The 115,343-nt window shown below is 49.4% G+C and carries 99 protein-coding genes and 2 pseudogenes (1 of these 101 running past the window's edge); 66 read left to right on the forward strand and 35 right to left on the reverse strand.

Annotated elements, in window-relative coordinates:
* Positions 1–141 precede the first annotated feature (141 nt).
* Complete coding sequence (locus ACWI_RS02155; protein WP_070369802.1) at positions 142–429, reverse strand: transposase; 288 nt, start codon at positions 427–429, stop codon at positions 142–144.
* Positions 430–925: 496 nt separating this feature from the next.
* Here ACWI_RS02155 and ACWI_RS02160 point away from each other — a divergent pair, with 496 nt between their 5' ends.
* From ACWI_RS02160 to ACWI_RS02170, 3 genes are all read left to right on the forward strand, one after another.
* A complete protein-coding gene (locus ACWI_RS02160) occupies positions 926–2,458 on the forward strand; it encodes an ABC-F family ATP-binding cassette domain-containing protein (RefSeq protein WP_070369803.1) in 1,533 nt (510 codons plus the stop codon).
* Positions 2,459–2,583: 125 nt separating this feature from the next.
* Positions 2,584–5,061: a LuxR C-terminal-related transcriptional regulator gene (locus ACWI_RS02165; RefSeq protein ID WP_070369804.1), complete on the forward strand. Its 2,478-nt coding sequence runs from the start codon at positions 2,584–2,586 to the stop codon at positions 5,059–5,061.
* Positions 5,062–5,230: 169 nt separating this feature from the next.
* Positions 5,231–6,418, forward strand: coding sequence for an anaerobic nitric oxide reductase flavorubredoxin (locus ACWI_RS02170; RefSeq protein ID WP_070369902.1), 1,188 nt, complete (start codon positions 5,231–5,233; stop codon positions 6,416–6,418).
* Positions 6,419–6,542: 124 nt separating this feature from the next.
* Here ACWI_RS02170 and asrC read toward each other — a convergent pair whose 3' ends face one another.
* The 4 genes from asrC to hcp form a co-directional block, all read right to left on the reverse strand.
* A complete protein-coding gene (gene asrC / locus ACWI_RS02175; RefSeq protein WP_070369805.1) occupies positions 6,543–7,511 on the reverse strand; it encodes a sulfite reductase subunit C in 969 nt (322 codons plus the stop codon).
* A 10-nt stretch (positions 7,512–7,521) separates the two neighbouring features.
* A complete protein-coding gene (gene asrB, locus ACWI_RS02180; RefSeq protein WP_070369806.1) occupies positions 7,522–8,319 on the reverse strand; it encodes an anaerobic sulfite reductase subunit AsrB in 798 nt (265 codons plus the stop codon).
* Entirely contained in the window at positions 8,320–9,333 is a 1,014-nt protein-coding gene (asrA, locus tag ACWI_RS02185; RefSeq protein WP_070369807.1) for an anaerobic sulfite reductase subunit AsrA, read from the reverse strand.
* Positions 9,334–9,506: 173 nt separating this feature from the next.
* On the reverse strand, positions 9,507–11,069 hold the full coding sequence (hcp, locus tag ACWI_RS02190; RefSeq protein ID WP_139142307.1) for a hydroxylamine reductase: 1,563 nt from the start codon (positions 11,067–11,069) through the stop codon (positions 9,507–9,509).
* 383 nt (positions 11,070–11,452) lie between these two features.
* Here hcp and ACWI_RS02195 point away from each other — a divergent pair, with 383 nt between their 5' ends.
* Together ACWI_RS02195 and ACWI_RS02200 are read left to right on the forward strand one after the other, a co-directional pair.
* Entirely contained in the window at positions 11,453–13,471 is a 2,019-nt protein-coding gene (locus ACWI_RS02195; RefSeq protein ID WP_070369808.1) for a GAF domain-containing protein, read from the forward strand.
* Complete coding sequence (locus ACWI_RS02200) at positions 13,464–13,934, forward strand: HAD family hydrolase (protein ID WP_070369809.1); 471 nt, start codon at positions 13,464–13,466, stop codon at positions 13,932–13,934. The genes ACWI_RS02195 and ACWI_RS02200 overlap by 8 nt, the downstream gene beginning before the upstream one ends.
* A gap of 136 nt (positions 13,935–14,070) precedes the next feature.
* Here the strand turns inward: ACWI_RS02200 and ACWI_RS02205 are convergent, their stop codons facing one another.
* Complete coding sequence (locus ACWI_RS02205) at positions 14,071–14,376, reverse strand: zinc ribbon domain-containing protein (RefSeq protein ID WP_070369810.1); 306 nt, start codon at positions 14,374–14,376, stop codon at positions 14,071–14,073.
* A gap of 232 nt (positions 14,377–14,608) precedes the next feature.
* On the opposite strand from ACWI_RS02205, the gene ACWI_RS02210 reads away from it, so the two are divergent.
* The 8 genes from ACWI_RS02210 to ACWI_RS02245 all read left to right on the forward strand — a co-directional run bounded on the left by ACWI_RS02210 (position 14,609) and on the right by ACWI_RS02245 (position 23,253).
* The gene (locus tag ACWI_RS02210; RefSeq protein ID WP_084633444.1) at positions 14,609–15,469 is read left to right on the forward strand and encodes a proline iminopeptidase-family hydrolase; all 861 of its coding nucleotides are present in this window, start codon (positions 14,609–14,611) and stop codon (positions 15,467–15,469) included.
* Between the two features lie 97 nt (positions 15,470–15,566).
* The gene (locus ACWI_RS02215) at positions 15,567–16,121 is read left to right on the forward strand and encodes a glycerol-3-phosphate responsive antiterminator (protein WP_070369812.1); all 555 of its coding nucleotides are present in this window, start codon (positions 15,567–15,569) and stop codon (positions 16,119–16,121) included.
* A 300-nt stretch (positions 16,122–16,421) separates the two neighbouring features.
* Positions 16,422–17,921, forward strand: a complete 1,500-nt coding sequence (locus tag ACWI_RS02220; protein WP_070369813.1) for an FGGY-family carbohydrate kinase — start codon at positions 16,422–16,424, stop codon at positions 17,919–17,921.
* Between the two features lie 328 nt (positions 17,922–18,249).
* Entirely contained in the window at positions 18,250–19,008 is a 759-nt protein-coding gene (locus ACWI_RS02225) for an SDR family NAD(P)-dependent oxidoreductase (RefSeq protein WP_070369814.1), read from the forward strand.
* 220 nt (positions 19,009–19,228) lie between these two features.
* Positions 19,229–20,686 carry an NAD(P)/FAD-dependent oxidoreductase gene (locus tag ACWI_RS02230; RefSeq protein ID WP_070369815.1) on the forward strand — a complete coding sequence of 486 codons (1,458 nt, stop codon included), beginning with the start codon at positions 19,229–19,231 and terminating at the stop codon, positions 20,684–20,686.
* Positions 20,683–21,975, forward strand: coding sequence for an NAD(P)/FAD-dependent oxidoreductase (locus ACWI_RS02235; RefSeq protein ID WP_070369816.1), 1,293 nt, complete (start codon positions 20,683–20,685; stop codon positions 21,973–21,975). Before ACWI_RS02230 ends, ACWI_RS02235 begins: the two co-directional genes overlap by 4 nt.
* Entirely contained in the window at positions 21,972–22,403 is a 432-nt protein-coding gene (locus ACWI_RS02240; protein ID WP_084633445.1) for a DUF1667 domain-containing protein, read from the forward strand. The genes ACWI_RS02235 and ACWI_RS02240 overlap by 4 nt, the downstream gene beginning before the upstream one ends.
* A complete protein-coding gene (locus ACWI_RS02245; RefSeq protein ID WP_070369817.1) occupies positions 22,393–23,253 on the forward strand; it encodes a class II fructose-bisphosphate aldolase in 861 nt (286 codons plus the stop codon). Before ACWI_RS02240 ends, ACWI_RS02245 begins: the two co-directional genes overlap by 11 nt.
* Before the next feature lie 183 nt (positions 23,254–23,436).
* Here the strand turns inward: ACWI_RS02245 and ACWI_RS02250 are convergent, their stop codons facing one another.
* Both ACWI_RS02250 and ACWI_RS02255 read right to left on the reverse strand, forming a co-directional pair.
* Positions 23,437–25,464, reverse strand: coding sequence for a sensor domain-containing diguanylate cyclase (locus tag ACWI_RS02250; RefSeq protein ID WP_070369818.1), 2,028 nt, complete (start codon positions 25,462–25,464; stop codon positions 23,437–23,439).
* Between the two features lie 116 nt (positions 25,465–25,580).
* Positions 25,581–26,270, reverse strand: coding sequence for a 3'-5' exonuclease (locus tag ACWI_RS02255; RefSeq protein WP_070369819.1), 690 nt, complete (start codon positions 26,268–26,270; stop codon positions 25,581–25,583).
* A gap of 257 nt (positions 26,271–26,527) precedes the next feature.
* Between ACWI_RS02255 and ACWI_RS02260 the strand changes: the two genes are divergently transcribed.
* The 5 genes from ACWI_RS02260 (at position 26,528) to ACWI_RS02280 (ending at position 30,094) form a co-directional block, all read left to right on the forward strand.
* The gene (locus tag ACWI_RS02260; RefSeq protein ID WP_070369820.1) at positions 26,528–26,887 is read left to right on the forward strand and encodes an NADPH-dependent FMN reductase family protein; all 360 of its coding nucleotides are present in this window, start codon (positions 26,528–26,530) and stop codon (positions 26,885–26,887) included.
* Positions 26,888–26,947: 60 nt separating this feature from the next.
* Positions 26,948–27,562 carry a glycosyltransferase gene (locus ACWI_RS02265; protein ID WP_070369821.1) on the forward strand — a complete coding sequence of 205 codons (615 nt, stop codon included), beginning with the start codon at positions 26,948–26,950 and terminating at the stop codon, positions 27,560–27,562.
* Between the two features lie 62 nt (positions 27,563–27,624).
* Positions 27,625–28,194 carry a glycosyltransferase gene (locus ACWI_RS02270; protein WP_070369822.1) on the forward strand — a complete coding sequence of 190 codons (570 nt, stop codon included), beginning with the start codon at positions 27,625–27,627 and terminating at the stop codon, positions 28,192–28,194.
* Positions 28,172–28,456, forward strand: a complete 285-nt coding sequence (locus ACWI_RS02275) for a hypothetical protein (RefSeq protein ID WP_070369823.1) — start codon at positions 28,172–28,174, stop codon at positions 28,454–28,456. Before ACWI_RS02270 ends, ACWI_RS02275 begins: the two co-directional genes overlap by 23 nt.
* Complete coding sequence (locus ACWI_RS02280; protein ID WP_070369824.1) at positions 28,457–30,094, forward strand: PocR ligand-binding domain-containing protein; 1,638 nt, start codon at positions 28,457–28,459, stop codon at positions 30,092–30,094.
* A gap of 9 nt (positions 30,095–30,103) precedes the next feature.
* Here ACWI_RS02280 and ACWI_RS02285 read toward each other — a convergent pair whose 3' ends face one another.
* The 4 genes from ACWI_RS02285 to ACWI_RS02300 are packed head-to-tail and all read right to left on the reverse strand — an operon-like array spanning position 30,104 to position 32,224.
* Positions 30,104–30,733, reverse strand: a complete 630-nt coding sequence (locus ACWI_RS02285) for an ABC-2 transporter permease (protein WP_242871563.1) — start codon at positions 30,731–30,733, stop codon at positions 30,104–30,106.
* Positions 30,727–31,590: an ABC transporter ATP-binding protein gene (locus ACWI_RS02290; RefSeq protein WP_070369825.1), complete on the reverse strand. Its 864-nt coding sequence runs from the start codon at positions 31,588–31,590 to the stop codon at positions 30,727–30,729. The genes ACWI_RS02285 and ACWI_RS02290 overlap by 7 nt, the downstream gene beginning before the upstream one ends.
* 2 nt (positions 31,591–31,592) lie before the next feature.
* Positions 31,593–31,967 carry a GntR family transcriptional regulator gene (locus ACWI_RS02295; protein WP_070369826.1) on the reverse strand — a complete coding sequence of 125 codons (375 nt, stop codon included), beginning with the start codon at positions 31,965–31,967 and terminating at the stop codon, positions 31,593–31,595.
* On the reverse strand, positions 31,964–32,224 hold the full coding sequence (locus ACWI_RS02300; RefSeq protein WP_070369827.1) for a hypothetical protein: 261 nt from the start codon (positions 32,222–32,224) through the stop codon (positions 31,964–31,966). The genes ACWI_RS02295 and ACWI_RS02300 overlap by 4 nt, the downstream gene beginning before the upstream one ends.
* Before the next feature lie 38 nt (positions 32,225–32,262).
* Here ACWI_RS02300 and ACWI_RS02305 point away from each other — a divergent pair, with 38 nt between their 5' ends.
* Both ACWI_RS02305 and ACWI_RS02310 read left to right on the forward strand, forming a co-directional pair.
* Positions 32,263–32,763: a GNAT family N-acetyltransferase gene (locus tag ACWI_RS02305; RefSeq protein WP_070369828.1), complete on the forward strand. Its 501-nt coding sequence runs from the start codon at positions 32,263–32,265 to the stop codon at positions 32,761–32,763.
* 108 nt (positions 32,764–32,871) lie between these two features.
* Positions 32,872–33,501: a DsbA family oxidoreductase gene (locus ACWI_RS02310; RefSeq protein WP_070369829.1), complete on the forward strand. Its 630-nt coding sequence runs from the start codon at positions 32,872–32,874 to the stop codon at positions 33,499–33,501.
* A gap of 206 nt (positions 33,502–33,707) precedes the next feature.
* Here the strand turns inward: ACWI_RS02310 and ACWI_RS02315 are convergent, their stop codons facing one another.
* The 4 genes from ACWI_RS02315 to ACWI_RS02330 form a co-directional block, all read right to left on the reverse strand.
* Positions 33,708–34,286, reverse strand: a complete 579-nt coding sequence (locus tag ACWI_RS02315; protein WP_070369830.1) for a hypothetical protein — start codon at positions 34,284–34,286, stop codon at positions 33,708–33,710.
* Positions 34,287–34,578: 292 nt separating this feature from the next.
* Positions 34,579–35,274, reverse strand: a complete 696-nt coding sequence (locus ACWI_RS02320; protein WP_070369831.1) for a GGDEF domain-containing protein — start codon at positions 35,272–35,274, stop codon at positions 34,579–34,581.
* 559 nt (positions 35,275–35,833) lie between these two features.
* Positions 35,834–36,727, reverse strand: coding sequence for a PLP-dependent cysteine synthase family protein (locus tag ACWI_RS02325; protein ID WP_070369906.1), 894 nt, complete (start codon positions 36,725–36,727; stop codon positions 35,834–35,836).
* 347 nt (positions 36,728–37,074) lie between these two features.
* Entirely contained in the window at positions 37,075–37,305 is a 231-nt protein-coding gene (locus tag ACWI_RS02330) for a hypothetical protein (RefSeq protein WP_070369832.1), read from the reverse strand.
* A gap of 354 nt (positions 37,306–37,659) precedes the next feature.
* Between ACWI_RS02330 and ACWI_RS02335 the strand changes: the two genes are divergently transcribed.
* Together ACWI_RS02335 and ACWI_RS02340 are read left to right on the forward strand one after the other, a co-directional pair.
* Positions 37,660–38,667 (forward strand): GGDEF domain-containing protein, encoded by a 1,008-nt coding sequence (locus ACWI_RS02335; RefSeq protein ID WP_070369833.1) that lies wholly within the window; start codon positions 37,660–37,662, stop codon positions 38,665–38,667.
* A 218-nt stretch (positions 38,668–38,885) separates the two neighbouring features.
* Positions 38,886–39,989, forward strand: coding sequence for a GGDEF domain-containing protein (locus tag ACWI_RS02340; RefSeq protein WP_070369834.1), 1,104 nt, complete (start codon positions 38,886–38,888; stop codon positions 39,987–39,989).
* Between the two features lie 64 nt (positions 39,990–40,053).
* Here the strand turns inward: ACWI_RS02340 and ACWI_RS02345 are convergent, their stop codons facing one another.
* Positions 40,054–40,704 carry a DUF3786 domain-containing protein gene (locus ACWI_RS02345; RefSeq protein WP_070369835.1) on the reverse strand — a complete coding sequence of 217 codons (651 nt, stop codon included), beginning with the start codon at positions 40,702–40,704 and terminating at the stop codon, positions 40,054–40,056.
* A gap of 318 nt (positions 40,705–41,022) precedes the next feature.
* On the opposite strand from ACWI_RS02345, the gene ACWI_RS02350 reads away from it, so the two are divergent.
* From ACWI_RS02350 to ACWI_RS02360, 3 genes are all read left to right on the forward strand, one after another.
* On the forward strand, positions 41,023–41,928 hold the full coding sequence (locus ACWI_RS02350; RefSeq protein WP_070369836.1) for a patatin-like phospholipase family protein: 906 nt from the start codon (positions 41,023–41,025) through the stop codon (positions 41,926–41,928).
* Positions 41,929–42,124: 196 nt separating this feature from the next.
* Positions 42,125–43,750 carry a sensor domain-containing diguanylate cyclase gene (locus ACWI_RS02355; RefSeq protein ID WP_070369837.1) on the forward strand — a complete coding sequence of 542 codons (1,626 nt, stop codon included), beginning with the start codon at positions 42,125–42,127 and terminating at the stop codon, positions 43,748–43,750.
* Positions 43,751–43,898: 148 nt separating this feature from the next.
* Positions 43,899–44,081: a hypothetical protein gene (locus ACWI_RS02360; RefSeq protein ID WP_070369838.1), complete on the forward strand. Its 183-nt coding sequence runs from the start codon at positions 43,899–43,901 to the stop codon at positions 44,079–44,081.
* Between the two features lie 256 nt (positions 44,082–44,337).
* Here ACWI_RS02360 and ACWI_RS02365 read toward each other — a convergent pair whose 3' ends face one another.
* Together ACWI_RS02365 and ACWI_RS02370 are read right to left on the reverse strand one after the other, a co-directional pair.
* Complete coding sequence (locus ACWI_RS02365) at positions 44,338–44,889, reverse strand: hemerythrin domain-containing protein (protein WP_070369839.1); 552 nt, start codon at positions 44,887–44,889, stop codon at positions 44,338–44,340.
* Positions 44,886–45,491: a hypothetical protein gene (locus ACWI_RS02370; protein ID WP_070369840.1), complete on the reverse strand. Its 606-nt coding sequence runs from the start codon at positions 45,489–45,491 to the stop codon at positions 44,886–44,888. The genes ACWI_RS02365 and ACWI_RS02370 overlap by 4 nt, the downstream gene beginning before the upstream one ends.
* 181 nt (positions 45,492–45,672) lie before the next feature.
* Between ACWI_RS02370 and ACWI_RS02375 the strand changes: the two genes are divergently transcribed.
* The 4 genes from ACWI_RS02375 (at position 45,673) to ACWI_RS02390 (ending at position 49,005) form a co-directional block, all read left to right on the forward strand.
* The gene (locus ACWI_RS02375; RefSeq protein ID WP_070369841.1) at positions 45,673–45,882 is read left to right on the forward strand and encodes a DUF1858 domain-containing protein; all 210 of its coding nucleotides are present in this window, start codon (positions 45,673–45,675) and stop codon (positions 45,880–45,882) included.
* Positions 45,883–46,147: 265 nt separating this feature from the next.
* Positions 46,148–46,840 carry a Crp/Fnr family transcriptional regulator gene (locus ACWI_RS02380; RefSeq protein WP_070369842.1) on the forward strand — a complete coding sequence of 231 codons (693 nt, stop codon included), beginning with the start codon at positions 46,148–46,150 and terminating at the stop codon, positions 46,838–46,840.
* Positions 46,841–46,911: 71 nt separating this feature from the next.
* Positions 46,912–48,570: a C39 family peptidase gene (locus ACWI_RS02385; protein WP_070369843.1), complete on the forward strand. Its 1,659-nt coding sequence runs from the start codon at positions 46,912–46,914 to the stop codon at positions 48,568–48,570.
* Positions 48,571–48,585: 15 nt separating this feature from the next.
* Entirely contained in the window at positions 48,586–49,005 is a 420-nt protein-coding gene (locus tag ACWI_RS02390) for a molybdenum cofactor biosynthesis protein MoaE (protein ID WP_070369844.1), read from the forward strand.
* Between the two features lie 112 nt (positions 49,006–49,117).
* On the opposite strand, the gene putP is transcribed toward ACWI_RS02390, so the two are convergent.
* Entirely contained in the window at positions 49,118–50,677 is a 1,560-nt protein-coding gene (gene putP, locus ACWI_RS02395) for a sodium/proline symporter PutP (RefSeq protein WP_070369845.1), read from the reverse strand.
* A gap of 190 nt (positions 50,678–50,867) precedes the next feature.
* On the opposite strand from putP, the gene ACWI_RS02400 reads away from it, so the two are divergent.
* The gene (locus ACWI_RS02400) at positions 50,868–52,904 is read left to right on the forward strand and encodes a Na+/H+ antiporter (protein WP_070369846.1); all 2,037 of its coding nucleotides are present in this window, start codon (positions 50,868–50,870) and stop codon (positions 52,902–52,904) included.
* A 222-nt stretch (positions 52,905–53,126) separates the two neighbouring features.
* On the opposite strand, the gene ACWI_RS02405 is transcribed toward ACWI_RS02400, so the two are convergent.
* The 3 genes and pseudogenes from ACWI_RS02405 to ACWI_RS02415 all read right to left on the reverse strand — a co-directional run bounded on the left by ACWI_RS02405 (position 53,127) and on the right by ACWI_RS02415 (position 58,406).
* On the reverse strand, positions 53,127–54,467 hold the full coding sequence (locus ACWI_RS02405; protein ID WP_070369847.1) for a GDSL-type esterase/lipase family protein: 1,341 nt from the start codon (positions 54,465–54,467) through the stop codon (positions 53,127–53,129).
* Between the two features lie 85 nt (positions 54,468–54,552).
* Positions 54,553–56,544, reverse strand: a complete 1,992-nt coding sequence (locus tag ACWI_RS02410; RefSeq protein ID WP_070369848.1) for a serine hydrolase domain-containing protein — start codon at positions 56,542–56,544, stop codon at positions 54,553–54,555.
* Between the two features lie 481 nt (positions 56,545–57,025).
* Positions 57,026–58,406, reverse strand: a pseudogene (locus ACWI_RS02415) (transposase).
* Positions 58,407–58,573: 167 nt separating this feature from the next.
* Between ACWI_RS02415 and ACWI_RS02420 the strand changes: the two are divergent.
* Positions 58,574–59,209 (forward strand): Maf family protein, encoded by a 636-nt coding sequence (locus tag ACWI_RS02420; protein WP_070369849.1) that lies wholly within the window; start codon positions 58,574–58,576, stop codon positions 59,207–59,209.
* Between the two features lie 46 nt (positions 59,210–59,255).
* Here the strand turns inward: ACWI_RS02420 and ACWI_RS02425 are convergent, their stop codons facing one another.
* Positions 59,256–59,738 carry a deoxycytidylate deaminase gene (locus tag ACWI_RS02425; protein WP_070369850.1) on the reverse strand — a complete coding sequence of 161 codons (483 nt, stop codon included), beginning with the start codon at positions 59,736–59,738 and terminating at the stop codon, positions 59,256–59,258.
* Positions 59,739–59,892: 154 nt separating this feature from the next.
* Between ACWI_RS02425 and ACWI_RS02430 the strand changes: the two genes are divergently transcribed.
* Positions 59,893–60,351 (forward strand): VanZ family protein, encoded by a 459-nt coding sequence (locus ACWI_RS02430; protein WP_070369851.1) that lies wholly within the window; start codon positions 59,893–59,895, stop codon positions 60,349–60,351.
* A 289-nt stretch (positions 60,352–60,640) separates the two neighbouring features.
* Here ACWI_RS02430 and ACWI_RS02435 read toward each other — a convergent pair.
* Positions 60,641–62,021 (reverse strand): annotated as a pseudogene (locus ACWI_RS02435) (transposase).
* Between the two features lie 168 nt (positions 62,022–62,189).
* On the opposite strand from ACWI_RS02435, the gene ACWI_RS02440 reads away from it, so the two are divergent.
* Positions 62,190–63,065, forward strand: coding sequence for a nitroreductase family protein (locus ACWI_RS02440; protein ID WP_070369852.1), 876 nt, complete (start codon positions 62,190–62,192; stop codon positions 63,063–63,065).
* A 79-nt stretch (positions 63,066–63,144) separates the two neighbouring features.
* Here ACWI_RS02440 and ACWI_RS02445 read toward each other — a convergent pair whose 3' ends face one another.
* Entirely contained in the window at positions 63,145–63,396 is a 252-nt protein-coding gene (locus tag ACWI_RS02445; protein ID WP_070369853.1) for a hypothetical protein, read from the reverse strand.
* A 318-nt stretch (positions 63,397–63,714) separates the two neighbouring features.
* Between ACWI_RS02445 and recQ the strand changes: the two genes are divergently transcribed.
* The 3 genes from recQ to ACWI_RS02460 all read left to right on the forward strand — a co-directional run bounded on the left by recQ (position 63,715) and on the right by ACWI_RS02460 (position 67,571).
* Positions 63,715–65,901: a DNA helicase RecQ gene (recQ, locus tag ACWI_RS02450; RefSeq protein WP_070369854.1), complete on the forward strand. Its 2,187-nt coding sequence runs from the start codon at positions 63,715–63,717 to the stop codon at positions 65,899–65,901.
* 12 nt (positions 65,902–65,913) lie between these two features.
* On the forward strand, positions 65,914–66,687 hold the full coding sequence (locus tag ACWI_RS02455) for a TraX family protein (protein WP_070369855.1): 774 nt from the start codon (positions 65,914–65,916) through the stop codon (positions 66,685–66,687).
* Between the two features lie 113 nt (positions 66,688–66,800).
* Positions 66,801–67,571, forward strand: a complete 771-nt coding sequence (locus ACWI_RS02460; protein ID WP_070369856.1) for an arylamine N-acetyltransferase family protein — start codon at positions 66,801–66,803, stop codon at positions 67,569–67,571.
* Positions 67,572–67,632: 61 nt separating this feature from the next.
* On the opposite strand, the gene ACWI_RS02465 is transcribed toward ACWI_RS02460, so the two are convergent.
* Positions 67,633–68,553, reverse strand: a complete 921-nt coding sequence (locus tag ACWI_RS02465; protein ID WP_070369857.1) for a PfkB family carbohydrate kinase — start codon at positions 68,551–68,553, stop codon at positions 67,633–67,635.
* A 463-nt stretch (positions 68,554–69,016) separates the two neighbouring features.
* Here ACWI_RS02465 and ACWI_RS02470 point away from each other — a divergent pair, with 463 nt between their 5' ends.
* A complete protein-coding gene (locus ACWI_RS02470; RefSeq protein ID WP_070369858.1) occupies positions 69,017–69,652 on the forward strand; it encodes a hypothetical protein in 636 nt (211 codons plus the stop codon).
* Between the two features lie 33 nt (positions 69,653–69,685).
* Here ACWI_RS02470 and ACWI_RS02475 read toward each other — a convergent pair whose 3' ends face one another.
* Complete coding sequence (locus ACWI_RS02475; protein WP_070369859.1) at positions 69,686–70,597, reverse strand: DHH family phosphoesterase; 912 nt, start codon at positions 70,595–70,597, stop codon at positions 69,686–69,688.
* Between the two features lie 552 nt (positions 70,598–71,149).
* Between ACWI_RS02475 and ACWI_RS02480 the strand changes: the two genes are divergently transcribed.
* From ACWI_RS02480 to ACWI_RS02495, 5 genes are all read left to right on the forward strand, one after another.
* Entirely contained in the window at positions 71,150–71,347 is a 198-nt protein-coding gene (locus ACWI_RS02480; RefSeq protein ID WP_070369908.1) for a cold-shock protein, read from the forward strand.
* A 116-nt stretch (positions 71,348–71,463) separates the two neighbouring features.
* Positions 71,464–71,622: a hypothetical protein gene (locus ACWI_RS18930; protein ID WP_175440883.1), complete on the forward strand. Its 159-nt coding sequence runs from the start codon at positions 71,464–71,466 to the stop codon at positions 71,620–71,622.
* Between the two features lie 100 nt (positions 71,623–71,722).
* Positions 71,723–73,027 (forward strand): DEAD/DEAH box helicase, encoded by a 1,305-nt coding sequence (locus ACWI_RS02485; protein WP_070369860.1) that lies wholly within the window; start codon positions 71,723–71,725, stop codon positions 73,025–73,027.
* A 120-nt stretch (positions 73,028–73,147) separates the two neighbouring features.
* On the forward strand, positions 73,148–74,011 hold the full coding sequence (locus tag ACWI_RS02490) for a response regulator (protein WP_070369861.1): 864 nt from the start codon (positions 73,148–73,150) through the stop codon (positions 74,009–74,011).
* Positions 74,002–74,460, forward strand: coding sequence for a chemotaxis protein CheX (locus ACWI_RS02495; protein ID WP_070369862.1), 459 nt, complete (start codon positions 74,002–74,004; stop codon positions 74,458–74,460). The genes ACWI_RS02490 and ACWI_RS02495 overlap by 10 nt, the downstream gene beginning before the upstream one ends.
* 265 nt (positions 74,461–74,725) lie before the next feature.
* Here ACWI_RS02495 and ACWI_RS02500 read toward each other — a convergent pair whose 3' ends face one another.
* The 3 genes from ACWI_RS02500 to ACWI_RS02510 all read right to left on the reverse strand — a co-directional run bounded on the left by ACWI_RS02500 (position 74,726) and on the right by ACWI_RS02510 (position 79,174).
* Positions 74,726–77,701 (reverse strand): methyl-accepting chemotaxis protein, encoded by a 2,976-nt coding sequence (locus tag ACWI_RS02500; RefSeq protein WP_070369863.1) that lies wholly within the window; start codon positions 77,699–77,701, stop codon positions 74,726–74,728.
* Positions 77,702–77,799: 98 nt separating this feature from the next.
* Positions 77,800–78,225, reverse strand: coding sequence for a hypothetical protein (locus ACWI_RS02505; RefSeq protein ID WP_070369864.1), 426 nt, complete (start codon positions 78,223–78,225; stop codon positions 77,800–77,802).
* A gap of 388 nt (positions 78,226–78,613) precedes the next feature.
* Positions 78,614–79,174: a PadR family transcriptional regulator gene (locus ACWI_RS02510; protein WP_070369909.1), complete on the reverse strand. Its 561-nt coding sequence runs from the start codon at positions 79,172–79,174 to the stop codon at positions 78,614–78,616.
* Positions 79,175–79,924: 750 nt separating this feature from the next.
* Between ACWI_RS02510 and rsgA the strand changes: the two genes are divergently transcribed.
* The 15 genes from rsgA (at position 79,925) to zupT (ending at position 96,973) form a co-directional block, all read left to right on the forward strand.
* On the forward strand, positions 79,925–81,001 hold the full coding sequence (gene rsgA / locus ACWI_RS02515; RefSeq protein ID WP_070369865.1) for a ribosome small subunit-dependent GTPase A: 1,077 nt from the start codon (positions 79,925–79,927) through the stop codon (positions 80,999–81,001).
* A 149-nt stretch (positions 81,002–81,150) separates the two neighbouring features.
* The gene (locus tag ACWI_RS02520) at positions 81,151–81,630 is read left to right on the forward strand and encodes a GNAT family N-acetyltransferase (RefSeq protein WP_070369866.1); all 480 of its coding nucleotides are present in this window, start codon (positions 81,151–81,153) and stop codon (positions 81,628–81,630) included.
* Between the two features lie 254 nt (positions 81,631–81,884).
* Positions 81,885–84,932: a hypothetical protein gene (locus tag ACWI_RS02525; RefSeq protein WP_070369867.1), complete on the forward strand. Its 3,048-nt coding sequence runs from the start codon at positions 81,885–81,887 to the stop codon at positions 84,930–84,932.
* Between the two features lie 440 nt (positions 84,933–85,372).
* Complete coding sequence (gene trpE, locus ACWI_RS02530; RefSeq protein WP_070369868.1) at positions 85,373–86,836, forward strand: anthranilate synthase component I; 1,464 nt, start codon at positions 85,373–85,375, stop codon at positions 86,834–86,836.
* Positions 86,836–87,414, forward strand: coding sequence for an anthranilate synthase component II (locus ACWI_RS02535; RefSeq protein ID WP_070369869.1), 579 nt, complete (start codon positions 86,836–86,838; stop codon positions 87,412–87,414). Before trpE ends, ACWI_RS02535 begins: the two co-directional genes overlap by 1 nt.
* Entirely contained in the window at positions 87,411–88,439 is a 1,029-nt protein-coding gene (gene trpD, locus ACWI_RS02540; RefSeq protein ID WP_070369870.1) for an anthranilate phosphoribosyltransferase, read from the forward strand. The genes ACWI_RS02535 and trpD overlap by 4 nt, the downstream gene beginning before the upstream one ends.
* Positions 88,436–89,218, forward strand: a complete 783-nt coding sequence (trpC, locus tag ACWI_RS02545; protein WP_070369871.1) for an indole-3-glycerol phosphate synthase TrpC — start codon at positions 88,436–88,438, stop codon at positions 89,216–89,218. Before trpD ends, trpC begins: the two co-directional genes overlap by 4 nt.
* Positions 89,219–89,579: 361 nt before the next feature.
* The gene (locus tag ACWI_RS02550; RefSeq protein WP_070369872.1) at positions 89,580–90,188 is read left to right on the forward strand and encodes a phosphoribosylanthranilate isomerase; all 609 of its coding nucleotides are present in this window, start codon (positions 89,580–89,582) and stop codon (positions 90,186–90,188) included.
* A gap of 529 nt (positions 90,189–90,717) precedes the next feature.
* A complete protein-coding gene (gene trpB / locus ACWI_RS02555; RefSeq protein WP_070369873.1) occupies positions 90,718–91,902 on the forward strand; it encodes a tryptophan synthase subunit beta in 1,185 nt (394 codons plus the stop codon).
* Entirely contained in the window at positions 91,895–92,683 is a 789-nt protein-coding gene (gene trpA, locus ACWI_RS02560) for a tryptophan synthase subunit alpha (RefSeq protein ID WP_070369874.1), read from the forward strand. Before trpB ends, trpA begins: the two co-directional genes overlap by 8 nt.
* Positions 92,684–92,959: 276 nt before the next feature.
* On the forward strand, positions 92,960–93,955 hold the full coding sequence (gene dhaK, locus ACWI_RS02565) for a dihydroxyacetone kinase subunit DhaK (RefSeq protein WP_070369875.1): 996 nt from the start codon (positions 92,960–92,962) through the stop codon (positions 93,953–93,955).
* Positions 93,956–94,158: 203 nt separating this feature from the next.
* Positions 94,159–94,797, forward strand: coding sequence for a dihydroxyacetone kinase subunit DhaL (gene dhaL, locus ACWI_RS02570; protein WP_070369876.1), 639 nt, complete (start codon positions 94,159–94,161; stop codon positions 94,795–94,797).
* Between the two features lie 2 nt (positions 94,798–94,799).
* The gene (gene dhaM, locus ACWI_RS02575; protein ID WP_070369877.1) at positions 94,800–95,183 is read left to right on the forward strand and encodes a dihydroxyacetone kinase phosphoryl donor subunit DhaM; all 384 of its coding nucleotides are present in this window, start codon (positions 94,800–94,802) and stop codon (positions 95,181–95,183) included.
* A gap of 179 nt (positions 95,184–95,362) precedes the next feature.
* Positions 95,363–95,962, forward strand: coding sequence for a hypothetical protein (locus ACWI_RS02580; RefSeq protein WP_070369878.1), 600 nt, complete (start codon positions 95,363–95,365; stop codon positions 95,960–95,962).
* 201 nt (positions 95,963–96,163) lie between these two features.
* Positions 96,164–96,973: a zinc transporter ZupT gene (zupT, locus tag ACWI_RS02590; protein ID WP_070369880.1), complete on the forward strand. Its 810-nt coding sequence runs from the start codon at positions 96,164–96,166 to the stop codon at positions 96,971–96,973.
* A 39-nt stretch (positions 96,974–97,012) separates the two neighbouring features.
* On the opposite strand, the gene ACWI_RS02595 is transcribed toward zupT, so the two are convergent.
* Entirely contained in the window at positions 97,013–98,068 is a 1,056-nt protein-coding gene (locus tag ACWI_RS02595) for a DUF3089 domain-containing protein (RefSeq protein WP_070369881.1), read from the reverse strand.
* Positions 98,069–98,352: 284 nt separating this feature from the next.
* On the opposite strand from ACWI_RS02595, the gene ACWI_RS02600 reads away from it, so the two are divergent.
* Positions 98,353–103,206 (forward strand): leucine-rich repeat protein, encoded by a 4,854-nt coding sequence (locus ACWI_RS02600; protein ID WP_070369882.1) that lies wholly within the window; start codon positions 98,353–98,355, stop codon positions 103,204–103,206.
* Between the two features lie 116 nt (positions 103,207–103,322).
* Here the strand turns inward: ACWI_RS02600 and ACWI_RS19535 are convergent, their stop codons facing one another.
* From ACWI_RS19535 to ACWI_RS02615, 3 genes are all read right to left on the reverse strand, one after another.
* The gene (locus ACWI_RS19535) at positions 103,323–103,814 is read right to left on the reverse strand and encodes a DUF3298 and DUF4163 domain-containing protein (RefSeq protein ID WP_423230181.1); all 492 of its coding nucleotides are present in this window, start codon (positions 103,812–103,814) and stop codon (positions 103,323–103,325) included.
* Positions 103,721–103,960: a hypothetical protein gene (locus ACWI_RS02610; protein WP_070369884.1), complete on the reverse strand. Its 240-nt coding sequence runs from the start codon at positions 103,958–103,960 to the stop codon at positions 103,721–103,723. The genes ACWI_RS19535 and ACWI_RS02610 overlap by 94 nt, the downstream gene beginning before the upstream one ends.
* 281 nt (positions 103,961–104,241) lie before the next feature.
* A complete protein-coding gene (locus tag ACWI_RS02615; RefSeq protein WP_070369885.1) occupies positions 104,242–106,392 on the reverse strand; it encodes a lectin like domain-containing protein in 2,151 nt (716 codons plus the stop codon).
* A 274-nt stretch (positions 106,393–106,666) separates the two neighbouring features.
* Between ACWI_RS02615 and ACWI_RS02620 the strand changes: the two genes are divergently transcribed.
* The 8 genes from ACWI_RS02620 to ACWI_RS02655 all read left to right on the forward strand — a co-directional run.
* A complete protein-coding gene (locus ACWI_RS02620) occupies positions 106,667–107,293 on the forward strand; it encodes a hypothetical protein (RefSeq protein ID WP_070369886.1) in 627 nt (208 codons plus the stop codon).
* 170 nt (positions 107,294–107,463) lie between these two features.
* A complete protein-coding gene (gene radC / locus ACWI_RS02625; protein WP_070369887.1) occupies positions 107,464–108,150 on the forward strand; it encodes a RadC family protein in 687 nt (228 codons plus the stop codon).
* A 277-nt stretch (positions 108,151–108,427) separates the two neighbouring features.
* On the forward strand, positions 108,428–108,853 hold the full coding sequence (locus ACWI_RS02630; RefSeq protein ID WP_070369888.1) for a hypothetical protein: 426 nt from the start codon (positions 108,428–108,430) through the stop codon (positions 108,851–108,853).
* Positions 108,854–109,064: 211 nt separating this feature from the next.
* Entirely contained in the window at positions 109,065–111,020 is a 1,956-nt protein-coding gene (locus ACWI_RS02635; protein ID WP_084633451.1) for a DNA polymerase, read from the forward strand.
* 194 nt (positions 111,021–111,214) lie between these two features.
* Positions 111,215–113,728 carry a phage/plasmid primase, P4 family gene (locus tag ACWI_RS02640; RefSeq protein ID WP_070369889.1) on the forward strand — a complete coding sequence of 838 codons (2,514 nt, stop codon included), beginning with the start codon at positions 111,215–111,217 and terminating at the stop codon, positions 113,726–113,728.
* 569 nt (positions 113,729–114,297) lie between these two features.
* On the forward strand, positions 114,298–114,750 hold the full coding sequence (locus tag ACWI_RS02645) for a hypothetical protein (protein WP_070369890.1): 453 nt from the start codon (positions 114,298–114,300) through the stop codon (positions 114,748–114,750).
* Entirely contained in the window at positions 114,734–114,955 is a 222-nt protein-coding gene (locus ACWI_RS02650) for a DUF1659 domain-containing protein (protein WP_070369891.1), read from the forward strand. The genes ACWI_RS02645 and ACWI_RS02650 overlap by 17 nt, the downstream gene beginning before the upstream one ends.
* Before the next feature lie 262 nt (positions 114,956–115,217).
* Positions 115,218–115,343, forward strand: the 5' portion of a protein-coding gene (locus ACWI_RS02655; RefSeq protein ID WP_070369892.1) for a DUF2922 domain-containing protein. The gene runs 99 nt beyond the window's last position; only the first 126 of its 225 coding nucleotides appear in the window; the start codon lies at positions 115,218–115,220; its stop codon lies off the right edge, out of view.

Below are 115,343 nucleotides of genomic sequence, written 5' to 3' on the forward strand. Positions count from 1 at the left end.
GATTTGCGTGCTTATCCGGTTTGCTTTTTGATCGCAGAAATTTATAGTAACCCGATTCGCTGACACCAAGCGTACGACAGAGCAGGGCAACCGGCCAACGGTCCCGGCGGTCGGTAATATATGACATACGCTGCTGTTTCGCTATTTCTTTCGGCGCTTGACAAAAAAACCAAGCGCATCCTGAAGAATCTCAATCTCTTCTTTAGCTTCCCGTAGCTCTTTTTCGAGCTGCTTTAAACGATTGGGATCTGCTAGTGGGGTATTCCCAGGATCATCACAAAAACCAACCTTTCCATTTTTAGCTTTGCTGATCCATGTGTATAATGTATCGATTTTTATACCTAATCGCTCTGCTGCCGCTTTGTTGCCAATCTCATTTGCCAGTTTCAACGCTTCATAGCGTTCTTCGGCACTATATATTTTTTTCATTATTAGTCAGTCCTTTTTATTTCTATTTTACCTCATTTCCTTGCAATTTGGGACTGCACTTTTATGATAACACTCCAAATTGAAGCAGCTCTGACAATGGGATTATCGATGAGACATTGTTTAGAGCCTAAAGATAAAGTGTAAAACTTTTATTCTCATCGGTCTAAGCGCTTGATAGGATAGCAGTTTACTAGAGTTTATTGGCAAACTCCCGTACCGACCAATTGTTAATCTGTTGTTTCCTGCAGACTCAGACAGGCTATCGCCGTGTCCGCTCTGATGCAAACAACATGATATAACAATTGTCGGTACTACGTTATTTGTTTGATTATAGGCTATAGCATGCTATACTTTGTTTTACTGCGCCTAAACCGATAGCCATACAAAAAGTTTTAAGGCCATAACGCAATGCTCGTTATGGCCTTTTATAATGACAGAGAGTCAGTATAAGGGTGACTCTCTGTTTTTATTTTGTGAATTTTTAAAGGAGAAAAAAATGGGACTATTGGACGTTATCAATTTATCACATTCGTTTGGTGATAAAATTTTATATCAAGAGGCTTCCTTTGAACTGTTCAAAGGTGAGCACATGGGGATTGTCGGACGCAATGGTACTGGCAAGACCACTTTGTTAAATACCCTAATTGGTGAAATCATTCCCGATGGTGGGGAGATTCGCTGGCAAAAGGGCATTAAGGTCGGATATCTGGATCAGCATGCCCAGATTGATCAGGAGATTACGGTGTTTGACTATCTGAAAACATCGTTTCATGAGCTCTACGAAACCGAAGCCCAGTTGACCAGAATTTATGAAAACATGGCCAGCGACTGCAGTGAAAAAGCCATGAACCGGGCCGCAGATCTGCAGAGCCTACTGGAAAACTCGGGCTTTTACGAATTGGAAAGCCGTGTTTTAAAAATTGCTGACGGTTTGGGAATTACCGCTTTGGGGATGGACACCATTCTGGAGACGCTCAGCGGAGGGCAGCGGGCCAAGGTTATTCTGGCCAAGCTGCTGTTGGAAGAACCCAATGTGCTGCTGCTGGATGAACCCACCAACTTTTTGGACAAGGAGCATGTGACCTGGCTCACCGATTATTTAAAAACCTATGAGGGCACCTTTCTGGTGATTTCTCATGACTTTGATTTTCTGGACAAGATTACCACCTGTGTCTGCGACATCGAATTCTGCACCATTAAAAAATACAGCGGTAACATTTCAAAGTTCATTGAGCTGAAAGGTCTCAGACGGGAAAGTTATATCCGGGAATTTGAGGCCCAGAAAAAGGAGATCAAGAAATTTGAAGACTATATTTCCAAAAACAAAGCCCGGGCTGCCACCGCCAGTATGGCCAAAAGCCGGCAGAAGCAATTGGATAAAATTGATCGGCTGCCACCACCGGAACTGGTGCCCAAACCCAATTTCCGCTTTAACGCATTGCACATTTCGGCCCAACGTTCTTTGAGTGCCAAAGATCTGGAAATTGGCTATGATTATCCGCTGCTATCTAAACTTAATTTTAAAATCGAGTCAGGTCAGAAAACCGTGATTACCGGGTTTAACGGGATTGGCAAATCCACCCTGCTTAAAACCCTGATCAAGCAGATCCCGGCGATTTCCGGCAAATTTAAATTTGCCGACAATATCAAGGTCGCCTATTTTGAACAGGATCTCAACTGGGATAATCCCACCCTGACCCCCATTCAGGTGGTCTCCGATGCTTATCCCAAACTGTCTCAGAGTCAGTTGCGGCGCTATCTGGCCCAGTGTGGTTTAAAGGCCAAAAGTATGCTTCAGAGCGTCGACACCCTTAGCGGTGGGGAACAGGCCAAGGTTAAAATCTGCATCCTGATGCTGACACCGGCCAATTTTTTAATCCTTGATGAGCCGACCAACCACCTCGATGCCGATGCCAAAGAGGTGTTAAAAAAAGAGCTGATCAAATGGACTGGCAGTCTGATTCTGGTCTCCCATGAATCCTCTTTTTATGAGGACTGGGCTGATGCGATCATCAATATAGAAGGTTAATGCCAATAATAAACGATGTCCTCAAAAAAAACTTAACAGATGTAAAAAATCCGGCTATAATAAATTAATCGGTAGTTATAATTTGCCTGATCGAAAATAAAATCACACAATGAAATGAGACATTCGTGAAAATACAATTTTTACAGCGAGAACGCATCAATAAAATATTGGCCAATCTTTTTGATTATCCGTTGACCATCGTCGAAGCGCCCATGGGTTACGGAAAAACAACGGCAGTCCGGAATTTTCTTAAAGCAGCGGGGCATCAGCCGATCTGGATCACATTTCAGCCGGAGACGGGGTTTATTGATTATTACTGGCACAAATTTGCCACCGCAGTTAGCCGGATCGATCAAGCCAGTGGCGAGACCCTGAAACAGCTGGGCTTTCCGGTGGATGTCCCGCAGATGGATCAGGTAATTTCGGTGCTGTCGGACATGGTTAGTGATGAGAAAATTATTCTGGTGTTGGATGACTATCACTTGACCAATAGCGAACCGCTGAATCGCCTGGTGGCGCTGATTGTTTCGGAGGGGATCGAAAATTTTACTCTGATCCTGATCACCCGCAATACGGTTCATTTAAACAGCGCCGAACTGGTGGCCAAAGGATATTGTCAATTGATCAATCAGGATCTGCTCAAATTCACCGAGGCAGAAGTCCGGGATTATTGCCTGATGATGATGGACACCATTTCTGAAAAAGATGTACAGCAAGTAAACGACTATGCCGGCGGCTGGATAACCCTGACCTATATGCTGCTGCTTGGACTGGAGCAGGGGATTCCAGTGGGCCTGAACATGACCATTGAAGAGCTGATCAATCAAACCATTTTTTCCGGTTATGACAACACCATCCAGGATTTTCTGATTCAACTGTCGGTGATGGACGCCTTTACCGAAGAACAGGCCCGGTTTATTACCAGCGAAGCCAAGGCTGGCGTGATTCTTGGTCATCTGAAAAAGGAAAACTCCTTTATTTATTTTGATGAGATCAATAAAAGCTATCAGATTCATCATGTGCTGCTGGATTTTTTGCGAACCAGACAGCGGTTTTCCCCAGAACAACGACAGATGGTGTATTATCGGTTGGGGGAATGGTATCTGATCCACCAGGAGTTTCCCAAAGCTTATCGTTATTTTTATCAGGCCGGCGCCGATCGGCGCATCCTTGAGCATTTAAATAATCCCGAAAATATCCGCAATGAGTTGGCTGAATTTGATGGCGCCGGGGAGCTGTTTGCCAAAACCCCGATCGCAGTGCTGCATCAATACCCGCTGGCCTATTTGCAGCATATTCTGGTTTCGCTGCTGCGGGGAAATGACGAAACGGCGGCGGTCTGCTGCCAACAGCTGGCCGAATTGGAGCAGTATTTTACCGCTTTGGATGATCACACCCGACCTGATAAAAACCGGATTTTGGCGGAGCTTAATATTGTCCGCAAGTTCACCCTCTTTAATCATGTCGAAGCGTCCACTGCCCGGAATGATCTGATCATTGAGCTGCTAAATGGGGAGCAGTCCTACATTATGCAGCGGGATAATGAGTTTACCTTTGGCTCGCCCCATTTACTTTACAATTATTTCAGGGATCCGGGGGCCTTCGAAAAAACCGCCGCCCTGGTGATCAAGAAATTTCCAGTTTACCCCCGCTATGCCAACGGCAATGGCACCGGTTCAGAACACCTGGCCAGGGCTGAATTTGCTCTGGAAACCGGCAACTGGACCGAGGCGCAAATAAACAGTGACAAGGCGATTTATAAAGCTCGAACCAAAGAGCAGTACAGCATTATCATTTGCGCCAACTTTAATTTAATTCGGCTGGAGATTTTTCAGGGGCATATCAATGACGCCCTGAATCGCTTCCGGGAATTGGAAAAAGAAATTCTGGCCGTCAAAAACCCTATTTTCAACACCACACTGGATATTTGTAAGGGTTATATTTATGCCTGCCTGGATCAGGTGGAAAAAATTCCCTTTTGGCTCCAGATCGGCAATATGACAACGGCGGATCTGTTTTATCAGGGGGTGGCCTTTAATTATCTGGTTTATGGCAAGGCGGTTGTGGCCTCCCGGAATTTTGTCAAGCTTGAGGTACTGGTTGAAAGCTTTGGGGAGTATTTTTCGATCTATCATAACCAGTTGGGCTTTATTCATAACGGCATTTTTGACGCCATTGCCAAATACCATCTTAACGGCCTGGGAGCTGGGCAAAAAGTCTTTAACCGGGTGCTCACCGAAGCACAGCCGGACGGGATTGTCATGCCTTTTGTGGAGAATGCACCGCAGCTTTTGCCAATGCTCAAAGCGTCGGCGGCCGAGCACCCGGAGGACCCTTATCGCCACAAACTGGTGTCACTGAGTGAAAGCTATTGTCAGAGTCTGAAAAATGGCGAATTGTTCCGGGTAACGCTGACCCAACGGGAACACGAAGTGTTACTGCTGACCGCCAGGGGGTTAAAGCGTGAAGAAATCGCCAATCGGCTTTTTATTGCTCCGGGCACGGTAAAAACCCATCTCCAGAATGTCTATAAAAAACTCGAAGTAAATGGTAAAAGTGCTGCCATCAAAACTGCAGTCAAAAATGGCTTGCTAAGCATTTGAAATAATTTAAAACACCGGTATTACAGTGATTGGTTGTAATATCGGTGTTTTTTTATCCACAGGTTGGGTAAAACAACCGATTATTTATAAGAATTCCGGGTAGATATCATTAAAGGATATTTTTAAGCGTAAGGTTTTGTGAATTTAGTAGTGTATGAGAGGGAAAATGATGAAAAAATTAATCAAAAACAATGTTAGCTGGGTTGGTAAAGTGGATTGGGAACTGCAGCAGTTTCATGGCAATGAATTTTCAACAAATCATGGCTCCACCTACAATTCCTATTTGATTCAAGAAGAAAAAACGGTATTAATTGACACGGTGTGGATGCCCTATGCCAAAGAGTTTGTTGAAAATCTCGCCCAGGTCATTGACTTGAGTGAGATCGACTATATTGTGGCCAACCATGGGGAAGTTGACCACAGCGGGGCCTTACCAGCACTGATGGAGAAAATTCCCGATGTACCGATTTACTGTACCGAAAACGCAGTTAAATCGTTAAAGGGTCAGTATCATCAGGACTGGAACTTCCAGGTGGTTAAAACCGGGGACAAGCTGGATCTGGGTAATGGCAAAGAACTGATTTTTGTGGAAATGAAGATGCTCCACTGGCCGGACAGTATGGCTACCTATATGACAGGGGACAATATACTATTCAGTAATGACGCCTTTGGCCAGCATTACGCCACCGAAAGATTGTATAATAACCTGGTTGATCAATGTGACTTGTACAAAGAAGCGATGAAATATTATGCCAATATTCTCACCCCGTTCAGTGCCATCCTGCGGAAAAAACTGGACGAAATTATTGCCTTCAATCTGACCATTGATATCATTGCCACCAGCCATGGCGTGATCTGGAACGACAACCCGATGCAGATCGTTGAGAAATATGCCCAGTGGGCCGGAGATTATCAGGAAAATCAGATTACCATTATCTACGACACGATGTGGAACGGCACCAAAACCCTGGCTGAAAAAATAGCTGAGGGCATCGGTCTGACCGACCCGGATGTCGAAGTGAAGGTCTTCAACCTGGCCAAAAGCGATGAGAATGATCTGATCACCGAGGTCTTTAAATCAAAAACGGTGTTGATTGGCTCACCGACCATCGGCGGCAGTATTCTTCATTCCATTGCTGGTTTTGTTCACCTGATGAAAGAGCTGAAGTTTAAAAATAAAAAAGCCGCCGCCTTTGGCTGTTACGGCTGGAGTGGCGAGTCCACCAAGGTATTAAATGAATGGCTGACTGGTGCCGGCTTTGAAATCATCAACGAGGGTATCCGCAATCAGTGGAACCCGGACACCGCCCAACAGGAACTGGCCATTGACTTTGGCAAACAAATCGCCAAAGCTTAGAAATCGATTTGTGAATAATAAGAACATAATATAAAAAACGACTTAATCGTGAACTGAACCGACCCCCAAAAGTTAGACAAAAAATCTAACGATTGGAGGTCGGTTTTTGTTCGATCATTAAAAATCAGACATAGTGTATGCCGCTCCAGTAAACGGGGTTTTTGACGATGGTGCGGGAATCCAGTTCCACGCCATCCATGGCCCATTTTTTAAATTCTTCAAAACCGGTGCGGTCAATGATGTAGCCGATGTGTTCTTTGCCGCCAGGAGCATCCCGGTCGATGTAATTGGTCACAAAACTGTAGGTGTTTTTGACAATTTTGATAATCGCATCTTCGGTGGCCCAGACCAGGAAGTCTTCAGCCAGCCGGGGATTCCGTTTGCCGGTACGACCCATGATCACCAGTCGGTAGTAGGTTTCCGGGCTGCGGGTCCAGGCCCGGGTGGGGCAGTTGATGACACATTCGCCGCAGCCCACACATTTTTCAGTGTTGCGGACAATCCGGTAGTTTTCCACCGACAAAGCATCCACCGATTTTTTCTTGCAGGCTTTGACGCAGGCCTGACAGCCCATACAACGTTCTTTTTCATATTGGGGTTCGGTCATACCGATGATCCCAAAATCATGCATCCGGGTTTTGATGCAGTCATTGGCACAGCCAGTGAAGGCCACCTTGAAATGCAGATCGTTGGGGAAGATTTCCTTCTCCATCCGCTTGGCAAAATTGGTGGTGTTATAGGTGGCAAAAGGACAGACATTGCTGCCGATGCAGGCCGAAACATTCCGGGTACCGGCGGAGGTATAACCCTTGCCGGGGATTTCCTGATTGATTTCCAGCTTTTCGATAATCGGCTGCAGTAGGGCATTGACGGTGTCGATGTCCCCGTATTTAATCCCCGGGATTTCAAAGCCCTGACGGGTGGTTAAATGGATCTTGCCATTGCCATAGGTTTGGGCAATGTTCTGGATCAATGGTAGTAGCTCGGCGGTTAACAGTCCCCCGGGAACCCGGATTCGGGAAGCGGTTTCCCCACGAACCTTGGTGATGCGATAGGCATTCTTCTTTATCTTCTTGGTGTTCAGATCTAACATGGCGCTCCTCCTAATCCTTTAAAAATTTTCCCTTGGTGTAATTAAATACCGGGCCGTCCAGACAAATATAGGTATCATCAATTTTACAGTGGCCGCATTTACCGATGCCACAACACATTTTTCGTTCCTGGGAGATCCACAGGTTTTCTTCGAAAAAGCCCTTGGCCAGCAGATCACTGATGACGCATTTCATCATGACCGGTGGACCGACGACGATGCCGACGGCTTCTTTAAGGTCTTTGACCAGCAGCTCGGGAATATAATGGGTGACCAGGCCGCAATTGCCGGAATAGTCATCATCCGGGTAATCAACGGTGAGGACCACCTTGATGTTCTTTTCCCACTCTTCAAAGTCTTTCTTGAAGAGCATATCCTTGGGGGATTTAAAGCCAACCAGCAGGGTAAAGCTTTTGCAGTCGTCCGGATGGGCCGAGAAATAATCAACAATCCCTTTAACCGGGGAAAGACCGGTACCGCCGGCCACCAGCAGAATTTCTTTGCCCTTGTAGTTCTCGATATCAAAACCATTGCCATAGGGCCCCCGTAAGAACAGGGTGTCACCCACATAATTTTCAAAGATCTCATCGGTAACCTTGCCGACTTTACGGATGGTCAGATCGACGGTGCCATCACCGATGCCGCTGACTGAAATTGGTGCTTCCCCGAACTTCGGTAGGGATACCTCAAAAAACTGACCCGGTTTGACATCACCAGTGTAGGTCATCCGGAAGGTATATTCGATTTCGGTGTGTTTGATCACTTCAGTGATTTCCGAAAGAAAAGGAATATAAGGATTAAGTTCAGCCATTTAGTTTTCCTCCTTTGCGGTGTCATTGACTAGGGTGTTGAGCTTATTGATGCAATTGGCAAAAGAAATATATTCGGGACAGACATCGTCGCAGCGACCGCAGCCGATACACATATGGGTGCCGAAGCGCCGTTTATAGTCGTTGACCTTGTGCAGTACCTTAAAACGCATCCGTTGACCCTTGTCGTTTCGAAAGGCATGACCGCCGGCCATATCGGTATAACCATCGATATGACAGGATGCCCAAACCCGCCGCCGTTCGCCAGCTTTGCCGTTGTCGGTGTAGAAGATGTCCTGCATGGTGAAACAGGTACAGGTGGGACAGACAAAATTACAGCGGCCGCAGGCAATGCAACGATTGCCGTAATCCTCCCAGAAGGGGTCATCAAACAGGGTCTGGGGAACCGTTTCGGGAATTGTCACCACCGTCTCATTGGCGGTGACCGAATCCGGAATGACCGAGGCTGGAGTTGCTCCAGCCAGGGCAGCGTCGAGAGCATCCCAATGGCTGTCCACCAGTACGGTTTCGCCAGTTACTTTAAGATAAGCGTCATAATCATCACTGGTCTGGGTGCCCATGGACACACAGAAACAATTTTCAAAGGAGCTTTCGCAGCCCATTAGAATAAATTTGGTATTGTCCCGGAGTCGTTTGTAATAGGTGTCCACGGCTCCGTTTTCCAGATAGATGGTGTCCATTCGTTTCAGACCGTGGAGATCACAGCTGCGTAAGAAAACAATGGCGCCTTTTTTGGGAGCGTCTGCTTCTTTCATTTCATTTTCGGTAAAGTAAAATAGGGTTTCAGAAATGGGCAGTAAAACCTCTTTAAACGAATAGTTTGATTTTTCGGCAAATTCAATTTCAGAAAGATCGGTGATTTCACCGTAACGGATGGTGTCGATATGGACAAAGGTGCCATCGCCGACATACCGTTTGGGGGCATAGATAAGGTAGTCTTTTGACAAGTCAGCAAAAATCGTATTCATTTTCGCTGCGGTAGTTTGGTAACCCATAAACAAGTCCTCCTTCAAGTTTTTTGGTGATTGTTGCGGTAAAACTGAAGTCTGTCAAAAGTCCTTTTTAGGGGATCTTTGACAGACTTATTATTGGTTAGAAGATGTTAAAATTGGTCGGCATGGCAGTATTAATCAAACCCGATGGTACCGCCTATGCTCTTGCTCTTAGATTAAGCTTGACCCAGACATTTTGCCATGTCAGCTTCTGGAGTCGAGATTGGTCCGATATTGTAGTTTTCAACCAGCACGTTTAATACATTTGGTGAAACAAAGGCGGGCAGTGATGGTCCCAATAAGATGTTTTTAATGCCGAGGTGCAGCAGGGTCAACAGGATACAAACCGCTTTTTGTTCGTACCAGGACAATACCATCGACAGCGGCAGTTCGTTGACGCCACAGTCGAAGGCTTCAGCCAGGGCAACAGCAACCATAATGGCTGAGTAGGCATCATTACATTGGCCCATATCCATCAGTCGAGGAAGACCGCCGATGGTGCCAAGATCAAGGTCGTTGAAGCGGTATTTACCACAAGCCAGGGTCAGAACAACAGTGTCGTCAGGAGTTTGTTTAACGAAATCGGTGTAGTAGTTACGGCCTGGTTTCGCACCGTCACATCCGCCAACCAGGAAGAAGTGTTTGATGGCGCCGGCTTTAACAGCGTCGATGACCTTATCCGCTACGCCAAGAACTGTGCCACGGCCAAATCCGGTCAGGACTTTGTTACCGCCGTTGATTCCGGTCATTGTTTTGTCTTCCGGATATCCGCCCAGTTCCAGCGCTTTGGCAATGACTGGGGCAAAGTCTTTTTCTTTGCCAACATGGATCATTCCGGGGTATTGAACCACATCAGTGGTGAAAATACGGTCTGAATAGCTTTCTTTGACTGGCATAATGCAGTTGGTAGTGAACAGAACTGGTGCTGGAACATCAGCAAATTCTTTTTGTTGATTCTGCCATGCGGTTCCGAAGTTTCCTTTTAAGTGGGCATGTTTTTTGAGTTCTGGATAAGCATGGGCAGGTAACATTTCACCGTGGGTGTAAATATTGATGCCTTTGCCTTCGGTTTGTTCCAGTAATAATTTCAAATCATGTAAATCATGACCGGTAATGATGATAAATGGTCCTTTTTCAATGGTTAATGGCACTTCGGTGGGGACTGGGGTGCCGTAGGTTTCGGTGTTGGCTTTGTCAAGCAGCGCCATTACTTTTAAATTGATTTCTCCAGTTTTAAGCACCAGTGGTAGCAGTGTATCCATCCCTAAGTCAGAGCCTACAGCAGCTAAAGCTTCATAGAAGAAAGCATCAACGTCAGCGTCTTTGTAACCAAGTATTTCGGCATGATGAGCATAGGCCGCAACCCCTTTTATCCCTAACAGGATCAGGGTTTTTAAAGAACGGATGTCTTCGTTGTCGTCCCATAATTGGGCCATGTCATAATCTTCAGCGGTTGGATCAAGATCCGCTTTCATTTTGTCGACACAGGCGACCATCGCTTTGATGCTTTCGTCATCGAAGCTAACATTAGTAACCGTGGTAAACAGGGCTTTTTTAATACATGCATCAGTGGCTTCGGTGGCAGCCGTTTTTTGAACGGCTTTGGCCAGTCCAATACAGGCACCGACTAACTTATCCTGATCGCCGGCAACGACCGGTGTTTTACCACAGACACCGCTGACCTCACATCCCGTTCCTTTGGCCGTTTGTTCACATTGAAAACAAAACATATCTTTCATCTTTTTACCTCTCTCGTAAAATATTTTATCTGTTAACCCGAATTAACGGGAAATAACCATGCAATAGCACAACTACTTATAGTCTACCCAGAAACATTGCCTTATAACCCTTTATTCTTAAAAGCTTACAATTTTTTGTCTTTACAAACTTTAATCGTATTCATAAAAAATTCCGCAGTTTGGGTGATGGGTTTTTGGGCTATCAGTGGTAGTATCACTGACGATGACGTAATGATACTACATATCAGCTCTTTTGTCAGTTGCAAATGCAACATATATTAAAAAAAATTAAATTAATTTATGTTGAGACGAGGCAATCACGTCTTTTATTCCGAAACTGATTATGATATCATTTGACAATAAGCAATGAAAAGAGGAATATCATGAGCCTAAAAATGAGCAACCTGCTGGATGTGGAAAAATATCTGTTACTGGAACTGGTTTATTTTCATTTACCGCCGGAGCACAAAAACCGGATTAGCCGTGAAGCCCCGATGAAGCTGGACGAGTATATCGACCTGGTGGAATACTGTGGTTACTCGGTGTATCCTGGCTTTATCAGCTGTTCAGCAAATGGCTATCAATATAAAAAACGCCGGCAGGCTCATTTTAAACGAATCTTTGCATCCAGTGAGAATCTTGATGACGTTGTGATAACGGGTTATGTCAATGATAATTATGGCCGCTTTGGCAACACGACTGACAAAAATAAAACCAGCTTTGTGGGCCTCGCCCTGGCTGACCAGGACAATAATGGGGCTGTAGTTTTCAGTGGCTGCGAGCAGATGTATCCCAGTAGCATTGTGTTGGACTGGGGCGGATGCCTGATTGCCTCGCTGGGTGTGGTTACTTCACACCATCATCAGGCCATGAACTTTTACGACCATTACATGGCCGGAATCCTCGGTGAACGCAATATCCTGGGACATTCCAAAGGCGGCAATCTGGCGACCTATGTTTATATCAACCGCCTTGACCAAAACACCCGGGCCTACTGTGTTAACGCCCAGCCCTACTGCTGGTATACCATGAATGATACTCAGAAGGAAGCTCTGAAGACGGACCGTTTTGAGTACATTGTTCATCAGAATGATCCCACCCGCAAGGCCAGTTATGTTTCTTATATCAGCCGGACGGCCCCCCTTAATCGCTATGCATCCCGGCGTTTTATTGATATTCACGGCTTTGCTGAGGTGAAATTTGACGAATTTGGAAATCTCGAAGGGGCCCGGGTTATCCGGGAAACCGCCAGCCAGCTGAAATCCCGGCTGTTTCATGACTATGCCGCCGAAAAGCGACTGACTCATGACGAATGCATGGCCCGCTTTCAGGAAAAACTTTCCGAAATCACCTCGCTGCCGCGGCTGTTCAGCACCACCCTGGACGAGATCCTGCTGGTCACCGAAGCCCGGGTGGCGATAATCTGGTTAAAGGATGAAGATGACCGGGGCCCTTTTATTTATCCGCTGATTATTAAGAGTCCCGGGGCGGAGGATCTCTATCAGCTGAAACTGCGGCCAGGCCAGGGGATTGCCGCCCAATCCGTTTTTGAGGGATTGCCACTGTATATCAGAGATTCCCGACATTATCGGCTGCCAGTTGCTAGTTTGAACCGGGTCTTGGGCCTGACCATCACCTCCGAGATTGCGGTGCCGCTGGGGATTGATGAAGCTGATGTATTTGGCGCCCTGGAATTGGTCAACAAGCTGGACGGGGTCTTTTCACTGGAAGATTTTGCGCTGGTCAATGAGATGACCCTGGCGATGCTGGATTTGTTTAAAAAATCTGGACAGTCGCTGGACAGTTACCGGGATTTTTCGTTGCTGCAGATCCGTAAAGGTGGCCAGCGGATCTTTGCGGTCGAAAAAAACGGTTTTAAGGAAAAAACCTTTGGCTCCCAGACTGACAAGAATGCTTTTCTAAAAAAGATATCAGGTCTGTCGTTGGAACCCAACGAACGGTTGATTTTTAACCGGATCACCTTTACCTGCGACAAACCGGAGCAGTTAAAGCGATTACGGCGGCAGGAGTATGCCGTTATCTTTGAGCACCCTCAGCTGCGGCAGGCCAGAACCCGGGTCAGCACGGTGCTGATGAGGCTATTGCTCCAGCTCCGGGAAAACCGGGTAAATCTCAGTATGGTGGCTAAAATGATGGGGCTTGATGATAAACTGAAAACCCGGATCATCGATCTCAGCGAAGCCGAATACATCCGGCTGGAGTATGGCATGGCCCGGATCCGGCGGCCTAAACTGATCATCGTCAATCCCCCACCCCGGGGACTCAACCCCGCAGCTTATCAGGTTATGTGTAACCGACTCAAAAAAGACTGCCAAAAGAAAGCGGTGACGGTGATTGTTTTAAATGTAGATAACGAAAACAACGAGGTGAAAAATGATTAATCTGGAAATTCCTGGTCATGAGACCATGGTGGTCGAACATGTGACCTTTGATTATAATGGCACCCTGGCGGTCGATGGCTATCTGGTGGCGGGGCTCAAAGAACGGTTGGTGGCTTTGGCGGAATTGGTAGAGGTGCATATTCTCACTGCCGATACCTTTGGGTTGGTACGTGAGCAATGCGGTGATCTGCCGGTGACGATTGAGATTTTTACCAGGGACAATATTGCCCAAAAGAAAAAGGCCTTTGTTGAGGCGCTTGGCGGTGCGACCAATGTTGCCATCGGCAATGGCAACAATGATCGGGAAATGTTTGCGGTCAGTCAACTGGCGATTGTGGTGATGGGAGAAGAAGGCTGTTGTGTGAAGTCCCTGCTAGCAGCGGATATCGCTGTAAATAGCCCATTGGATGCGCTTGATTTGCTGTTGAACAAGGATCGGATCGTGGCGACCCTGCGGACTTGAACACATGATGACAAAATCCCTTATCTATTTTCAGAACCAAAACAAGACCTGAAAATACGGAGTGGCTTTTCAGGTCTGTTTGCTGTTAAGGCTTAGATCAGTGCGGTCAGACAATTGCAGCTTGCGGAAATCGCATTTAGGGACTGACTTTCTGACCGCAGTTTAAGCAGAATTTCGAGTCGGCGGCCAGGATCGTGCCACAGTTGCTGCAGTGCAGGGCTTCAGTTTGTTTGAACCCGCATTCCGGGCAAAATTTGGAGTGCGAAGGAATCACCGTTTTGCAGTGACTGCAAACCATGGTGTCCTGATGAACAGCAGTCTGCGACTGATTCAGGCCCGCTTTCAAGGCATCTTCATCTTCAATGAAATCTAAAATGCTTCCGACGAGACCATGATGGTGATCATGTCTACGATAATCATTATCATCGTATGAATGGCTCATGTTTACACCTCTATTAATTATAAAATTGATATGGCTATAATGTATAATCCTTTCACGGGATTGTAAAGGCGTAGAATGAAAATGACCAAAAATACTCCATTAAGCGATGGGATTGATAGCTAAAATTGTTAGTATGATAAAAAAACGGGTAATGCGTAAGTAAAAGCCTAAAACAGCTATCAAACGCAAGACATTTTTCCAGGATAAACACAAAATAAAATTGAGGAGAATTATGATGAGAGAAGATTATATCAACTATCAGGGCAAGAAAATCTGGTATTCCGCTTATGGCGAGTCGTTACAGCAGACGCCGCTACTGGTGGTTCATGGTGGGCCGGGATTTTTAAGTATCCCGGATGTGCTGGCCGACTTCAGTGACGAGCGGCCGGTCTATTTTTATGACCAATTGGGCTGCGGAAACTCGGACAAAGCTGATCAGCCCGATGATTATTGCCTGGAGTACTTCGTCTCCGAGCTCGATGCGGTGATTCAGGGATTGCAGCTCAGCGAGGTGATTTTATTGGGGTTGTCCTGGGGGTGTGGGCTCAGTGTTGCCTATATGCTGGATAAAAAGCCGCAGTTTGTTACTGCGCTGATTCTTTCGGCGCCCTATCTGAGCACCCCGCTGTGGGAGGAATGTGCCATCGAAAACATTTCCAACCTGCCCGAAGCGATCCAAAAGATCATCGTTGCCGCCGAAAAAAATCAGCAGTTTGGTGCCGACTATGAGATGGCCACTGGCGTTTATTACCAAAAATACCTCTGTCGCCTGGAGCCCTGGCCGGATAGCGTGATGGCATCATTTGGTAAACTGAATATGGATGTTTATCTACCGATGTGGGGCCCCAGCGAATTCACGGTTAACGGTAAACTCAAACAGTTTGACCTGATGCCCCGGCTACACGAAATCCCGGTGCCGGTGCTCTTGACCTGTGGCGACAACGATGAAGCCGGGGTCAAAATGGTGAAGGATTTTCAAATGGCCTTTCCCCAGGGGGCGATGGCGGTGATTCCCGGTGCGGCCCATCTCCATCATATTGAACAGCCGCTTATTTACAAAACGATTGTCCGGGAGTTTTTAAGCGATAAGTAGCGCCAGGAAATTATGCCACTCAATCAGGGTCGCCGCTTAAAAAAAAGTTGACGGTTTTATTCCCCTTGTGCTATGATCTAGACAATGAGGAGAGCAAATGAGTTGGATTGATTTTTCAGAATTTCAGGTGATCCCTTCGATTCGTCGCTTGGGTGATCTGGAAATTGCCCTAAACAGCGAGGCCCAGGTTATTTTACTGACCGAAGCCCATATTGCCAATCTCCAGGAGCTGGTCAAGCTGGTACACGCTAAGGATAAAAAAGCCCTGGTTAATCTGGAATTACTGGGTGGTTTTGGCAAAGACCAGGTTGGCATGAAGCTATTAAAAAACTATTATCATGTCGATGGGGTGATGTCAACCGACAGTGGCAAGCTGGGGATGGCCAAACAATGCGGTCTGGTAACCTTTCAACGATTTTTTCTGCATGATTCACGCTCGTTTGAGACAGCCCTTAAAATCATAGATTGTTCCCGGGTTGACGGCGCTGAGCTGCTACCGGCAGTGATGGCCCTGGATTGTTATCAAAAACTGATGACGGTGGCCAAAATTCCCTTATTGGCCGGTGGTTTTATCCGTGACCGGAAGATGATGGACAAGATCAAAGGCTGCGGCTTTAAAGGTTTGACGGTTAGCGACAAGTCACTGTGGTAGGTTGGCGATGAATTTATAATAAAACAGAATAGCATGTGCCGGATGGTAATTGTGTGAGTCCTGCTTAATAAATGTGATGATATGTCGCATTTATTAAGCAGGACTTTTTTTCGTAAGCAGGGGGATGTCGGCGGTCAATGATCCCTACGAACCGATGATCGACTACGCTGTAAAGTATCAACAAAAGCGGCGGGCATCATAATGTGCGGGCAAGGGTCTGATTTTTTGGTCATTGTCAATCGCTCGAAACGTCGAACACTAACTCGTTTAAAATTCAAAAAATACATTGGAGGTAACAAAATGGGTAAATATTTATTGGGTCTGGACAATGGCGGCACGATGATTAAGGCTGCGCTTTATGATTTAAAAGGCAATGAGGTAGCCATTTCCAGTTCTAAAACGGTGATGTACCAGCCGCAACCGGGCTTTACTGAGCGCAATGTCGAAGAAATGTGGCAGGCCAATGTCACTGCCATCAAAGGGGTGATTGCCAAAGCTGGCATTGACGGCAGTGAGATCATCGGCCTTGCGGCCACCGGTCATGGCAATGGCCTCTATCTGGTTCGGGCGGATGGTAGCCAGACGACCAACGGGATGATCTCCACCGATGTCCGGGGTCGTGAATACGTGATCAAATGGCAAAACGACGGCACCCACGACAAGATCTTACCGAAAACGATGCAGAGCGTCTTTGCCGGACAGCCGACCACGCTATTGCGCTGGTTTATGGATCATCAGCCCGAAGTGCTTGAGGAAACCCGCTGGATCTTTATGTGCAAGGACTACATCCGTTTCCGCTTAACCGGCGAAGCCTATGGGGAAATTGCCGATATGTCCGGTTCCAGCCTGATGAATGTTAGAGATGTTAAATACGATCGGGAGCTGCTTCGTGATATGGGGCTGGAAAGTATTTATGATAAATTGCCGCCACTGCGATATTCCGGCGAAGTCTGCGGCACCATCACCAAAGAAGTAGCCGTACTAACTGGTCTGGCTGAAGGCACGCCAGTGGCCGGGGGCTGCATGGATATTCATGCCTCAGCGATGGCCGTGGGGATCACTGATGAAGATAAGCTGTGCGTGGTGGCCGGCACCTGGAGCATTAACGAATATATCAGCAAGCAGCCGGTGGTGGACAAGGATCTCTTTATGACCTCCATTTATCCGATTCCGGGCTATTGGATGATCCTCGAAGGCAGCCCGACCTCGGCCAGCAATCTGGAATGGTTTTTAACTGAAATTCTCCGGGACATTGACTTAAAAGAGCAGGATGTCTATGAGTATTCCAACAATTGTGTCAATTGTGTGGCGGATGACGACTGTGGTGTCGTGTTTTTGCCGTTTCTATACGCCAGCAATGTCAATATCAACGCCAAGGCCTGTTTTGTTGGGCTGTCCAGCTATCACAACCGGGACAATATGCTGCGAGCTGTTTATGAAGGGATTGTCTTCAGCCATAAGTATCATATTGAAAAATTATTGAAATACCGGAAGGCTCCCAAAAGCATCCGGATTGCTGGCGGGGTGGCTAAATCCCGGGTGTGGGTGCAGATGTTTGCCGATATTCTGCAGGTGCCCATCGAAGTCACCGAATGTACCGAGTTGGGGGCCCTGGGTGCGGCCATCTGTGCCGGAGTCGCCACTGGCGCCTACGAAAGCTTCAAGGCGGCTTCGGACGTGATGGTGGAAATCGCCTTTACGGCGGTGCCCAACCCGGATAAGCGGGCGATGTACGAAAAGAAGTACAACCGCTACCTGAAGGTCATCAAGGCCCTGGATGGGATCTGGGACGAGTATTAAGATCAGTTCCGCTGAGCTTTGATGTCAGGATGATGCTAAAAGAGACAACGACGAAAACAAGTACCGACCAATTGTTAATCTGTTGTTTGCTGCGGGATCGGACACTAATAAGAAATAGAATTTCTTATTAGTCGCAGGCAGTCGCCAACTACAAGCCAGCTTGTGATTGGCTCGTTGCCTCCGCGCAGGCTATCGCCATGTTCGCCCCGATGCAAACAACATGATGTAACAATTGTCGGTACGGTTCGTTGCTTTGTTTTAAGAATTATTCAAATAACATCAAAGCAAGTTGCTGATTTGGATGGCTGAGTGAAGATTGGAGATTAAAATGGATTTGAAACTTAACGGAAAAAACGCGATCATTACCGGGGGTTCCCGGGGGGTGGGCCGGGCGATTGCGCTGGGCTTGGCGGCGGAAGGGGTTAATGTGGTAGTCACAGCCCGGAAATCGTCGAAAGAATTATTGGAAGTGGTGGAAGAAGCCAAATCGATGGGGGTAAAAGCCTATCCTTTGGGGGCAAATATGAATAATGCCGATGATGTCCAGGTGATGATGAAGGAGGCCGAAGCACTGTTGGGGGATCTGGATATTCTGATCAACAACGCCGGGATCTGGCTGACCGGCTGGATTCAGGATATTCCCTTATCGGATTGGGAAGAGACCATGGATGTCAATCTGACAGCACCCTTTCTGACCTCTCAGTATTTTGCTAAAATCAATCTGGCCAGGCAGCGGCCCGGGCGGATCATCAACATTAATTCCCAGGCGGCCTTTAACGGTTCCACCACCGGCCATGCTCATTACGCTGCCAGTAAAGCCGGGATGGTGGCCCTGACCATTTCGATGGCCCGGGAACTATCATCCCATGGGATTACCGTTAACGGCATCGCCCTGGGGGTGGTGGATACCGACATGATCCGGGATAAGATTGCCGCTAACCCCGGCTATTACGAAAGTCGGATTCCCATCGGGCGGGTCGCCCAGCCGGAAGATATCGCCAATATCGTCGTCTTTATGGCCTCCGAACCGGCGTCTTACCTCACTGGTACCACCATCGACGCCACTGGCGGAATGTTGATGCGGTAGCCATTATCTGCGGATGGGCGAACACGGTTCGCCCCTACGAACCAGAATTTGCAGTGACGTAAAAAACTCACCAGCTGCGTTACGCATTATCTTGTAGGGGCGAATAGTATTCGCCCGAAACGTTGATCACCAACCAAATGAATGCGGTTGGGTACAACCCGCCGCTACGAACCAAAATAAACAACGGCACTTATTCATACCATACACGAAAGGAAAACACATGAATTATTATGACGTGATCATCATTGGCGGCGGCATTACCGGCACTGCCATTGCCCATGAATTATCAAAATACAAACTGACGGTAGCCCTGCTCGAGCGCGGCAGCGATATCGGGATCGGAGCCACCAAGGGAAATGGCGGCGTCGTTCACCCCGGTTACGATCCGACTCCCGGGAGCCTGAAAGCGAAGATCAATGTCTGCGGCGCCAACCGTTATCCGCAGCTGGCCAGGGACCTGAACTTCGGCATTATCAATCCGGGGATCTTCGTGATCGGCTTTAGCGATGCCGATGAAGCGATGTTAAAACACAAGCTGGAATTTGGTATCAAAAACGGGGTTAAAGATCTGGCGATTATTGATGCCGGGCAGATGCGCAACCGTGAGCCCCAGCTGGCCACCACTGCCAGACATGCGCTCTACGCCCCGACGGCTACCGTGGTTGATCCTTTTGAGGTGGCCATTGCTTTTGCTGAAAATGCCAAAGCCAACGGCGTCGAGATTCTGACCAGTCAGCCAGTTACCGCCATTAAAAAAAGAACGGACGGCAATTTTCTGCTGAACACCCCCGATCAGCAATTTACCTGTACTTATATCGTCAACGCCGCCGGTAATCATGCCGATGATGTGGCCAGGCTGGCCGGGATTGCTGAATACCAGATGAAACCCCGCCATGGCGATTTGCTGGTGTTGGATAAGGACATGGTTAATAAGCCCAAAACGGTGATGTTTCCCTGTCCCGGGCCGGACACCAAGGGGATTGCCTGCATACCTACGGTGCATGGTAACACCATCGTTGGTTCCACCGCCACGATGTTGGATGACAAGGAAGCCGTCAACAATTATGCGCCGGGGATTCAGGCTCTGATTGACGGGGTTCACAAGATTTTGCCAGAACTCGACGCCGCTAAGATCATCCGCACCTTTGCCGGGTTGCGGCCGGTGGTGCTGGACAACAACAATGATTTTTACATTGCCGAATCCCCGACGGTTAAAGGTTTTATCCATGCGGCTGGAATTCAGTCTCCGGGGGTGGCCTCGGCCCCGGCGATTGCCGAGCTAGTTCGGGATCTGCTGGATAATGCCGGGTTGGAAATGGTGCCTAAAGCGGATTATAATCCCTATCGGGAGAAACTGACGGTTTTTACGGAGCTGTCGCTTGCTGAACAGGATGCGCTAATTAATGAGCATCCCGCCTATGGTCGGATTGTTTGCCGCTGTGAAACGGTAACCGAGGGTGAAATCATCGCTGCCATCCATGGGGCGATTCCGGCCCACACCCTAGATGCGATTAAGCGCCGGACCCGGGCGGGGATGGGCCGTTGTCAGGGTGGTTTCTGCCAGTATAAGGTGATTGCGATTCTGGCCCGGGAGCTGGGCCTGTCGGCGGATGCCATCTGTCTTGAAGATGCCGGCTCGCAACTGCTTTGCGGGGCAGTCAAGGGAGGTGCGAAATGAAACAGTTAGACTACGACGTGGTCGTCATCGGCGGCGGCCCGGCCGGCATGGCGGCAGCTCTGAAAGCCAACGAAAAGGGCGCCACCGTGGCGATTATCGAACGCAACGACGAGTTGGGGGGGATTCTCAATCAGTGTATTCACAGCGGTTTTGGCCTCAGTTATTTCAAGCAGGAGTTAACCGGCCCGGAATACGCCGAGCTGTTTATTAACCGGGTGAAGGATAGCGATATTGATGTTTATCTGAACACCATGGTTATCGATTTAGCACCAGACCACCGGATCACCGCAGTCAATCAAGACGGCATGCTGGTTCTGGCAGCCGGGGCGATTGTGCTGGCAATGGGCTGTCGCGAACGAACCCGGGGGGCGATTAAGATTCCCGGCTCCCGACCGGCCGGAGTGCTGACCGCCGGGCTGGCCCAGCGTTATGTCAACATTGAAAACCGCAAACCAGGCGAACGCATTGTTATTCTCGGTTCCGGCGACATCGGCCTGATCATGGCCCGACGGCTGACCCTGGAAGGGATGCAGGTGCTGGGGGTTTACGAGTTGATGCCCTATGCCAACGGCCTATACCGGAACATCAAAAATTGCCTCGACGATTTTGATATCCCCCTGCATCTGTCAACCACGGTAACAAATATCATCGGCTACCCGCATCTGGAAGCAGTCGAGGTGGCTAAGGTTGATGAGAACTTTGCGGTGATTGACGAGACCCGGGAAGTGATTGCCTGTGATACCCTGTTGCTGTCGATTGGTCTGATTCCCGAGAATGAGCTGTCGCAAAATTCCGGAGTCAGCCTCAATCCCCGGACCAACGGTCCGCTGGTTGATGAAGAGCTGGCCACCGACCAACCGGGAATCTTTGCCTGTGGCAATGTTCTCCACGTTCACGATCTGGTCGACAATGTGACCCTGGAAGCTGAACAGGCCGGAACCGCTGCCGCAGTCTATGCGTTAGAGCAAAAGGCGGCGGTCAGCGAAAACAGGCCGGCCGAAAATAAAGCAACGATCACAATCAGTCCCGGCGAAAATGTCGGCTATACCGTACCGGCCAAGCTGACCATTCCGCCACAAAAGCCAATCCGGATTTTATTCCGGGTCCGAACACCTCTGGATCAGGCTGCAGTCGTGATTCACACCGGTACAGAAATCTTTTACCAGGGTAAAGTCCAGGCCTATAAACCCAGTGTGATGGAGGCAGTAGCCTTGCATCCGGAAGAACTCAACCGTCTAAACGAGTCCGACGAACCCATCACCGTATCAGTTCGAGAGGTAAAAAAATGAGACAGAAAAACATGAAACAGCAAGAAAAAATGATTAAAGAATCCGATAAAACAGCGATCAAAGTTTGCTGTACCACCTGTCCTAAGGAATGTGTGATCACGGTTTCTCTAACAGATGGGGTAATCGACAGGGTAGAGGGACAAGGCTGTAAACGGGGCAAAAAATTTGCCGAAAAAGAGTTAACAAACCCGGAAAGAACTTTAACCACTACGATACTGGTGGAATATGGAGACAAGGTTTATCTACTGCCAGTCAAAACGGCTGACCCGATTCCTAAAAAAGATCTGGCGATGGCCATGAATGTCATCCGCAAAGCCAGACTCATCGGGCCTTGTCAGATGGGGGATGTGGTCATCTCAAACATCTGCGGTACCGGGGTGGATGTGGTGGCCTGCCGGAGTATTAAGGAGGAGAATCATGCGTGTTAATCTGACGACGATTTTAAAGCAGGCTCAGGCTGACGGAACAGGGGTGGGAGCTTTTAACACCCCTAATCTGGAAAGCGTCCGGGCGGTGATCGCAGCGGCCGAAGCCGCAAACCAGCCAGTGATCATCATGCATGCCCAGATCCATGAAAGCCTGATTCCCCTGGAAGTCATCGGCCCGGTGATGATCCGGCTGGCCGACCAGGCCCGGGTGGATGTCTGTGTCCATCTCGATCACGGTGAAGACCTGGGCTATCTGCTTCATGCCATGAAAATGGGTTTCACCTCGGTGATGTATGACGGGTCAAGACTGCCCTATGCAGAAAATTTGAGCAACACCCGGGAAATTGTCCGGGTGGCCCATTATCTCGGCGTTTCGGTGGAAGCTGAGTTGGGCCGGGTATTGCGGCCGGAAGGTGGCGGGGCTGCTGATCCCGAAGAAAAAGAGCTGACTCCGGCAGCATGCTACACCGATCCCGAGCAGGCCAGCGACTTTGTAGAGGCTACCGGAGTGGATGCCCTGGCGATTGCCTTTGGTACCGCCCACGGTCTTTACGAGGCCGAACCCTGTCTCGATTTTGAGCGGATCGCCGCCATTCATCAGCAGGTGGATGTCCCATTGGTGATGCACGGCGGTTCGGGAGTCAGTGATAGCGACTTCCGCCAGGCCATTGCTGCCGGGATCACCAAAATCAATTATTTTACCTACATGTCGCTGGCTGGGGGGCAGGCTGTCAAAACCTGGTTTGAACAGCAGCCCGGCCAGGTGCTTCGCTTTGATGAGATTGCAAAGATTGGCCAGGCGGCCATGCAGGCCGATGTGATCCGGGCTATCAAGGTGTTTCAGGATTAACGCAATCATCTAAAGACCTGGTGGTGAATAATAATAAAAATCATTTGGTGTAAATAGCGCAGTTTAAAAAAAAACGGTAAGCTCCCATCAAATGGTTTTTATTGTAACGATCATTATTACCCTCAAATCAGATCGCAAGCGATTGCAAGGGATAATTCAAGGTTTTGAATATAGATAGTTTGATTAAGATTTTTCGGTCCGCAAAATGGTGTTGCGGCCCTGTTTTTTAGCCTGATAGAGGAGCCGGTCGGCCGTTTCGATCAGCTCGCTGACACTGTTGTGATCCCACTCGGCAATTCCACCGCTGATGGTCAGCTCGATGCGATCGTGGTAGAAACGGGTATCTTTGATTTTGATCCGGATCCGCTGGGCAATCTGGTAGCCCTCGTTGAGGGTGGTGTCCGGCATCACAATTAGGAACTCTTCGCCGCCATAGCGGCCCAGAAAATCGCTTTTGCGGAGGTTATCCATGATGATCTGGACAGTTTCCACCAGCACCGTATCACCAGCCTGATGGCCAAAGCGGTCGTTGACGGATTTAAAATGATCAAGGTCAATCATTATCACCGAAAAGGTCGAATAAAGTAATGGGGTATTGGCATGGATATCCTCCAGAATGTTAAAGATACAGCCCCGGTTGCAGGCTCCGGTGAGGGCATCGATGGTGGATTGCGTAAGCAGAATTGACTCCTGCTTTTTCAAAAACAGGTTGGATTCTTCCAGTTTTTTTAAGATCTGCTTGGTTTTACTGATGTCTTTTGCGTTTAAGATATAGCCGAGGATTTGCCCATCCTCGCTGCGGTAGGCAGAAATCGAGGCGATTACGGTGGTTTTCTGATGGTTGTCTTTAATCATGGTGCCTTCGATGTTTTCCAGGCGGGGGTTTAAAATCAACTTTGCCTGCAAATCACGCAGGCTGCTACTGCCGTCAAAGATGGTGTCAATCGGGCTACCGACGATTTGGCCACAGTGCTTGCTCAGAAACAGCCTAGTATATTGATTGATCCGGAGGATTTTAAGATCACTATCCATAATAATCAGAATATCACCGACCGAATCGATGACGTTTTCCAGGTAGGTTTTGGTAACCAGGGTCGACTGTAGCTTGGCCGACAGCTCATTAAAGGACTGGGTCAGCTGGCCCAGTTCGTTGCTGCCGGAAACCGGCATGAAAAAATCCAGGTTGGTGCCGGAGACCCCTTTAATCCGGTTGGTCAGGCGGATCAAAGGCTCGGTGATGGAGCGGGTCACCAGGAAATAGATCAGCAGCAGGCTAAAGACGGTGTAAGTCAGAAAGACCAGCAGGGTGGCCATCCGGGTGCCATTGATCTGGCGGATAATATCGTCATACTGATAACGGATGGCAATGACCTTCTGGGAATCGTTCATGCCGCCGGGGAAGGTGTTGACATAAATGTATTCCTGATCAAGCAGGCCCAGGTCGCCCGTGATGATCTGGTCGGTGCCATTACTGATGACGGTATCAATCATGGCGATCCGGGCCGGGTCGGTTTCGGTTTGACCGCTACCCAGCATGATGTGGTTTTTGTCATAGACCGTGATGTCAGCAATAAAGGGGTTATTGTCCTGTACAGTTTTTTCCATATCGGTGTAGTTGAGCTGGGTAATAAATTGTGACAGCGAGCCGGGCGAAATGCCCACCTCTAGCACATAACGATGGTCGGCGGTGGGGATATACCCCCACTTGCGCAGCTCCCCGGTGACTAAATCGGTGGTGACATGGGAGATTTCCGGATCATGCCTCTGGCGCAGTTCGGTGAGAGTCTTAAAAAAATCCGGTACCGTTTTAAAATCAATGCCCAGGGCCGAGGGGAAGGTAGTCCGGATGATGACTCCGTTTTCATCAATAATATACAGATCCAGATTATTATGGTAACGCGCTTTGATGGCGTCCAGATCGATGGCCGAGACATTGCCCTTTTGCGTCTCATATTCGGCATTAAACAGTTGGAGACTCTCGGCCATCATCTCATCATAATAGGTGGATACCAGCTCGTAGCTTTTTTCAGTGCTGATAATGGTATCAATGATGTTGATCCGGGTCTGGTTGATGGCCAGCTGGGTATTATTCAGAATGCCGTTGCGGATGCTGTTGTAGTTGATCATCGCAAAGAGAAAATAAAGGGGTGTAATGATCGCAACCAGGACGATCATCATTGAGTATTTAATGGAAAGATTGCGAAATTTCATAAAGTCCTTCCTTTCATGATCGAGACATCCAGAAAATGCCGTGGTGCTGATTAAAAAAGGGCGGCGGTGCCAAAGCAGCCGTCGCCCTTATTGAGGGGAAAATAGAAAGTTGGCAATCACAGCGAAATCCGGGCAAACTGATCCCTGCTGGTGGTCAGATGCTGGCATTTCTTTTTATAGGGGGAATGTTTGTGATTAAATTCCCTGGCCAGGATCAGGGTATTAAGTTCATCCACACAGGTCAGAGAACCCTGATGATATTTCAGGGACTGATAAAGATTATTGCTGACTAGACAGTCGGATAGAGCCCGGTGGGCATTGGTGTTCTGAATGGCGCATTTTTCACACAGTGAGGTCAGTTGGGAATTGAGAACCGAACGCTGCCGTTCCCTAAACAACTCCCGGATGTCGATAAAATCATTGGTCAGATCATGATTGATGTAAAGCTTACAGTGATCATACAAAAAATTGACGTCGGCATTGACCTTATGGCCAATTAAAATAAGGTCGCCGATAAACGCAGTAAAGGCGGAAAGCACTTCGGCAATGGGGGCCGCATCGGCCAGCATGTTATTGGTGATTCCCGTCAGGCTGGTGATATAGGAACTGATGGGGTTGCGGGGTTTACAAAGCATCTGAAAAACCGAAACGATTTTATTGTCCCGTACCTTGACGGCGCCGATTTCGATGATTTCGCAGTTGTGGGGACTGAATCCGGTGGTTTCAATGTCAATGATGACATAATTATCGGGAAAGTCAATCAGGCTGTTGCCTTTTTTTTCTCTCAGGGTTCCATATTTATTCATTGGTATTCTCCTAACAAGTTACGGTGAAAGTGATTTGTTTATTTTGTTATATTTATAACCAATCAAAGTACAAATAATCAGCACTGTCACCAAAAATTATAAAAAATTGTGAAATGATAAAAAAATTTGCCCAGAGGTATCGCTTTAAAAATATTTTTGAGAAAAAATAACAGGATGGGGTATACAACGAGCAAGCCGGTTGGCCTTGTCGCAGCATCAAAACTGAGGCTAGTTTACGATCAAATGGGGGAAGAAAGATGGAGATTGTAATGGTACACGGATACTTTTTACGAGGTACCGGCAGTAACCTCTTTGTCGCAAATACCTGTCGGGAATTGTGTAAGCTGGGGCATCAGGTAAAGTTGTTCTGTCAGGAAGAAAAGCCCCAGTTGTTTGACTTTATCGAAACCGCCTGGGACTTTGATCGCCACAACCACAATATTACAATAGTTTATCAACAAGCGACCCCCTATCCGGGGAAATGTCAGTTGTATCGACCCAATCTGAATGGTTTTTTACCAGTCTATGTTTATGACAATTACCCGGGTTATGTGGTAAAAACCTATTCTGACTGTACCCCAGCAGAAATTGAAGCCTATATTGAAGATAACCGTTGAGCGCTGGATGCTGTCGTCGACCCGGGGCGCACCGCTCTGGTCTTAAGCAACCATAGCATTATGCAGCCGGTTTATGTAGCCCGGAGTCGACTGGGCCACTGCCGCCACGTGATGACCGTTCACGGTAGCTGTTTGAATTTTTCGGTGCGCCACAGTCTCTTGTTAAAGGAATACGCCCGGGAAGCTCTGGCCAATGCCGAGTGGGTAGTTTTTATCAGTCAGTATTCCAGACTGGAGTTTCTGGCGTTTTTTGACAATGACCCAAGTCTTTACGCAAAATCGCTGGTGATTCCGGGCGGGGTGGATCTGAAGAATTTTATCAGTATAAATGATAGCAGTGAGAAACAGGCCGAGATCGATGGTCTGCTGGCCAGGCTGGCAGCGCCCCCCTTGATCGCTGGACAGCCCTCAGCTGCGACGGCGCTCTGGCAGACCGATGAAGACGTCGTTCGTAAGCTGGGTCGGATTGACTTTACGGATGAAAAAATCATCTTATATTATGGCAAGTATTTGTGGACAAAAGGGGTACAGTTACTGATTGCGGCAGCGCCGCTGATGCTGATGAAAAATCACCGACTGCGAATCATTCTGGTAGGCTTTGGGTCATCCCGGGATTATTTTGAAACTCTGATAAAGGCTCTGGATCAGGGGGATCTGGCACCTTTATCACACTAATCAGGAAACCGGACAGTGTCGATGCCACCATTGCTGCCGATGCTTCCGTTTATTTTGAAGCATTGTTAAATAAATTGAATGACCCGGATTTTGCCAGCGCTTATCTAGCAGCCGCCACCGGAGCCATCCGGGAAGCGATTGTTTTCACCGGCTATCTCGATCATCAACATTTAAAAAGCCTGATTGCCTGTTGCGAAATTACCGTAGCTCCATCAATTTTTCCCGAGGCATTTGGGTTGGTGGCCGTTGAAGCACTGGCATCAGGGATCATCCCGGTGCTGACCAACCACAGTGGTTTTGCCGAAGTGATCAGCATCTATCGCCAGATTTTTGGAGACATTTTTGACCAGGGCGAAGCCGATGGGGCTTTTAGGCCGCCAGCACTTGATAGTGAGCTGGTTTTTGACCTAGCAGGGTCGCTAAATTATCTGCTTAACTATTATGCGGGGCTCAGCAACAGTGCTCGACAGGAAGTCCGCAACCGGGCCCGGAAAATTTGTGTTGACAACTACACCTGGGAAGCCGTGGTGCAGCGCTACCTTCGTTGTAGTAACGGCGGTAGCGCTGTTGATCTCGGCCAGAATTGGATGCCGCCAAAAGGAGAATGTGATGGAAAAAAACACAATCAATGACAAGATCATGATGGTCAATGCCCAGGGGATTGTCCTGGGTGCCAGCGCCGCCTGTGCCGAATTTCTTGAGCAGAAGCTTGAGCAACTAAACGGCATTTATATTTTAGATCTGAATTTCGGCCTAACCTTAACCCAATTTTTGGCATATTTTGAAAAGATAAAAAAGGACCATCACTTTGCTTTCAAAACTTATTTTACCAATCAGGCTAACCACATGATTCATATCGACGTGCGGGGAATTTATGTGGATTCTCAGGAGTAGGTGCTACTGAACATCAGTGCAGGTGTTCCGGAAGAAACAAAAAATTATTTCAGCGATCCCAAAAAGCTGCTGATGGAATTCCCGACTACCGCTGTTGAATTGAGTCTGGGTGATGTGATGGATGCCACCCTGTTCCAGAATATCATGGACTATTTTTACGAACTGACCGGGATCCCGGTGGGGATTATTGATATGAATGGCAATATCATTGTCAAAGAAGGATGGCAGGATATCTGTGTCAACTTTCATCGGCTTAATCCGGCTTCCTGTAAAAACTGCCTGGAAAGTGATTTTGAAATAACCAAAGGAATCGAAGTGGGGGAATACCGGAGCTATAAGTGTAAAAATAACCTTTGGGACATTGCCACCCCGATTTATCTGGGAAATCAGCGGATGGGGCATATTTACCTGGGTCAGTTTTTTTACACTGATGAATCCATCGATTACGACTATTTTCAAAATCAAGCCAGAGAATTTGGATTTGATGAGGAAGCTTATATGGCGGCATTGGAGCGGGTTCCACGCTTTAGTCGTCGACAGGTGGAAACCGCTATGAAGTTTTATACCAAGATGGCCAGTTACATCTCGCAATTGAGTTTTACCAACATCAAGATCCATCAAACCATGATTGAACTGTATAATGTCATGAATTTTCAAAATGCTCTGATGGATGCGGTACCTTCACCGATTTTTTACAAGAATAAAGATCTGGTCTATCTTGGTGGTAACAAAACCTTCGAAGAGGCGATTGGTTTGGCGCCATCGGATTACATCGGTAAAACGGTGTTTGATATTTCGTCCCGGGAATTGGCAGAGGCTTATCATCAGGCCGATGTCGAACTGTTGAAGACTAAAACACCTCAGGTTTATGATTTCCAAATCGTGTCCTCGACTGGCAAAAATAAATGTGTTATTTTTAACAAAGCTATCTTTACTGACCAGGCTGGTGAAGTGGCGGGGATCATCGGTGTTATTCAGGACATTACCGAGATGAAACAGGCTCAGGAATATCTACAGAAGGTGAATGAAGAAATAATTGATACCCAGAAAGAAGTCATTTATACTCTGGGTGAGATCATCGAGACCCGTTCTCAGGAGGCTGCCAAGCATGTGGTGCGGGTAGCGGAATACTCACATCTAATCGGGCTTAAGTATGGCTTGAATCAGGAAGACGCTATGCTGTTAAAAATCGCAGCACCGATGCATGACATTGGCAAAATCGGGATACCTGATCATATTCTCAACAAACCGGGCCCCTTGACCCGGGAAGAGTTCGATTGTATTAAAACCCACACGACCATCGGCTATAATATTATGAAAAAATCAAGCCACAAAATTTTAAAAATAGCTGGGATCATTGCCTTAAGCCATCATGAACGCTGGGATGGCACCGGTTATCCCCAGGGAATAGCCGGGGAGCAGATCAATGTGTTCAGTCGCATCGTATCGGTAGCCGATGTTTTTGATGCCGTTTCTCACAAGCGCTGCTATAAGGAGGCCTGGCCGTTGGATCAGGTAAGACACTATCTGGTGGAGCAATGCGGGAAGATGTTTGATCCTCGGGTAATCACCTTGTTTCTTGACAACTGGGAAGAAATTTTAATGATACGTTCCGAGTATTCCGATGCAAGTAGCTAGAATTACACATTAACTTTTGCGTTGATAAAGCATCCGGGAAAACCGGAAACTGATGACATTGGCAAAAATGGCAAGGATCAACACGGCAATCCAAAGACTGCTCTGCAGCACGTTATATAAAAGCAACATCAGGCCCATCGCCGGGAATAGCGCTAACACCCCGATAATATCGGATTTTTGGGCCTCGAACAGATAAAAAATCAGAAACTCGAGGGGTAAAAACAGTGCAACAAACAATAACCCATCAGGGACAATAGCGGTTTGCACAATCGCAAACATGTCCGGTTTGATGGCGTGGTTGATGTGAGAAAACAAAATGATCAGCGGTGTGGCAACCAGACAAAAGAGATAAAGGATGATGCCCCGGGCTCCGATAATGATTGTCGGGGTAACCGGGAGGAGGCAAAATAGAAACTTCGTTTTATATTTGGCGTCGTTAAAAGCAAAATTCCGCAAAAGCAAATAGGATAGCATCAAAAGTCCCACTGCAAAAACAATGACATTGGCACGATCATTGTTTATGTTAATCTGATTAAAATACATTGGGTACAACACAATACAGAGCAGCTGCAACCAGACAATTTGACTGAATGTCGAAATCTGCATTTTGGTGAAATGAAGAAAGTTTGACTTTAGCATGATGGCCTCCTGGCATAGTAGTTTAAAATATCCTCAATTGAGGGAACTTCATAGACGGTTTGGCTGGGCAGAACTTTTTTGAGGGCGGCTTTATTATCGGTTAGCCCCTCAAAGCCGTAGCTGGATTTATTCAGGCCGACAAAGTGATCGACGTGATCGGGCAGTAACAGGGCAGGATCGCCTTTAACAATGGCGTGCTGATCTTTTATTTCGTCCTTTGGCCCGTGGAGGATAATTTGGCCGTTAACAATAAAAAACAAATAATCCGCTATTTTATCAAGGTCGGAGGTGATATGCGTCGCCATTAATACCGTTTTGTTGTCCGCCAACACAATGTCTTTGAGGATTTCAATCAGTTCACTTCGTACCAGCGGATCGAGGCCAGCTGTTGGCTCGTCCAGAATAAAAAGCTCAGCCCCATGGGAAAGGGCCAGCACCAGGGCGTATTTCATCCGCATTCCCCGGGACAAATGCTTGATCTTTTTATCCTCGGGCAATTCAAGTTTATCCAGATAAGCATGATAGGCCTGATTGTCCCAGGTTGAATACATCGGAGCAATCAGGCGTGTCATTTTCTGTAAGGTCAAGTCTTCATAAAAATGACCGTCATCCAGCACAACCCCCAGCTTTGATTTGATTGCCAGATCGTTGTGGACACTATCCAAACCCAAAACGGTGATCTTTCCCTGATCGGGTTGGATCATGTTCAGAATGCTTTTGATCGTGGTTGTTTTTCCGGCGCCATTGGGTCCGATAAAGCCGGTCAGTGTTCCTTTTTCCAGCGACATATTGATATTCTGCAAGCTGAAATCGGCATAGTTTTTGCAAAGGTTATTGATTTCTAAAACTACATTCACGTTTATTCCTCCCTGATTAACACGTCGATAATATTTTTTAAATCCGCACCTGAAATGCCGACAGGTTTACCATAGTCAAGGATATCGGTCAACCTTTTTTCAATTTCCATCAAGCGGGTTTTACGCAACAGCTCCATGTTTTGAGGTGCAACAAAAGAGCCTTTACCCATCATATTAATGGTGAATCCTTCAGCTTCGAGGCAGTCATAGGCTTTTCTGGTCGTAATCACGCTGACATTCAAATCCCTGGCCAGGCCTCTGACAGAAGGCAGAAGATCGCCCTCCTTTAATTCGCCAGACAGGATCGCAGCTTTGATTTGGTTCATAATCTGCTCGTAAATAGGCACTTCAGCAGAATTTTTAATGATGATGTTCACTTTCCTATTACCTCCAGATTCAAATACTGTGCATGCACGATAAGCACAGTATAGCTGGCAATCATCTTTATGTCAATATGTTTAAAACCAGCGTCAAGAATAAAAATTTCATCCGGATCATATTTAGACATACTCGCAGGTATCAAACCGGTGGGTTTGTTTTTTTGCCAGAAAGCAGATATAATCTTTCCCACAACACCATTAAATGATACAATAGTGCCATTCCAAACGAATTGCAAAAGTACGCTCTGTTTCACAAGTCCCCAATCATTCATGCAAAAGGAGAAATAAAACAATGACACTAAAAATCAGAAACGTGACAATTGAAGATCTAAAGGAAGTCACCGCAGTGGAAGCCAGCTGCTTTCCGGCAGCCGAGGCCGCAACCAGGAGCGCATTTGCACAACGCATCAAGGTCTTTCCGGAGAGTTTTTTTATCGCCGAAATGGATGACAAAATCGTCGGGTTTATCAATGGGGGTGTCATCAATGAAACGACAATTGGGGATGAATTATTTCAGGACGCTGATCGACATGTTCCAGACGGCGCTTACCAGACCGTTTTTGGTCTCGATGTGATCCCCGGTTATCGTAATCAGGGAATCGCCGCCCGGTTAATGGAGCATTTGATTGCAGTATCACGATCAGCCAGTCGCAAAGGCGTGATTCTCACCTGCAAAGCTTCGCTGATTGATTATTATCAAAAATTCGGGTTTGAAAATTCCGGCGAATCGCAATCGGTGCATGGTGGTTCAAAATGGTATGATATGATCCTGCGCTTCGATTCGCCCCAATAATTAGCGAACATAGGGGATCACAACGTTTGTAAACCAGTGGCTGGTATGTCAGGCACGCAAAATTAATGGAAAGGTCTTGCCAGCGGTAAGAATTGTGAGGTAATAACAGTGAAAGTAGAAATTTGGTCAGATTATGTCTGTCCCTTTTGTTATATCGGAGAAAGAAAACTTGCCTTAGCCCTCGAAAAAACAGGGATGACAGCAGCAGCTGAGATCGTTTTTAATGCGTATGAATTGGATCCAAATGCCAGGAAGAGCTATGATGAGAACATTAATCAACTGATTGCCAAGAAATATGGAATGAGTTTGGAACAGGCCATAGCGGCTAACAACAATATCATCAATGCGGCCAGAGAAGTTGACCTGGATTTTAATTTTGACAAACTGCAGCCGACCAATACCTTTGATGCGCACCGGTTGTCCCATTACGCCAAGGATCAGGGCAAGCAGCAGGCCTATACCGAAGCGGTGATGAAAAGCTATTTTACGGAGGGATTGAACATTTCAGATTTTGACGTGTTAACGGCCATTGCAGGTGAAGTGGGATTAGATCAAGTGGAAGTCTTACGCATTTTAGAATCATCGGCGTATGAAAAAGAAGTCCGTCAAGATGAAAAAAATGCCCGTTCCCACCAGATACATGGCGTCCCCTATTTTTTGTTTAACGAAACAACGGCTGTCAGTGGCGCGCAACCAGTGGATACCTTTGTGGCGGTGATTGAAGAACTAAAAGAGTAAAATTAAAATGTTCTTAACTTGATCCAGCAGCACCATGTTTGGCTTTTTTGAACCGCTTAAAACTTTGAATAGCAACTTTTTATATCATGGCCCCCTGTCTTAAATTTCTTTAATAATGTTACGTTTCCGTTGCCATACAACTAAAACACCCCTGGCCGATAATCCGCCAGGGGTGTCTTTGGGTTTAGTAAATGTGTTAATTCATATCACGCCAGGACATTCACACTGGCCTGACTGGTGTTCTGGTTGTTCTGGTATTGTTGAAATAGCGATAGTAATGATTGGTTGGTCTGGGTGCTTTGGCTTGATTCGGTATCATCCAGGAAGCTTAAGCTGCCCATTGATTCCCGGATTTGCATGTAGTTTTGCGAAATACCGCCATTAGGCATGCTCTCTGTCGCAGGAACAAGGTCCAGGATTTCCTGGAGATCAAAGCCGTTTGCTTCAACTGCATCAGCTAAGGCGCTGCCAGCAGGAATACCGGCGTCTCGCAAAGTTGATACGATGGTGGTGGCATCCTCTTCACTGAGTGAAGCGGCGTCGTACTCTTCAAGCAGCGAGCTGATTAAATCTTCCTGTTCCGCTGTCAGGGTGGATGAGTCGGTGGAGTCGGATGTGGCACTGGCTTCTGGTGGTGGTGGCGGACCTTTTGGCGGTGGCGGCATGGAGCCATCGACCTGGCTGGTTTCACCGGTATCGCTGGTCTCGCTGGCGGTCGTTAGTTTGGCTTGATAAGCCTGCCAAATGCTGGAAGCACTACCACTTTGACTGATTGAACTAATCATTTTAGAGCTCTCCTTTCGTAAAATTTGCAGCAGGCAAGAGAAACCGGCCCGGACGAGGCTCATTCACGATAAATTCACCTGTACCAATGGCTATAGAACGCTTAACTGCTGACTGATTGGGGGATCACTTTGATGGTGTTGAAATGGATTCAAACAGTGACGGTGACCGGGCTTTTAGCCGGCAGTCTGAAGTGTCAACAAGAGTAACGACAATGCGCCAAAGTGTCCCGATTATTTATAGCCAATGGAACTTGAATGGACCTTGAATAAAAGCAGTGATTACTTGGCAAGGTTACAAAACAGAGTGTTCAACCCGGTTTCTGCCATATGCTTTGGCCTGGTACAAAGCGTCATCTGTTTGTTTGAAATAGTGATCAAAGTTTTTAATGCAATCCCCGGTTATCAATGAAACTCCCAGACTGGTGGTAATGGTTATCTCCCACTGTGTGGAAGGGTAGGTCTCGATGGCAATCTGGGCGCGGATCATTTCCGCTAGATTTAATGCCTGTTCCAGGCTTACCATCGGTCCGGCCACAAGAAATTCTTCGCCACCCCATCGCGAGACGGTGAAACTATCAGGCACCGCATTCTCAATCATTTGGGCGATGTGAATCAAAACCTGGTCACCCACCAGATGGCCATATTGATCATTGATTTGTTTGAAAAAATCAATATCTAAAAGCAGTAAAGCGATTTTACTGGTATTCTGCTTTAGTGCCAGAATCCAGCAGAGAGAAATCAACCAAAGGCTTAAATGGAGAACGAAATAACTGGCGTCGATCCATGCTTCTTGCGCGGTTGACTGCAGTAGACCTTTCAGATCAAACAAGAGGATAATAAACGGTTCAATAATGAGCATCCCAAAAAAGAAGTAGCTGATGCGCTTGATGTTAATTTGGTTGGTATTTAGTTGAATCAATGAAATGGTTGATTCTGGCGGCGCTGGCTCAGTCGATAAGAGCGCTTCGTTTTTAATTGGTATCCTCACGATATTAAATAATAGTCTTTTATTATGCACTATAAATGGAAAAATCAAACTATTTTAAATTAGTCAGTTGTGATTGTTTTATCTGCCTAGATACCAGCACCATTGATATGCTGAAACGGACATGAATGAGAATCAGCCCACGACAACCCGATCATTCTTTTGATACTATCATATTGTGTTCTGGCCCAGTTTCTTCAGATCATACGTTTAAGCAACAATTGATTGCAACTTATTCAATCATGGCTCCCGTGGTTAAAATGTTACTTTACATACCCGATGTTAAACACCTAAAACACCCCTGGCCGATAATCAGCCAGGGGTGTTTTTACCGTACGGGGATAGCTCAATGTAATGATACAGATAACAGATTGTTAATCTACATCACGCCAGGACATTTACACGTGTCTGACTTGAATTATGATTGTTCTGGAATTGCTTAAATAAAGCCAGCGATGACGCGCTGGTTTGAGTGTTGTCACTTAATGTGCTTTCACCGAGAATAAGACTTTTTATAATGCTGAGTTTTAGAAAACCGTTTATAAAAACAGATTTATAAATGCTACAGTTTAAACAAATCGGTACTGAGGTATTTTTCGCCGCGATCCGGGAAGATGACCACAATCAGGCCGGAATCGATTTTTTTGGCCACCTCAGTGGCGGCATACATGGCGGCGCCACTGCTCATACCCACAAAAATTCCTTCTTTTTTAACAATATGACGGGCAAAATCAAAGGCAATTTCCGATTCAACCATGATGTGTTCATCGATGACATCAGGTTGATACAGAGCCGGAACAATGGCTTCTTCCATGTTTTTAAGGCCCTGGATATAATGACCAAGCACCGGTTGGGCTTCCACAATTTTCACCTCAGGGTTATGATGGCGCAGGCCCATGCCCACCCCCATAATGGTGCCGGAGGTGCCTAAGGAAGACACCAGGTGGGTCACTTTTCCTTCGGTCTGTGCCCAGATTTCTTCGGCGGTGGTGGAGTAGTGGGCCAGCTTATTATATTTATTACTGAACTGATCGGGATTAAAGTAGCGATCCGGGTACTTAGCAATCAGCTCCCGAACCTTGCGGATGGCCCCGTCGGTACCTTCGTTGGGGGAAGTCAGGGTGACAGTAGCCCCGAAGGCCTGGATCATTTTTCGGCGTTCGATGGAAACGGCTTCGCTCATGACGATTTCCAGCTGGTAGCCCTTGACAGCGGCGATCATCGCCAGACCAATGCCGGTGTTGCCGCTGGTGGGCTCAATAATAATCTTATCTCTGGTTAAAATACCTTCGGCCTCGGCCTGTTCCACCATTTTTAAGGCAATCCGGTCCTTGATGCTGCCGGTGGGGTTAACACCCTCATACTTGGCCAGCATTTCCACCTGAGGGTTGGGATTTAAATGATTAATCCGGACCATCGGCGTATGGCCGATGGTTTCTAAAATATTATTATAAATGCGTGTTTTCAATTTTTCATCCTTTCTGTAAGTAATCTCAGTCACGACTTATTATAGTATAAAATTAAGCAGAAAAACAATCATTTATAAAAAAAGCGATCAAGAATTGGTTAATCTGCCGAGCCGGTGGCAGCGACCGGATAGCGAAAAAAACCGCCGGGGTTTGTAATAAAACCGGGCGGTTAAGAGGTTACTATATCGATAAATCGCAGGGATTGCTTTCAAAAAACACGCATCCACTTATATGATTCGGCTATGTAGCTCTTTGATAGAGCTGTTGGGTAGTTAGGTTCCTTTCGATGGCAGTCACGGTTGTACCTCGGTTGCTCTTGCCCCGGGGTCAGCCCTTAGGCCTCACCACTGGTAATGGCCTCAGTACAGGCATCAATCTGACTTTTAAGCCGTTTGATTTCGGTGTCAAATTCTTCCATCTGCATCGAGATTTTGCTGCTGGAAACATGCATGCCGGATTGCTTAAAGATAAAGCTGCGTTCATTTTCAACATCCTGTAATTCTTCTTTAAGGTATGCCAACCGATTTTTTAATTCTTCGTTGGTTAATGTGGTAAAGTCTTCCATTTTATTTCTCCTGTTCATTGATTAGTTAAGGCCACTGCCAAAGCAATGACGGTGTTGAGTCAGTATAGCACGAACAGTTATTAAATGCAATTGATTATTGGGTGATGGAATGGTGCGACCCGACTGTTCAGACAATGATTGGCAAGCAACTGGTAATCGATTAAACTGTAATCATATGGACAATTTAAGCATCTCTGTGGAGTAATGTTATCGGCGTGTGATGACGTTATTATTCCGGGTAAGAAGGCTTAATGACTTGGCTGCTCAGGCAGCAAATCCCACCCCCCCGAACATAAACTATTTCAGAAAGGAACAGGCTGATGCTTGCCGCAGTCAAGATCAGCCCGGTGAATTATGAATGAAACGATAAATAAAGAACTGATCCCGTTCCAGAAACACTTTGACGCCTTTATCACCGCTTATTTAACCGAACGTGATCTAAACAAAACAGCAAGCTTGTTTGCCGAATCATTTCTTGGTTTTGGCACCGGTCTGGCAGAACGAACCTATACCAAGGCCGAAGCCATGCTGCTCTTTCAGCAGGATATTGAATCAGCTCCCAACCCGATTGCGGTTACCTTCCATCAGAAGCAATTTCTGTTGCTGGATGCCGACAACGCCCTGGTGGCAGCGGAGCTTGATATGAAAACCGTGATTCTCGAACAGCGGGTCAAATTCAACAATTTACGGCTGCTGCTGGTGATGCATCGCAACCAAGACACGGTCGCTATCGTCGGGATGCACCTGTCCTTTCCCACCGATGTCCATGGCGATGAGGAGTCCTTTCCGTTAAAAGAGCTGGAAGAACGGGCCCACCTGCTCCAGGAAATGGTGGAAAAGCGCACCAAAAGTTTAAAGCAGGCCTATGACGAACTCAGCGATCTGATCAACCGCGATCGTCTGACCAAGGTAGCCTCCCGTCACTATTTTGAGGAAGCCCTGCTAAACGAACAGCGGCGTTTTAAAAACTTTCAAAGAAATTACGCCCTGATTTTGTTGGATATCGATGACTTTAAACAGATTAATGACATGAACGGCCATTTAATTGGGGACGATATATTAAAAACAGTGGCCGCCACCATTTCAAATATTGCTAGAAAAACCGATGTTGTGGCCCGTTGGGGTGGCGATGAGTTTGTCATCCTATTGCCGGAAACCGGTGTTGACACCGCCTATGAGCTGGCTGAAGCGATGCGGCAGGCGGTAGAGAATGGGGATTATCCCATTACCCTGGCAATTACGTTAAGTATTGGTATTTCCGGTTCCCGGGCAGATGATCATGCCCGCAATGTTTTTAAATTGGTGGACGATGCCATGTATCGGGCCAAAAAAACCGGTAAGAATCAGATCGTGTGCGTATGAGCGTTTAATCAAACCTAAACAAACCCACTGGGATTAATCCAGTGGGTTTGTTTGCGGTGGGACCAGTCGCATTTTTAGTGGCGGATGGTGCGTTTTTAAATCGCCGTTCTGCGTATCCTCATGCATTTCGGGTATAATAAAAATAGACATGGTCATCAGAGTGGGAAGCGTCACGCAGATCATAATGAGCGCCAATCGATACAGAAAGGGTGATCAAAATGAATTCGGAACAGGAATCCAAAGCACCGATCTATTTAGGCGAATTCAGGGATGAACGGCTGGAACAGGAATTTTATCAGGCAGAAATCGTGGCTCATTTCAATTGGATTCGGCTGGGGATTCTGGCGGCGGCATTATTTTTTCTGGTACTGTTACTGCCGGTGTATGATCGGATTGTCGATCACCATGATTTTCGTATCGCTGCCAGTATGATTGTGGTGGTGACTGTGGCGCTGTTCTTTTTATTTTTTAAGGTCTCATTCGCTACCGTAGGTACCTTGCTGAGCTACTGGTTTACCGGGTACGAAATTGCTGTTGGGCTGGCCCTGCTTTATCTGCTCACCAACCTGATGCCGGTGGCCCCACTGGTTCAGGTGCTCAGCTTGATTGTGATGATCCTGGTGGTTTTTCTGATCAATAGTCGCTGGTTACTGGCTGTTTTTACCACGCTTTTGCTGGGTGTCAGTTATTTTGTGATGGTGGTGGTCGAAAGTGGCCTGAGTGCCGATGCCCGGGTCGCCGGTCTGGGGGTGTTGCTGATTATTGTCATCAGCAGTCTGGCGTCCTACCGCAGCAACACCTACAAGCGGTTTCATTATCTGAATCTGCTCGAGCTGATCCGGTTGGCTGAATTTGACGCCCTGACCGGGATCTATAATAAAGCAAAATTCAATAAGGATTACGACGGACTGACCGAACGGGCCCGACGCCAGCAGGGCCATTTATCGGTGGTGATGTTTGACATTGATAATTTTAAAGAAATTAATACACAGCACGGTCATTTGGTCGGCGATGCCATCTTATTAGAGCTGGCCAATTTCATTCAGTTGCATATTCGTAGCTCGGATATTTTTGTGCGTTGGGGTGGCGATAAATTTATTCTGACGTTTCCCGACATCCCCTTGCCCCTGGCGGCCGAAATCGCAGAAAAATTGCGAGTGCTCATTGGCGATCATGATTTTGCCCAAGTCGGCCACCTGTCCTGCAGTTTTGGGGTGGCCGCCTTTGAAGAAGGGGATCAACTGGACAGTCTCGTCCGTCGGGCCGACCAGCGTCTGGATACGGCCAAAACCCAGGGCAAAAATAGAGTTGTTCAGGGCTGAACCAGGCTATATGGGGGTAGATCAGTCGAAATCTGTGGTTCTTGGATCAGCGGCCCCCCTGCCGCTACATCTTAAAAAGCGGCCCCTTGATCGCCACCCCAGCCACTGCGGCCAGTCGTTCGATGCCCTCCATGGCCAGGCTGACGGTGCTTTCTACGTGGATGAAATCAGTGGCGTTGCGGTCATAGAGAATATTGGCCTGAGCCGGGAATTCATCATCGCCATCCCAGAACAGAAATTTGAGGGGAATGCTGTCAAACGACTTGACCAGTCCACCGGCATCAGAATGGGACAGTCGGGTGCCACCCAGGGTTTCGTAGGCCTGGGAAAGGGCCTCGGTCTGGCCGGAAAAAGTCATTGCCAGGGGCTCCAGAACATTTTTCTCAAAGGCCATGGCAAACGGGGAGGCCCCGGATAATTCCCGGAATGGCACCCATAAATCGGTACAACGGGCCTGGGGGGTAGAAAACCACAGAAAGGTATAAATATTTAATTGACTGATGATCTCCGCAGGCGAAAAATCGTCAAGATTGACAATAACGCCGGTTTTTAAATCCATCCCAAATTTTTTAGCAAACAGTTTCACCGTCAGATAGTCTTCTTCACACTGAAGTTCCGGCAGTTTGTCAAGCAGCTCCGGGATATGCATCCCCAGAATCTTTTGCCGCCAGGTCTCACAGGCCTTCAGGTAATTATTAGTGGTATCATTTAACATCGATGACTCCTTTTAAAATTTTCTCCATACCAGGGCTTAAGTGCTTTTGCCAGGGTACCAGCTTCAGTTTAACAGGATGGCGGGATTAACACAACCCAAAAGTATCGGATTTATTTTTGGCTATATCAGAGAATCACTGCAAAGTGAACCCTGAATAAATGGGCTGCAAAGCAAACTGACAAGTACATGGTCACAAAGCTGTTCTTTCTTTCTGAGAGGATGGCTTTGTTTTGACTCCCCGTGATAAGGATTGAATTTGACGGTTTTTTCAGTTAAACTAAGCAGGGACAAACACGAAACACAGATACAGGAGACAAAATGGAAGAAAACAAGACAGCCAGCAAGACCATTAAAAGTAATATCAAGGATACCGCCCTGATCTTTGAAGGTGGGGGCATGCGGGCCAGCTATACCGCCGGTTTTTTAAATACGTTGCTTAAAAATCAGCTTCACTTTGACTATGTGGCCGGAATCTCGGCGGGTTCCAGCCATTGCGTCAATTATTTATCCCGGGATCCGGAACGGGCCCGGCGTTCCTTTGTGGAAATTGCCCAGGATCCAAAGTTCGGTGGCTGGAAATCCTTTATAAAAGGTGAGGGTTTTTTCAGATCCTCTTATCTTTATGAAGAAACCTCCCTGCCGGGAGGAACCCTGCCACTGGATTTTGACACCTTTATGGCCAATCCGGCGCAGCTGCGGATTGGTTTGTTTGAGCGTCGCCTGGGCAAGGTGCTCTATTACCGCAAGGAAGACATCACCGCAATGGAAGACCTGATGAAAATTGTCCGGGGTTCGTCGTCCCTACCGATTTTTATGCCGCCTACCGATTACGATGGCCGCTCCTTTGTGGATGGCGGATTGGGCGGCGGGATTGCATTGGACATTGCCAAACAGGACGGCTACCAGAAATTTTTTGTGGTGCTGACCCGGGAAAAGGGCTACCGGAAATCACCGCTTAAATTTAAACACGCAATCAGAGCCTACTATCGCAACTATCCCAAGGTGGCCCAGGCCATGCTTAATCGTCACGTCATTTATAATAAAACGCTGGATGAGCTGGAAGCTCTGGAGCGCCAGGGCCGGGCCTTTCTGGTTTACCCTGAGACCATGCCGGTATCAAACCGGGAGGTGAGTTTCGACAAACTGGCCGACAGCTACCAAAAGGGCTATGCTCAGGGCCAGCGGGATTTGCCCAAGTGGCTGCGCTTTCTGGGCATGGCCTGAAAATTCCGCGCCTTTAAAACCTTGGGATTAACAGAAAAACTGACGGCCACCCTTGTTTTAAGGGCTTGATTGGGGTAAAATGAAATGACTGGGCCCGATGCCAATGACCGTGATTACAGGATAATTGCGAAACTGGGCGCAAAGCTCATGGCGGTTTTGCAATGAGCGATTTGATTACCACAAAGGAGTTTAAACCTTGATCGATAAAACCTTTAAAGATACGAAAAAAACGATACTCTATACCCTGGGGGTATTCCTGATTCTCAGTCTGGGCTATTTTCTGATCACCCTGGTGATCCAGATCAATGCCGATACCGCCCAGAAAAATAAGCTGTTGGCTCAGCAGCAACAGCTGGTAGCAGTCGAAAAAACGATTATCTCAAATAAGGTTAACCGTTTGGCCACCGATCTGCTCTATGCCACTGATGCCCTGGCCCTGGGGGATAACGGCCGGGGAGATTACTCGGACGCCGAAGACCACTGGCTGGCCTTTGCCAACCGTAAAATGATCTATGACCAGATTCGTTTTATCGATGTTGATGGTAACGAGGTGATTCGGGTTAATTATGATGAAAATGGTGCGACTCTGACCGATAGCGACGATCTTCAGAACAAGGCTGACCGTTATTATTTTACTGCGGGCATAAATCTGGCCCAAAACCAGATTTATGTGTCACCACTGGATTTAAACAAGGAAAACGACCAGATTGAGCAGCCAATCAAACCGATGATCCGCCTGGCAACCCCTTACTATGGTGCCAGAGGCCAGCTGCTGGGGTTGGTGGTACTGAATTATACCGCCAATGATCTGCTGGCGCAGGTGGAAAAAATTGCTACTGCCAGCCAAGGCCAGGTTTTTATGCTCAATGCCGATGGCTATTGGTTGTATAACAGTGCTGATCCGAACAGGGCCTGGGGATTTATGTACGACAACCGCCTAAACGACAGCTTTAAAACCGATTTTCCAGAAGTCTGGTCGACCATCCAAAGCCAAAAAAATGGCACCCTGACTACGACCGCCGGGGTATTTGCCTATACCAATATTCTTACCGCTACCGAACTGGAACTGGATTTGCACCATACCCTGGCGCCGGGGCTGGGAGATTGGACAATGGTCTCCTTTATTCCGGCCACAACCCCGGAAGGCCAGCTGTTGACCCGTAGTCTTGCTGCAACAATGCTCTTGGTATTGCGTTATAATCTCTTTGCCTATCTGCTGATCTTGACGCTGGCAGTCTTTGCCGGAGTGATTCTGACCATCAATCAGGTGAAGAATGACGAAATCAAATATTACTCGGAGTACGACGCCATGACCGGGGTCTTTAACCGTCGCACTGGCTTTGAAAAACTGAAGCAGCTCTATAAAAATATTGAGAAAAACGAAAAGCTGGTATCGGTCTGTTTTATTGATATCAATGGCCTCAAGGATGTTAATGATTTTCTCGGGCATGATGCCGGTGATGAACTGATTATCACGGTAACCAGGGGCATTCAAAATAATATCCGCAGCAATGACTTTCTGGCCCGACTGGGCGGGGACGAGTTTTTGATTATTTTTGAAGGACTCGACGAAGCGGAGGCCGAAGCAGCGTGGCAGCGGATTGTGGCCGAATATGAACAGATCAATGCCACAGAAAACCGCCGTTACCTGATTAGCGCCAGCCACGGCATTGAAACCATTAGTGGCAGCTCCAATGAATACATCGATTCGATTATCAACCAGGCTGATGAGAAAATGTATCGGGAAAAGAAAATCCTGAAAAAGAACTTAAAAATTGTTCGGGATTATGTCCCCGATGACAAAGCGGGGTCGCCGGAGTGATGCTGTCCAACCGATCCGTTTAGGATAATTGAAAGAAACCTTAAGAAATTGAACTGGTAAAGGTTTGCATAAAAATTACTGCTATATAACAATTATTTGCTGTGCTATACTGGATGAAAACTTCGAAGTAGCACAGGAGGGTAAAAAAATGGGTAAAGTTAGCATTATTACTAGCAGCAATGCACGGGATTTTCACCGTAAACTCAGTGAGGCGTTTGAAAGAGGCGGCAAACTGGTGGGTGGGATTAAGTCCATTCCCAAAGGTGATGAATCCCGGATGGATTGTGAATACGACTATGTGACCTTTGTCAGTTATGAACAGATCAGTTAATTAATTTAAATCATAAAAGTCCGCTGTAAAATCAGTGAACTCAGACTATCAAAAGAGCTAACCCAGTACCGACAATTGTGTATCATGTTGTACGCATCGGAGCGGACACGGCAGAGCCTGTCCGATTCCGCAGCGAACAACAGATTAACAATTGGTCGGTACGGTAGTTTATCGAAATCCTAAAAAGTCCACTGTAAATTCAGTGGACTTTTTTCTTCGTAACGCCAAAGCGTGGGAATGGCGCAGTCAACGGCCATCAGTATTTGGCTTCGAGCTCGGTTAAAATCCCCAGGTAGTAAGCGGGAATGCCCTGCTGATTAGCCGCGGTTTCAAATTCGGCGGTTTGGACATTGACCCGGGCCAGAATTTCCGGGGCCAGTTGCTTTTCAGCAAAGGGATAAACCACCGTGTCTTCTTTGACAATGTGACGGGTCAGGTGATTGGCGTAACCAACGGCATTGGCAATGACGTCCAGACGACTGTCGTCGTCTCCCGCCTGAACCCGGATTAAGGCGGCTTTCAGCTCGGCGATAAACAGGCGGCCCCAGTCGTGCTCCACCAGCATCCCATGGGAAATCAGATTACTGCCCATTTTACCGAGGTGATCGACCATTGCTTTAAAAAGAAAGGCTTCTTCCTTGCCATGATGGTGGACGTCGGCGTAATTGGCGATGAAATCAATCATCTTGTCAAAGTCGTCGTAATTTATCGGCTGGCCCTGCATCACCTGGGTACTGGCTTTGCGAACCACGGCCAACATTCGGATAATATGGGTATGCTCATCGACCATTAACGTAATACTGTTCATTGGTTAGACCTCCTGATAATACTGGTGAGCGCGTCACGTTTTTGATAAACCTGTCCGGTGCCAGCCAGCAGGCCCTCGATTAGAGCTTCCCGTAGTCGATAATAGACGGCAATGTCACCACCGACAGCCTGCCAGTAGGAGCTGTGAACGCAGCGGTTACGTTGCCAGACAACCTGGTTATCACCCTCTTCAATCAGAACATTGGCGTGATCACAGGGCATTCCGTCCAGCAGACTGTCGCTCAGCAGCTTATAGGCGGCCGCCGGGGTTAAATCGGACTGCGATAAAGCCTGTCCCTGGGACCGGAAAATCGCTTCAATATGAGGATAGCTGTCGGGGTTCTGGTCAAGTAGTGTTGTGATGGCCGCTGCCAGCTTGTATTCGGCCCGGGTGACATTGGTTTGGAGCCAGCCGTGAATGTTGCCAGGATCAATGACCGTCTCCAACGGCCGGGTTTCGGAAACTCCATAACGGTGATCCAGCTCGGCCTGAAGCTGATTTGCCTGGTTACCATTTAAAGCGATGATTTCGGTGATGATCGCTTCCTGTAACTGAATTTTATGATATACCCAAAAATGAATCGGTCCTAAAAATTTACTCATGTTCGTCCTCCTGAGTTGCGCCTATCGTTTCGCGCGGTGTTTTTATTTGATGATTTTATTATAACCACTTTCAGACAGATAATTGTAGCTATGGCTACAATTATCTGCTATTTTTGTGCTATACTGGGTTCAAGTTAAAAAACAAATAATTGTTTGAACAATTATATCAGGAGGTTTTACCATGCAAAAAGTAAGTAAAGATATGAAAATTGGTGAGTTATTAAGAATTGACGGTGGCTTTGCTCCGATTCTATTGGAAATCGGGATGCATTGTCTGGGCTGTCCGTCCTCACAAATGGAAACCATTGAAGAAGCCTGCCAGGTTCACAGCACCAGCGCCGATGCCCTGGTCGACAAGCTCAACGCTCATCTGGCTTCGCTTAACGCCTAACGCACCACACCCCCCAGCACCGTAGCCGGCGCTTGAGGTTGACGATAAACTACCGTACCGACCAATTGTTAATCTGTTGTTCGCTGCGGAATCGGACAGGTTGCACCGTGTCCGCTCCGATGCGTACAACATGATGTAACAATTGTCGGTACTGGGTTATCTTTTTTGACAGTCTGTTGCGCCGTAACCGGCGCTTTTTTTTCGGCCTTTACGGAATCGGGTGGCTGTCATATAATAGGGTTAATAGCGCAAAGGAGAGAAAAAAATGGAGCAATTTTATCCGGTGATCGCACAATGCCCCTTGTTTGATATGGTCAATAGAGACGAGTATCAAAATCTGATGACCTGCATCAACGCCAGTATCCGTCACTACAACAGTGATGATTATGTAATTCTGGCCGGTAGCCAGATCGCTTTTGTCGGGATTGTGCTGAGCGGGGCAGTCGAAATCATCAAAGAAAATCCTGCCGGAGCCCGTTTGATTATGGATGTGCTGGGGCCGGGTCATATTTTTGGGGAGGGAATCGTCTGCACCAAAGCCCGAATTGCCCCGGTCAGTGTCCGTGTTAAAGCAGCGTCACAAATTCTTGTGATTCCCTTTGAGCGGATCATTAAAACCTGTGGCAAGTCCTGTGGTTTTCACTTTCAGCTGATTCAGAATATGATGATGCTGTTGGGTGAAAAAAACTTTCGGATGAATGTAAAAATCGAATTACTGATGTTAAAGGGGATGCGGGAAAAGCTGGCTACCTATCTGCTTGATCAGGCCAGCCAAAACAACAGCCGCAGCTTTGATATTGTCCTTAACCGCAATGAGCTGGCCGAGTACCTCAATGTTTCCCGGACATCGATGAGTCGGGAACTGAGCCGGATGAAAGACGAAGGCCTGCTGGATTATTACCAGAATTCCTTTCGGATTCTCAACCGGGAGGGTTTAACTGCCTGCCTGATGCGCTAACTGGACGAAGTGGCGTCTGAATGGTTATCGGCGCCACAGACTCAAGGATCACAGAAAAAATGGAGAAATCGATGAAGAAATACTTACTCATACAATTAGTGCTGTTGTTGACCCTGACTGTTTTGGCCGGTCTGCTATCGTCCGGGGTGCTGGCGGCGACCGCCCCCCGGGTGCTCTACCGCACCCATGTTCAGAATGATGGCTGGCAGGATTTTGTCAGTGATGGCGTCCTCAGTGGCACTGCCGGCCGCAGTCTGCGATTGGAAGGGATTGAAATCAAGCTGGAGGCTGCGGATTATGACCTCGGCGTTCGCTACCAGACCCATATCCAGAACATCGGCTGGGAAGCGGATACAAATCGGGGCTTTAAGAATGACGGCGCCATGAGCGGGACCGAGGGGCTCAGCTACCGCCTGGAGGCCATCCAGATCAGTTTGACCGGGGCTGCTGCCGATGCCTTTGATATCTACTATCAGGTGCACGCCCAGAATTTTGGCTGGCTGGGCTGGGCTAAAAACGGTGAAAGCGCCGGCACCGCTGGTTATTCCTATCGGCTGGAAGGAATCCATATTGTTATTCTGCCCAAGGGCAGCAGCCCGCCAACGGGTACCGTGGATCAGTTAACGCCTTTTGTGGAACGCCAGTCAGTGCCGGGAAACCTGCTGATCCAGACTACCGCCAGTGACTTTAACAGCAATGCTCTGGGGCTGGATCGGGTTGCGATTGTTCCGGACGCCGGTGACGGGGCCATTGTCCTGAATAACGGGAATCAGGCTGGCGTCTATACCTCCAATGTCTTTAATACCAGCCCTTTTACCAAGGCGGTGCTGTCCTGGAATGCTGATACCCCAGCGGGCAGCCTGGTTCAGGTGGAAGCCCGGGTTTGTGAGAATGCCGTGGATGCAAACGGCCAGTCCACCGAAAACTGGTCGGACTGGCTCTCCTGGGGACGCTGGGGAAGCAGTATCAACCGGGCTTCCGGCATCGGAACGACCGATAGCCCGCTGGCTAAACTGGATGTTGATACGCTGGTGGTTAAAAATGGCAAGACTGCCAACAAAATCCAATACCGGGTGATTCTTCACTCCGGCAGCCCCGGCATCACCCCAAACCTGCGACTGGTAGCTCTTGCTCTGCGCAATCAGAACCCTGGTCAGGAGATCACCAAGGTTTTTTATGACACGCCCAATCTGTTTAATTTGCCGGTACTCAATGTGCCCCAACTTTCCCAGATGGTTCGGGATCCGGCCATTGCCGATTCCATCTGCAGCCCCACCAGTGTGACGATGATGCTTGCGTATTATGGCACCGTTGTCCAGCCGGAAACGGCGGCCTGGGGGGCCTATGATTACGGTTATCAGGATTTTGGCAACTGGCCCTTTAACACTGCCTATGCGGCCAGTCTGGGTTACCAGGCCTATGTCGATTATTCTACGATTGAGGGTCTCAAGCGGGAGATTGCCGGAGGCCATCCGGTGGCAGTGGCAGTGGCCTACAAAAACAGCGCTGCCGTCAGTGGCGATCTGCCGGTGGTCGATGGTGCCCCGATTCGTCAGACTCCGGGCCACCTGATTGTGGTCTGCGGTTTCACCCAGGAAAATGGCACCGACTATATCATCATCAACGATCCGGCGGCCGCCAGCAACGCAGGCGTCCGGGTAAAATACCGGCTCGATCAGTTTGCCGCTGCCTGGGCCGAGTCCGGCAACATTGCCTACATTATTCACTAAAAGGAGATAGAACTCATGACAATGCAAAAAAAGAACACCCCACCCTCCATTGATGCCTGGCTGAAAGAGGCCAAAAGCGACCCACAAGCCAGGCAGGAGGGGATGTATCTGGTTCATAACGGCACGGTTCGCCAGACCCCCAAGGCGCAGGTGCGTCAGGGGCTCGATGACGGCTCCCAGATCACCGGAATGACCTTTAGCTACGATGAAGAAAAAGTGGCCGCGGCCATCGCCGCCACCAAAGCGCGGGAAGGTATCTTTCACGTTCGGGTGTGGCTGGCTGATGGTGAACTGGCGGTTGGCGATGACATCATGGTCGTGTTGATCGGTGGCGATATTCGGCCCCGGGTCATCGATGCCCTGCAGTTTCTGGTTGAAACCATCAAGACCACCTGTGTCACCGAGATTGAGAAGAAGGCCGCCATCAGCAGCTAGCGACACGGCCAGAAAAAAAAACATCATTTTGTCGCAAAAATATATTTAGTGACAAAACAGAGCCAAAAACAAAAGCCAGCGTAACCGCTGGCTTTTTAAATGGGTAGGATATTTACAGTGAAGCGGCCTTGGCCTGTTCAAATTCATCCTGAATTTCCTGGGAGGGTTCCTTGGTCAACAGGGAAACCACGACGATAAAGAGGCAGGAGACCAGGAAGGCTGGCATCAGTTCATAGATCCCGAAGACACCGCCCATTGGTTTAATCAGTAATCGCCAGATGAAGACCATTCCGCCACCGGCCAGCATGCCAGCAATGGCACCTTCCCGGTTGGTGCGTTTCCAGAACAGTGAGAACAACATCAGTGGTCCGAAGGTGGCCCCAAAACCGGCCCAGGCAAACGCGACGATGTTAAAGATAACGCTGGTTTCATCCAGAGCCAGCAGAATACCGATGATTGACACGGCAATCAAGGTCAGATGGGAAACCCGCATGATCTGTTTTTCGGTGGCATCTTTTTTGAGAATGCCTTCGTAGATGTTTTTGGAAAAAGCCGAAGCAGCAATCAACAGATAGGAGTCTGACGAGCTCATTGTTGCTGCCAGAATCCCGGCCATGACAAAACCGGCCAGCAAAGGGGGCAGCAGGTTGGTCGACATAACGATAAAAATACTTTCCGCCTGGCTGGCAGTGAGCAGTTCAGTGGGGAAAAGTACCCGACCAATCAGACCGATAATGACGGCTGCAAATAGTGAAATCACACACCAGGTGGTGGCAATCCGACGTGCTTTAGGAATCTCGGCTGCATCCCGGATGGCAATAAACCGCAGCAAGACCTGGGGCATCCCAAAATAACCCAGCCCCCAGGACATCGTCGAGATGATCGTTAAAAAGGTGTAGGGTAAGGCTGGGCCGAACACCGGGTTCCCGGCCAGAACCTGTTGGGTACCGTCCATCACGGTGGGGTTGGCAATGCCAAAGAAATCAAAAAAGCCAGGAATCTGTTGGATGTTTTCCATCACGCCGCTGATACCGCCAGCGGCAGTTATCCCCAGAACCAGCACCAGGGCCAGGGCAACAATCATGATGATACCCTGTAGAAAGTCAGAAACGCTTTCAGCCAGGAAGCCGCCCAGTAAGGTATAAAAAATAACAAAACATGCCCCGACGATCATGACCACCTGGTATTGAATACCAAACAGCGAATTAAACAGCTTGCCGACCGTAACAAAACAGCTGGCGGCGTAAACGGTAAAGAAAACCAGAATAAACACCGAAGCAATCAGCATGATGACTTTGCTCTTTTCTTTGAAACGGTTGCTGAAATACTCGGGAATGGTAATGGCATCCCCCGCAATGGCCGAATAATTACGCAGCCGTTTAGCAGTAATCTTCCAGTTCAGGTAGGTTCCCAGAGCCAGGCCTAAAGCCGTCCAGAAGGCATCACTCCAGCCGCACCAGTAGGCGACCCCCGGTAATCCCATTAGCAGCCAGCCGCTCATGTCGGATGCTTCTGCACTCATTGCCGCTACCCAGGGACCCAGGGAACGGCCGCCGATAAAATAATTGTCACTGTTCTCGTTGGCGATCTTTAAAAAATAGACGCCGATACCGAGTATTGCCACAATGTAAATAATCATGGCAATCAGTATTTGGATGTTATCAGTACTCATTCTTTTCCTCCTCAAATAAATTCCAGTGTATTATAGCACAGAATGAATTTATATACAAAGAAATGGATGAAAAAAACTGATAACGGTGAAGCAAAAACAGGCCGTATAATATTATGAAACCATCAGGATTTTCTTGAGAAAAAACGGATCATGCGGTAAGATAATAAAAAAAGGTCCAAAGGAGATTGGCTTGAATTTACTGCTTATTATCTTAATGTTGCTGCTGTGCTTACTGATTTCAGATGTCATCAGTCATTTTATCCCGTTTATTCCCACCGCCCTGATCCAGATTGGCTTGGGCCTGGGCATTGCCTTTATCATGCATAGCCGAGCCATTGAACTGGAAACGGAATGGTTTTTGATTCTGTTTGTGGCCCCGCTTTTATATGATGATGGCCGCCATTTCTCCCGGGAAAATCTCTGGAAAATGCGGGAACCGATATTTGGCAATGCCATTATTCTGGTGCTGCTGACCACCATTTTGGGCGGCTATTTTATTCATTGGCTGATGCCCTATATGCCACTGGCAGCGGCCTTTGCTCTGGCGGCAGTGCTTTCGCCCACTGATCCGGTGGCGGTCAATGGAATTGCCAAACGGGTGAATATTCCCCCCAAGGTGTTGACCCTGGTGCGGGGAGAATCGCTGATTAATGATGCCTCGGGACTGGTCGCCTTTAACTATGCCATTGCGGCAGTGGTTACCGGTTATTTTTCGCTGCGGGATGCCGCCCTGAATTTCACCTATATGTTTATTGTTGGCGCTGTTCTGGGCTTGACCCTGGGTCTGGTGATTGACTGGATCGGTTTTATTCTCCGTAAAAAAGGCATCCGCGATGCTACCTTTCACAGCCTGCTGCAGATTTTAACCCCTTTTATCATTTACATTGTCACCGAAGAATTGTTTCATGCTTCCGGGGTGATTGCTGTGGTCGTAGCGGGCATCGCTCACGCCGCTATTACCGAACACACCTCGACAATGCTGGCAAAAGAAAAGGTGATTTCGGAAAATGTCTGGTCAGTGCTGTTGTTTGTCCTCAATGGGGTGGTCTTTATTCTCCTGGGCTTAAACATACCCTTATCAATGGGGGCGGCGGTGGCCAGTGAGGATATCAACAATTGGCTGGCCATTGCCGGGGTACTGGTGATCTGGCTGGGAATTTTTGGCATCCGCTTTGTCTACTCTTATTCATCCACAGCGGTGCAGTACCTGATCGCTAAACGTCAGGGCGCCGAGGTCCCCAGCATTAAAAGCAGCCTGTTGATCAGCCTCACCGGGGTGCGGGGAGCGGTGACGATGGTTGCAGTACTGTCGGTGCCGACCCTGCTGGCCAGCGGTGAAGAATTCCCCCAGCGGTCACTGATTCTGTTTATCGCCACTGGCGTAATCCTGGTAACCTTAGTAGCCGCCACCCTGTTTTTGCCGCTGTTGTGTAAAACCGACAAAGCACCGGATAGTACCGCCCGGCAATTGGATTTCAATGCTGCCATGATGCGGATTTTTCTGGCGACAATCAAGCGGATCAGACAGGAAATCACCCCAGAAAACGAATTGGTTGCCGATGAATTGATTAGCGAATACAAACGGATGGTTAAGCGGATTCAAAACGAAGATAATTCTCCGGAAACCCAGGTCTATCTGAAAAAGCTCAATGAAATGAAGTACAAGGGGTTGCGGGCTGAAGCCGACTATCTTCGTGACGCCCGGGAAAATAACCGCATTGATCCGGTTGTCTACGAAAAATTTGAAGCCACCCTGGATCGCCGGGAAGAAGCCCTGTCCAATGATGTCCGCTTCAGTGTACGCTATTTTCTGGCCAAAACCCTGCGGCTCTGGCATCAGTTCCGACGCCATTTCAAACAAGAACCGGAAAAACTAAAGGCGACCATCAATACGGTCAAAGAACTCCAGATCAATGCCTTTGAGGCGGCCATTGCCAGTCTCGAACAGGAACAGCTGCAGCCACAAAACCAGGCCGATGGTGAGATCATTGCCGCTGTCATCCTGGGATATCAGGGAATGATTCGGCGGCTGGCCCGGCAACGCTCAGAAAACAGGGAAGCCGATGAAGTGTTGAAAGAAGAATTGCGGATTAAAGCCATGGACAGCGAACGCCAGGAAATCCAGCGGATGTATGAGTCGGGGGAGATCACCATCGAGCAATCCCGGAAGCTGCGTCGTCATATCAACTATATAGAAAGTGCGACCCTGGATGAATCCGAAGAATAAACAATCACTCCCAAAAACCGGTTCTTGTAGCGAGCCGGTTTTTTATTGCCTAAATGGTGGGCGATCGATTTTAAGAATAACTGCCTCACAGATGTAAATAAAAAAAGCGAAGCCAGTGCTCAGTGAAAACCGCTTCGCTTTTTTATTTGGTATTATGCTGATCAAATCTCAAATGACACGCACGCAGGTAGATCAGATAGACTGGTAATTGTTGATGCCGTCCTAATTAATAAATCCGGCACTCAGGTGGCACTGGTAAATCACGTCATGGCCAGCGGTAGTCGGGTGGGGATCCAGATTACCGGTGTACCAGTTGAAATTGACCAGTGGTTCACTGCCCTGGTAGTTGGCAAAGGCGGTGTAGACATCCGCTACTTTATAACCGGCCACGGGGGTCTTAATGGCGGTGTTAATGGTCTGGATGGCTGGATCAAATACGGCGTAGAGCGGATCCTGGAGGTTAATCGGATCGTACAGGGTGGTCACGTAAATATCAGCCTGGGGTGCCAGGGTTTTGACAGTGGCGACAATCTGCGGCCAATCGGTTCCAAATTGGGTAACACTGGCGGTTACGGAGGTCTGGATTTCAGGGAGAGCAGCGGTTATGATATCCGCAGCTCCGGGCTGGGCTAAAGCGGTGGCCAGATCAGCGGGGAAGGTTGGTGAGTTGGGATCCAACTGGAAAGCGACTGCCAAACCGGCGATAACGGGTGCAAGAATATTGTTACCGCCGACACTGATGGTAATTACTTTGGCCTGGCTCAGCGCCGCCATCGTGGCCGGATCGTTCTGGAGCTGGTTTAACAGTTGACTGGAGGTGTAACCGGGAACCCCCAGATTAACCAACTGCAGATTTTCATTTCCGGTCTGACTGGTTAAATGGTTGTAGAACAGATTAACATAACCGGAACCCGGCGTAGCACTCATCCCATAGGCAATGGAATCGCCCAGGGCAGTGTAGTTTTCCGTTTTAACAATTTTTATCTGGATCGATTCCAGCCGCAGACTTTCGCCGGTGGTTCCCAATTGGGCGCCGTTTTTCACCCAACCCCAGGACTCATCGACTACCGGGATATCGCCTTTGTTTTGGACGTGGCCCCGGTAATAAACCTCATAGCCATCAAGACCGGTCAGGTTGATTTTGATGGCTTCAATCCGCAAACCCTGGGCAGTTGTTCCGGCATAAGCACCATTTGATACAGGGCCCAGCCAACCTTTATTCTGGACATGGACATCATAGCTGATGCCAGCACCGGCCGGGATATCCCCAGTGAGCTCAATCCGGAGGCCTTCCAGACGGAATCCTTCGCCCCGGGAGCCCAGTTCGTTGGGACCGGTAACAAAGCTGCCAACCGGCAGCGGTACATCGCCCTTATTCTGGACATGGCCGCGATACTGGACACCAATGTCCGTCGTAGCTTGGGTATCAATGGCGGTACCATCGGCTGAATCATTACTGTTAACGTCCACCGCCGCAAAAACCCCGGTGGTAAAAATCATCGACAGCATCAACACAAGAATCACAAGACGGCCGGTAAGGGATTTGAACATACTTTTTTTCATTTCAGATCCTTTCTTTGAATAGATTTTGTTAATATCTCATCATTGGAAGATCCACGACAGATCTTTGTAAACGTAGGCTATCGCACTAAATCTGATAATCATAGCTGATCGTATCACCGTCATTACCGATAAAGACCACATAGGAACCGGCGGTCACAGCCGTTCCCTCAGTGCCGTTGAGAAGGCTGTCATACTGACCTTCAAGCGTTGGGTTCAACACCACAAGCCGTCCCTCACGGGGTTTGATCAGGCCGTCAGATGGTAGCTTGCGACAGACATTCTGCGCTCCGATGGTGATCACTTCGCCAGTTTGAAGCACTGGTACGGTGGCGGTATTGATCAGTTTAAAGCTGCCCACATCAAGCAAGGTCTGGCCTTGTTCCTCAATCAGTTTGAATTCCATGGTATCCCGGGTATATTTCAGATTGGGCAGGGTGATGCGCTCATCAATTAGTTGATTGATCAGATAGTATCCGTTACCGCCAAACAGCACATCGCCGGGGAATTCATCCATCACCCAGGTTGAACCGGCCAGAAAAACCGTATCCTCCGGCAGAGTATTGATGGTGATCCACTGTTTATTGGCAAACTGGTCTGGGCTGATGCCAGCGGTTCGGGCTGGTAGCATGGTGGCATTGATCGAGCCGGTCTCTCCAGTCAGGGCATAGGACATCAGAAATTTGGTGCCAAAGTTTTCTTCAAGTTTCAGGCGTTTGTCGGTGCCGTAAAAGAAGCCATCATCCTTGTAGTTGAGGGTATCCACCAGGGTGAAGCCTGCGTCGGAATTGCTGTAGAGATTCATCACTCCGGCGGCCTGATTAAAGTCGAGTTTGAGAATATTGCCAGATAGCGTGTAATATCCGGCATAGGCCAGCAGTTGCTCAGGGACTGCTGCAGCTTGTGGTGCGGTGGCAATGGTTGTTGATCCACTGGGGATCACGCCTTTTTCAGCGAGCAGGGTGGTAGCGATCACATCGGTGATCGCAGTGGTGTCCGCCGGACCGGCAAAGGTCAGGGCGATGGTGATGTTCTGATCGGGTAGCAGATACAGCATCGAATGATAATAACTGGTATCGCCGCCTTTATAGATCAGGCGGACGCCCAGTTTTTCATAGGCTTCATCAGTGACGCTGTCCCAGCCCAGCCCGAAGGCCATTTTGGGGGTGCCGGCGGGAACCGTCTGAGGGCCGTACTGGGCGGTGAAAGATTCGTCCACCCATTTGCGCTCAACGATTTTTCCAGCCAGGATGGCATCTCCAAATTTAGCAAGATCATGGGCGTTGGAGGCAATCCCCCCGGCACCAAGGCTGTTGAGATACTCCAGTGCGGCCGCACTGCCGTCATTGTTGTAGGCCAGGGCCACATTGTCGTTGCCTTCTTTGAAGTAACAGCTGGTATTGTCCAGGCTGGCAGGGGTTAAAATGTTTTTACTCAGATAATCAGCAAAAGGCATGCCGGAAACCTTTTCAACCAGGGCCTGGGCCAGGGTGAAGCCGTCATTGCAGTAGATGCTGATAATCCCGGGATCACTTTTCAACGAGGATGCGTTTAAGTTGGCCAGAAAATAGTCCATGAATTCAGCGCTGGGTGCCGCTGTGCTGGTGTCATAACTGTAGGTGCCGTTCAGAGCCGAGGTGTGATTGAGCAGCATCCGCACCGTGATCTGCTGGTAGCGGGGATCTTCCATGGTGAATTCCGGCAGATAGCCAGTCACCGGCTGATCCAGATCCAGCTGACCATCCTGACAGAGCTTAAGCACCGCCATGGTGGCAAACATCTTACTGACCGAGCCGACATTAAATTGGGTTTCGCTGTCAACTGGAATAGCGGCGGTACGGTTGGCCATGGCAAAACCTTCTTCGTAGACAATTTTTCCGTCTTCACAGATTGCCACTGCAGCACTGGACGCTCCACCGGCAGAGATCGTCTGCCAGATTTCGGTTCGGGTGGCAGCGATGGTTTTTGCGTACGCCGATTCTTTTTTTGTAGCCGAGCCACTTGTTGTGCAGCTGGTGGTGGCCAGAACCAGTCCGGCGATGAGAAGACAATAACCAATCCATATTATTTTTCTGTTCATATCCTGATCCTTTCATTTTGACGCTTGCACCCACGGGAATTGGTAACATAGCGGTTCGTTGTTTAGTCATCCCGTGATCGCAAAAAATACATGCCTGTTGTGTTTATAGACTATTTTCACCGAAATAAACGTAATTGAGCTGTTTTTTTTGATGCTTATGGTCACCCGTCGATGAAGACAAAAACATCGACGGGTGGTTTTGTTTGTGAAAAAATGATAAAATAGTGATATCTTTTTAAAATAGGTAATTGCGAAATGAAAAAGATTTGGAGCTCAGAAAATTCGGTGGTAAGAGCCAGACAGAATTCGTGAAGTCGGAAGGAAACGGAACAACAAAACAATTAAAATGTTGAAGAAGATGAAAAAAGAGCGCAAAAATAAAAGCTGGGCAAAGAAGATAAAGAGTCCAACTAGGCAACGAGTGGTTTAAGACTGCGTAAGTACTGATGCTGATAAATATTATCGGAAAGAATTGCAGTAATCAGCTGGGTAATTCCGGCCAACAGCAAATCGGCGTGAAGTGTCTTGGCATTTTGAGTTTTACGGTTGGCCAGACAGAAACTGTCTTTGAAGTGATTGATGGATTGCTCAACGACGCCCCGGATCTTATAGATTCGAGCCCATTCGAGTGTCCCACGAAGGGTTCCGGGGTAGGCCCGAAGATTCTTTTCAGGGTAGACGTAAAACATCCGACCACAGGAAGACGAAGTACAGGGATTTTCACAGAAACACTGACGTTTAGCTTTCCCGGCTTCCTGTTTGATCCATTTTGTTTTGGGACAGGTGAATTTAAACCGAACCAGGCCGTTCTTTCGTTTGGCCCGCCCTTCAGATTTCATGGGAAGTGACGGATCGTTTGGACAACAGGGAATGCCATCTGCATTAACCGGACAATCCGGATAGGAAAGTTTACCACGCTGATTCAATGGAATGAAAGCTTTTTCAAATTTCAGTTCCCCAAGGAGAGACTGATAAATCGCAGAACTGTCAAAAGCAGCATCACCAATGAAAAGTTTGGGGACAATCAGCGGGTGCTTTTTAAAGAAGTCTGAAAGAACCGGAATCAGGGCTTTGGTATCATGAAGCGATTTGTCCTCATCGGGAGAATCTGATTTTTTCTCGACAGAAATCTCCGGATGATCAGCCAGAAAATTCGCATCATAGAAAGTGATATCCCGGACAATGCCAAGGCCATTGGTAATGATGCCGAATTTGTAGACGTAACAGAAATGACCATTAATGTAGAGCTGTTTGATTTCCGGATTGGATTTCGCGTGCGTGGGCATTGAGCCGTAAGCCGCCTTATAGGGATCATAGGCGTCATCAAGCTGGTGGGATTTTTTGAATGCTTTGAGCTGCTTAATAATTTTATTGGCAAATTTGGGATTGTTTTCAGTGACGTAGGCTTCAATTCCGGAGGTATCAAAAATGGTCATCATTGCTTTATCGGCATCAATTTTCTGGCAGAGCGGCTCAGTCACATCAACAAGACGATGAAAGAGCGATTGTAAGTCCAACAGGTATGTTTTTTTGAAACGGGTCAGTTGTGACGCATGGGGTACCCGGTTAAAACCGCAAAAATCGCGGAGTTCTCTGGAAAACTTGAGAAACGTAATCAGGAGTGTATCCGTGGGGATGGAAAAAATCCGCTGCAGGATCAGCGCCCAGAGAATCGAACAAAGATCAAAATCCCGATGTCGGCCATGCGCGCGGTAATAATGCTGATAAAAAGAATGCGGAATCAACGCGTGAAGGTTCAGATTCTCTTCCAGTAGCGAAAGAAAGTGATGTTTGTCACTTTCAAAAAAATGAGTGCAATCAGAATAAATTTCAGCCAAAGAAAGCTGTTTTTGTGATAAAATAGTCATGATATAACTCCTTTCAGGTTGATAGATTTGTTTTTTAGCAACTCAATTTTATCACAATCTGGTGAGGAGTTATATTTTTTTATGTCAGAAATATCCCGTTATTATGCGGGCTGTGGCGTTTTGCAAACGCCTAATCTTTTTAAAAAAATTGGAGGTATACCTTGCAACCCCAAATAATTCTGGCCAGTCAGTCGCCCCGCCGCCGGGAACTGTTTAAGCTGGTTCTCAGCAGCTATGGTATCAATGAGTTTAGCATTCAGGCGGCCGAAATCGATGAAAAACGAATTGAAGCGGAAATTCTGGAAAAGTGTGACGGAGATTTTCAGGAAACGGTCAAAAAACTGGCCGTGGAGCTGGCTACCCGAAAGGCTCGGGTGATCCAGAAGCTTAATCCCCGGGCGCTGGTGGTGGGTGCCGATACAATGGTGGTTCTTGAGGAGGAGATTCTTGGTAAGCCAGCCGATGAAATGGCCGCCTACCAGATGATCAAAGCGCTGGCCGGGAATACCCATCAGGTTTTAACCGGGGTCAGTATCCGCTACCGGGATCAGGAAGAGTGCTTTGTTGTTACCTCAACGATCCGTTTTTATCCCTGGGATCATCAGATGCAGCGGCAGGTGGCGGACTACGTGGCTTCTGGCAAGGCCATGGACAAGGCTGGCGCCTATGGTATTCAGGAAGAAGCCGGTCTCTGGGTCAAGTGGATTAAAGGTGACTACAACAATATCGTCGGCTTGCCGATTGCCAAACTCAATCGCCGACTCGGCAAAATGCTGGAGCAGATCGCCAGCCACTAACTGCAGCGATCTGTCCGCTGGTCGGGAGGGTCGTTTCAGAATGCTTTTAATACAGCGACAAGTCACTGTAAAAGGTGGGATTGAGAAATTCTTTCAGGGTAATGTCAGCCATTTTAAAGAGCCGCCGGGAAACCTGGGTAGCATCGGCATCCGGGTATTTATCTTCCAGATAGACCACCTTTTTTATTCCAGCCTGAATAATTGCTTTGGCGCATTCATTACAGGGAAAACAGGTAACATACAAAATCGAATCAGCCAGCGAGCGGCCGTCGGAATTTAAGATGGCGTTTAGTTCGGCGTGGCAGACATAGGCGTATTTGGTCTCCTGAAAAGAACCGTCCCGCTCCCAGGGCAGGACATCATCGCTGCAGCCTTTGGGCATGCCGTTGTAACCGGTGGATAGAATAATATTGTCCTTATTGACAATGCAGGCCCCTACCTGGGTGTTGGGATCTTTGCTGCGGCGGGCCGATAACAGCGCAATCCCCATAAAATATTCTTCCCAGGTAATATAATCATGTCGTTTCATGGCATTCTCCAGTTTTTTCTTTAGTTTAACATAATTCCAGCCAAAAGGGGAGTGGTCGTGATAAAATTAATGGGTCGCTACTGATTGGATGGATTGGAAAGAAGCGGATAAAAAGAATGACTTCTGATGGACGGGATCAGGAAAGGGTGAAGAAATGGATAAAAAGCGATTAATATTATTATTGACCTGGACGGCTACCCTGATCTGGATGGGCGTCATCTTTTATCTTTCCAGTCAGCCAGCCACCCAGTCGGCACATCTCAGCACCGGCTTGAAAGATGAATTACTGGGGATATTGGGACATTTTATCCCAGGGATCGAAACCCTGGAAATTCGCAGTCTCGATTTTTATATCCGCAAAAATGCTCATTTTATTGCCTACTTTATTTTGGCGGTTTTGATGCTGTTGGCGCTTCTTCAAAGCGCCGTTCCCAAAGCGGCTAACCTGGCCCTACTGATCTGTCTTTTGTACGCCATTTCCGACGAATTCCATCAATTGTTTGTGCCCGGTCGCTCCGGCCAGTTCCGGGACGTACTCATTGATGGTGCCGGGGCGCTGCTTGGCGTTTTAGTCACCGCCTTAGTAATTAATCGGATTTCACGGCGGTTTTAGGTTTCCTTCGATTAATCCCCGTCAAAGGGGGTATATAATAATCAGCCAATAGGTAATTGCGAAATGAAAAAGATTTGGAGCTCAGAAAATTCGGTGGTAAGAGCCAGACAGAATTCGTGAAGTCGGAAGGAAACGGAACAACAAAACAATTAAAATGTTGAAGAAGATGAAAAAAGAGCGCAAAAATAAAAGCTGGGCAAAGAAGATAAAGAGTCCAACTAGGCAACGAGTGGTTTAAGACTGCGTAAGTACTGATGCTGATAAATATTATCGGAAAGAATTGCAGTAATCAGCTGGGTAATTCCGGCCAACAGCAAATCGGCGTGAAGTGTCTTGGCATTTTGAGTTTTACGGTTGGCCAGACAGAAACTGTCTTTGAAGTGATTGATGGATTGCTCAACGACGCCCCGGATCTTATAGATTCGAGCCCATTCGAGTGTCCCACGAAGGGTTCCGGGGTAGGCCCGAAGATTCTTTTCAGGGTAGACGTAAAACATCCGACCACAGGAAGACGAAGTACAGGGATTTTCACAGAAACACTGACGTTTAGCTTTCCCGGCTTCCTGTTTGATCCATTTTGTTTTGGGACAGGTGAATTTAAACCGAACCAGGCCGTTCTTTCGTTTGGCCCGCCCTTCAGATTTCATGGGAAGTGACGGATCGTTTGGACAACAGGGAATGCCATCTGCATTAACCGGACAATCCGGATAGGAAAGTTTACCACGCTGATTCAATGGAATGAAAGCTTTTTCAAATTTCAGTTCCCCAAGGAGAGACTGATAAATCGCAGAACTGTCAAAAGCAGCATCACCAATGAAAAGTTTGGGGACAATCAGCGGGTGCTTTTTAAAGAAGTCTGAAAGAACCGGAATCAGGGCTTTGGTATCATGAAGCGATTTGTCCTCATCGGGAGAATCTGATTTTTTCTCGACAGAAATCTCCGGATGATCAGCCAGAAAATTCGCATCATAGAAAGTGATATCCCGGACAATGCCAAGGCCATTGGTAATGATGCCGAATTTGTAGACGTAACAGAAATGACCATTAATGTAGAGCTGTTTGATTTCCGGATTGGATTTCGCGTGCGTGGGCATTGAGCCGTAAGCCGCCTTATAGGGATCATAGGCGTCATCAAGCTGGTGGGATTTTTTGAATGCTTTGAGCTGCTTAATAATTTTATTGGCAAATTTGGGATTGTTTTCAGTGACGTAGGCTTCAATTCCGGAGGTATCAAAAATGGTCATCATTGCTTTATCGGCATCAATTTTCTGGCAGAGCGGCTCAGTCACATCAACAAGACGATGAAAGAGCGATTGTAAGTCCAACAGGTATGTTTTTTTGAAACGGGTCAGTTGTGACGCATGGGGTACCCGGTTAAAACCGCAAAAATCGCGGAGTTCTCTGGAAAACTTGAGAAACGTAATCAGGAGTGTATCCGTGGGGATGGAAAAAATCCGCTGCAGGATCAGCGCCCAGAGAATCGAACAAAGATCAAAATCCCGATGTCGGCCATGCGCGCGGTAATAATGCTGATAAAAAGAATGCGGAATCAACGCGTGAAGGTTCAGATTCTCTTCCAGTAGCGAAAGAAAGTGATGTTTGTCACTTTCAAAAAAATGAGTGCAATCAGAATAAATTTCAGCCAAAGAAAGCTGTTTTTGTGATAAAATAGTCATGATATAACTCCTTTCAGGTTGATAGATTTGTTTTTTAGCAACTCAATTTTATCACAATCTGGTGAGGAGTTATATTTTTTTATGTCAGAAATATCCCGTTATTATGCGGGCTGTGGCGTTTTGCAAACGCCTATAATCAGCCAATACAAGGAGGTCTAACTTATGAAATTCAGAGAATTTACGGTAAATAATCACTCTACGAGAGAATTTATGGATGACCGCGTGAACCAAGGGGATATCGGTGCAATTAAAGCCTATTTAGATGAGCTCAACAGTACGAACGGAAAAGAAAAGGGCTTTTCCTTGATCCTGTTGGAAAATGGTGCTGAGGTTTTTGAGGATCTGGAAGGTTTTGGTGGTTATGGTGGAGTAATGATCAAGGGCCCTCATTATATCGCCCTGCGGCTGGATCGGCTCGATCATGAGATTGAAGTTTACGGAGCATTTTACCTGCAATCCGTGGTTAAAAAGCTCTATGATCTGGATCTGGGTAGTTGCTGGATCACCGTCGATGGCATCATTCCGTCTCAGACAGAACGATTACTGGCTGGTCAACCGGGGATCATCCAGCATTTACTGGCGTTCGGCAAACCGGCAAAAAAAGACAGCAAAGGCGATCGTCATAAAACAATTGTAAATTGTGATGCCAAGTATCAGCAGGATCCCTATGGACTGGCGATTATTTCCACATCTGACGAAAGTCGGTTGTCAGTGGTTGAGACCATTTTTCTTAAGACCTGGGGAAATGTGGCTCCCTATGAAGAAATGGAAAAACGGGGAGTGCTGGATTTGCTCTATTATGTCAGAAATTCGCCCTCCTATCAGAATGCGCAACCCTGCCGTTTGATTCTTAAAGATGGTTATGGAGAACTGTGTGTGATTAATCCGGAGCAGGAAGAAAATTATACCGATGCCGGGATAATGCTGTTTATCCTGGAGGGACTGGCTAAAGAAATGAGTTTCCCATCCAACTGGCATTTTATCCAGGATGATTCTGAGAATGCTGAGTATCGACGGGTTGCCCATTTTGATCTGTAAAGGGTGCAATTAAGTACGATTGCTAAAATAAAAGGAGCTTACGCCATCGGTCACGATGGCAAAAGCTCCTTTTGTGTTGTTACAGGGTTTGCAGATGGGCGTTGGAACGATTGAGATAAAGCAAAGCCAACTCCAGTTTCATTTCGATGCTTTTTTTAAGATAATCCCATTCATCAGATCGTTGCTTTTTAGCTAAAGCAATTTCCTTTTTTGAAGGCATGCTGGTGTGACAGGGCGTGATCGTTTGATTATTGCCTGTTTTTAGAATCAGTGAAATATCGTTAGTCTCTGGATGGTTTTCATAATAGGTTGCAAATCGTGACTGTACCATTGTTATTTCCTTTCGTTAAACAAGATTCATATAACTGTAAAAGTAGTGCAAATTTTTGTTGCTAATTTGGTGTGTAACAGATCGACTGCTGATCTGTTTTTAGTATAAACGAAATTTGTTAAGGACTTTTGAACAAAATGTTAAGGTTTAATGAAGATTGTTAAATATAACAGAATAACAATTGGTTGATACGGCAGTTTATCAGCGCCGCTTTCCTTGTCAGGGGCGGTCTTTTATCTTATAATAAAGCAGATGACAAGAGTCAGGGTTCTCAGGAGAACCGTCTATTCGGAGACAAGGATTCACAGGAGGTATCGATTGACGCTTAAAAAAAACCTGAGCCAGTATTTTGGCTACGATACATTTAAAGAGGGGCAGGAAAAAATCATAACGGCAGTGGTTAGTGGCCAGGATGTGCTGGGGATTATGCCCACCGGCGGGGGAAAATCGTTGTGTTATCAGCTTCCGGCCATCGAGTTGCCCGGCATCACCCTGGTGATCTCACCGCTGATTTCACTGATGAAGGATCAGGTCGATGCCCTGGGGGAAATGGGCATCCCGGCCACCTTTTTAAACAGCAGTCTCGATGAGGCCAGTTATCAAAAACGGTTGACGGAGATCCGGGCAAATCGCTACAAGCTCCTCTATATTGCTCCGGAACGGCTTTGTGTTCCAGCCTTTGTAGAGTTGATGAGAGCGCTTTCGGTATCTCTGGTGGCGGTGGATGAAGCCCATTGTATCAGTCAATGGGGTCATGATTTCCGGCCCCATTACCGGGAGATCCCCGGTTTTATCGGGAGTCTTACACCCCGGCCGGTGGTGGCTGCCTATACCGCCACCGCCACGATCCCGGTTATAAAGGAAATCAAAGCGCTGCTGGCACTACGTGATCCGGTGGAATCAATTATCGGCTTTGATCGGCCCAACCTGCTTTATCAGGTGGTTAAGACCGGGGATAAGCTTGGTTATATTACCGACACCATCACCCGGATCTTTCCCGGTCAGGCGGGGATTATCTATTGTGCCACCCGCAAAACCGTTGAAAGCGTCACGGCCAGGCTGATTGGTCTGGGGTTTTCTGCTGGCGCTTATCACGGTGGCATGAGTCCCGAGGAACGGGAGCGTAATCAGCAGGATTTCATCAATGACCAGCTGCCGATCATGGTAGCCACCAATGCTTTTGGGATGGGGATCAACAAACCGGATGTGCGCTTTATCATCCATTACAATATGCCCCAGAATATGGAGGCCTATTATCAGGAGGCCGGTCGCGGGGGCCGGGATGGCGAGCCCAGTCACTGCACCATTCTTTATTCGCCAGCGGATATTGTTAAGCAGAAGCAGCTGATTGGGCTTAATCAGACTTCCCCGGAGCGGCAAACGTTGCTGTTTGAGAATCTCCAGTATCTGGTCGATTATTGTCACACCAATGACTGCCTCAGAAAAAGCATCCTCCACTATTTTGGGGAAGCGGCCGATTATGAGCGCTGCGGCAATTGCGGCAACTGTCTGGATCAGTCGGAAATGGTGGACATCACCCGGGATGCCCAGAAGATCCTGTCCTGTGTTTATCGGATGAAAAATCGTTTTGGTCTGAATATGGTGATTGCGGTGCTGCGGGGCTCCAAAAACAAAAAGGTATTGGAGCTGGGCTTTGATCAGCTGTCCACCTATGGCCTGATGGGCGAACAGAGCGCCGAAAGCCTCCGGGAAATGATTATGACCCTGGTGGCCAAGGGCTATCTTGTCGTCACTGCCGACGAGTACCCAGTACTGAAATTGACCCCAGCGGCGGGGCGGGTCCTGAAAGGCCACGAGACCGTCTTTCATAAAAAACACCTGCTTAATCTTACGGCCAGAAAAACCCGCAGCGCAGGCAAGGCCATCGCCCCGGTGGATTGTGATGCCGCTCTGTTTGAACAGTTGCGAACGCTGCGCCGGGAGATCGCAAAGGACAAAGCCCTGCCACCCTATGTGATCTTTCCCGATGCGGCTTTAAAAGAGATGGCCGCCTATTTTCCCCGCACCGAAGCCGAATTTCTAAACATCACCGGCGTCGGTCAGGCCCGCTATGATCATTATGGTTCGGTCTTTATCGAAGCGATTAGCCGTTTTGCTGATAACAATCCGATTACCCTCCGGCCCCGGCCGGAGCCAGTCGCGCCGGAACTCCGGGTGGCACGGCCGCAAGCGGGAGAAAAGGAGCCGAAGACCCCCTCCTGGGAAGTCAGCTACGATTTATTCACCGGGGGGATAACGATTGCGGAGATCGCCAGACAGCGGGAGCTGACGGAAAACACCGTCCTGGGTCACCTGATCCGCTGCGATCAGGAAGGTCGGACCATTGACTGGTCGGATTTTGTCGATCCCGAGAAAGAGCTGGAAATCATCAACGCCATCGGCACTGTTGGCCTGGAAGCCTTGCGACCGATCAAAGAAGCCCTGCCGGAGCACTATTCCTATGCCGAGATTAAAATTGTGATCCATAAAAATGGCCTACAGTAGATTGGAGAAACGATGACCTCGACAAGCTTAAAACTGATTGCCCTGATTTTGATGCTGCTGGACCACATCGGGCAGTTTATTCCCGGTGCTCCGCTGTGGCTCCACTGGGTGGGGCGGGTTTCAGCCCCGGTCTTTATGTTTTGTATGGCCTGGGGATTTTATTACACCCATGACCGCCAGAAATACCTGCTCAGGATGTATTTATTTGGAGTGGGCATGGCAATGATCGCCCTTATTTGTAATAATATCGTGGCTGATCCTTACGCCATGATGACCAACAATATTTTTGTAACCCTGCTGCTGGTGGCGGTGCTTGTCTGGCTGATTGAGCTGCGCAAAACCGACAAGCCCAAAGGCAACCGCTACCTGGCTCTGTTCGCCGGCTATCAGGTGTTGACCACGATTCTTTGTATTCTGATTGCTCAGATCGTGCCGCTGATGGGGATGATGAGCTTTGTCGGCGCCATCACCGGCAATCTGATTTTTAATGAGGGTAGTTTTATCTTTGTCTTTCTGGGAGTGCTGATCTATTTTAACCGCACCGACAAGAAGCGGCTGATTTTGTCCTATGGGCTGTTCTGTCTGGCTTTCCTGGGCCTGGGATGGTCGCTTGACCCCCGCCCAACGGCGCTGCTTTACAATAATTATCAGTGGATGATGATCGCTTCATTGCCGTTGATGTTGTCCTATAATGGTGAAAAAGGGCGGGGACTGAAATACCTGTTCTATGTCTTTTATCCGCTCCATATCGTGGTACTATATTTTATTGGAAATCTGTATTTCTAGATTGGCTAGTGCTATAACTGACAAAAAGCAACATTAAAAGTGTTATTGTTTTTCTGATAATTCTGTTATACTAGCCTTATCTTTTAAACAAAACGAATTAAAGAGGAGAACCAATGCCAGAAAAATTATTTAAACTTGAGGACTATTTTAAACGAATTCGCTATAGCGGTGGCACCCAGGTGTCGGCGGCAACCCTGAAACAGTTGCATCTTGGACATGTGAAGGCGATTCCCTTTGAAAACTTGGACGTTTATGCCAGAAAACCCATTTCCCTGGAGCTTGACGATCTCTTTAGAAAAATTGTCATCAACCATCGTGGTGGATACTGCTTTGAGATGAACGGCTTGTTTGCGGGGGTGCTGACCGAAATGGGATTTTTGGTCAGCAGCCATCTGGCCAGGGTCTATCAGGGCAGTTTTGACCATTCGGGAAAAACCCACCGGGTGCTGCTGGTAAAAGCCGATGGCCAGGCATGGCTCTGTGATGTGGGCTTTGGTGGTAATGGCCTGGTGGCCCCACTGTTGTTTGAAGAAGGTTTGGAGCAGGAGCATCTGGGCCGCTGTCATCGGGTGATGGCCGATCCGGATTACGGTTACCGGGTGGAGTTTAAAACTGCAGCCGGTTTTGAGCCAATCTACGCCTTTACCCGGGAAGCCTGCTGTCCGGCCGATTATCTGATTGCCAACCATTATACCGCCACCTATCCGGAATCCTTTTTCCGGCAGGCAATGATGTGCGCTCTGGTCACCGAAACCGGCAAGATCACCTATTTTGATGGCCACTTAAAGATCATTGACGGTGAAACCCTGACCGAAACCACCATCACCGGCGACGGCGCCATCAAAGATACCTTAAAAAGCTATTTCGGGCTGGAACTGGCATAAAAACTGGTACAAAAAAGCAACAAACCGATTTAAGGCTTGTTGCTTTTTGGTATTTTAAGACTTATTTCTGGGTGGCCAGGAAGGCATCAATTTCGGCGGCAGTGGGCAGGGATGGCTGGGCGCCGAGCTGGGTACAGGTCAGGGCCCCAGAAGCGCTGGCATATTTGGCTGCTTCAACCAGATCGCCCATTTCTACAAAGGCTTTCGCCAGGGTACCCGTGAAAGCATCCCCTGCGGCGGTGGGATCGATGGCATCAACCTTATAGGGGGGAACCATCACATCCAAACCTTCTCCGTAAAGGTAGGAGCCCCGTTCGCCCAGTTTCAGGACCACGAATTTGCAGCCATTGCGGGCCATCAGTTTTTGGGCAGCTTCCCGGCAGGATGCGTGATCGGCGGGATAGATACCGACCAGAGCCTTGGTTTCGGTCTCGTTGGGGGACAGGATGGTGACCGGGGGCAGTTTTTCCAGCGGATAATCCTGGGCCGGACCGGCATCCAGCACAGTGATGATGCCCTTTTTATTGGCCAGTTCAATGGCTTTTGCATTGGTTTCCAGGGGGATTTCAAATTGCAGTAGAACCGCATCAAAATCGTTTTCAAAAACTTTTTCCAGTTCATCGGGAGGGGTCAGCATGTTAGCTCCGGGGAAGATGATCAACCGATTCTGGCCGTTGTCTTCCAGGGTAATGGCCACAAAACCGGTGTTGGCACCAGGCTTGGTGATCGTAAAGGTGGTGTCAACCCCTTCTTTTTTCCAGCAATCCAACAGGTATTCACCATTGGCATCATCGCCAATGGTGGCATAAGCAGAAACCTGGGCGCCGGTGCGGGCGGCGGCCACTGCGGCATTGCTGCCTTTACCACCGGGAGCATTGCGGTAATCGTGTCCTAAAACACTTTCACTGGGTTCAGGTGCCCGTTCGCACCGAAGAATTAGATCCATCATTACACTGCCGACTAATAAAATTTTTGCTGCCATAAAAATAGCCTCCTTTTAAATTGACCGGGTCATCTCAGAATAAATCAAGCAATCCACTCTTGGCGAATACCAGACCATCAGTTATACAGATTGATCCCACTGATCTGAAAATATTACATATACCCCGGCGGTTTGTTTACATATGCAAACATTATCACGAGATGAAGACGCTGTCAAACAAATTGAATGAAAAAAAATCTACATCAATCTGGAAATAATTGAGCATTCAAAAGTTGAAAGGATATTATTTTGTGTTGCAGTAGTGAGACGTCAAAACGGAAGTGATTATGGGAAGATGAAAGCCGAGGTGTTCTTTAGAATTGACAAAGGGATCGCTTTTGTTTAGAATTAGTTCAGCGAAAAGTGGTATTGTAGAGATGGACGATATCACTTTTTTTAGCAACCGGCGGTGGGCTCTGCCCGTGTTGACACAATCATTGAAATGTTAAACAGGAGAAGAATTATGAAATTAAAAATTCCCAAGATGACGAACAAGAAAATTCCCAAACCACTACTGATCGGCGGTATTGCCCTGATCGTTTTAGCTGTTGTTGCTGGTGTGGTGTTTGTGATTTTCGGCGGTGCCAAGAAAGAGGTCAGCACCGATCCCCTGAACCTTTATAATCAGGTGCTGGTGGGCATGACCAAAGAAGAAGCGGAAAAAATTCTGGCGGTTGAGGGTTCGGCCAAGGGAAAAGGTTTTAACTATATTGATGAAAACACCGGCTATGGTGTGACGGTAAGCTATGATACGGTGGCCAACACCGGTGAAGAAACAGCCGATTCGGAAGAAGCACCGGAGATCGCAGTTTTCAAACAGCTCTATGTACCTGACGACACCTATCTGGACGGCCTGGTTAATGCTAATGTCACGGCAGATCAGGTTAATTCCCTTAAAGAGGGCATGGCTTATGAAGAGGTCAAGACCATTATGGGCGGCGTCGACGGAACCGAAATCAACTCAGCCTATAACAAAAAGGATCCCGCCAACGCCTACTCGGTGATGGCCTGGTTTAACCCCGATCACTCGGTGGCCTACCTGACCTTTCAGGGCTATAAGGGGTCGCTTAAGGTCTTTGAATTCCGGCCAGCCAAATAAAAAAGCGCAACCAGTAACGGTTGCGCTTCTTTTTTATGCGCCCTTTAGCACGTCGACAATGGCGGTGATGGTGGCATCGGCGTCAGCGTAGGGAACCTGACAGGTGCCGACCATGTGGTGCCCGCCGCCGCCGTATTTAAGCATCAGTTTGCCGATATCAGCGGTGCAGGAGCGGTTTAAGATACTGTAGCCGCAGGCAATTGAAACATTCTGTTTTTGCTTGCCATCGACAATCCAGAGACTGACGTTCTGATCCGGGAAGAGGCTGTAAATCATAAAACGGTTACCGGTGTAGATGGTTTTTACGTCCCGCAGATCGGTGACAATCACATTTGCTTCGATGCGGGTATGAGCAGTGACCATTTCGGTAAAAAGGCGGGACTGGTCATTGTAGAGCTCAACCCGTTCTTTAACATCCGGTAATTGCAGAATTTCTTCAATCGACAGATTGCGAAACAGGTTGATCAGTTCTTCCATTAACTGGTAGTTACTGATCCGGAAATCCCGGAAGCGGCCCAAACCGGTGCGGGGATCGGAGATAAAGCCCAACAGAATCCAGCCGGTGGGGTTTAAAATCTCGTCCCTGGTCAGATTGCCGGAGTCCACCTTATCGACAGAAACAATCATGTCGCCGTAATGGGGGAATTTTTCGGCACCGCCATAATATTCATAGATAATTCGAGCGGCTGATGGTGCCAGACGGCTTTCACCGGCTACCCCGGGGTGCCACCCCATCCGGTCTTGCTCGGATGAATGGTGGTCAAACCACATCCCACAACCGGGCACATAGGGAACATTGGCCAGCACATCATTTTCGGTGGGGGAAAAGAGCCCGTCCTGCAGGTCTTTGGGATGTACAAAAATCCAATCGTTAATAATGCCGGCTTCTTTTAACAGCATGCCGCAGATTAAACCGTCAAAATCTGAACGAGTAACTAAACGCATATGAAACCTCCTAAGAAAAAATACTAGCTAAATGCTACCTTAAATTTAAAAGCCTCCGGGGCCACAGGGTGTCGACAAACTACCGTACCGACCAATGACCAAGGGGTCAGACCCTTGTTAATCTGTTGTTTGCTGCGGGTTCGGACAGGCTACGCCGTGTTCGCCCCGATGCAAACAACATGATATAACAATTGTCGGTACTGCTTTATTCACAAGTCTACAAGCCGCATGCCCTTTAGGATGTTAATGTCAGTAAGAATTTAGAAACAGTTGTTATATTGTACCATTTTAGAGAAAGATTTGCCATCCTTTCAAAGAAAAAAATAGTGGAACAATGGGGCGTTTAATTAAGCGTTTTAAGTTAGCTAAAAATAAAAGTTTGCATAATTAATTATTTCGTGTTATTATGTATAAGAACTTAAATTAACAGTAAATGAATTTAACAGTTTTATTTTTAATTGGTACTATGCTTTACAGTATTATCCTAATTTAGAAATGTAGTTGTTATCCGTATTACCAGGATTTAGGGAATAAAATTAGGAGGTACGCATGATGAATGGTACAGTAAAATGGTTTAACGCAGAAAAAGGATTTGGTTTTATTACAGGGGAAGATGGTAAAGATGTATTTGCACATTTCTCACAAATCCAATCGAGCGGTTATAAAACATTAGAAGAAGGTCAGGAAGTTTCTTTCGAAATCACACAAGGACCTAAAGGCCCACAAGCCGAAAATATTCAAGTTATTTAAGTAACAAGAACGTTTAAACTTATGCCTGAAATGGCATAAGTTTTTTTTTATCCTGTCATCAATTTCGCGCGGAGCCCTGGGGTTGCCGTTTATGACCAGAGAAAAAGAGGAGTTTTATGTCGACCAATAACATAGCAGCGATGAAAAAAATTATTGAAGCGAAGAAAAAACAGAGCGCCCAGCAGGGCAACAAAACTGACAAAGCGGATCAAAACCGAATCAGTCAGCGAAAAGCCTTTAAAACAACCAAGCGTGGCGGCTTCTTCGACAAGTAAAGTAATTTTCTTAAAGAACGCTACTGGCGTTCTTTATTTATGATCAGGGTTGATCGACTACGGATCACCCGTATAGTATAGATATAAAAAGGAGTACCGATTGCAATTTAAAAATTTAGATATTATTGAACCGATTCAGAAGGCTTTAAAAGCTGAAGGTTATACCCAGCCGACACCAATTCAGAAGCAGGCGATTCCACCGTTGCTGGAAGGTAACGATTTATTGGGATGCGCCCAGACCGGTACCGGCAAAACCGCCGCCTTTGCGATCCCGATTTTACAGAAGCTTTCTTATCAACAGCGGAATCTTAAGGGCAATCGCCCAATTAAAGCGCTGGTACTGGCACCAACCCGGGAGCTGGCCCTGCAGATCAGTGATTCCTTTAAAGCCTATGGCAAGTTCCTGGGGCTGAAAACTCTGGTAATTTATGGCGGCGTATCGCAAAATCCCCAGACCAAAGCCTTGGGAGCCGGGGTTGATATACTGGTCGCCACGCCGGGCCGACTGTTGGATTTGATCAATCAGAAGTACATTCGTCTGAACCAGATCGAGTCCTTTGTTCTGGATGAGGCGGATATGATGTTGGACATGGGGATGCTCCAGGAGGTTCGGAAAATCATCAAACATATGCCAGTGGACCGGCAGAATATGCTTTTTTCAGCAACCATGCCAACAGAAATTGCCAAACTGGCAGGAACGATGTTAAATAAACCAGTCAAGGTTACGATTACTCCGGTGTCATCTACGGTTGAAGTGATTGAGCAGAATGTGTATCATGTCAATAAAGCCAATAAGATCAATCTGCTTAACCATCTGCTAAAAAACAAGGAAATTGTTTCGGCCCTGGTTTTTTCCCGGACCAAGCATGGGGCGGATAAAATCGTCAAACATCTGGAACGAGCCGGACACAAAGCCCAGGCCATTCACGGCAACAAATCCCAGAACGCCCGACAACTGGCCCTGAACAATTTCAAGGAACGTAAAACCCGGGTTCTGGTGGCGACCGATATTGCCGCCCGGGGGATTGATATTGATGAACTGTCCCATGTTTTTAATTACGACCTGCCGGAAGTGCCGGAGACCTATGTTCATCGGATTGGCCGAACCGGTCGGGCGGGCCTGGGGGGGAGCGCCATAGCTTTTTGTGACCAGGACGAAATGCCTTTACTGGCAGGGATCGAAAAACTGACCTTAAAATCCATTCCGGTGGTGGAAGTTCATCCCTTCCCCATGGTACCAGGGCCGGTGGAAGTCAATCTCGGCGAATCCCGACGCTCGCCCGGTCATCAGGGGGCTGCCCCCAAAAATCGACGCAGCCATGGTGACAGCGGGGGCAAAAAAGAGCGGGATCGATTTTATGCCAAAAGCAAGAAAAAAGATAATCGCAGCAGCCTGAATAATTAGGCTTAATCGGGGTATCAAAAGATTAATTGCACATTAAATAGTGCTTGACGAATGCTGGTCATAACCAGTAAAATTAACAAATAGGAAATTTTTCGATTCGATTAAAAAGGCGGTGGATTTATGGAAAATATTAGAGTGATGATAGTCGATGATTCAACTTTTTCAATAGCAGTGCTTAAGCGGATGCTCCAAAAAGACGGAATTGAAATAGTGGGCACAGCCCTGAATATGAGCGAAGCAATCCAGAAAGCTCAGGAAATCAAACCAGATTTGATAACAATGGATATGACCTTACCCGATGGTGACGGGATTGAGTGCTCAAAACAAATTTTAGAACAGTTACAGGACACTAAAATAATTGCCATCAGCGCCATGATGGATGAGGAGATCATTCAACGGGCCCGAAAGGTCGGGATCAAAGGCTATCTGCAGAAACCGGTGGATCAGACCGATCTGGATGCTGCCATTGAACGGCTTTTTGAGGGTGAAGAGCTGTATGGCATCTTAAAAAATAATTTCGAAGAAGCCTTTAAAGAATCAATTTTCAGTTTTCTAAAACGAGAAATCGGCGGAGAAGTGGTCGTTGAAAAGCTTGCAGATCATCCGATGACCACCAGTTCTTCGGGAATTTCGGTAGCCATTGGGATCATTGGCCGTCACGACGGCCGCCTGATTATGGATATGTCCGAGAATACGGCGCTGGCCATGACCCGGAAAATATTACAGGATGATGGCCAACAGATTGATGACGCCATTAACTTTTTAAGCGAATTTACCAATGTCATTGGCGGCAATGCCTGTTCGCTCTTAAATGGCCTTAATCGTTCCTTTGGTTTACGGGTTTCACCGCCAACCGTCTTTCGGGGCAAGGACATTATTATTTCGATTGGGGATATAATGAGCGAATCCTTTGTGATTAAAACCGATCTTGGGGACGTCTTTATGAATGTCGGCTTTCAAAAGGGGGATGTGGAATGGATGTAACAATTATTAATCCTTTTATCGCTTCCATTACTGATGTGATGCCGCAATTGGGTTTTTCGAACATTAATTTAAAAGAACAAAGCGAAAAAACAAAAAAAATTGTGGCCAGCGGGATTGTTTTAACGCTGGGGATTGTTGGCGATAAAAAGGGCAATGTCGCCTATGCCATCGATACGGAAGGGGCGAAACAGATTGCCTCGATTATGATGATGGGGATGCCGGTGGAGGAACTTGATGATATGGCCAAGAGTGCCATTTCCGAGCTGTCCAACATGCTAACCGCCAATGCCGCCATCAATTTCTCCAATGAAAATATCGTGGTCGATATTTCGCCGCCAACCATGCTAACGGGTGAAAGCATTGAACTCAGTATGAGTAAAGATCAGGTCATGTGCGTCGAGTTTGATGTCGATGGCATCAAGATTGAAATCAATGTGGCTTTGGATTAAGCATTAAATTATTTTAAAAAATACGAAACTGAGCCTCATCCAATGCGGATGAGGCTCAGTCTGTTAATAAAGCTAACCCAGTACCGACAATTGTTACATCATGTTGTACGCATCGGAGCGAACAGGTTGATAAACTTGTTCGATTCCGCAGCGAACAACAGATTAACAATTGGTCGGTACGGTAGTTTATCGGCAACCTCGAGTATCATCCAACGTGGATGAGGCTCTTTTTTTATTTATTAGGGGTAGGTGGGAGATAGGATGTTTACCTGGTCAATTCAAACTTGCTGACCATGTTTTTAAGCAGTTCCGCCTGGCAGTAGAGCTCTTCGCTGGCGGCGGCGCTTTCTTCGGCGGTGGCAGAGTTTTGTTGAACCACCTGGGCCACCTGGTCGATGCCGACGTTGATCTGGTTGATGGAAGCGGTTTGTTCATTGGAGGCGACATCAATTTTGCTGACCAGAGCAGCGACCTTGGCGACGCCGGATACAATTTCATCGAGGGAGGCGGCGGTATCGTTGGCAATCCGGGTTCCCTCGGAGACCTTGGCAATCGAGCCTTCAATCAACTCGGTGGTTTCTTTGGCGGCTTCGGCGCTGCGGCCGGCTAGGGTCCGGACCTCTTCGGCAACCACTGCAAAGCCCTTGCCCTGCTGTCCGGCCCGGGCCGCTTCAACGGCAGCGTTTAAGGCCAGGATATTGGTCTGGAAGGCGATATCATCGATAACCTTGATGATATTGGAAATCTTCGCTGAAGCCTCATTGATTTGCGCCATTGAACCCAGCATCTGCTGCATCTGCAGATTGCCGTTTTCAGCATTCTGCTGGGCAGTCAGGGTCAGCTGATTGGCCAGGTTGGCATTGACCGCGTTTTCCCGGGTTTGGACGGCCACCTCTTCAATGGAGGCATTGAGCTCTTCCATGGAACTGGCCTGCTCGGTGGCGCCTTGCGCCAGGGCCTGACTGCCGTCAGAAACTTGCCGGGAACCGGAGGCGACCTCATCGGCAGAATGATTGATGTTACCAAGGATCTCGTTAAGTGAGGCCATCGTATCATTTAAGGAATTCTTGATAATCGCATAGGAGCCCTGGTAATCGCCTTCCATCGGCTGGGTCAGATTGCCAGCGGCCATTTGAGCCAGCACGATGGCGGCTTCGTTGATGGGTTGTTCGATGGCGTCCAGAGTCTGATTAAAGCCTGAAACAATGTCCCGATAACCGCCGGAAAAGCGGGCGGCATCGCTGCGGATTTGCAGATTACCATTGATCCCGGCCTCGGCCAGGTTGCGGGATTCGGCAATCAGATTGTCGATGTTGGTCAGGGTGGCAATGATTGAAGGGATCAGCTTGTCGTTGTCCGAACGTTTGCCAACAGCCACAAACTCGGCCAATTGGCTGGTATCGCCATTGGAAATATCAATAAAGGCATCCTGAACCGTGAGTAATCGGGAATGGACCAAGTTGATTTCGGCGGCAAAATCGGCCATGCTGCCCTGATAATTGCCAGTCATCGACAGGGTATAGTCATTGGCGGCCATTTTAGTCATCACCTGACGGGCCTCATTAATCGGTGCCAGCAGGGAGTTCAGGGTATTGTTAAAGCCTTCGATGATTTTACGGTAGTCACCGCTATGTTTGGTGGCATCGGCCTGGATTTCCAGTTGCCCGGCGGTGGCCGCCTGGGCCAGCATATCGACATCGGAAACCAGAGCATTGATATTATCGATACAAGCGTTCAAGTTCTCTTTAATGGTATTAAAATCGCCGTGATAGGTGGCGGTGATTTTTTCCGGCAGTTGACCCCGGCTGATCTTATCGACGTAGTCAGCCGACATGTTGAGCGGCTCAACCACAGCATCCAGGGTATTATTGACGCCGACCACTATATCCCGGTACTTGCCCTGGAATTTATTGGCATCGCCGCGAATTGATAAGTGGCCATCGGCGGCCGAATGGGTTAACATGTTGATTTCGGTTTCGAGGTTTTTAAGGTTGTCCACCACCTCAATCAGGCTTTTGGACTGGATGTCTTTGTCGGATTTGACATCGACGGTGACATTGAGATTCCCCAGGGAAATCTGTTCCAGGGTGGCGATATTTTCCTGAATATTTTCCGACAGTTTCTGGAAGGACAGCCCCAGTTGTCCCAGTTCATCCTGACGGCTGACAATGTCGGCGGGGATTTCGCTGTCAAAATCACCCAGTTCGGCTTTATGGAAGAGCTCGGTAATCAGGACAATGGGATTGACCACCCCTTTGACCTGTTTGATAATGATAAAGCTCAGGACAATCAGAGTCAGTAAAAACAGCCCGATGAGCTGGAAAATCAGCATCATAATCGGGGCGTTGAGTTCGCTTTGGGGTTCCATAATGGCCAGGGTCCAGCCCGTGGCGGGAATTGGCGCATAGTAAATATTATTTTGGCCGGCGGCATCCGTGAACACCCCGGAGCCGGCTTCGCCACTGAGGATGCTTTCGCTCAGGGCCGCCAGGCTGGCATTGGGATCGTCCCGCAGATTGACGCTCATGGCCTTGGCGGCATCGGCATCGGCAATATAAAGGCCGTCCCGATCCACCAGAAAGGCCCGGCCGGTTTCGCCGACCTTGATCTCACTGATCATTTGCTGGAGGCTGGAAAGATCGATGTCGCCGGTGACCACGCCTTTAAACTGCTGGTTGCTGTCATAAAAGCCCTGAGTGGCCGTAACCAGAGAAATCCCCAGGGTTTCATCCTGATAGGGTGGTGACCAGGCCACCGCCTTGTTGTCGTTTTTCCCGGCCAGATACCATTCCTGGTTAGGATAATCGTAGTCGTCGGTACTGTACAGGGCTTCGGCAAAGCTGATATTCTCGCCATCCCGATAAGCATAGGGACCGAAATACTTCATTCCCGGCTGATAGCCGTTATAGTCATACCAGACTCCGACCCCGTAGGTATCGGGATTCAGGGCCACAAATTGGGTTTGCAGGGCGCTGTATTCAGCTGGGGTCATCTGGGTGCCGTTGACCCCAATGGTGGTGCCGAGGCTTTCGACCACCTTGCTGTGTTTGTCCAGGGCCTGTTCCACCTCGGTGATGGTCTGAGTGAGTTGCAGATTCATCTGTTCTTTGATTTGCTGGTTTTCGGTGGTGATGCTTAAAACGGTGACGGTGATACCGATCACCAGCAGGGCTAGGGCGACAAAAATAATCACCATCGAGGTGATTTTATTACCGATGGAATGCTTGTTAAAAATCTTCATTGTGATTTCCGCCTTTGAATTTTTTTGTATTGTTATTCTATACCACATTTTAGCGTATTCTAAACGAGAGTGCCATAAAATCCCGGTTAAATTTTGGGTTACGAAACAGTTTGGGTCTGGAGCTGTAAAAAATTCTGGCCCAGGGCTTTTCCGATGTTGGGCAGGCCGAGCTTGGTAAAGAGCGTCATCAGGGCTTCCCAGTAGGGCGGGTAGAGATCCTGGCCCCGGGAGCAAAAGGGTTGCTGGTGATCGAAGCTGATTTTTAGCTCCCAGCTGAAGGCAGTGTCACTGTTTTTGACGTCATTTTGATAGTCGGACCGCCAGTCAAGAACGTACAGCTTAAAAAAATCGGCCAGCAACTGCTGCCACTGTTGGGGGTCGATGTAAATCTCCGGCAGATCCGGGTAGTAACAGAGAAAGGGTCCTTCAATGGTGGCCCCGGTCGGGGTTCGGGTAAAGGTCAGATTCTGGCTGGCAGTACCCTTTTGATTGGTGGTAAGAACAATCTGACGGGTGGTTGCCATAAGGTCACGGTGATCGCCGCCAAATTCAGACTGGCAGTCTACGCAATAAAGCAAGGGCCGGGTCGCCGGGCTGGTGTTGGCGCCGCCTGCATTTCGGGCAGATAATTGGGCTCATAAAGGCCTCCTTGGATGTAAAAATTTATATAGTTGAAAATAGTGAACAATGCCGGTGGTTCTAAAAACAATTTTGGATAAAACTTGAGGTTGGCACTTCGCTACCGTACCGACCAATTGTTAATCTGTTGTTCGCCACAAGCTCGGACAGGTCGATGACCTGTTCGCCTTGATGCGTACAACATGATATAACAATTGTCGGTACTAGGTCTGATTATTAAACCAAGTTCCTTTTTTAGCTGCAAAATTGTAGCAAAGCTTACGGCAGTCAAAATCAATAGATGCGGGTGTTGGTGGACACTTCTTCGATGCATTCGCAAAGCCATTCGATGTAGGATTTTTCCCGCTTGATGGCTGACTTTAAGACAATGTAGTCACCGTATTCCGGGCTCTGGATTTTGGAAATGTCTTTGGTGTCAAGCAGCACCGTCATGTTGTGCTTAAGCTTGTGGAGCTTTTCCTGTCGCTGGGTCAGCTGGTAGTGAAAGTGGGCCAGAATTTCGTCGTGGGACAGGGATTCGATAAAATAAGCTTTCAGCCGAAAAATATCCTTGGGGGTGGGCTCCAGCAAATCCTGCTGTAAAACCCAGTTATGAAATTCCTGGCGGCCTTTCTCGGTGATCGAATAGATTTTTTTGCGGAGCTTTTCATCTTCGGGTAAAATTTCGTAGGTGATTAGACCTTCGTCGGTGAGTTTTTTGAGTTCCGGGTAGATTTGGCTATGTCTGGCATACCAGAAATTGACCAGCTCCATATTAAAGACCTTCATTAAATCGTAGCCGGTCATGGTTTCCCGGTTGATTAAGCCGAGGATGGCATATTTTAGTGTTCTCATTGTGTTTAAGCCTTTCGTCAAATAGTTATTGACTTCTATTTTATCCGATTTTAGACTGGAATGCATTTATTTTCTTGGGGAGTTTTCAGATTATCCCCGCGAAAGCAATTTATTTACCTTGACTTGATTAAAAAGAATCATTTACAATAATAGCACCGGGTGTTAATCGAGAAATGCAGTGCTACCGTACCGACCAATTGTTAATCTGTTGTATGCGCACAATTCGTACAGTTGCTATTAAAGATACGGCTAATTATAGGCGTTTCAGCGCAACTGTTCGCCTTGAGGCACAGGGTCTGCCCTTTGGGTACAACATGATCTAACAATTGTCGGTACTGGGTTAGCTTTTTTGACAGTCTGAGAAATTCGCATAGCGATTTCTTATTGTTGTGGAAACTAAACACCAAGCAATCATCGTTCGATGTTTCGAATACACCTGAATCGCTTAAAAAAGGAGAATTTATGAAAAAAATCAATCAAATGGATAGTGTCGTGACGCCGGAGGGCAAAGCACGATACTAGGCCTTTAGCCCTCCAATAGGATGAAATTTATATAGGTAATTGAGAAAGTGCCGTGAGCTTTAGGTCCAGTTTCGCACGAAACAATTTTTACACTGTACGACGTACAGGCTATCGCCTGTTCGCCTACACGTTACAAAATTGTTTGTGGAAACTGAACCCAAAGCAATCATTGTTCGGCGTTTGAAAATTTCTCGCAATTATCTAGATCAATAAAATTTGGAGGAAAAAATGAATAAGATCGATTTGGAAAATTACGGATTGGATCAGCGGTTTTTGCAGGAAGCCAGTTTATATAGCAATTTGTTTGTGGCCCGGGTGACGGAACAGCATCGCGACCTGTATAAGGTAATGGCTGAGGAGGGCGAACTGCTGGCTGAGGTATCGGGGAAGTTTGCCTTTGATGCCGGGGATAATACCAGCTTTCCGGTGGTTGGCGACTGGGTGATGATTGATCGCACCGAGGCAGATTCTGGTCATGCGGTGATCCATCAGGTGTTAAGTCGCAAGTCGCTGTTTGAGCGAAAAGCCGCCGGTACCAGTGGTGGCAGCCAGATTGTGGCGGCTAATTTTGATCTGGTCTTTATTTGCATGTCACTCAACAATGATTTTAATCTGCGGCGGCTGGAGCGTTATTTGTCAATTGCCTGGAACAGCATGGCCCGACCGGTGATTGTTCTGACCAAGGCCGACCTCTGCGATGATTTAGCAGCCCGGCTCAGGGAGATTTCGGCGGTTCGGGTGGGCACCGATGTGGTGGTTTGCTCCAGTGTCGATAACCGTGGTTACGAACAGATTGCCGCTTATCTGGCCCCGTGCAAAACGATTGTCTTTCTGGGTTCGTCCGGGGTTGGCAAATCAACCATTATCAACCATCTGATCGGGGCCGAGGTTCTGGCGACCAAGGGCCTGAGAAGTGATGACAAGGGTCGGCACACCACCACCCATCGGCAGCTGCTGCGACTTCCAGGCGGCGGGGTGGTTATTGATACCCCGGGGATGCGGGAACTCCATCTGGACAGTGCGGACTTGTCCCGGTCCTTTACGGACATTGAAAGCCTGGCTGCGCAATGCCGCTTTGGGGATTGCAGCCACCTCGGTGAGCCGGGGTGTGCGGTAAAAGCGGCTGTAGAATCCGGCCACCTGTCTGAAAAGCGGCTGGAAAACTATCGCAAGCTGCAAAAGGAATTAGGCTATGAAGGCCTTAATTCCCGGCAGCTGGAGGCTGAAAAGATTAAAAAAATGTTTGGCAGCAAAGGCGAAATGAAACAGCTGATGCGTCATGCCAAGAATAAAAACAAACGCTAAAGAGTGGAGTGATTAGCGGCATGGTGGCAAAGATATGAAGATCCGGCACGCTTTTTCCGGAGTCGATGCCTTGCCGACTTTTCCGACCAATAACAAATAATTAGAACTAAGCGGGTGAATTCGAATTGACATCCAGGAGAGAGGGTTAGATGATTAAAAAAATTGACAATACTGACTTAGAAGCAGCAGTGAATCTGGCCAATCAGGTTTTTCACGAATTCATTGCCGAGGGTTACAGCGAAGAAGGTCGCCAGACCTTTACCAATTATCTGGATTTCAAGCTGGAAGAAATGAACGAAGATCTGATCTCCGGTCATAAGGTTCTCTGGGGGTTTTATGAGGACGGCCGGATCGTCGGGGTGATTGGTACCCGGGATGAACTTCATATCTCACTGATGTTTGTCGACAAGGACTATCACCACCGGGGCATTGCCCGGGCGCTCTTTGACACGGTACTGGCCGAACTAAAAAGCCAGCACCCGGGAGACCCCTTTGTCCTGACAGTTAATTCGTCCCCCTATGCGGTGGCCGTTTACCACCGCTTTGGCTTTGTGGACATCGCCGGGGAACAGGAAAACAACGGCATCCGCTTTGTACCGATGAAGATGACAATTAATCAACACGAGTAACTGATCCGGTTAGGCAAAATGGCCGCGAAACACTCGCCAGAGAAATAATAAAAAGCGCTTTGATGATACGCATTGAGGTTCATCAAAGCGCTTCTTTTGATTTGAAACCACAACTAAAAGAATAATTCTGGAAAAAAGTTTAGCAATTGCTGAAGTATATGTAATTGACAGAATTCCCGACAGATGGTAAGGTTTACAAAATAAGTTAAGTAATCAATATAAGTGGGAAAGAAAAGAATGAAAGAGAGGAAAAAATGAAAAAGAGAACAGCATCTGTTATCAGCATCCTGGCCATCCTAGTGGGCTTGGTAAGCCTTGGTGTCAGTCCCGTTATGGCCGAATCAAATTTGCCAACGACGCAAGCTAGTTCAACGACTGCCGCTATCGAAACAAGTGAAGCCATCGGGATAAGTTACCATACCCATGTCCAGAATATTGGCTGGGAAACACAATGGGCAAAAAACGGTGAAAGTGCCGGTACCGAGGGGTATGGATACCGGCTGGAAGGGATTGAAATTGAACTGACCGGCGATGTCCCGGACGGCGCCGCCATTGAATATCGAACCCACGTCCAGAATGTTGGCTGGGAGAATTTCTGGGCAATCAACGGTTCGACGGCCGGTACCCAGGGTCAGGGTCTACGGTTGGAGGGAATTCAAATCCAATTGATTGATCTGCCAGGCTATTCGGTGGAATACCGAACCCATGTCCAGAATCTCGGTTGGGAAAGCAAATGGGCTAAAAATGGCGAAATCGCCGGAACTCAGGGACAGGGACTACGGCTCGAAGGAATTCAGATCCGGCTGGTAAAGGATGCGGTATCGGTGGTGACCGATTTAACCGGGACGGCGGAAGTTTCGTCAACTGGCGGTGTGGTCAGTCTTTCTGACGGCGCAGCGGTGACGGTTCCGTCCGGGGCCTTAAGCCAAACCAGCAGTTTCCATTTCAGTCGACTTTCCGAAGGGAGTGGCGGGGAATCTTTTTATCAGCTCAATGGGGTTCCCGATGTCTGGCAGGGCAATTTTGAAGTGACCCTGCCGCTAAATACGCTACCGGCAAACACGGGCGATACCTATGTGGCAGTTTATCACAACAGCAGTTTTCAGCCGTCATCGGATAGCGGGGGAACCAACCGCCAGTTGATTAAAGCGGAGGTCGTCAACGGCCAGGCTAAAATTTTGTTACCGGTTATGAATACCGATATTGTCACGACTTTGGGTGATGAAGGCACCATTGAGACGGCGATACCCAATTATGAACTGCTCTTTTACGTCATGCCGGATGTCCGGACTGAAACGGTTGGCGGCTTTAATCTGACCGTTCCGGTATCGGTGGCCAAAGCCAATCCGCAGTTAATTGCGGAAATAAAAACGGCCCTAACCGAGACGGCCGCTTTCATTAAAAGCGAAACCGGGGTAAATCTGCCTTATACTGGGGGGCGGAATCCGTTGCCGGTAGATATATTTGATTTTAATTGTCTGATCGAACGTTATCTTGGCGGTCGCAGTGCCACAGCCTGGGGTTATCTGGAGGTATCCGGTTACACCCGGGCCAGTCAGTTGTCCAATGCCTGGATCAGCATTAACTCCGGTAAATTTAAAGACGCTGATGCGGCCCGGCAAATTCGGGCAACAGTCGCCCATGAGCTTTTCCACTACTACGAGCAATTGTATCTCCCAACTGATGGCCGCAATCAGAGCCTGTTGCAGGAAGCCTCAGCGGTATGGATGGAATTTGAAATGATGAAAAACTATCCTAATTTTTGGCCCAGTGTATTGGATCCGGAAAATGTCGGCTGGTTCGGTAAATATGGCTTACTGCGGGTCAGTAAAACCGCCTGTCATAATCAGGATGCCCACGCCTACGCCACCGCCCTTTATCTCAAATACATGAGTGAGAAGAACGGCACCCAGGCGATGGGTAAGCTCTGGCAAGCGGTTAAAACCGATGATGAGTTGTTTAAGGCACTCAGTGCGGGATTTAATGATATCAACTGGTATAATAACTGGCCGGATTTTGTCAAAAAACTGTTTTCCGGGGACTTGACCAAAGCGATGCCAGATACCACCTGGTCAATCCATACCAATGCGGTGATTGACTCGGGGAAAAGTTATAAGGTCGATGATCCCTACACCCAGATGAAATATCGGTTCAGCTCGGAAGTTTATGCGCTTTCGGCTCAGACGCATATGATTTTTCTGCGGTATAACACCAAAGGATTTGCCCCCAGTGAAAAGGCCAGTTTAAAAATAACCAACGGCAATAGTGCCGACGTGACGGTTTACCTGTTTAAAAAGAAAGACAACGGCGATGCCGAGTTGCTCGCTACTATCGACTCGGATACGCCATATGTGCTGGGCGATCTGCCTAGTGAAGGAATACAAACCCTGAGTCTGATAACGGCGACTAAATGGCAGCCAACTGCAGCGGGGATGAACGAAACTCGCACGGCAATCATTGATGCCGAAATCATTTTTGGTTCTGATACCAGTGCCTATGATGCCCTGGTGGCTTCGTTGCCGACAAATAATGACAGCCAGACCTATACCCGAAACAGCTGGGAAATGTATCAGGTTTATCTGGCTGGCTGTAATCTGAAGCTGACATCAGCTGACAGTCAGACCGCTATTGATGCGGAAGTTATCAAGCTCAAAGAAGCACTAAGCAAGCTGCAAAAAGGTGCCACTGCACCTGACGATTACGATTGTGGCTGGCAACCGGACTATGCCAACCTGATCAAGGAAGATCTGGATAGCAGTCTGGGTAATTATGGATACTACCATTATGATTCCGCCGGTCGGAAACATGGACTCTATCTCCTCTACTATGATCCGGAAATGACCAAGCCAAAATATGCCTGGGCTTATTATGAAAACAAGATTCATGGCATCGCCACCGCCTGGTATGAAAATGGCACCATCGGCGAGCGTATCGAGTATCAGTATGGGATGCAGCATGGTTTGACCAAAACCTGGTGGGAAAATGGTAACCGCTTATATGAAGGCAACTTCGACAATGAAGCTCGGATTGGCACCCATACCTACTGGTATGAAAACGGCTATAAGCGTGAAGAAACCGTCTATCTCAATGACTTGAAAAATGGCAGTTATGCCTACTGGTATGAAAATGGAACACTTCAGGAAAGCGGCACCTACAGCAATGATCAAAAGACCGGGGTTTGGACGCAGTGGCATGACAATGGGGTCAAAAAGGCTGAAGGCAACTATAGCAACAATCAAAAAACCGGAACCTGGTCCTACTGGTATTCGGATGGTAGCCTGAGTCGTAGCGAAAATTATTAATTGATTCTGAGAAATGCCTCAAAAAAAGATACGTTGCCAAAAAACATTTGACAAAAGCGGCTAGATCGATTATGCTTTATTTAATTTAATACATCAATAAACCGTTGACGTGGAGATAACGGTGTATCGTGCAGTTACAGAGAGCGGGGAAGGCTGAGAGCCTCGCACAACGCAGAGCATCAAATGGACCACTGAGGGCGCAGTCAAAGGAAATGACCATTTCCGAGTATTCTGCGACGTGACGCATACGTCAGTTGCGAGGGATATGTTAGTATCCTGCAGAGTGTACAGGGATTTTTCTCTGTAAATGAAGGTGGTACCGCGGGCAGAATTTTTGCGCTCGTCCTTGATTAATTTTTATTAATCAGGGGCGGGCGTTTTTTTATTACTTAAAAGCGCATAAAATAGTAGAGAAAACCAATGAACGAAAGGATACGATTATGATTAAACCATCGATGGAAGCGGCCAGAGGGTATTGCAACGATTATCAGAGCATCCCGATTAGTCTGGAGCTGTTTTCCGATATCAAGACACCGATTGAGGTGCTTAAAATTTTAAAGGCCACCGGCAAAAAATGTTATTTACTGGAGAGTGTGGAAGGCGGCGAAAAATGGGGGCGGTATTCATTTCTCGGTTTTGACCCGACCCTGGCGGTGACCTGTCTGGATGGGGAAGTAGTTGTCAAAAATGGCAAGACAAAGGATACCCTGGCCGATGATCCCCGAACGGTGCTCCGGGAAATTCTGGCGGATTGGAAAAGCCCCAAACTGGATTTTCTGCCGGTCTTTACCGGCGGCTTTGTCGGTTATATTGCCTATGACTTTGTCAAATACACCGAAGCCAATCTGGTGCTGACCAATGAAAATACCGAAAACTTTGATGACCTCAATCTGATGCTCTTTGACAAGGTCATCGCCTATGATCATCTACGCCAGAAAATTGTGGTCATCGTCAATATTAAAACCGACAACTTTGAGAAAAACTATATCGACGGGGTGATTAAGCTCAAGGAAATTGAGGCGCTGATTAAAAACGGCAGCAGCACCGTGCCCTTCCGGGGGCAGGTAACTTCGGAGTACCGCTCACTTTTCACGAAAGACTATTATTGCGAGATGGTTAAAAAAACAAGAGAGCACATTTATCAGGGGGATATTTTTCAGGCGGTGATTTCCAACCGCCTGGAAGCTGATTTTTCCGGCGATCTCTTGTCGGCCTATCGGGTACTGCGGACCATCAATCCCTCGCCCTACATGTTTTATATCGACTTTGAAGGGATGCAGGTAGCCGGGGCGTCACCGGAAACCCTGGTATCGCTTAAAAACGGCCAGCTGTCGACCTTTCCGATTGCCGGTACCTGTCCCCGGGGCGCCACCCCGGCGGAAGATGAAGCTTTGATTGCCGAGCTTCTTAAAGATGAAAAAGAACTCAGTGAACACAACATGCTGGTCGATCTGGGCCGCAACGATCTGGGCAAGGTCAGTGAATTTGGCTCGGTTCAGGTGGAAACCTATCAGGAGGTGGTTCGCTATTCCCACGTCTCCCACATTTCCTCAACCGTTACCGGCACCCTCAAAGCGGGCCTCGATCAGCTGGATGCCCTGGGGGCCGTGCTTCCGGCGGGAACCCTGTCCGGAGCGCCCAAAAAACGGGCGATCGAAATTATCGATGCGTTAGAAGGTCAGAAGCGGGGTGTCTATGGTGGAGCCGTTGGTTATATCGACTTTTCCGGCAACATGGATATGTGCATTGCCATTCGGATGGCGGTTAAAAAGAACGACAGGGTTTATGTCTCCGCCGGGGCCGGCATCGTCGCTGACAGCATCCCCGAAAAAGAGTATAACGAATCACAAAACAAAGCCCGGGCGATGTTTGAAGCCCTGGAACGGGCTCAGGAGGTGGAATAATGATTTTACTGATTGACAATTACGACAGCTTTTCCTATAACCTGTATCAATATGTGGGGATGATCAATCCCGATATCCGGGTGATTAAAAATGATGAACTGAGTCTGGCTGAAATCGCCGCCCTGGCGCCGGATCACATCATCGTCTCACCGGGGCCGGGACGACCCGCTGATGCCGGGATCTGTGAAGAGGTCATCGAGTATTTCAAGGACAAAACCCCGATTCTGGGGGTCTGCCTGGGGCATCAGGCCATCTGCGAGGTCTTCGGTGGTACCGTTACCTATGCCAGCACCCTGATGCATGGGAAACAGAGCACCGTTCACATCGCCAACGGCAGCCCGATTTTTCGGGGGCTACCGCCGATTATTGCCGCCGGTCGCTATCACTCCCTCAGTGCTGAGCGGAGTACCTTGCCGGATGAGCTGCTGATTATCGCCGAGGATGACGAGGGCGAGGTCATGGCGGTGAAACACCGCAGTTATAATGTTTACGGGGTGCAGTTCCATCCCGAATCGATTCTTACCGAGGCCGGTCACCAGATGATTGAGAATTTTTTAAAGATTGGAGGCGAAATATGATTAAGTCAGCCATTTACGATATTGTCAACGGCAAAGACCTGTCTCTGGAGCGGACCCGGGAGGTTATGGATCAGATTATGAACGGGCAGGCTACCAACGCCCAGATCGCCTCGTTTCTGACGGCCATGCGGATGAAGGGGGAAACCATCGATGAGATTACCGCCTGCGCCATGGTCATGCGGGACAAGTGCACCAAGATTTTCCCCAAAACTGATGTGCTGGACATTGTCGGTACCGGCGGCGACGAGGTGTCCACCTTTAATATTTCCACAGTGTCCGCCCTGGTGATTGCCGCTGGTGGGGTGCCGGTGGCCAAACACGGCAACCGCAGTGTCTCCAGCAAATGCGGATCGGCCGATCTGCTGGAAGCCCTAGGGGTGAACATTGAACTGTCAGCCGAAAAAAGCGCCGTGCTGCTGGACGAACTGGGGATCTGCTTTATGTTTGCCCCCACCTATCACGCCTCGATGAAATATGCCGGGCCGGTCCGCAAGGAACTGGGCATCCGGACCATCTTTAATATTCTTGGCCCGCTGGCTAATCCCGCCGGGGCCAATATGCAGCTGCTGGGGGTCTATGATGAAAATCTGGTGGAGCCCCTGGCCAATGTGCTGAACAAGCTTAAGGTCAAGCGGGGGATGGTGGTCCATGGCCATGATGGACTGGACGAAATCACTTTGACGGACACCACCACCATCTGCGAAATTGCTGATGGTAAGATCAACAGCTTCTTTATCACCCCGGAACAATTGTGTCTGAAGCGCTGTGAATTATCCGATTTGATCGGCGGCGAGAAAGAAGAAAATGCCGCCATTGCCCTGAGCATCCTAAACGGCGAAAAAGGGCCCAAACGGGATGTGGTGGTGCTGAACTCGGCCTTCTGTCTGTATATGTCTCACAACAATATCACCCTTCGGGATTGCGTCAAGATGGCACAGGACCTGATTGACTCCGGCAAGGCCAAGGCCAAGCTGGAGGCCTTTGTCAAGCGCAGCAATGCGCTGGCCATTGAGGTGCTGGCATGATCCTGGATCAAATTGTGGCGGCTACCGCCAAACGGGTGGCGGCGCTTAAAGAAACGACATCACTGGAAAACCTGAAAAGTCAGGTCAAACGGTCGGAAACGCCGTTTGCCTTTGAAAAAGCCCTGGCCAGACGCCGGGATGCCGGGACGATGGCTTTTATCTGCGAAGTGAAAAAAGCCTCGCCGTCGAAAGGGGTGATTGCGGCTGATTTTCCCTATCTGGACATTGCCCGGGACTATCAGGCCGCCGGCGCCGATGCCATTTCGGTGCTCACCGAGCCGGACTTTTTTCAGGGGGCCAATGAATTTCTGACCGAAATAAAACAGCAGGTAAGCATCCCGGTGCTGCGCAAGGATTTTATCATCGACCCGATACAGATTTTCGAAGCCCGCCAGATTGGCGCTGATGCGATTTTGCTGATCTGTGCGATTCTCACCACCGCACAGATCCGGGAATACCTTGCCCTGGCCGATGCATTGGGTTTGTCAGCCCTGGTGGAAGCCCATGACGAAGCCGAAGTAGCCCAGGCCCTAGCTGCCGGAGCCCGGGTCATTGGAGTCAATAACCGTAACCTTAAAACCTTTGAGGTGGATATCAACAACAGCATCCGACTGCGTCAGCTGGTGCCCCCGGAAATCCTGTTTGTATCGGAAAGTGGGATACAGACACCGGAAGACATCGGAAAATTGCGGAAAAATGGAACCAATGCGGTGCTGATTGGCGAAACCTTGATGCGAAGTGGGGATAAGAAAGCGGCGCTGGATCAGCTGCGGGGGTAGCGGCGGGCCGTGGTGCGGGCGAGGGTCTGACCCCTTGGTCATCACGGAACGCCCCTACGAATTGATGATAAACGGTGCTGTTTAAATAGTATCCACCAACGTGATGACTTAGGTTGTAGGGGCGGACAGTGTCCGCCCGCAAGCGTGGATTTTATGATAAAGGTTGATCTTAATAATCAATAACTCTCGGGCGAATGCGATTCGCCCCTACGAACCAAAGATCAGCAGCGTTGTTTAATAAATGCACAGATATGATGCATTAGATTGTAGAGGTGGGTCGTACCCGCCCGGCACGTGAAATTTATGCCAAACATTTATTATAAAAACAGCTGCAGATGTAATAAAGAACGAGGAGGTTACCATGACAAAAATAAAAATCTGCGGTCTGACCCGCCTGGCAGACATTGCCGCGGTAAACGCCGCCCGCCCGGATTATATTGGCTTTGTCTTTGCCAAAAGTAAGCGCCAGGTCAATTTCGAAACGGCCCGGGCCTTGAAGCAGGCCCTGGACCCCGGCATTGCCGCGGTGGGGGTATTTGTCAACCACCCGGTGGCCGAGATCATTGCGCTGGCCGGGGCGGGCATTATTGACCTGATCCAGCTTCATGGCGATGAGGATGAGGCCACGGTAGGGCTGCTGCAGGATCAAACCGCTTTGCCGGTGATCCGGGCCTTCCGGATCAAGAGCCCGGCCGACATTAAGGAAACTGCTGCCGACTACCGCCTCTTTGACACCTACGACCCCAAGCAATACGGTGGTTCCGGGACGGCCTTCAACTGGGATCTGCTGGCCGGTGTCAGCGGCGACTTTTTTCTGGCCGGGGGCCTCAACAAAGATAACATCGCCACCGCCATCCAGCAGGTGCGCCCCTATTGTGTCGACTTAAGCAGCGGGGTGGAAACCGCCGGCGTCAAAGACCGGGACAAGATTATTGAGATTGTGGAAATGATCAGGACGATTAACCGTTAATAAATGATCCAAATAAAAGCCCTAACCCAGAGCATTATTCCGTAGGAGCGGTCATTGACCGCCCGGAACGTTGATTTAATGCCAAACGTTAATCTAAAAATCAACAGCGTTCGGGCGAATGCGAATCGCCCCTACGAACCGAGAGTGACTGCATTAGGTTTGACATACTATATGGAACACATTATTGTGTTGGACTGCATTATCCCGAATATATAAAATACGAACAAGCATTGCTTAGCTGTCGGTTCCAAAGAACAATTTTGTTTATTTAGAGAACGAACCTAGTAATTAATAAAACCAAGTACCGACAATTGTTACATCATGTTGTGACCTAGGGGTCAGACCCTACGCATCGGGGCGAACACGGCAAAGCCTGTTCGATCCCGCAGCGAACAACAGATTAACAATTGGTCGGTACGCCAACGAAGTGCCAACCTTAAGTTCACCCAAAATTGTCCCAAAAAACCGTCAGCAAAGCTTACGGCAGTTTTGCAATTATCTTGTTTAGTTAAGAATAAGGAGAAAGAAAATGAGTAAAGGAAAATACGGGATTCACGGGGGTCAGTACACCCCCGAAACCCTGATGAATGCCATTATTGAAGTGGAAAAAGCCTATGAACACTATAAAAATGATCCGGCCTTTCAGGATGAGTTAACCGAATTATTAAACGAATACGCCGGTCGCCCTTCGCGGCTGTATTTTGCCAAAAAAATGACTGCCGATCTGGGCGGTGCCAAGATCTATCTCAAGCGGGAAGATTTAAACCATACCGGGTCGCATAAGATCAACAACGTCCTGGGGCAGGCGCTGCTGGCCAAAAAAATGGGTAAAACCCGGCTGATTGCCGAAACCGGGGCTGGTCAGCATGGGGTCGCCACCGCCACCGCTGCGGCACTGATGGGATTTTCCTGCGAGATCTTTATGGGCAAGGAAGACACCGACCGTCAAGCCCTCAACGTTTTCCGGATGCGGCTGCTGGGGGCTACGGTTCACGTGGTCACCTCCGGCACCATGACCTTGAAGGACGCCGTTAACGAAACCTTCCGGGAATGGACCACCCGGGTGGACGACACCCATTACGTTTTAGGTTCGGTGATGGGACCCCATCCCTTCCCGGAAATGGTCCGGGATTTCCAGAGCGTCATCAGCAAGGAGGCCCGGGAGCAGATGCTTCAAAAAGAAGGAAAACTGCCGGATGCCGTTATCGCCTGTGTCGGCGGTGGCAGCAATGCCATGGGGGCTTTCTACAATTTTATTCCCGATGAATCCGTCCGATTAATCGGCTGTGAAGCCGCCGGAAAAGGGGTGGACACCGAGGAACACGCCGCCACCATCGCCCGGGGCAGCCTGGGGATCTTTCACGGCATGAAGTCCTATTTCTGTCAGGACGAATACGGCCAGATTGCCCCGGTTTATTCGATCTCCGCGGGGCTTGATTATCCCGGCATTGGCCCGGAGCATGCCCATCTTCATGACAGCAAACGAGCCGAGTATGTGCCGATCACCGATGATGAGGCCGTAGCGGCCTTTTTCTACCTGTCCCGGACCGAGGGGATTATTCCGGCCATCGAGTCGGCCCATGCCATCGCTTATGCCATGGTGCTGGCGCCGACAATGAGTAAAGACCAGATCATCATCGTCAATGTGTCCGGTCGGGGAGACAAGGATGTGGCAGCAATTGCCCGCTATAAGGGGGAAAATATCCATGAGTAATCCAAACAAAGTCAATCAAATATCTAAAATCTTTGCCGATCAGAAAGCCTTTATCGCTTTTCTGACCGCGGGCGATCCCAGTCTCGATAAAACCGAGGAATTTATTCTGGCCATGGCGGATGCCGGAGCTGATCTGATTGAAATCGGGATTCCCTTTTCCGATCCCATCGCCGAAGGGCCGGTGATTGAAGCCGCCAACGAACGGGCCCTGCAGGTCGGTACCACCACTGATAAGATTTTTGCCATGGTTAGGCGGATCCGGGCGAAAACCGCCATCCCGCTGGTCTTTTTAACCTATATGAACCCGATTTTTGTATATGGTGGGGAACGCTTTTTTGCCACCTGCGAGGAAGTGGGGATCAATGGGGTGATCATTCCCGATCTGCCCTTTGAGGAAAAGGGCGAGATCCGAGAGCTTGCCGGTAGTCATGGTCTGGATCTGATTACCCTGATTGCCCCGACCTCCCAGGATCGTATTCAGATGCTGGCTCGTGACGCCACCGGTTTTATCTATCTGGTGTCGTCGCTGGGGGTTACTGGTGTCCGCAGTGAGATCAAAACCGATCTGGCTGCCATTATTGCTGACATCCGCCAGGTATCAAAGACCCCGGTGGCAGTGGGCTTTGGGATCGCCACACCGGAACAGGCGACGACGATTTCTAAGCTTGCCGATGGCGTCATTGTCGGCAGCGCCATTGTCCGCATCATCGCCGAGCACGGCCCCGCCGCCACCCCGATCCTTAGTGACTACGTCCGCAGAATGAAAGCGGCGCTGGTTTAAGTGGGAGGGGATGGCGTGAGATACCGTACCGCTTTAATCGCAGTTTGGTTTGACGAAAGCGCTTAAAATTTACAAAAGATTAACACAAATTGGATATTATTTTCCCCAACCATCTTGACGGATCGAATTTTTGCAGATTTAACGTGCTGTTTTTCAGGAATCACTCAACATTGGCCAAAATAAATCAGTTGATATCGTTTTTTTTACCTGCCAAATGGGTAGAAACGTGTTATAGTATGGTTTAGAGTACTAATAATGTTTATAGGAGGAAGTCTTATGAAAAAATTTATTAACGATGTCGAAAATGTGGAAAATGAAATGCTGGAAGGTATCGTTCTGGCCCACCCTGAATATGTAGCCCGTCTGGAAGGTTTTGACGTGCTGGTTCGGGCTGACAAAAAAGTCGGCAAGGTCGCTTTAGTCAGCGGTGGTGGCAGCGGCCACGAACCATCTCACGGCGGATTTGTCGGCACGGGAATGCTTGACGGCGCTGTAGCCGGTTCGGTATTCACTTCTCCCACACCTGATCAGGTATTTGAAGCGATCAAAGCGGTTGATGCTGGTGAAGGGGTATTATTAGTTATCAAGAATTACACCGGGGATATTATGAACTTCGAAATGGCCGCTGAACTGGCCGAAGCTGAAGGCATCAAAGTTGCCAACGTGGTTACCAATGATGATGTTGCCGTTGAAGATAGTCTATACACCACTGGCCGTCGGGGCGTGGCCGGTACCGTGTTTGTTCATAAAATTGCCGGTGCCAAAGCTGAAACCGGAGCCAGCCTGGACGACGTTAAAGCCACTGCTGAAAAAGTTATTGCCAACGTCCGTACCATGGGTGTTGCGCTAAAACCATGTACCGTGCCAGCCGCCGGCAAACCGGGCTTTGAGCTGACCGAAGAAGAAATGGAACTGGGCATCGGGATTCACGGCGAACCGGGAACCGAACGTAAACCGATTCAGACCGCTGACGAAATCGTTGATTACCTGATGGAACGGATCTTAAAAGATATGGCTCCCGCCGCTGGCGACGAAGTAGCCGTTATGATCAATGGTGCTGGCGCAACCCCACCAATGGAACTGTATATCTTAAACCGTCGGGTCCAGCAAATTCTGGCTGACAAAGGCATTAAAGTCTTTAAAACCTTCGTCGGTGATTACATGACTTCCATTGATATGGCTGGGGCTTCCATCACCCTGTTAAAACTGGATGCTGAACTTAAAGACCTGTTACTGGCCAAGGCTGATACCATCGGCTTTAAAATGTACTAAAATTTCGCAATACTAATTGGTTAGCACTTCGCTGGCGTACCGACCAATTGTTAATCTGTTGTACGCTGCGGAATCGGACAGGCTACGCCGTGTCCGCTCCGATGCGTACAACATGATGTAACAATTGTCGGTACTTAGTTTGGTTGTTAACATAAAGGCTTTTAGAGAACTAAATGAGAAGAATATAGAAACGAGGAAAATACATGGCAACAAAGGCAGAAGTGCTGGATTTTATCCGGATTTATGCGGATAAGATGGCTGAACATCGACAAGAATTGACCGATTATGACCAGGCCATTGGTGATGGAGATCATGGTATTAACATGAGCCGAGGCTTTAAGGCGGTCATCGAAAAATTACCAACAGTTGAAGAGAAAAATATCGACGATATTTTAAAAGCAGTGGGGATGACCCTGGTATCCACCGTTGGCGGGGCTTCCGGTCCACTTTATGGTACCGCATTTATGAAAGCCGGAGCGGCTGTTAAAGGTAAAGAAGAATTATCCAACGAGGATATTCTGCTGGCTCTGGATGAAGCAGTGGGCGGTATCCAGTTTCGGGGTAAAGCAGTCGAAGGTGAAAAAACCATTCTCGACAGCATGATTCCCGCCATCAACGCCATTAAAGCCAGTCTGGCAGATGGCCAAACCATGGCTGAGGCCCTGGGGGCCGGGGAAACCGCTGCCTGGAACGGGGTCGAGTATACCAAAACCATCATTGCCACCAAAGGCCGGGCCTCTTATCTGGGAGAACGCAGCATCGGACATCAAGATCCCGGGGCAACCTCGATGGCCTATGCCTTTCAGGCCATCAACGAAGTGGCGCAAAAGGCAGGTAACTAAAAGTGGTTGGAATCGTAGTTGTTTCGCATAGTCAGAAGGTAGCTGAAGGGGCCGTGGAACTGGCCCGGCAAATGGCGCCGGAAGCCCGAATTGCCGCCGCTGGCGGGATGGAAGATGGCAGCATCGGCACCGATGTCTCCAAAATTCTAGCCGCCATCGAGACCGTTGAAGAAGGTGATGGCGTGGTGATTCTGGTGGATCTGGGCAGTGCTGTGATGAGTTCGGAAATGGCCATGGAAATGCTTAGTGACAGCAGCCAGGTCAAGATCATCGATGCTCCGATTGTCGAAGGCACCATCTTTGGTTCAGTGGAAGCATCCATCGGCTCCTCCTTTGAAGAAGTCGTCGAGGTGCTGGCCGGGGCCAAAGCGTATAAAAAATTTTAACCGATCATCGTTCAAAACACCTCGGCTTGCCGGGGTGTTTTTTTAAAGAATTGCCGGTGATTTTACGAAAAATTGATGAAATGTGCGGGGATCTGTGGTATAATACAAAAAAATCATGCGATCATTTTCAGGTGCCGAATCAGGGGGTCTGAGAAAATTGCCGGGAAAGGGGAATCAGGATGGATCCAATCATTATTAACGCCGCTGCGCCACAGGCTGCTGCCAGTTCGCTGGCCAAGAAAGTTGAAACAGTAACCGTTAAGCCCACCGCTGACAGTGTCAACCCCCAGCAGGCCGCCAACGAGGCCAATTCCTACTACAAGTTTGACAGCATGGAGCTGAGCCGTGAATATGTCGGTTACCGGATGAAAAGCGAGAACAGCAACATAAACAGTGATACCGACCAGGAGACTTCCACCATTGATCAGAAGCTCAAGCGCATCCCCGGCGATGACGACGACACCCGCGAGGAGAAAGACGCCCGCCGCCAGGCTGCCAAAGCCGAGCAGACCGAGGACGAGGCCGTTGCCAGCAATCAGTTGGGCAGCTACACCAATTCGGAGCTGAAGGGTCTGGTTTTAGCTGGTAAGATTACCATGGCCACCTATAATGCCGAAATCAAGAATCGCCAGGAGAAAGCGGTTGCAGCGTCATCCCAGGCGGCCGACCTGACGGCATCTGTACTGCCGACCCCGCCATCACCACAGCAGCAAACTCAGCAGCTGCAGAACCTGGCTGCCGGTCAGCTCCGCCGTAAGGGCACTAACAGTATTTTTTAATGCTTGCATTTTTGATGCTTAGATAGACAAGCATAAATCTGAAAAGAAGCACCGGGCCGGATCTCTATCATCCGGTGAACGCTTCTTTTTTTTATGCCTGTTTCCGAAGTGTGATGACTTTTTACTGTTTCATTTTTCGACCATTCGTGGTATATTATTTTTGTTGCGCTATTTTTGTTAGATACCATAAGGATGTGAACCATGAATTTTTCCAATTTAGGGGTAGCCATTCTGCTGACGGTGTTGGCTGGTTTATCCACCGGCATCGGCGGGCTGATTGTGCTGCTTTTTGAAAAAACCAATACCAAACTTTTATCCATCGCTCTGGGGTTTTCGGCCGGGGTGATGATTTATGTCTCCTTTGTGGAGCTGTTTTTTGAGTCCCGGCGGCTACTGATTGCCAATCTGGGTGCGGAGGCCGGGGTCTGGGTCAACGTCATCGCTTTTTTCGGGGGCATGCTGCTGATTGCCATCATCGATAAGCTGGTGCCGTCCTATGAAAATCCCCACGAAACCCACATGCTGGAAGAAACGGCATCCTGTCCGGTGGATGGCAGCCAGAAACTATTGCGGACCGGGATTTTTACGGCAGTAATCATCGCCATCCATAATTTTCCCGAAGGGATGGCCACCTTTGTCTCAACCATCCAGCAGCCTTCCCTGGGTTTGGCCATTGCCATTGCGGTGGCGATTCACAATATTCCCGAGGGGATGTCAGTGGCGATTCCGGTTTTTTGTGCCACCGGATCCCGCAAAAAGGCCCTCGGCTGGTCGCTGTTTTCGGGCATGGCCGAGCCAGTCGGGGCGATTGCCGCCTATTTTATTTTGCTGCCCTTTTTGAATGATACCGTCTTTGGAATTCTCTTTGCCGGGATCGCCGGGATCATGGTCTTTATCTCGCTGGACGAGCTGCTGCCCACTGCCCGGGAATACGGCGAACACCACCTCTCCATCTACGGCCTGATTGCCGGGATGATGATCATGGCCCTGAGTCTGATTGTGCTGATGTAAAAAAAACCGCCACATTAAATGGGCGGTTTTTTTGTTTTGCTATTTTTTGTGGGCTTTTAAGTAGTTGGCGACCCGTTCTTCGGCGTTGGCCTGGATATTGTAGTAATAGAAGGGGTAGTCGTAGCTGTGGAAGACGCCTCGGCCAAAGGCGGCGCTGCCGGGAGCGTAGGTGTCCACATCGACGGTGCTGCAGATCAGTACGCCTTTTTCCAGGCTGACCTGTGCATCGGCAAAATTCATTACCTTGACATTGCTGCCGTCGGGATTTTTAGCCACGGTGCCATCGGCATTGATCTGCAGTGAACCGAGGTTGGCACTGGCTGGCGCCAGGGTTTCATCGGTCGTCCAGGTAAGGGGGTTGATGACATGAGCGGTGGGCAGCACCACAAAATCGGTGCCTTCAATGGTGGGGGCCTGGGTATTGTAGGAAATGATCACCCCGGTATCCCCGGAGCCGGTGGCAAACTTAAGGTTGGGATTATCGGCCAGATAGTCGTCGGTGATGGAATAGCCAATAATATAGGCTGCCACCATCTGCTTCTGAGCCTCGGGATGGGCCTTCATATAGTTCGACAGCAGATAGATCATCACGTTGGAGCCCTGGGAATGGCTGGCCAGAATAAAGGGGCGGCCGTTGTTGTAGTGGTCCATGTAATAGTCAAAGGCGGCGGTGGCATCGGTTAAGGTGGTCCCTTTTAAGACATCCTGCTGTTCGTCGTAGGACATGTTGGCGGTGGCGGATGGATCGAACTGCCGGTAATAGGGGGCATAGATATTGGCCGATGTTTCAAAGGCGGTGGCCTGACGGGCATAAGCCAGATTGGCATTGGTGATCATGACCGGGTCATCGACGGTGCTGATAATTGGGGCATCGGCATTGGCTCTGGCCCAGGCGGTGGGGTAGAGATAGAAGACATCGACATCCTTGTCAAGGGCGGTGGGTAGGGCAAGCCAGTGGGCGCTGTCACTATAGTCGGTGGGCACAATGCCATCCGACGTTTCGGTCTGGGGAGCTTTGTCCTGGGCAGCGGTGCAACCGCAAAGAATCAGGGCCAGCAGAGAAACCATCAGGGAAATCCATTTTCTTCTTTTCATGAGGTGCTCCTTCAATAAAATTAGGTTATTTGATCTCGGGGCGGGTAAGGCATGAATCGGCTGGTTTAAAGGCCTGCAATTGGGCCTTTATCAGACAGCTCTTGTGATACTTCCAGTATAACAGAATCTGCCGGATTGGGACAGTGGCTTTGGGTCTGATTGACAGAAAGAATTAAAAAATACGCCATTTAAAAAGAAATCTACGCCTTTTTGAGAATCGACTCTGTGATATGATTAAACCATTAATGGATTCGATGTAAAAAAAATAAAATGGAGAAAAGAAAATGAAGAAGAAATTAGTATACTGGTGTGTCTGCTGGGCACTGATTTTTCTGGCGGTGCCGCTGTCAGCTACAGCGACGGAACTGCCGGTAGGGGTTGCCTACCGGGGACATATTCAGGACCGGGGGGACTACCCGCTTGACGGCAGCTGGGTGGACAGTCCCGACCTGATTGGTACGGTGGGTCAGAGCAAGCGGATTGAGGGGTTTGAAATCAAACTCAATGAGGATCTGCCCATGGAGATGTCGATCCGCTATAATGTTCATGTTCAGAATAGGGGCTGGCTCTATGACGAGAATGACCCGACGGACTGGCCCCGGGATGGTGCCTATGCCGGAACCCGGGGCGAAAGCCTGCGGATTGAAGCGGTTAAAATTGTGCTGACTGACAGCGCCGGAAAACCGGTGCCGGGGTACAGTGTCCAGTATCGGGGCCATGTTCAGAACCTTGGCGATCAGCCCCAGACGGCCGATAGCTGGCTGGCTGACGGCGCCCAGCTGGGTACCGTGGGGAGCTCCCTGCGGCTGGAAGCGCTGCTGGTGCGGGTGGTTAAGAATAATGCCGACTTGACGGCTTACAATGCCCTGGTGGCAAAGGTTGCAAGGCTTACCAAAGGGGATTTTACGGCCGAGTCCTGGGCAGTATTGCAAACGGCCGTGAACGAGCATGCGGTTACGGTCGACTGGACACAAGCAGAGGTGGATGCAGTCGTAGCAATGATCCAGGCGGCTTATGAGGGGCTTACAAAGAAAACCGGACCGACAGTCTATGACAAAGCGGGTACCTATGGCCCGACTTCCGGCTCCCAGACCATTGATGGCGATGTGAGGATCGCAGCTGATGGGGTGATCCTGCAGAATCTGACCATCACCGGGGATATGTTAATCAGTGAGGCCGTCGGAAATGGCACCGTAACCCTGAACAATGTGACGGTGGATGGAGACACTCTTGTTCGGGGCGGCGGGGACAACAGTATTCATATTAATGGCGGCCGTTACAGCCGCATTGTAATGGAGAAAACCGCCAGCGGTGCGGTGCGGATTGTGGCTACGGGCGTGGATGGTCTGGATGTGATCATTGCTGAAGATGCCAGTGGCGAGACGATTATTTTAGAAGGAGCCTTTGACAGCGTGGAGATTAACGCCCCCAACATGACCGTCACCACCCAGGGCAATACCACCACCATCGGTAAGATGACGGTAGGGGAAACCGGTGGCAGCAGCACCGTGACCGTGAATCCCGGTACTACGGTCAGTGAACTGGTGCTTGATGGCAAAGCTGCCATCAAAGGCCAGGGCAATGTGGTTAAAGCCGAAGTCAAGGCCGATGGTGCGGTGTTTGATAAGAAACCGGCCAGCTACACGGTGGCGCCGGGGGTGGTGATTCCGCCGGTGTTTCCGACGCCCAGTGATGGCGGTGGGGGCTATAACCCGCCAGCACCGGTGGCCGTGACCGGGGTCAGCCTGAATCAGGCGAGTCTTTCGTTGGGAGTAGCCAGAATGGCACAGCTAAACGCCACGGTGTTACCAAGCAATGCGGCCAATAAAACAGAAACCTGGACATCCAGTGATGATACCATTGCCACTGTGGATGCCACCGGGAAGGTCACCGGAAAGAAAGAAGGGCAGGCCGCCATCACGGTTAAGACCGATGACGGCAACAAAACCGCCAGCTGCACGGTAACCGTGACGACCAGCTTTGAGGTGACTCAAATCGCTGACGGAACCGCTGTGATCACCGGGATGAACGGCAGTAGCAAGGTTATCCTTATTCCCGAAACCATTGACGGGGTAACCGTTTCGGGGATCGGTGACCAGGCTTTTTATAATCGCAATATTACCAGTATCGAAATTCCCAAAACGGTTAAAACAATCGGTTTACGGGCTTTTTATAATTGCCTTAATCTGACAACGGTGATCTTTGCAGCCGAATCGGGACTGGAAACAATTGGCGAGGCTGCTTTCCAGCTTGATCATAATATTAGCAAAGTAACGATTCCCAAAAACGTTAAAGTAATCAGTGATGATGCCTTTTCGGGTTGCACCCAACTGAATGAAGTGATCTTTGCGGACGATTCAAGCATTGAGACAATTGGCAATTCGGCCTTTGCCAGTATTGGGGCGACGAACCTGACCTTACCGGCAAGTCTTAACACCATCGGCGATCGGGCTTTCTCTGGTTGCTCACTGCTTGAAACCATTACGATTTCAAACGGAGTGACCACTATTCCGGTGGAGGCTTTTGCCGAGTGTCGTGGTTTAACGGCGGTGACGCTGCCATCGGGGCTGACTGCCATCGGAGCGGGAGCCTTTAACAACTGCGACAAGATGATCAATATCACTATCCCAAAAGGGGTCAATTCGATTGGGGATGCTGCCTTTGGTTATGATGCGGACAAGGTACCGGCCAGTCGCTGCTATACCTTCCGGGGCGATGTGCCGACAACGCTGGTAGTCGGGGCCCTACCGATCACGGCGCCGACACCGACGATCCGTTATTATGCGAATTATGGCGGCTATGATAGCTGGACCGGATATACTAAGGAACATATTTTAGCAACCCCGACTCAGCTCCCTGTGCAAATAGGGAATTCCTACAGTCCATTCGTTACAGTTAGTTGGAACACTGTCGCTGGCGCCACAGGTTATGAGGTTTTTTGCAGTGATACGTCGGGGAGCTATCCAGCAACGGCGGATTACACGACATCGGGCATAACGGCAACCATCACCGGTTTGGACAGCACCAAAACCTACTATTTTGTTGTCAAAGCCAGGGATGCTGATGGCGAATCACTGTGGTCCAATGAGCAGATGGCGGATATGAGTATGGCGGTTATCAACCCGGCGAATATTGATGAAAAAGGCGTGATCACCACCTATACTGGCCCCGGCGGGGCGGTGGTGATTCCGGAGCGGGTCGGCGGGGTACCCATCACCGGGATTGGCGATAATGCCTTTAAAGGAAAAAATAATGTGACATCGGTGTCAATTCCCCAAACGGTGACTAGCATTGGGGACGGTGCATTTATGGAGTGTTTCAACATGACAAGTCTAACTTTTGCGGGAACCTCACAATTGACGGCCATTGGCGACAAAGCCTTTCAGGGCTGTCAAAAATTGGAGAGAGTCAGTCTCCCCGCTAGTGTTAAGACGATTGGGGCATCTGGATTTATGCAGTGTTTCGCCCTGAAAGATTTAAATTTGGGGAGCGTTGAGACCATTGGGGCAAACGCCTTTTATGAATGCACAGGATTGGTTAATTTAACCATTCCCAATTCGCTGACCAGCATTGGAACCCAGGCTTTTTGCTATTGTACAGGTTTAAAGACGGTGGAATTTTTAGGTGGAAGTAATCTGCAGACCTTACTAGGCGCTTCCTTTTTTCAATGTTCCAGCCTGGAGACGGTAACCTTTGCGGCTGACAATCGGATTGAAGACATAAAATATGCAGCTTTTCAGGATTGTAGTAACTTAAAACAAGTGAATTTCTCAGCGGCCATGACACAATTTGGGCATAATGCCTTTAGCGGCTGTCCGGCCAATCTGGTGCTGCGTTTTGATGGCAATGCCCCATCGGTTGACAGTGCGGCAATCCCCGCCGGGACAACCATTGAGTATTGGGAAGATAAAAGCGGCTTTATGAGCGGCGTCTGGCCAGGCTGTAGCTTAAAGCTGCGCAATATCAGTCTGACCCAGACCGATGTGACCATCAATACAGCCAGCTTCAGTTTTGATGCTCAGACCGGGGCCACGGAGGTGAAACTCCAGAAAAAGGCCCATACGGATAGCGCCTGGATCGATGCAACAACGACTGAAGCGCTTACCGGCGCCTCAACGACCGCCACAGCCACCGGACTAACCCCCGGCATCAACTATGATTTTAGGCTGTGGGTCACCGGCGGCGACAACGCCGGGCCGTCAATAGTGGTCAATCTGACCACCCTTGTGGCGGTGGAATACATCATCCTGAATAAAACGACCTTGGAGCTGAGTGCAAACGGCAGTGAGACCTTAACGGCGCCGGTGATACCAAGCGATGCTGCCAATCAGGACATCAATTGGACATCCACCGCATCTGCTGTGGCCACGGTCAATAGTAATGGTCTGGTGACGGCGGTTGCTGCCGGTACAACAACAATTACCGCCACCGCCGCCGATGGCGGAGGTGCTTACGCTTCCTGTACGGTAACGGTGCTGCCTTATTCATTCACGGTAACCGACGGAAAGGTGACGATTACCAAATACCTGGGGAGTGAAACGACTGTTTCTATCCCCGGGACCATTGGTGGAAATCCGGTGGTGGCGATTGGTTATCAGGCATTTAAGTCTAAGGCAAACCTGACCGAAGTGACCATCCCGGCCAGTGTTACCAGTATTGGCGAAGGGGCCTTTCATATGTGTCAAAAATTAACAACCGTTCATTTTGCCACCGATTCACAGTTAATCAGCATTGACTTAAATGGTTTTTCCGAATGCCCGCTAACCAGCCTGACGCTGCCGAGTCAGTTGCATATCATCAGTAATTACAGCTTCTATCATAACCACTTAAGTGGCAGTCTGACGATTCCGGCGACGGTAACCTATATCGGTGATAATGCCTTTGAAGGAAAAATGGAGGGGACAACCCATCTGTCAAGCCTGGAAACCCTGACCATTCAGAGCACCGGAGGCGTTAATATTCGGCCGTCAGCTTTTAAATTCCAGCCTCTGACCACCATTAATTTGCCAGCTGGGGTGTCGATCGATGGGGATCCCTCAACCATGGGAACCAATGGCACCGGCTTTCTGGAAGCATATCTAGCTGGCGGTGCTGGCATCTATCAGTATGATTCAGGATCAGCGGCTTGGTCTAAATAGTATTCTCCTAAAAAATTCCCCCGCCCCAGCTATTGCCGGGACGGGGGAGAATGGCGGCCTTTTGGCCGCTATTTTTGGGCGGATTTTTGGTTAAACGAAAACCGGGCGGGCTCTGTTTAAATCAGGGTCTCCACCTCCACCAGCAGATCGGTGCGGCTGTAGGGGATGAGCAGCTCGACCCGGCCAAGGGCGCCGGGGCCGACCTCGTAGGGGTTAAAGAAGACACAGACCCCGGTGGCAGTGAGGTAGTAGGGGGAGTTGGCCCCCAGCTTGCCGGCAATGGCGGTGAGGTCAATGTCGCTATAGTTGGGGTCGGTATTTTTGAGCTGCTGGAATTCGGCGGTCAGTTTGGTGCTGATCTGGCTATCGGGGATTGCCAGCAGATCCCCCAGCAGCAGTTCATCGCCGGTTCTGGTGCCAAAGATGTGGGCGGTGAGCTCGCTGTTGCCATGGGCGCCGCCGTTATAGCGGTACTGTTCCTGGGTCACTGAGATGATATTGTTGTTATTGTAGGTTATTGCTGCGGTGACGTTGTTTTCGTATTTTCCGACCGCAGCGACTGGCCCGAGGTGCCACTGGTCTGGCCAGCGCTTTTCCAGTCCTGCCAGCCGATATTCTGGACATGGGTGCGATAGTTGGCAGTGGGCAGCACCGTTTCGGTGCCGATGGTTTCAGCCAGAATGCTCTGGGGCAGTGTCAGCACCATCAGGATTGTCACCAACATGACCGCAAGCCGGTACAATTTGTTTTTCATTTTGTTAACCTCGCTTTCATCGGTTTGTCTTGATACCGGTTTGGTGATTCGGGCGATTAATAATGACCACGGGTCAGACTCTCGCCCAGATGAACTTCAAAAAACTAATCCAGTACCGACAATTGTTACATCATGTTGTGACCTAGGGGTCAGACCCTATGCATCGGAGCGGACACGGCGTAACCTGTCCGATTCCGTAGCGAACAACAGATTAACAAGGGTCTGACCCCTTGGTCATTGGTCGGTACGGTATTGTGCGCCGACCTCAGCCCGGTCAGTGGTCAATTGGCTACCTGATAAGGCGGTTGCTCGGCGGAGTCAACACTAAAGTAGGTGCCCTTGGGGGCGACCTCGATCTGGATCGCTTCGAGGCGGTAGCCGTAGCCGGAGGTACCAGCCATTTCGCCGTTTTTACCCCAGCCCATCCAGCCGAAGTTCTGGCAATGGACCCGGTAATAGACATCAAACTGGTCGGCGTCGGCGCCGACTAACTGAATTTCAATGGCTTCCAGCCGCAGACCCATGCCGGAGGTGCCACTGACTTCTTTGTCGTAGTGCCAGGGGGCCCAGCCGATGTTCTGGATATGGGTGCGATAGGCGACGCCCAGGTCGTAGCCGGATTGGACCAACTGAATCTGGATCGCTTCGAGGCGCAGACCCATGCCGGAGGTGCCGGAGACTTCGCCGTTTTTGCAGTCATACTGCCAGCCCACGTTCTGAATATGGGTGCGGTAATAGACATCTACGTCGGAAGTTGCGGCACCTTTTACAGTAATCGTGTAGCTGGTGGTCTGGCCGCCGACGGCAATGGTCAGGGTTTTGGTGCCGGTGGTGGATGAATCAAAGCCGCTGACATTGGCGGCCGTCACCGTTTCGGTCCGGGTGGAACCATCGCTGTAGCTGCCGGTGACCACCAGACCGGAAAGATCCAGGGACTCACCCAGCTGATAGACCAGCTTATTGGCTGGGGTGGTAATGGCAATGCCGGTTAAGGTGACGGCGCTCTGGCCGCCGGTAAAGGCCTTGATGCAGACATTGTCGCCATCATTGGCGCCGGTGTCATACCAGTTGCCATTGAGGTCATAGCTGATAAAGCTTTCCCCGGCATTGGCTCTGGCCTGGCTGGTATAATTGGAAATGACCGTTTCCATCGGAATCGGCGAACTGGCCTGGGGACTTACGTACTTGATCACCACCGCAAATTTCTGGTTGGCGGACAGTCCCACTGGGGTATTGAGTTTTACGGTGTAATAGCCATCTTGGGCAAAGGTGACAGTCTGGGTGGCCCGCAACTGACCGCTGCTGGGGTTGCTGGCGGCAACGTCGGTATAGATCCGGATTTCGGCAGTGGTATTGGGGCCAGCCGAATAGGTGGAAATGGCGGTCAGGTTTTCACTGGCGGCGGCGGTAAAGATATTGGCTCCCCAGGCTGACCCGTCGGGGGTGTTGTAGCCCTGGGATGCCGTTCTACCCAGGGGATCATACTGGTAGATGCGGTTGTAATTTGTGGTGGCTTCGGCATTGTTAAAGGCAGCTAAGGAATTGGTGGCATAGGTGTCGTAGTAGGAGAGATAGAAATAGCCCCCATCACCCCAATCGCTGCCCCAGCTGTTCTTGATGATCCAGGCGCCGTTTCCCGGCGGTGGGGTGGCAAAATTGCTGCGGTCGTAGTTGTCATCCCAGCCGACCACCAGCACGGCGTGATCGGTACCGGCTGAGCCGTTGTAGTAGAGGGCTGAGGTGTTCTGGTTAAAGTAACTGGGGTTATCCACAGCGCTGGCGTAAAGGGAGGTAAAGACAGCGCCGCCATCCATCAGCGCCTGCTTTAAAGCGGTAGCTGATTTGGGCAGAAACTCAGCCTGCTGAATGTGATAAATGGGAGCCAGACCGGTTTTTTGGCCGGTGGGGTAGGGGTCGCTGCTTTCACTGACGGGACCGTTCCAGCGGGCCATGTAGGCCAGCGACATGCTGGCGTTGCCACCGCTTTCGGGGCCGTTGTCAAAGCCGTGATTCCAGCGGATGTTATTTTCGGACAGATCGGCGGTGACAGATGGTCGCAGTGTCGATTCCAGCGAACCGAGGCTGGCAAAGGTCCAACAGACCCCCAGGTTACCCTGATGCTTGACAGGGGTGAGGCGGCCGGTTAAGCGCAGATCATAGCTGGCCGGGAAGCTGGCGGTGTCGATGCTGTCGGTTGCCACCGTCTCGACCCGGGCCAGTGGTTCGGGAATATAGCCAAGTCCATAACCAGCGGCGGTGGCAGTGGTTAGTGACCCGGCCTCCAGATCAGACAGATACTGAACAAATTCGGGATTTTGCGGAGCTTTGGTGAGGGTGGGGGGATCATCCGCCCAGACACCGGGCGAGACGATCAGAAAACTGGCCAGACCAAGGAGAAGCACCGCCAAAGCGTGTTTTACTCGTTTTTTCATTTTGATCATCCTTTCTTTCAGACATGATCAGGTTGGGTCATGGCAAAACTGCCGCAAGCGTTGCGCCCCGCTTCACAATGACCAAGCGATCAGGTGTGAATGAATCGGGCATGGCAAAGAACGATTACGTGACGTCTTAATCCGATGGGTGTTACTCATGATATACCACCTTTGGGGACGATTATTCAAAAAGTCACTGTTTAAAGCGCCGGGTTTGGGGGTATCAATAAAAACATCCGCTCACTAATCTAAATAATAAAAGGGGGAACTACTGATGCGATCCTTAAAATATAAACTGGCGCCACTGGGGGCCGCCCTGGTGCTGGGAGGGCTGCTGCTAAGTGGCTGCACCACCGCTTCTACCGCCACCAATAATCCCGCCAAAATACCGGAAACAACCGTCACCACCACGGTTAATCCGGCCAATGCGGCGGCGGCTCAGGCGGCTATGAAATTTTATCTGGCAGTAACCCTGGATCAGTCCCGGGCCCAGCTGGAAACAATGCTGGGGGTGCCCGGGGAAGTCCAGGCCGATGGCCAGGTGGCCTATCGGGATCCGGACAGCGGCTATGGGGTACTGATCCGCTTTGGGGAAGACGACGCCGTTTTTGCCAAACGGTTGTTGCCGTCGGGCCGATCCCCGGAACTGGCGGCGCTCAACCCCTTTCCGGTGACCGACAAACAGGCCTATCGGATGGCCGCCGGCATGCCCTTCTACGAGGTTCAGGATGTGATGGGCAGCGATGGCATTGAAGTCAGCCTGAGCAAACCGGAAGCCGGTAGTACCAAGCAGGTTACCGGGTTGGGCTGGTTCAACCCCGATGGCTCCTATGCGGTTGTTTATCTTAATCTACCCCAGGGACTGGTGGTTGGGTCGGAATTTGTGGCTGGCCCTGCCTGACCGGCGGTCAGGTTGTCGGGCAGCCCCGGCAGCTCCTTTGGGGCTGCTTTTTTGTGCGCTTCATAAAAATTGCCAACAGACCAATTTTTTTGTTGCATCCGAGGGCAGATGGCTTATAATGAAAGCAATGCACGCCAACGGCAAACTGCGCATCAGGAAAGGGACACGCTATGGATAAAAACCCCAAAAACCCCCATCAGGGCCACCGTCAGCGGCTTAAAGCCCGGGTCTTAAGTGAAGGGATCGACAATTTTGAGGACCATCAGATTCTGGAGCTGCTGCTGTTTTACGCCATCCCGATGAAGGACACCAACGCCCTGGCCCATCGGCTGATTGGCCATTATGGCTCGCTGGCCGGGGTTTTTGATGCGAATCCCCGGGATCTTAGCGCTTTGGTTGGGGTTACCGAAAACACCGCCCTGCTGCTGAGCCTGATCCCGGCCCTGGCCCGGCGCTATCAGCAGGGCAAGCAGGCGCCCAAGGCGGTGCTTGGCAGTACCACCGCCGCCGGTGAATATGCCGTGTCGTTATTTACCGGGCGGCTTAACGAGGTCTTTTACGTGATCTGTCTGGATAGCCAGAACAAGGTCAACCAGGCCACCCTGCTTCACGAAGGCACCATCAACGAAGCTCCGGTTTACCCCCGGCTGATTGTCGAAACCGCCCTGCGCCATCAGGCCGCCAGCATCATTCTGGCCCACAACCACCCCGGCGGCAGCCAGCGGCCCTCCCAGGCCGATCTTGATGTCACCCGGAGGATCAGGCAGGCCACCGAGGCCATCGCCATCCCGGTGGTGGATCATATCATTGTGGCCGGGGATGGCTATTACAGTTTTGCCGAGAACCGGGTGCTGTGAGGGATTTGGCTAAAAACGGCAACGCTGATGAAAATTTGTCCCAAATTGACGGGGTAAACCACTGAGATGGTGGATATTTTTGACAAATTATATCAGCAAAAGTTGCTGAAAACGTTTGTCAACTTTGATATAATAATTGTATTCAATGCACTTGGCATTGCTGTTTTGTAAATGGAAGGGAGGATAAAGGTAGTTTGTGGCCAATCAACCGATGGTCTGAAAGCGCTTCGGTTAAAAAATTTGCCATCGGTGACGTAAAGAAAGCGAGGGTAAAGGAATGTACGTCAATGGAAATGGAAAAAATACGAATCAGGATTGTGGGTTGGCGGAAAATGAGCCAGGCATTACGACGGTCCGGTGTCCCTTTTTAAAAACCTGCCGATTCGGAGCGATGAAGGCAAAACAGGCCCGGGTCCGCTGTCGGGGGGTGTTGTGCCGGGTCAATCACTGGGAATCCTGTCTGGTAATTGGTTATAAATGCGAGCGTCTGCGCAAGCGGATTCTGGTTGAAGTCAAGGGCAATGCGATTCGACATATTCCCTGGAATTCAAGTGAACACCAGGATCTGCTGCCCCGTCTCAGGCAACTGTTCTGTGAGGCCTGTGAGCGCCGGGTTCTGGATTACCACGTGATCTATGGGGATGCGATCGTTGATGTGAAATGCAGTCACGATGGGCAGTTTTCGTCCCATCTGATCAAATAATTAAAAAGGAGGACGGTTTGGCGGGAAAGCCAGACCAAGGGAAAAAAGACAATTAAAGAGTGACGATGTGAAATGATACTGAGTTAAACTGCGCCTGTTTTAACAGAGTGACTAAGATACCGGATGTTCGCAAATTTTGGGAAGTGGCCCAGGAGTTTGTGTACATGCGGTTTTTTTGCGGCCATTTCCCCCTCAATATGAAAGGATAAACATGAAAACAAATTATAGGATGACAAGGGATGTAGCGGTGGTAGCGGATTATTTAGGGGATGCCGTTCTCATTGGCTTTGATTTTGAAACGGCCCCACAAGCGGGATGGCGGGATGATCCCAGGGCGGCCCTGGACCCTCACCGGGGGGAGATTGTCGGGGTGTCGCTGGCGGTGTCGGCCGGTAGTGGGGTGTATCTGCCGCTTAAGCACCGGGATTTTGACAATGCCGATGCCGATGCCGTGTTTGATTATCTGAAGCGCCGTGTGTTTGAAAACCCCGGGGTCGTTAAAATTGCCCATAACCTGGCCTTTGAGGCCAAGTTTCTGCTGGCCCGGGGGATTGCCCTGGTGGCACCGGTCTATGACACCATGGCGGCAGCCCAGCTGATCTATAAGGAAGAAGGCCATTTTCGGCGGCTGGCCGATGTCGGCTTAAAAACCCTGGCTAAGGACTGGTTTGGGCTGGCCCTGCCCCGCTTTGTGGAGGTGGTCGGGCTGGGCAGCTTTGCCGATCTTGACCCCCGGGCGCAGCCCACCATCGACTACGCCTGCAGTGATGCCGATCTGGCCCGGCGCCTGTATTTTCTTCTAAACGACTGGTTTCAGGCCAATATTCCAGCCCACGAAAATCTGGTTAAGGGGATCGAGAGTCCGGTGGCGCTGTTTACCGCCCGGATGGAATTAAGCGGTTTCCAGGCCGATGCGGCGGCCATTGCAGCGGCAGCAGCCGTCTGTCAGGAGCGCCTGGGGATATACCAGAACGATCTGGAACGTGGCGGCCACCGACCGGTTCGGGTGGGCAAAAATGCCGCCACCAATGATCTCAAGGCCTATCTTTTTTCTGATCTGGGCCTGCCGGTTAAAAAACGTACCGACACCGGCAAAGCGGCTTTGGATGAGGATGCCATTAAGCAGCTGATTAGCCATTGCCGGGAACAGGGGCTGCCGGCGATTGCCTATCTGGAAGCGATTAGCGCCTACCGGGGGCTTAATAAGCTTTATAAAACCTATGTGCTGGGGCTGGGCGAGCAGATTAATCCGGCCACCGGGGCGATTCACACCCAGTTGTTCCCGCTGGGGACGGCCACCGGACGGTTTTCGTCGGCTGCGCCCAATTGTCAGAACCTGCCAGCGGGACCGGTCCACGGCATTCCGGTCCGGGATTTCTTTATGGCCCGGCCAGGGACCACCCTGGTGGCGGTGGATTACAGCCAGATTGAGCTGCGGATCGGGGCCTGGTTTACCGGGGATGCCAACCTGCTTAGGGTCTACCGGGAAGGTGGCGATATCCACGCCGTCACCACGGCGGCCATCTATGGCATCACCCTGGCCGAGGCCGGGGACAAGAGCCATCCCGATTACAAGGCCCGGCGGACGGTGGCCAAGAATATCAACTTTGGGATTTTTTACGGCCTTTATCCCCGGGGGCTCCAGGATATTCTGCGGGTCAAGGCGGGGCAGCAGCTGAGCCTTTCCGCCTGTGAGGCGATGATTTTCAATCTCCGGCGGGCTTATCCGGGGCTGGTGCCCTGGCAGGAAGCCACCCGTCAGGCCGCCTGTTACTGTGAAACCGTCGATACCGCCCTGGGCCGGCGCCGCACCCTAACCGGGATCAATGCGCCGGAACCGGGGCTTCAGAGCCATTATGAGCGGGCCGCCCTGAACCACCCGATTCAGGGGACGGCGGCGGATATTTTAAAGCTGGCGATGGTCCGGCTGGAGGCGGGACTGGGGGAGCGGCCCTATATCAAGCCGCTGCTGACGGTGCATGATGAGATTGTCTTTGAGGTGGAAACGCCCCGGCTGGCCGAGGCCATTGCCTGGATCACTGAGGTCATGACCGCAATGCCCTTCCCGGGCTTTGATGTCCCCCTGGCGGTGGAAGTCACCGTCGGCCAGCGCTATGGTTCGCTGGTGGGCTGGGAGCCGGGGGAGCGGGGCGAGCCCGAAAATTAGTGGCGAGGTGCGGGCGAACACGGTTCGCCCCTACGAACCGATACCAACACAAAAGCCAACCACCAGCCTGGCCCCTACGAACCAAACCGCGATTTTAAACACGAACGTCACGCACCATCCCGTAGGGGCGGTCCGTGACCGCCTGCAACCGGTTGGGTTACCAAGCCGGCTAAATTAATAGATGGAGAAAAGCGATGAAAGAGAAACGTGATAATGTGAACAATTCCAGGGCAACAACATGGGAGGAGGTCACCCCCCGGGAGATTAACCCGGCGGTCTTTCTGGCCGCCTTTCATGGCGGGCCTTATGGGCTGCGCAGCTTTGCCGAGGGGGCTGGGGGCCGTGGCGGCGGTCGCAACCGGACGGTGACGGCGGCGGAACTGGCGGATGGGGCCCTGCTTCAGGCGCTCCGGGCGGAGAATGATGGGGAACAGCGGGGGATCTTTTTTGTGGTTAACCCCGGCGGCCATAAAGACGCTGAGATCACCGGGGTGGCGGCCCAGTTTGTGGAGGCCGATGACCTGCCGCTGGAAACCCAGTGGGACAAGCTGATGGCCTTTCCGCTGGCCCCCTCGATTGTGGTGCGAACCCGGAAATCCCTGCATGGTTACTGGCTGCTGGTGGATGCTGACGATCCCGGGCGATCACGGATCGCCCCGACAAATCAGATGACATCCCGAAATGTCCCCCTGTCATCCGCAGGAAACGCAAACTCCGGGCACTTAATAAACGCCCCGACAAATCAGAACCAGATCCCGGTGTTAGATGGTGACGCCCCGGATCATTCCGTCGCCGAAGCCGCCAGCCTGGCCCGCTTCACGGCCCTCCAGAAACAACTGGCGGCCCATTTTGACGGTGACCCGGTGATTGCAAACCCCAGCCGGGTGATGCGGCTGCCCGGCTTTAACCACCATAAGGCTGAGCCGGTGGCGGTTTGCTGTCTGCTGTTTGAACCCCAGCGACGCTACACCCAGCGTGATCTGGCGGCGGCGCTTTGCAGTCTCCATCCCGCTGATCCCCGCTTTGGGGTGGGGGTCGCAACGGGCCAAAAAGCCGGTCACAAAGGCCGGGCGGCGGTGGCACTTTCACTGCCCCGGGGGGATTTTGATCTGGAGCTGCTGCTTAATAACTGCGATTTTATCCGCCATTGTCAGCAGCAGGCCGCCACCCTGCCGGAACCGCTGTGGTATCCGATGATCACCAATCTGGCTGATGTCCCCGGCGGCGAGGCGGCCATCCATCGGCTGTCGGCCCCCCATCCCGGTTACAGCGTCGCCGCCACGGCAGCCAAAATTGAGCAGTTCCGCCGCTCGGGCACCGGGGCCTTCACCTGTGAAACCATATCGGCCTGGGGCTTTAACTGCCCTAAACTGGGGAGCTGTCCGGCCCGCCACCCCCGGGATCTGGGCCGGGTTCCGCCGCCGCCCTGGTATCGCCAAACCAGAACCGGGCTGCGGCTGATCCCCGGCGTTCTGGCCAACGCCCTGGCGGCCCACAAAAAGATCTTTTATTCCCGGCAATGCTATTATCAGTATCTGGGTGGGGTCTATAAAAAGGTGGAGGAGCTGCACATAAAGCATATCATCCGCAAATATCTGCGCACTGATGACGTCGGGATGTATCAGATCAACGACATTCTGGGCCAGTGGACGATGGAAATCCTCCGCAGTCCCGAAAACTTAAATGCCAACAAGGCGCTGATCAATTTAAAAAACGGCCTCTATGACCGGGGCACCGGAACCCTTACGCCCCATGATCCCCAGCTGCTGTCAACCATTCAGCTGCCGGTGCGCTATGATCCCCAGGCGACGGCGCCGATTTTTGCCGCATTTTTAAACGACTGCCTGGACCCGGCCAGCCAGCTGCTGGTGCAGGAGTTGTGCGGTTATCTGCTGGTGCCGGAAACCCGGGCCCAGAAGGCCTTTGTGCTGGTGGGGGAAGGGGGCGCCGGTAAATCAACCCTGCTGGCGGTGATTCAGGAGCTGCTGCTGGGGGCGGCCAATGTGTCCAACATCGCCTGGCAGAATCTTGGCGAGACCTTTCTGACCGCCGAGCTGGATGGCCGACTGGCCAATATTTTCGCCGATCTGCCCTCCCGCAGCATTTCCGACAGCTCGCTGTTTAAGAGCATCACCGGGGAGGACTGGCTGACCGCCCAGCGCAAAAACAAGGACCCCTACAGCTTTAAGACCACCGCCCGACTGGTCTTTTCCTGCAACAGCATCCCCAAAAACCTCGGCGACCGCAGCGAGGCCTTTTACCGCCGCCTGGTGATCATCCCCTTTGGGCCCCCCAAGCCGCCAGCGCAGCGGGACCTCCATTTAAAGGATAAGCTTAGCCAGGAAGCCCCGGGGATTTTAAACTGGGCCCTGGCGGGCCTTACCCGCCTTAGCCGCAATGGCTATCGCTTTTGCAGTTCCGCCGCCAGCGAGACGGCCCTGGAAAGCTATCGGGTGGCGGGCAGCTCGGTGCGGTCCTTTGTGGCGGATTGCTGCCTGGTGGCAGCCGGGCGGCAGGTTTCGGCGACCCAGCTCTACCACGCCTACCAGCAGTACAGCGGGGCCTCGGGCTTGCGGCCGGTCAGCCAGAAACGCTTCTGGATGGAGTTGAAAGAAAGTTATGGGATGGTGGAAAAAAAGAAGGATGCACTGTCAAGACGGATCATATATGACGGAATTGATCTGGAAGAATTGGCTGATTTTGGCTGATGGTGAACAGAATGAGACAAAGAGGCGAAATCGTTATTTCAAAAACCCCCAAAACGAAAGGGTTTCGAAGCTTTTCGAAAGGGTTGCGAAAGGGTTAAACGGGGCTAATAAGGGATTCGAAAGGATCGAAAGGGTTTTTTCTCAACTCAGCGCTAGAGAAAAAAAGAAAATAAAATATTCAAACAAGTTTTTTTACCCCCCAACCCCTTCGACCCTTTCGGAAAGAGGCCAGCCGCCAAAAATAACCGCCCCCGCCCAGTGGCGCTTAAAGAAGATGAATTGCCTTGTGAGACTAAGGCAAATGCAGGGGGCCGGGCGAACTCGGTTCGCCCCTACAAACCAGACTAAAGCCAGTCATCACTTCGTAGGGGCGGTCCGTGACCGCCCGGAAAGCTCGGTTGCAGAGCAAAAGGCAGTCTTAAAATTAACGGCGATGTGCAGGCGAACCCGGTTGTCCCCGACAAACCCAATAAAAGCTATGCATCAGCCCGTCGGGGCGGTCCGTGACCGCCTGCACCGTTGGTCTCACAGCAAACTCCAGCACCGCAACCATCAGAAAGGAGTCCCCCATGTCCATCAAAACCATCAAAGCAGAGATCACCGAGCTAAAGGCCCGGATCTGGCGCCACCGCCAGTATCTGGCCCATACCCAGAAACAGCTGGCAGCGATCTACCGGGCCACCCCGGCCAGAGCCCATCGCAGCCGCACCCAGCTGCGAACCCTCCGGGCCGCCATCGACCGGGACAGCCGCCGACTGGAGGGGCTTAATCAGGCCCTGATCACCGCCATTGACAGCCAGCAAAGCCCCCAGATTAAGGAGCTGCTGACCCGCCGCTATATCAATGACCAGCCCTTTGCCGAGATTGCCGCCGCCATGGGCTATGATCTGCGCTGGGTCTACCGCCTCCATGCCCGGGGGCTGGCCGCCCCATCGCAATCACGCCATTTAAAGCCATCTGCCGATCATGCTACACTAAAAGCAAATAGAGAAGGGAGGTACACAGATGGCAGTAACTACTGATTTTCTGGAACAGAAGATCCAGATCCGCGTAAACCACGGTATGGTTGATGGCAAGGAAAAAATCACCAGCCGAACCTACGGCGATGTCAAAGCCGCCGCCACTGACCAGGACATTTACGATGTGGCTGTGATTATTACCGGGCTGCAGCAGCCGGTGATGGAAGAAGTCATCAAGCAGGAAGTAAGCCTGATCACGCCGGTATAAGGCTGATGACGATCGACGCATTAACTTACATCCGTGAGCTTTGTTGCCGGTTTGCGCGAAACAATTCTTACACTGTACGACGTACAGTCTAACGACTGTTCGTCTACACGTTACAGAATCGTTTGCGAAACCGACACAAAGCAACAACTGTTCGTGCGTTAAATTTGCATCAACTTACGACAAGCCGTGCCGATCAATTGTCGGCACTGGGGTTCGGCTGGCATCAGCTGAATGATTCAATCTAACAGAAAGGAGGAACTAAATGGCAGCAAATACCATCTTGCAACTGACCTTTAAACGGTCGGATCTGAAAACCACCACCATGTCGATTACCAATCCCAAGCCGGGACTGACGGTGGATGCGGTCAACACCGCCATGGCGGGGATC

It is taken from the genome of Acetobacterium wieringae (assembly GCF_001766835.1).
GTDB classification, from domain to species: domain Bacteria; phylum Bacillota; class Clostridia; order Eubacteriales; family Eubacteriaceae; genus Acetobacterium; species Acetobacterium wieringae.

Excerpts from the sequence above, each read along its gene's own strand:
- ACWI_RS02155 (WP_070369802.1), bottom strand. The coding sequence starts at position 429 with ATGAAAAAAATATATAGTGCCGAAGAACGCTATGAAGCGTTGAAACTG.
- ACWI_RS02160 (WP_070369803.1), top strand. The coding sequence starts at position 926 with ATGGGACTATTGGACGTTATCAATTTATCACATTCGTTTGGTGATAAA.
- ACWI_RS02170 (WP_070369902.1), top strand. The coding sequence starts at position 5,231 with ATGAAAAAATTAATCAAAAACAATGTTAGCTGGGTTGGTAAAGTGGAT.
- asrC (WP_070369805.1), bottom strand. The coding sequence starts at position 7,511 with ATGTTAGATCTGAACACCAAGAAGATAAAGAAGAATGCCTATCGCATC.
- asrB (WP_070369806.1), bottom strand. The coding sequence starts at position 8,319 with ATGGCTGAACTTAATCCTTATATTCCTTTTCTTTCGGAAATCACTGAA.
- asrA (WP_070369807.1), bottom strand. The coding sequence starts at position 9,333 with ATGGGTTACCAAACTACCGCAGCGAAAATGAATACGATTTTTGCTGAC.
- hcp (WP_139142307.1), bottom strand. The coding sequence starts at position 11,069 with ATGAAAGATATGTTTTGTTTTCAATGTGAACAAACGGCCAAAGGAACG.
- ACWI_RS02195 (WP_070369808.1), top strand. The coding sequence starts at position 11,453 with ATGAGCCTAAAAATGAGCAACCTGCTGGATGTGGAAAAATATCTGTTA.
- ACWI_RS02200 (WP_070369809.1), top strand. The coding sequence starts at position 13,464 with ATGATTAATCTGGAAATTCCTGGTCATGAGACCATGGTGGTCGAACAT.
- ACWI_RS02205 (WP_070369810.1), bottom strand. The coding sequence starts at position 14,376 with ATGAGCCATTCATACGATGATAATGATTATCGTAGACATGATCACCAT.
- ACWI_RS02210 (WP_084633444.1), top strand. The coding sequence starts at position 14,609 with ATGATGAGAGAAGATTATATCAACTATCAGGGCAAGAAAATCTGGTAT.
- ACWI_RS02215 (WP_070369812.1), top strand. The coding sequence starts at position 15,567 with ATGAGTTGGATTGATTTTTCAGAATTTCAGGTGATCCCTTCGATTCGT.
- ACWI_RS02220 (WP_070369813.1), top strand. The coding sequence starts at position 16,422 with ATGGGTAAATATTTATTGGGTCTGGACAATGGCGGCACGATGATTAAG.
- ACWI_RS02225 (WP_070369814.1), top strand. The coding sequence starts at position 18,250 with ATGGATTTGAAACTTAACGGAAAAAACGCGATCATTACCGGGGGTTCC.
- ACWI_RS02230 (WP_070369815.1), top strand. The coding sequence starts at position 19,229 with ATGAATTATTATGACGTGATCATCATTGGCGGCGGCATTACCGGCACT.
- ACWI_RS02235 (WP_070369816.1), top strand. The coding sequence starts at position 20,683 with ATGAAACAGTTAGACTACGACGTGGTCGTCATCGGCGGCGGCCCGGCC.
- ACWI_RS02240 (WP_084633445.1), top strand. The coding sequence starts at position 21,972 with ATGAGACAGAAAAACATGAAACAGCAAGAAAAAATGATTAAAGAATCC.
- ACWI_RS02245 (WP_070369817.1), top strand. The coding sequence starts at position 22,393 with ATGCGTGTTAATCTGACGACGATTTTAAAGCAGGCTCAGGCTGACGGA.
- ACWI_RS02250 (WP_070369818.1), bottom strand. The coding sequence starts at position 25,464 with ATGAAATTTCGCAATCTTTCCATTAAATACTCAATGATGATCGTCCTG.
- ACWI_RS02255 (WP_070369819.1), bottom strand. The coding sequence starts at position 26,270 with ATGAATAAATATGGAACCCTGAGAGAAAAAAAAGGCAACAGCCTGATT.
- ACWI_RS02260 (WP_070369820.1), top strand. The coding sequence starts at position 26,528 with ATGGAGATTGTAATGGTACACGGATACTTTTTACGAGGTACCGGCAGT.
- ACWI_RS02265 (WP_070369821.1), top strand. The coding sequence starts at position 26,948 with ATGCAGCCGGTTTATGTAGCCCGGAGTCGACTGGGCCACTGCCGCCAC.
- ACWI_RS02275 (WP_070369823.1), top strand. The coding sequence starts at position 28,172 with ATGGAAAAAAACACAATCAATGACAAGATCATGATGGTCAATGCCCAG.
- ACWI_RS02285 (WP_242871563.1), bottom strand. The coding sequence starts at position 30,733 with ATGCTAAAGTCAAACTTTCTTCATTTCACCAAAATGCAGATTTCGACA.
- ACWI_RS02305 (WP_070369828.1), top strand. The coding sequence starts at position 32,263 with ATGACACTAAAAATCAGAAACGTGACAATTGAAGATCTAAAGGAAGTC.
- ACWI_RS02315 (WP_070369830.1), bottom strand. The coding sequence starts at position 34,286 with ATGATTAGTTCAATCAGTCAAAGTGGTAGTGCTTCCAGCATTTGGCAG.
- ACWI_RS02330 (WP_070369832.1), bottom strand. The coding sequence starts at position 37,305 with ATGGAAGACTTTACCACATTAACCAACGAAGAATTAAAAAATCGGTTG.
- ACWI_RS02335 (WP_070369833.1), top strand. The coding sequence starts at position 37,660 with ATGAATGAAACGATAAATAAAGAACTGATCCCGTTCCAGAAACACTTT.
- ACWI_RS02340 (WP_070369834.1), top strand. The coding sequence starts at position 38,886 with ATGAATTCGGAACAGGAATCCAAAGCACCGATCTATTTAGGCGAATTC.
- ACWI_RS02345 (WP_070369835.1), bottom strand. The coding sequence starts at position 40,704 with ATGTTAAATGATACCACTAATAATTACCTGAAGGCCTGTGAGACCTGG.
- ACWI_RS02350 (WP_070369836.1), top strand. The coding sequence starts at position 41,023 with ATGGAAGAAAACAAGACAGCCAGCAAGACCATTAAAAGTAATATCAAG.
- ACWI_RS02360 (WP_070369838.1), top strand. The coding sequence starts at position 43,899 with ATGGGTAAAGTTAGCATTATTACTAGCAGCAATGCACGGGATTTTCAC.
- ACWI_RS02365 (WP_070369839.1), bottom strand. The coding sequence starts at position 44,889 with ATGAACAGTATTACGTTAATGGTCGATGAGCATACCCATATTATCCGA.
- ACWI_RS02370 (WP_070369840.1), bottom strand. The coding sequence starts at position 45,491 with ATGAGTAAATTTTTAGGACCGATTCATTTTTGGGTATATCATAAAATT.
- ACWI_RS02375 (WP_070369841.1), top strand. The coding sequence starts at position 45,673 with ATGCAAAAAGTAAGTAAAGATATGAAAATTGGTGAGTTATTAAGAATT.
- ACWI_RS02380 (WP_070369842.1), top strand. The coding sequence starts at position 46,148 with ATGGAGCAATTTTATCCGGTGATCGCACAATGCCCCTTGTTTGATATG.
- ACWI_RS02385 (WP_070369843.1), top strand. The coding sequence starts at position 46,912 with ATGAAGAAATACTTACTCATACAATTAGTGCTGTTGTTGACCCTGACT.
- ACWI_RS02390 (WP_070369844.1), top strand. The coding sequence starts at position 48,586 with ATGACAATGCAAAAAAAGAACACCCCACCCTCCATTGATGCCTGGCTG.
- putP (WP_070369845.1), bottom strand. The coding sequence starts at position 50,677 with ATGAGTACTGATAACATCCAAATACTGATTGCCATGATTATTTACATT.
- ACWI_RS02405 (WP_070369847.1), bottom strand. The coding sequence starts at position 54,467 with ATGAAAAAAAGTATGTTCAAATCCCTTACCGGCCGTCTTGTGATTCTT.
- ACWI_RS02410 (WP_070369848.1), bottom strand. The coding sequence starts at position 56,544 with ATGAACAGAAAAATAATATGGATTGGTTATTGTCTTCTCATCGCCGGA.
- ACWI_RS02425 (WP_070369850.1), bottom strand. The coding sequence starts at position 59,738 with ATGAAACGACATGATTATATTACCTGGGAAGAATATTTTATGGGGATT.
- ACWI_RS02430 (WP_070369851.1), top strand. The coding sequence starts at position 59,893 with ATGGATAAAAAGCGATTAATATTATTATTGACCTGGACGGCTACCCTG.
- ACWI_RS02440 (WP_070369852.1), top strand. The coding sequence starts at position 62,190 with ATGAAATTCAGAGAATTTACGGTAAATAATCACTCTACGAGAGAATTT.
- ACWI_RS02445 (WP_070369853.1), bottom strand. The coding sequence starts at position 63,396 with ATGGTACAGTCACGATTTGCAACCTATTATGAAAACCATCCAGAGACT.
- ACWI_RS02455 (WP_070369855.1), top strand. The coding sequence starts at position 65,914 with ATGACCTCGACAAGCTTAAAACTGATTGCCCTGATTTTGATGCTGCTG.
- ACWI_RS02460 (WP_070369856.1), top strand. The coding sequence starts at position 66,801 with ATGCCAGAAAAATTATTTAAACTTGAGGACTATTTTAAACGAATTCGC.
- ACWI_RS02465 (WP_070369857.1), bottom strand. The coding sequence starts at position 68,553 with ATGGCAGCAAAAATTTTATTAGTCGGCAGTGTAATGATGGATCTAATT.
- ACWI_RS02470 (WP_070369858.1), top strand. The coding sequence starts at position 69,017 with ATGAAATTAAAAATTCCCAAGATGACGAACAAGAAAATTCCCAAACCA.
- ACWI_RS02475 (WP_070369859.1), bottom strand. The coding sequence starts at position 70,597 with ATGCGTTTAGTTACTCGTTCAGATTTTGACGGTTTAATCTGCGGCATG.
- ACWI_RS02480 (WP_070369908.1), top strand. The coding sequence starts at position 71,150 with ATGAATGGTACAGTAAAATGGTTTAACGCAGAAAAAGGATTTGGTTTT.
- ACWI_RS18930 (WP_175440883.1), top strand. The coding sequence starts at position 71,464 with ATGTCGACCAATAACATAGCAGCGATGAAAAAAATTATTGAAGCGAAG.
- ACWI_RS02490 (WP_070369861.1), top strand. The coding sequence starts at position 73,148 with ATGGAAAATATTAGAGTGATGATAGTCGATGATTCAACTTTTTCAATA.
- ACWI_RS02495 (WP_070369862.1), top strand. The coding sequence starts at position 74,002 with ATGGATGTAACAATTATTAATCCTTTTATCGCTTCCATTACTGATGTG.
- ACWI_RS02500 (WP_070369863.1), bottom strand. The coding sequence starts at position 77,701 with ATGAAGATTTTTAACAAGCATTCCATCGGTAATAAAATCACCTCGATG.
- ACWI_RS02505 (WP_070369864.1), bottom strand. The coding sequence starts at position 78,225 with ATGGCAACCACCCGTCAGATTGTTCTTACCACCAATCAAAAGGGTACT.
- ACWI_RS02510 (WP_070369909.1), bottom strand. The coding sequence starts at position 79,174 with ATGAGAACACTAAAATATGCCATCCTCGGCTTAATCAACCGGGAAACC.
- rsgA (WP_070369865.1), top strand. The coding sequence starts at position 79,925 with ATGAATAAGATCGATTTGGAAAATTACGGATTGGATCAGCGGTTTTTG.
- ACWI_RS02520 (WP_070369866.1), top strand. The coding sequence starts at position 81,151 with ATGATTAAAAAAATTGACAATACTGACTTAGAAGCAGCAGTGAATCTG.
- ACWI_RS02525 (WP_070369867.1), top strand. The coding sequence starts at position 81,885 with ATGAAAAAGAGAACAGCATCTGTTATCAGCATCCTGGCCATCCTAGTG.
- trpE (WP_070369868.1), top strand. The coding sequence starts at position 85,373 with ATGATTAAACCATCGATGGAAGCGGCCAGAGGGTATTGCAACGATTAT.
- ACWI_RS02535 (WP_070369869.1), top strand. The coding sequence starts at position 86,836 with ATGATTTTACTGATTGACAATTACGACAGCTTTTCCTATAACCTGTAT.
- trpD (WP_070369870.1), top strand. The coding sequence starts at position 87,411 with ATGATTAAGTCAGCCATTTACGATATTGTCAACGGCAAAGACCTGTCT.
- trpC (WP_070369871.1), top strand. The coding sequence starts at position 88,436 with ATGATCCTGGATCAAATTGTGGCGGCTACCGCCAAACGGGTGGCGGCG.
- ACWI_RS02550 (WP_070369872.1), top strand. The coding sequence starts at position 89,580 with ATGACAAAAATAAAAATCTGCGGTCTGACCCGCCTGGCAGACATTGCC.
- trpB (WP_070369873.1), top strand. The coding sequence starts at position 90,718 with ATGAGTAAAGGAAAATACGGGATTCACGGGGGTCAGTACACCCCCGAA.
- trpA (WP_070369874.1), top strand. The coding sequence starts at position 91,895 with ATGAGTAATCCAAACAAAGTCAATCAAATATCTAAAATCTTTGCCGAT.
- dhaK (WP_070369875.1), top strand. The coding sequence starts at position 92,960 with ATGAAAAAATTTATTAACGATGTCGAAAATGTGGAAAATGAAATGCTG.
- dhaL (WP_070369876.1), top strand. The coding sequence starts at position 94,159 with ATGGCAACAAAGGCAGAAGTGCTGGATTTTATCCGGATTTATGCGGAT.
- ACWI_RS02580 (WP_070369878.1), top strand. The coding sequence starts at position 95,363 with ATGGATCCAATCATTATTAACGCCGCTGCGCCACAGGCTGCTGCCAGT.
- zupT (WP_070369880.1), top strand. The coding sequence starts at position 96,164 with ATGAATTTTTCCAATTTAGGGGTAGCCATTCTGCTGACGGTGTTGGCT.
- ACWI_RS02595 (WP_070369881.1), bottom strand. The coding sequence starts at position 98,068 with ATGAAAAGAAGAAAATGGATTTCCCTGATGGTTTCTCTGCTGGCCCTG.
- ACWI_RS02600 (WP_070369882.1), top strand. The coding sequence starts at position 98,353 with ATGAAGAAGAAATTAGTATACTGGTGTGTCTGCTGGGCACTGATTTTT.
- ACWI_RS02610 (WP_070369884.1), bottom strand. The coding sequence starts at position 103,960 with ATGAAAAACAAATTGTACCGGCTTGCGGTCATGTTGGTGACAATCCTG.
- ACWI_RS02615 (WP_070369885.1), bottom strand. The coding sequence starts at position 106,392 with ATGAAAAAACGAGTAAAACACGCTTTGGCGGTGCTTCTCCTTGGTCTG.
- ACWI_RS02620 (WP_070369886.1), top strand. The coding sequence starts at position 106,667 with ATGCGATCCTTAAAATATAAACTGGCGCCACTGGGGGCCGCCCTGGTG.
- radC (WP_070369887.1), top strand. The coding sequence starts at position 107,464 with ATGGATAAAAACCCCAAAAACCCCCATCAGGGCCACCGTCAGCGGCTT.
- ACWI_RS02630 (WP_070369888.1), top strand. The coding sequence starts at position 108,428 with ATGTACGTCAATGGAAATGGAAAAAATACGAATCAGGATTGTGGGTTG.
- ACWI_RS02635 (WP_084633451.1), top strand. The coding sequence starts at position 109,065 with ATGAAAACAAATTATAGGATGACAAGGGATGTAGCGGTGGTAGCGGAT.
- ACWI_RS02640 (WP_070369889.1), top strand. The coding sequence starts at position 111,215 with ATGAAAGAGAAACGTGATAATGTGAACAATTCCAGGGCAACAACATGG.
- ACWI_RS02645 (WP_070369890.1), top strand. The coding sequence starts at position 114,298 with ATGTCCATCAAAACCATCAAAGCAGAGATCACCGAGCTAAAGGCCCGG.
- ACWI_RS02650 (WP_070369891.1), top strand. The coding sequence starts at position 114,734 with ATGGCAGTAACTACTGATTTTCTGGAACAGAAGATCCAGATCCGCGTA.